The following is a 96,844-nucleotide window of genomic DNA, read 5'->3' on the forward strand; positions in this document are numbered from 1 at the left end:
GCTGTCGTGATGTGTGGATCTTGCGGCGGGGGGCTCCCGCCCAAAATACAATGGATCAAAGATCCCTGGATTTTCGTTGGGCCCAGCGCCGCTACTGCGGCGCTGTCTTTGGTGTCGTGGGTCACGAAATATCGCGGCGCCGGGCGATGGCTGCGGGCACGGAAAAAGATCTGCTGAGAAGGCCATCAGGGGCAGGTCTGCCCTGATGCGCCTGTTTCAAGTTTTCGAACGGGGGCGCGTCAAGGGTAAACCGCGCCCTGCGCGGCCGCATCTGCGGCCCTTGACCCGGCAGCGGACCTTAGCGTTTTCCGCGCAGCCGCCCCACGACCCCGGCCGGGAAGAAATAGACGCTCAGGATAAACAGCACCCCAAGCCAGAGCAGCCAGCGATCAGCGCTGAGCAATTCTGGCAGCAGGGGCAGGTCCGCCACCAGTTCCGAGGCAGCGCCCATCAGGTTTTGCAGGTAGTTCTGCGCCAGCACAAAGAGCGTGGCCCCGATCATCGCCCCATAGAGCGTGCCCATTCCACCAATCACCACCATCAAGAGGATGTCGATCATCAGCTCCATCGACAGGACGGTATCGGGGCCGACGTAGCGCAGCCAGACCGCATAGAGCGACCCGGCCAGGGCCGCGACAGAGGCCGAGAGGCAGGTGGCGGCCACCCGGTAGTAGACCACCCGATAGCCAATGGATTCAGCGCGGAAATCGTTTTCGCGGATCGCTTGCAGCACACGTCCAAAGGGAGAGTTCACCACCCGCAGCAGGGTTAAAAACAACACGAGCGCGCCGATAAAGACAAAGTAATAGGCCAAGAGCTTGCCGTTCAGCTTGACGCCAAACAGCACACCATCAAACGTTTCCTTGCCAAATTTGAAGGCAGGGCCCAGTTCGCGCGGTGTCTTGAAGGTCAGCCCGTCTTCGCCGCCGGTGAGGCCGGAGAGTTGGCTGACCAGCACTGCCACGGCCGAGGCCACGGCCAGGGTGATCATGGCAAAAAAGATCGCCCGCACCCGGAGCGAGAACAGCCCAATCAGCAGGGCCAGAGCTGCGGCAAACCCGGCGCCGGCCAGGGCGCCAATGGCAATGGCATCAAAGCCGCGCCCCATATGGGCCGAGGTGAGCGCCACGCCGTAGGCGCCAATGCCAAAGAACATGGTATGGGCAAAACTGACGATGCCGCCATAGCCTAAAAGCAGGTCATAGCTGGCCACCAGCACGATAAAGATGCAGATCCGCGCGGCAGTATCGACGGTGCGCACACCAGGAAACAGAAAAGGTGCCAGGGCGAGGCAGATCAGAATGCAGCCAAGGATCAAGGCCAGCGGCAGGGAACGCGGCATGTCGCCAGAGAGAAGAGAGCGGATCATTTTGCTTTTACCACCGGAATCATACCCATAGGGCGCCACATCAGGATGGCGACCATCAGGGCAATATTGGAAATCAGCGCCGCCTTGGGTTCAATAAAGGCGATGTAGTTTTGCAGCAGCCCCACCAGAAGGGCACCAATGAAGCAGCCCTCAACCGAGCCGAGCCCACCAATGATCACCACGATGAAGATCAGGATCATGGCGTGGTTGCCCATATGAGCGGTGATGACCTCTTGGTAGAGCGCCCACATGACGCCACCGAGGCCCGCGAGGGCAGAGCCGGCGATGAAGACGCCGACAAAGACCAGCTTGAGCCGATAGCCGAGCGCCTCGACCATTTCACCGTTTTCAACACCGGCGCGCACGATCAGGCCAATTTTGGTGCGGCGCAGCACCCAGCGCATGGCGGCAAAGACTGCAAGGCCAACCACAACGGCCACCAGGCGGTATTTCTCGATTGCGGCCCCGGCAAAGGTCACGGCGCCTTTCAGGGCTTCGGGGCGGTTGAAGTAGATCTCTTCCGGCCCCCAGAGCACGATGATCAGCTGTTCCACCACGATCAGCCCGCCCATGGTGACCAGGATCTGTTTCAGATGATGGCCGTAGACAGGCGCGACAATGACCTTTTCAAAGGCCCAGCCCATGGCGCCAGTGGCCAGGATGGCACCGATGACAGCCAGCAGCACGGCGCCGAGGTTGAGCAGGAGCGAGGGCGCAGCGGTCATTTGCCCCAGCGCCATCAGTACGGTGATGCCGACAAAGGCGCCGACCGAGACAAAGGCCCCATGGCCAAAATTGATCACATCCATCAGACCAAAGACCAATGTCAGACCCGAGGCCATGATGAAAATCATCATGCCCATCGCCAGGCCTGAAACGGTCAGGGTCAGCCAGCTTGCGGGGTTCATGATCGCCAAGAAGCCCGCCAGAGCGAGCAGCGGCACCAAGAGCACGGGCATATAGGGGCCGACCCGGTCGGCCAGGGTGGCCTGGGCCATTGTTGGTGCATGTTCAGGTGCGGCGCTCATGTCTGGGCCTCCGGTGGTCTACGGGTGTCTGCTTCTTGGTGGAGCCAAAGGGCAAGGCGTGGCAGGGCGCGGGGGGCAGTCATCAATGCGCCTCCATGCTGAGGCCCATGAGCCGTTCCTGCAGGGCGGCGTCGCGGCCAAGCTCGGCCATCTCGCCGGACCAGATCATGCGGCCATCATCCATCACATTGGCGCTGTCCCCCAGGGCCTTGGCGACGGCAAAGTTTTGCTCGACCAAGAGCACCGATGATCCCTGCTGCTTGAGATCTTTCAAGGCCTTGGCCATGGTAGAGATGATCGCCGGTGCCAGGCCCTTGGTGGGTTCATCAATCAGGTATAGCTTGCGTTCCTCTACCATGGCGCGGGCAATGGACAGCATCTGTTTCTGCCCGCCCGACAGGGTGCCGGCATCGGATTTCCAAAAGGTTTTCAGCGGCGGGAAAGCGGTGAAGATCCAGTCCAGCCGGGCGGAATTGATCGGCCCGCTGACGGCGGCCAGCTGCATGTTTTCTTCAACCGTGAGATCGGCAAAGATGCCCATGTCCTCGGGGACAAAACCAAGGCCAAGCCGGGCAATGGCCGGGGTGGGCAGTTTGGTGATATCTTCCCCGTCAAACAGGATGCATCCCTGATGGGCGCGCCAGTGGCCAATGATGCTGCGCAGCGTGGTGGTCTTGCCCACCCCATTGCGGCCCAGCAGCATGGTGACAGCGCCGCGCGGCACCTCCAGATCGACTCCCTGCAGAATGTGATACTGGGCGATATTGGTGTAGACGCCATCCAGCGTCAGGATGGCATCAGACATCTGCGAGAATTCCTTCGAGACCGCGACCCATATAGGCCTCTTGAACCACATCCGAGGCCATGACCTCGGCCGGGGCGCCATCGGCGGCCAGCGCGCCATTGTGCAACACTATGATGCGGTCCGCGAGGCTGCGGATCACATCCATCTTATGTTCGACCAGCAGGATACTGCGGTCTTTTTGCTCTTTCAGCTCGGCGATGAGATCAAGCACCACCGGGGCTTCATCGACGCTCATGCCAGCGGTGGGTTCGTCAAACATATAGACATCCGGGTCCTGGGCGATCAGCAGGGCGACCTCCAGCTTGCGCTGGTTGCCATGGGACAATTCCGAGACCACCTGGTCGCGTTGATCCAGCAGGCGCACACGGGCCAGGATGTCCTCGGCCTGATCCGTCAGATCCTGATGGCGCGACACCATGGACCACAGGTTGAACCCCCGGCCCAGCTTGGCCTGTACCACCAGCCGCAGGTTTTCCAGCACCGATAGGCCGGGGAACAGATTGGTCAGCTGAAAGGCGCGGCCAATGCCGGCCTTGGTGCGGGCAGACACGGAGGCGCGGGTAATGTCGCGACCTCGCAGGTTCACCCGCCCGGCCGAGGCCGGAATCTGGCCGGAAATCAGGTTGAAATAGGTGGTTTTGCCGGCACCGTTGGGGCCGACAATTGCGGTCAGCTCTCCGGCGTGAAAGGCGCAGCTTACGGCGTCTACCGCGACATGTCCGCCAAAACGGACAGTCAGGTCTGTGGTTTTCAGGATAGGGTCTGTCATTGAGATCTCGAAGTGGCTCTGGCCGCATCCCGTCACCTGGGTGACAGCCGGTCCGTCAGAGAAAAGGGGCGGGTATGGCAGGCACTGCACTGGCAGGGGCCAGTTCGGCTTGCCTGAAACCATGGCCCAAAGCGCAAAGCTCTGGGCCATGGTCGGTAAAGCGATGTCGCCCTATTGGTTGCGGATCGGAATTGGCATCTCGTCGATGGCCAGCTCGCGGACCAGTTCGGGGACGGCCCATTCAACACCGTCCTGCACGGTCAGCTTGAAGTGGTACATGGTCTGCAGCGCCTGATGGTCTTCGGGACGAAAGCGCATGATGCCCTTGGGGGTTTCCCACTCCATACCTTCCATCGCGCTGATCAGCGCCTCTGTATCGGTGGAACCAGCCTGGCGAATGGCCTCAACTGCGGCCAGCCCCGCGGTCATGCCCCCGGCGGTGAAGAAATCAGGCGGGCCGTCGAAACGTTCAAAGTGGGTTTTCACCAGCCAGTCGTTCACCTCGTTGTCGGGCAGCTCATAGTAGTAATAGGTGCCGCCCTCCATGCCTTCATAGTCTTTAAAGCCCTTGAGTGCGGCGAGGATATTGCCCACCCCGGCAAATTCGATGCCAAAGCGGCCCGGATCCATGGCATTGATCTTGCCCAGCGGGTTGCCACCGCCGGCCCAGATCACGAACAGCTTCTTGTCGCCGTCCAGATCCTTCATCGCGTTGAAGATCCGTTCGCCGGCTGCGGTGAAGTCTGTGGTATCGGTGGGGGCGTATTCTTCGTGCACCAGCTCGATCCCCTGCGCTGCCAGGGCTTCGCGGAAGGCGGCGATACCGTCGCGGCCAAAGGCATAGTCCTGCGCCAGGGTGGCAATCTTGACGTTGTCACCCGCCAGGGCAATGGCGCTGGAAACAGCATCTTGTGATGAATTGCGCGAGGTGCGGAAGATATAGCGGTTCCAGTTTTCACCGGTGATACTGTCGGCCACGGCGGGTTCGACAATCAGGATCTTTTCGTATTCTTCGGCCACCGGCAGCATGGCCAGCGCCACGCCGGAACTGACCGGACCAATGGCCAGATCGACTTCATCGTCGCCGTAGGCTTCTTCCAGCAGGGCTTTGCCGTTTTCTGGTTTTAGCTGGGTGTCTTTTTCGATCACGACGATCTTTTCGCCGTTGATTTCCATGGTGCCGCCGGTGGCATATTCCAGCCCCAGCATCAGGCCATCGTGGCTTTGTTTGGCGTAGGCTTCAAACGGGCCTGTCTTGCCGTAGATATGGGCAATCTTGATATCTGCAGCGGCGGCCGAAGCCAGTGCCAGTGCAGAGACCATTCCTGCAAGCAAAGTGCGTGTCATGTCGTTCCTCCCTGAGGGCGCGCCTATGTGTAGGGCTGGCGCAGTCTCGCTCCTGTGCCTTCAGGCTAACGGCGGCCTCGCATTTTGGTCAATTGCAGGGAAATACGTATGTCGTGTCTCTCCCCCGTCTCCAAGGCTTACTTTGCCTCCTTCCAGGTCGCAAGGCGACAGAGAGAGGTTCGCGGTGGGGAAGAGACGGTGATTGTCGGCTAGAGCCGGGCAGCGATCTCGCAGATTACGGTATGGGCCATCATCACATCTGCTTCGGTGGTTTCAAACTGGCCAGCCTGAAAGCGGATCACCAGATCACCATCGACCCGTGTCTGGGTCAGGTAGATGCGCCCGTCATCATTGATGGCATTGACCAGCGCCAGGTTCAGCGCATCCAGATCCGTGGCCCCCTGGGGCGCGTAACGAAAGGTCCAGAGCGACCACATCGGCGGGGTGATGATTTCGAAATCAGGCTCTAATGCCAGGGTATCGTGCAGTTTGGTGGACCAGTTGATGTGATTGCGCAGGCGGTCACGCAGGCCTTCCAGGCCATAGCTGCGGATCAGGAACCAGATCTTCAGCGCCCGGAAGCGCCGCCCCAGTGGCACCGACCATTCCGAATAGTTGATGATGCCATCCTTGCCGTGGGTTTTCAGATATTCGGGGCTGATTGCCAGGGTCTGCACCAGATCATCGGGGTTTTTCAGGAAATGCGCTGAACAATCAAACTGTACCCCCAGCCATTTATGCGGGTTGAAGACGATGCTGTCGGCGCGTTCCACCCCTGGCCAGTAGTGGCGATATTCAGGACAGATCATCGCTGATCCGGCCCAGGCAGCGTCGATATGACTGTAGAGCCCATAGTCTTCGGCGATTTGCAGGCAGTCATCAATCGGGTCAGTGGCGCCGGTTCCGGTACCGCCAACGCATAGGATCAACCCGGCCGGTTGCAGCCCGGCGGCGATATCGGCCTCAATTGCCGCGCGCAGGGCGGCAGGGTCCATGCCGCGCCATGTGCCCTTGATCGGCACCCGAACCAGATTTTGCTGGCCAATACCGGCTACCCAGATGGCGCGATCCACCGAGGTATGCACCTCGGAAGAGCAATAGATGCGCAGCGGTTTCTGCGCGAACAATCCCTGCTGGTTGCCCTGCCAGTTCAGCGCCTTTTCCCGCATAGTCAACACGGCGGCCAGTGTCGCCGAAGAGGCGCTGTCCTGAATGACGCCCTGAAATTCGCCGGGCAGGTCCAGCGATTGGCGCAGCCAGTCCATCATCCGCGTTTCCAATTCGGTCGCCGCCGGAGAGGTCTGCCACAGCATGCACTGCGGCGCGATGGCCGCAGTCAGGAATTCTGCCAGCACCGAGGGCGCGGCGGCATTGGAGGTGAAATAGGCAAAGAAGCGCGGGTGCTGCCAATGGGTGATCCCCGGCATCACGATCTCTTCAAAATCGGCAAAGATGGCCTCCATGTCTTCGCCGCTCTCGGGTGGAAAGAGGGGCAGAGAGTCCAGCACATCGCCGGGTTCGGTGCGGGCGCGTACCGGCTTGTCGCCAACGGTCAGGTGATAGTCCTGTGCCCAATCGGCGATGCGGCGGCCCCAGCCTGCGAAATCATCCCATTTCATACTTACTCTCCCCTATGTCTGTGCTCTTGGCACAGACAGCGCCTGACCTTTCCCACGGGAAGGCGCTTCATGCCTCCCCAAGGTCATGCACTGTCTTATGTTCGAACTACGGTGCAATAATCGGTTGCGCCTTAAGCGCGCTTTCCTTGGTGCTGGCCCCCTCAAAGCTTGATCCTTCCTCAAACCAGCTGCGTGGTGCTGCCGCCCCCCAGAGGGTTTGGCGCTGTGGGTCTGTCAGCGACCATTTGATTGCTTCCAGATCGGGGTCAACGGTCTGGTAATCCGAACAGTAGATCTCGATCCGGTGATCATCCGGGTCACGCACATACAGGAAGAAGGCATTGGAAATGCCATGCCGTCCGGGGCCGCGTTCGATGTTGGCCACATACCCCGTGGTCGACATCAGATCGAGCAGGTCAATGATGTTCAGCGGCGTTGGCACCCAAAAGGCGGTGTGGTGCAGACGCGGTCCGGTGCCATTTGTAAACGCCACATCATGCACGCCCCCTTTGCGGTGCATCCAGGCCGCCCAGACCTTGCCGCTTTCGTCATCTTCTGTGTATTCGGTGACCCTGAAACCGATCTCGTTGTAGAAGGCGACACTGGAATCCACATCTGCCGAGAACATGTTGAAGTGATCGATGCGCAGCGGTTTCACCCCATTGTAGAGCCTGTATTGTTGATGAATTGGCGCCAGCCGATCCATCTTGACGTAGAACTCCAGTGGCACGCCCCAGGGGTCGCGGGTGCGCAGGGTGCGGCCCATATGGGGGCGTTCGACCCGGTCCACCGGCAGGCCCTTGGCGGCAAAGAATTCGGCTGCCTTGTCCAGATCCGGCTCGTCATAGAGCTTGAAGCCCAGCACACCGACTTCTGCCTCTGCAGCCTGCACCAGCACGATACAGTGGTGGCCACGCTCTTCCATGGCGCGCAGGTAGATGCGTGTGTCGTCTTCGCCGGTGACCTGCAGGCCCAGAATTTCGACATAGAATTTGCGCGACGCGGCCAGGTCGGTGACCCGGTATTCCACATGAGACAGGCGCACAATATTGAAGGGCGGGTAGAGAACGGGGGCGGGAACGGGCATTATGGGCTCCTTGGTTCAGGGCGGCAGCGCGCGGCGGCAAGGGCCAGATCAACAGTTGTCTTGCGCCTTATTGTTAACATGTGTAGTTTATTCGGGTCCCAATGTCAATTCTTTGAAAGGCTGCACTGGCAATTGCATTCCAGTCAGGTTTGAGGCGATAAATGAGCATGAAAAACAAACTGCCCTCTACCTCTCGTTCTTTGCCCATTGCGCTGCTTCGTGCCCGCGAACGGGTCATGGGACCCATCCGCCACCTGCTGAGCGATGTCGATCTGACGGAACAGCAATGGCGGGTCCTGCGTGTGGTGCAGGAAAGCGGCAAAGTTGATCCCACCGAAATCGCCGAGCAGGCCTGCCTGCTTCTGCCCAGCCTGACGCGGATTCTGCAGAAGCTGGAACAGAAGGGGCTGATCAGTCGCGAGCAGGACATGGTGGACCGCCGTCGTCAGGTGATCCGCATCACGGCAGCGGGCGAAAAGATCATCGACGCCAATATCGCTGCCAGCATCGCCATTGTGGACCGTACCCGGCAAAAGATGGGCGAAGACCGCTATGAGGCGCTGCTGGATCTGTTGAACCAACTGGACGAGATCGAGCTGTAGTTCGGCTTCGGTATTAGCCGGGACGGCGCAGGAACAGTTGTACATCTGCCACATTGGTGCCAGTCGCGCCGGTGATCAATAACGCCTCTGCGGCTTTCAGCGCGGCGTAGCTGTCATTGTTTGCCAAAAGCGCGGCACCATCTTCGCCCGCCTTGGCAATGGTTGCCCAGGTCTGCGGTGTGACAATTCCGCCTGCCGCATCGGTGGGGCCGTCGCGCCCATCAGTGCCGCCCGACAGGAACAGCCAGTCGCCGCTTAGCTCGGTCGCGCCGCGCTGCGCCAGACGCAGGGCCAGTTCCTGATTGCGCCCGCCCCGCCCAGTGCCCTGCAGGCGCACGGTGGTTTCGCCGCCAAAGATCAGCGCCACGGGGGCATCGGTGGGGGCGGACTTGGCGGCCTGCAGGATCTCTTCGGCAGCCTCGGCCACGTCTCCGACAAGATGGTCGCTGACCAGCTCTGCTTGCCAGCCGCGCGCCGTGGCCAGATCCATCATCGCAGCCAGGCTGTGACGGTTTGATCCGATCAACTGGTTCTGCGCCTCTGGCAGCGGCTGGCTTGCTGGGGCGAGGGGCTGTTCCAGGTGGGAGCGCACCGCGGCGGGCAGATCTTGCCAGACCCCGGCCTGTTGCAGCAAGGCGCGGGCCGCTGCTGGTGTTCCCAGGGCAGAGACGGTTGGCCCCGACGCAATGGCGCGCAGATCGTCGCCAATCACATCCGACAGGATATAGGCCTGTACCGGTGCCGGTGCGGCATGGCGCAACAGGCCACCGCCCTTGAGCTGCGATAGCTGCTGGCGCACCAGGTTCATCTCGTTGATCTCCAGCCCCGAGGACAGCAGCGCGGTGCTGACGGCGGCCTTGTCGGCCAGGGTCAGCCCCGGCGCAGGCGCCACCATGAGAGCAGAGCCACCGCCGGATACCAGAACAAAGACACGATCCTTGGCTGTGGTGCGGGACAGGAAATCCAGCACGGCGGCCCCGGCTTCTGCGCTGGTGTGGTCGGGCACCGGATGTGCCCCGGCCAGCACCCTGGCGCCGGGGACGGCTTGCAGATTTTCTGGGTTCGTCACCACCAGCGCCTGGCGCGGTTCAGGGCAATGCGCCAGCATTTCCTGCATCATCGGCACTGCTGCCTTGCCCAGAGCCAGAATATAGCTTTGGCCGCCGGTTTCCAGCGGAGGCAGCGGGGCGGCCTGCAGGACCTGACGCAGGGCAGCACCGGGATCGGCACGGGCAACAGCGGCGTCAAACAGCGCTCTGGCCTCTTGGTCGAGAGTGTTCATCTCAGGTCCGCCCCTGTTTCTGTTTGCCAGCCGAGGATCTCTTGCTGTGTTACCGCTAAAGCTGGGGCGGTTTTGCCTGACGTCAGGGGGGTGGGTCAAGGGTTGCCGCGAGCGGCATGGCGGCGGTCAGCCCTGCACCTTGGTCCGGCCGGGGCGCTGGCGCTGGCTTTGCTGCGGCCCTTGGGGGGTGATCGCATGCAGCGACAGGCTGTGGTCCATGTTTCGCATTCGGTGCCGCAGCATCTGGCGGCCTAGCCGTGCCAGATCGCCTTGGTGTTCGAGATGGCTGGCGACATTTTCCATTTCGCCTGCACCGTGATGATCAAACAGCAGCGGTGGCAGATCGGCGGCAAATTCAACCAAGGTAAAACGGGAATCGCGCAAAATGCTCAGGTTAGACTCTGATATTTCAGTGCCAAGCGTCTGTTGCCAGAGGCTCGCGCCTTCGGCGCTGCCAAAGTCCAGTTCGGAAAAGGAATAGGAACGCCAGTCGGCGGGCACCTCGCCACGCAGCAGCGGCAATAGGGAGGCACCATCCATGGAGTTGGGGATTTCTTGCCCGACCCAGTCCAGAATTGTGGGGGTCAGGTCAATGGATTCAGTGATTTCTTGCACCACCGTGCCGACGCGCTGGCCATTGCCGGGCATTCGAATGATCAGCGGCGTTTTATAGGCGGCGTCATAGACCGTCATCTTGCCCCAGCTGTGGCGGTCACCCAGCATCTCGCCATGATCCGCGCTAAGCACCACCAGGGTATTGTCTTCCTGGCCGCTGTCTTTCAGAAATTGCAGCACCCGGCCGATATGGGCGTCGACCTCGCTGGCCAGCCCCAGATACAGCGCCCGCAGGGTCTGTATCGTATCATCATTGGGCAGCAGATCCGGATGGCCCAGCACCATAGAGGCCGGGGTTGCCGCCTGAAGCGTCGCGGCAAAAAAGGGGTGTAGTGCTGCCTCTGTGGCCTGGCTGCCGTGCCGCTGGGGCAGGGGGAGCTGGGCGGGATCATACAGGGTGTTGTAGGGGGCCGGGGCCACCAGGGGCGGATGCGGGCGGATATAGGTGAGATGGGCAAACCAGCCCGGCTGCCCGTTTTCTTGTGGGTCAACCCTGGCATAGCCGGGCAGGGTGGCCAAAAACCGATTGGTCAAAAAGGCGGTATCGCTGTCTTCGGCGCGGTAGGGGGCGGGGTCGTTCAGCCTTGGCACCCCGCCATCCGGCGCCACCGGTCGGTGCAGATCCCAGTAGCTGTTGAATTTATAGCCCTTGTTTATCAAATCGGCCCGCCAAGGATAGGACATCTCCAGCCGCATCTCGAGCATCTCTTGGAAGCCCTCCATGTGCTGTTCATAGGTGCGGATGGCCGGGTCGTTGGGATGGTGGCGGCCTGGGTCGCGGCTGGTGTCGGTATAGCCAAACAGCATCGGGGTATAGCCCGCCTTGCGCATCTCGCCGGGCAGGGTGGGGATGTCATGGCGCAGCGGCGTGCCATTGCGCACCGACCGGTGGTTCATGGCATATTGCCCGGTCAGAATAGAGGCGCGCGACGGGCCGCAGGGGTTCACCACCGTGTAGTTCTGGGCAAAGCTCACCGCCTCGCCCATCAATGCGCGCAGGTTTGGCAGCGCCACATGGTCGGCCAGCGCCCCTATCAGGCAATCGGCGCGCATTTGGTCGATCAGGATGAACAGCACATTCTTGGGCTGGGGCGCGGCATGGCTCATACGGGGATCCTTTGGGTGCGGTGGGGCAGCGGATTGCGCCGCCAGCTAAGCGCCTTGGCGGTGATTTGAAAAGCAGTTTTGCCACAAGATTGCTGGTTTTTGACCGTTTTATTTGGTTTTTGTGGGTTTCGACTTGTGATTGAGGCCTTTCGCTGCCAGTTTGACAGATGTTTTGCCCGACTGTGGAGTCTGATCCAATGCTACCCTCTGCCACGCCATCCCACCGAGAGGTCGCGCTGCTGGATGCATTGCGCCGTCTTGGGGGATCGGGACGCAGCGCCGAGCTGGCCACCATGCTGGATGTCTCGGAAGAGACCGTGCGCCGCACCATCAAGGCCCTGGCCAAGGTGGGATCCGTCGAGCGGGTGCATGGCGGAGCCCATCTGGTGGGACCGGGCAGTAATGGTCAGCGGAGCGCCAGCTTTTTCCGCCGCATGGGGGAAAACCCGCAAGAAAAGCAAGAGATTGCCCAGGTGGTCTTGCCGCGCATTCACGATGGTATGACGGTGTTTCTGGACGTGGGCTCCACCACCTCGTTTGTTGCCGAGGCCCTGCGGCTGCGGCGAAACCTGACAGTGGTGACCAATTCCATTGGCGTGGCGCAGCTCCTGGCCAATCACAATGGCAACCGGCTGCACCTGCTGGGCGGCGAGATGCGCAGCGATGATCGTGGTACCTTTGGCCCGGTGGCAGAGCAGCAACTTGCCCGCTTTGCGCTGGATGTGGCGGTGCTCTCGGCGGATGCGCTGTCGGCCAAACACGGGTTGCTGTTCCACAACGCCGCCGAGGCGCAGCTAACCATGACCATCACCGCCGCCGCCGAGCAGGTCTTTGTGGTGACAACCCATGCCAAATTTTCTGAACAGGCCCCCCACCGTGGCCCGCTGCCGCAGCAGCTGGATCTGCTGGTGAGCGACCGTGAACCGGGTAAGAAACTGGCGCGGGCGCTGGTGGACTGGGGTACCGAATTTGCGCTGGCACAGCCAGCCCCCGAAGGAGACTAGACGTGGCGATTTTGACCTTTTTGATCAGCCTGGCGGGCGCCACCATGTTTTTGCTCTTTGCGGTGCGCATGGTGCGTACCGGCATTGAACGCAGCTATGGCGCGTCTTTTCAGCGTCTTTTGACCGGCACCGGTAATCAGGTGCAGGCAGGCGGAGTAGGCATTGGCCTGGCGCTGGTGCTGCAAAGCTCGGCTGCGGTGGCGCTATTGACCACCGGCTTTGCCTCTGGCGGCTATCTGGCCTTTCCCACCGGACTGGCGATTGTGCTGGGGGGCGATCTTGGCTCGGCGCTGATCATTCAGATCTTGTCGTTCAAGCTGGACTGGCTGGTGCCGGTGCTCTTGGCTGTGGGCGGCTATCTTTTTGTCAAAACCGAAGGCAAGAAAACCCGGCAGGCCGGGCGTATTCTGATGGGGATTGCCTTTATCCTGATTTCGCTGCGCTTCCTGCGCGAGGCGATGGATCCGATCCGCGACAGTGCCTTTTTGCCTGCGGTGGCAGGCTATCTGGCGCGGGACTATATCACCGCCTTTCTGGTGGGCGCGGGGCTTGCCTTTGTGATGCATTCCTCTGTGGCGGCCATCCTGATGTGCGTGACCCTGGTGCAGATCGGTGCCATTCCCTTTGCGGCGGGGCTGTCGCTGGTGCTGGGGGCCAATTTTGGCTCGGCCTTTATTCCGGTCTGGCTAAGCCGCGGATTAAGCCAGAGTGCACGGCGCATTCCCTATGCCAATCTGGGGCTGCGCGGCAGCTGGGCGGTGGCCTGCCTGATCGCGGTGAATTCCGCGCTGGGGGCTGGGCTGCTTGAGTGGCCGCAAACCGGGCAGATGCTGGTCTATGTGCATCTGTTGTTCAATGGCTCTTTGTTGATATTGGCGCTGCCGATCTGTCGCCATATCGAACCCTTGATGGTGCGGCTGATGCCAGAACCGCCACCGCCGGACCCCGGCCTGGATGGGCGCCCTGTCAGCGCACTAGAGCCGGGTGTCTATGGCCCACCTGCCCAGGTTCTGGCCAATCTGAAGCGCGAATTGCTGCGGATGTGCGATCTGGTCGAGACCATGTTCCGCCCTCTGGCTGAGCTGTACAAGACCGGCGAGGTCGATCAAATCAAGGCGTTGCAGGCGATGGATGCAGAGGTCAACGCTTGCCTATCGGGTATTCGCTCTTATGTGGCGGATATTCCGGCTGACAGCTTTGACAAGGAAGAGATGAAGCAGGCGCGCGAGATGGTGGAATATGCCATCCGCCTGGAAACTGCCGGCGATGTGGCCTCGCAGCGTCTGGCAGTGCTGGCCGGGCGGCTGCACAAAAAGAACCTGCGGTTCTCGGCCGATGGCTGGGGGGAAATCCTGCGTATGCACGAGGCGATCATGGCCAATCTGCGTCTGGCGTCGAATGTGCTGATCTCGGATGATCTGGAAAGCGCGCGCCTGCTGAACCTGGAAAAGACAGAACTGAAGCGGATGGAACGCGACAGCCGTAAGCGCCACCTGAAACGGTTGCAACGCGGCGAGCGCTATAGTTTCGACACCTCGGATATCCACTTGGAAACCCTGCGCGCCCTGCGTGAATTCAACAGCCATGTTGCAGCGGTATCCTACCCGGTCTTGTACAAGAACGGCCAGCTTCTTGAAACGCGCCTGATCAAAGAGATGGAGGATTCAGAGGTTGGGACATGACGCTAAATCAGGCTCTGATACAGGTATTTAGAGCCTGATTATCCTATTCCACCACCATTTCTTTGATCTGTTTGAGCCACCGCGAAAGGTGCTTTGCCGATGACGCCCTTTGTTGTCTTTATCATCCTTTCGGCGGCGCTGTTGCATGCGGTTTGGAATGCGATTGTCAAAACCGCTGCTGATCGCACAACGACCTTGGGGCTGGTCGCCCTGGGTCATGTGATACCTGGTCTCATCATGGTGATGATCCTACCGCTGCCAGAGCTGGAAAGCCTGGGCTATGTGGCGCTGTCGACGCTGATCCACTTTGGCTATTTCTATATGCTGGGACAGGCTTACAACCATGGCGACCTTAGCGTTGTCTACCCGATCGCCCGCGGTATCGTTCCGGCGCTGGTGGCGCTTTGGGCAATGTTCTTTGCCGATGAGTTCCTGCCGCTGCAGGCCTGGGGCGGCATCATGCTGATCGCGCTGGGTATCCTGCTGAGCAGTTGGAAGACGCTCAAATCCGGGGTTGGGGGCGTGGCACTGCTTTATGCGCTGGGCACCGGGCTTTGTATTTCTTTCTATTCTACCGTGGATGGGCTGGGGGTGCGCCTGTCGGGAAATACGCTGAGCTACTGGGCCTGGGGGGCCGTGGCGCATATATTTGTGACTGTCGTGATCGGGTTGCGCCGCCGCCGGGTGCTGCGGCTGATCCCGCTGCGCAGCTGGGTGATTGGCATCACCGGGGGCTTTGTGTCGATGACGGCCTACGGGCTTGTGCTCTTTGCCAAGAATTTCGCCCCGCTTGGTGCGGTCTCGGCGCTGCGCGAAACCTCGGTGATCTTTGCCGCGCTGATCGGGTTTCTGGTGCTGAAAGAGGGCAACTGGATGCGCCGCCTGGGCGCCGCCATGGTAATGGTCCTGGGGGTTGCACTGATCGGCCTGTCGGTTTGATCCCCCCTTAGAATAGCCGCGCGATACCTCTGGTGGCAAACTGGCGACAGGCTGTAGCTGCGCCGGTGATCTGCCTGCCCAGCTTGCCCATCTGTCTGTTTTATAGGCATTTCCTGGCGTAGGGCTGCGTTCGACATCTGTCATGTTGACGGAATGGGCTATGGCGCGCAAACTCTTGTTACAACACCACCTTATTCTGCCGCAGCTGAGGGGAATCGAGCGGTGTTGTTACAAGACTGGAGCCATGATTTCGCAGTGCTGCGGCATTTTGGCCTTATCAGTTTTTGAAACTGTCACTGTTTGTTGGGCGCAATGCCTCGCACTCTTTCAATATAAAAAAACAATAAGAAACAAGACCAACAACCCACTAGGGAGAAAAATGAACATGACTACCAAATCTAGCGTCACTCGCCGGACCCTGCTGAAAAGCGCCGGTGCGGCTGCTCTCGCAGCGCCGCTCTATTCCAAAAGCGCGCTGGCGTCTTCGGGGGAAGTGAACATTCTGATGTGGTCGGATTATCTGCCGCCTGCCTTCATCGAAGGCTTTGAGGCAAAGACCGGCATCAAGGTAAATTATACTGGTATTGGCTCTAACGAGGAAATCATCAACAAGATGAAGGCCACCAAGGGTCAGGGCTTTGATATTGTTTCGCCGACCAACAACCGGTCGCTGCAGTGGGGCCCGCTGGAACTGCTGAAACCATTCGACATGAGCAAGGTCAACATTGACGCGGTGAACCCGGCGATGGCAAAAATCGGTACATCTGCCTGGAACTTTGACGGCGCCGGCGTGCATTGGCTGCCGCATATCTGGGGCACCGAAGGCATTGCTTATCGCACCGACAAATGGCTGCCAGCGGGCGATGCGCCGTCTTATGGCGATGTCTGGTCCGAAGAAAACGCCGGCAAGACCATGGGTCGGGCCCATTCTATGATGCTGGGGGCCGGGCTCTATATGGAAGCCTCTGGTGAAATGGAGCCGGGGTCTGTCTGGGCCGCCTATGGTGACGAAGACACCATGCGCGAGGTCTGGGGCAAGATCACCGACTGGTGCATGGCGCGCAAAAACCGGATCAAGCTGATCTGGAATGATGCCGATACGCAGAAGAACGGCCTTCTGAACGAAGGCGTTGTGGTTGGGCAAACCTGGGATGGTCCACCTCTGGCGCTGAAAGCCGCGGGCGAGCCTGTGCATTATCAAGCCCCTGTTGAAGGTGCGATGGCCTGGGTGGATGGCATGTCCATGCCGGTTGGCGCGAAAAACGAAGAGCAGGTCTATGCCTTCATCGACTATGCCTTTGGCCAGGAAGCCGCCGGCAAGGCGATTGACAGCCATGGCTACAACTCGCCGGTTCTGGGGGCCGATACCTATTCCGGTGAGGTCTACAAAAAGAACTTTGCCGAAGCCTATCCCGGCGACAGCCTGGCCAATCTGAACCCATGGCCTGCCGAAGCGCCTTGGTACGCCGCAGTGCGGACCGAGTTCGTCAACAAGTTCAAAAGCGCCTGATTTGTTTTTGACAAACTGGCCTCCGGTGTTCCGGGGGCCAGTCCAGGCGCCCTGTGCGCAGAACACATCTGAATGAATAGAGCAGCCTGTTTGCACCGGGGGTATTCTCCACCGGGCAGTAGAGTTGTGAGCTGAGGAGAGACCACATGAGTGCTGGGGTCGGCGTAGATCTTGAAAACCTCTGGATCCGCTTTGGAGATTTTGTCGCGGTACGCGACGCAAAAGTGCATATCAACGGAGGGGATTTCTTTTCCTTCCTTGGCCCCTCGGGCTGTGGCAAGACAACGATCTTGCGCGCGGTTTCGGGCTTTCTGGAACCCAGCGAAGGCCAAGTGTTGATTGGCGGCAAGGACATGAAGGGGATCGGCCCCAACAAACGTCCCACCGCGCTGATCTTTCAGAACCTTGCCTTGTTTCCGCTGATGAAGGTTTGGGAAAACATCACCTTCTCGATGGAGATCAAGGGGGCCTCTGCGCGGGAGCGTCGCAAGCGCGCGGATGAACTGCTGGATATGATTGCCCTGCCGGATCAGGGCGACAAGCTGCCCTCGGAGCTGTCAGGCGGCCAGCGCCAGCGGGTTGCCATTGCCCGTGCGCTTTGTGCTGAACCCGATGTCTTGCTGCTGGATGAACCGCTCTCGGCGCTGGATCTCAAGCTGCGCCAGCACATGCGCACAGAACTGCGTGAAATCCAGAAACGGGTGGGCATCACCTTTATCTACATCACCCATGACCAGGGCGAAGCCTTGACCATGTCCGACAATATTGCGGTCATGCGGGCCGGTGTCATTGACCAGATTGGCGATGGTAAGACCATCTACAACGACCCTTCGACCGCTTTTGCCGCCTCTTTTGTTGGGGAAAACAACGTCTTTCGTGGCACCGTGAAGCAGGTGCAGGGCGATACCGCCCTGATCGCCACCAATCGATCCGGCGATCTTTTGGCGCGGGTGTCCAGTGCCAATAGGGGCAAGATGAAACCGGGGGACGATGCGATGATGTTCATCCGCCCCGAAGCCTTTGCCCTGGCGCCGGTGGGCAGCGAGGGCGACCATTTTGTCACCGCCACCGTCACCAACGAGGAATTTGAAGGCAATGCCTTCAACATCTTCATGGAAGGCGACGGCGGTAAGGAAATGAAGGTCTCGCTGCCCAATCTGGGCCAGTCCTTTGACAGCCACAAGGGGCAGCCGATGACCCTGCAATATGATGTCCAGAACGCTGTGGCCTTGCCGGCCGGCGATCTGGCCACCGAATAGGGAGACTGGCGATGCCTCGTTTCCTGAAAGAGTTCTTTGACCGCAACGGTCTGGGAATTGGCTCCTTGATGCTGGGGTTGGTGCTGTTCTGGACCATCGGTCTGATCATCCTGCCGCAGCTGTCGATGCTGGACTTCTCTTTTCGGCCCAACCTGCCGCCGCCAGAAATTGGCGGGCCAAAAGACGTCTACACGATGGAAAACTACAAATATCTGGTCTTTGGCCCCGAAGGCGGCAGTCAGGACTATAATGCCGTTGATCTGAAGGTGTTTTACCGCACCCTGATTGCGGCGATCTTTGTCACCATTTTCAACCTGATCCTGTGCTATCCAATCGCCTATTACCTGGCTCAGACCAAGGGCAATCACATCCGCATCTTTGCGCTGATGCTGATCATTCCCTATTGGATCAACGAGATCCTGCGCGCCTTTGCCCTGCGTATTATCTTTGGCGAGACCGGCGTGTTGAACAATCTGCTGGTCGCGGCTGGGGTGTTTGATACCCCGTTTGATTTCATCCGCAACGATATCGCGCTTTATGCGGGGCTGGGCTATGCCTATATCCTGTTGATGATCTTTCCGATCTACAACGTGATCGAAAGCCTGGATCGCAACCAGATCGAAGCTGCCCGCGACATGGGGGCCAGCTGGCCGATGATCCACCGCCGCGTGGTCATCCCCTATGCCAAACCGGGGATTAGCTCGGGCTGTACCATGGTGTTCATGCTGTCTGCCGGGGCACTTGCGGCGCCGCAAATTCTGGGCGGGCCGTCTTCTCTCTGGTTTACCCAGCTGATCTATCAGCAATTCAACGACAACTCTGACTGGCCACAGGGCGCAGCCTATGCCGTGGTGCTGCTGGTCACCTGTATCCTTCTGGTGCTGGCAGTGATGCGCCTGTTCAAGGTGAACATGGGGGATATCGGCAAATGAAGAACCTTTCTCTTATGCGCCTCAGCATCTGGGCCTATCTGGCGATCTTCTTTGCCTATCTGCTAGGGCCTTTGGTGATCATGTCGGTCACCGCCTTCAACTCTCCCGAGTTTCCCCGTGCCACCCCCTGGGAATGCCTGACCTTTGAATGGTTTTCGGCTCTGTTTCAGGACGAACGGATCCTCAACGGTATCAAGAACTCTGTTATGGTGGGCTTTGGCACCGTTATCCTGTCGGTGGCCATGGGGCTGGCTGGGGCCCTGATGCTGACCCAGATCTGGCCCAAGCTGCGGGCGACCTATTACACCATCATCATTGCGCCGATCCTGGTGCCCGGTGTGGTGATCGGTATCTCGACGCTGGTGTTCTGGGACCGGATCAACCGGATGCTGGGGCTGGGGGCGGATAGTTTCCTGTCCAATGGGCTGTTCCTGACGGTGATTGGCCAATCCACCTTTATTGCCAGTTACTGCATGCTGGTGCTGGTGGCGCGCCTGCAGCGTTATGATGCTGCTCTGACAGAGGCGGCGCTGGATCTGGGTGCCACCCATGCGCAGGCCTTTCGCAAGGTTCTTCTGCCCTTCATGAAGCCCGCCATCGCAAGCGCTGCGGTGCTGGCCTTCCTGGCGAGTTTCGAGAACTACAACACCACCACCTTTACCTTTGGCGAATATCCCACTCTGACCATCGAGCTGGCGCAAAAGGTTCGCTATGGCATCACCCCGGCGATTTCGGCGCTGGCCTTTATTATCGTGTTGCTGACGGTCTTTGCCGCGCTGTTCAACGAGGCCAATATCCGTCGCAAGGAACTGGTGCTTGAGGCGCGCAAAGGGGCCACCGTCGAAGAGCTCAGCTCAGGTCGCCTCAAACTGCCCGGCTTTCTCAGTTCCAACTGGGCGGCGGTGGCGCTGGTGATCGTGGCCTGTGCGACGGTGGTCGTGGTGGGGACCGCAACGGTCTATAGCCCGCAGCAGTGTATCGCCGATGTACAGGAGCAAAAGCGCTTGGAGACAGAGATGCGTATCCAGGAGTTGCAGCGCCAGCGCGAACTGCGCCGCGAGCAGCAAGAGGCAGAGCAGGGCAGCACAGCGCCAGCCCAGTCTCAACCTGCGGATAACAACTCTGGCTTTGGTGGCGTCTTTGCCCCCAGTACCCTGTCGGGTGAGGACGAGAGTGGCACTGCTGAGCCTGCGGAGGAAGACTCTGGTTTTGGGGGCGCCTTTGCCCCCAGCACTTTGAGTGGCGATGGCGACTGAGCCCGCGCCCCTACGCCCCCTCCTGCGCGCCACTGTGCAGGGTGGCATTATCCCCCCCCCGCCCGACAGCGATGTCGGGCGGGGGGTTTGCATTCATCTGCATCAAATGGGGGGCAGGACACCCTGATGCGGTCTGGCCAGAGGCTTGCTGGTTAAAACACCTGGTGCGTCTGCGGCCAGGGGTGCACCTGACAGCCGCGCCATATGCCAGGCCAGGGCCTGATTGCTGCTGATCACGGGTTTGCCGATGCGCTGCTCCAGATCGTCAATGATGTCCAATGTGCGCAGATTGGTACAGCTGAGAAACACTGCCTGAACCAATGGATCCGCGCCGACCTGCAGTGCGGCAGCATGGATCGAGGCAGGGTCGATGCGGGCGACATTGGCCTCGACCTCTTCACCAAAGGACAGAAGGCTTGGCACCTGAAGGCCTGCGGTCTCAAAGGTTTGGCGCATCGGACCAGAAACAGAGTCTATATAGGGCGAAACCAGCCCGATCGAGGTCAGATCTAGCGCCGCAAAGGCGGCCAGCGTTGCGCCAAGCGGCTGCGCCACATGCCGGGTGGTCAGGGCGCCCTGCACCAGATCAGTCACCCGGTCGGGGCCAATCAGGGTGGTGCCAGAGGTGCAGCCATAGGCGACCACATCAAACGCTACCCCCTGCGGCAAGAGCGCTGCCGCCGCGGGAAGGTCGCGTCCCATCTGGGCGATGGTTTCCGGGGTCAGCGCTGCGCCGGACGGGATGCGATTGACATAGAGCGCGATGTCGCGACTGGGAAACAGGCGGCGAAAATCCTGCTCGATGGTTTCATCCACCTGCAGGACAATCAGACCAAAGGTGGCGGCGGATCCGATTGGTCCGGTCAGCTGATATGGGAAGTGCTGCATGGCGCTGGGCTCCTGGTAGGGAAAAGGCGAGGCGCAGCTTTGCCGGTTCTGGCCGCCACTGCAAGGCTGCTAACTGATGGTGGGCTTTGTGTTTGGCGCTCGCTGCCCAAGGGGCACTGCCTGTCAGGTCGGGGCGGTGCAGACCACTTTTGGCCCTGAACGCCATATATTTACCCCAGTTGGGCCGACTCCCTACCGTTTTTTCATGACAGAACTACGGCTTGAAGCGGAGATCCCCACCGGCCCAAGGCCAGTGTTGGCAGGCGATCCGCAGGTGCAGGTAAGGGCTTGGTAGGGCGTCATGGCTGTTTTAGACAATGCAATCTGGTTGACCGGGGCAGGTGGCAGCGCCGAAGACGGCAGCACCACCCTGTCCGAAGCGGGGCAGAGTACCACGGTCACCGGGCGCTTTACTGCTGCAGCCTGGGATGCCAGCCAGTCCGGCACCGCAGTTTCGGATTTCGGCGCCTTCGGGGTCACCGGGCCGATCACCGCGGAATATGGGTTTTCCAATCCCATTACCCAGCTTGCCTTTGATCTACAGCATGTGAATGCCTCTGGCAGCAGCCATGACGACAAGTTCACCCTGCGCATTTTGGATGCCTCTGGTGTACTGGTCCCGGCGGATGAAGTAATCGCAGGCCTGACCGGCGTGACCCACCATAGCATCACCACAAACCCGGATGGCACCGTTTCCATCGAGGCAGAGGGCAGCAGTGCTGATGATATTGGCGTGGCACTGGAGGGGCCGATCTCGGCGCTGGTGGTGACCTATGAAAATGGCGCTGATGCACCGCAGTCAGGCGGCGCGGGAATTTCGGATCTGTCATTTTCTATCCCGCCACCGCTGGATTACCAGGTTGAGGGCACCGCCGGTGATGACCTGATCGATGCAAGCTATCTGGGCGATCCCGAAGGCGACCGGGTCGACAACAGCGATGCGCAGGATGGCTCTCAGGATGACACGATTCTGGCGGGCGATGGCAATGACACCGTACTTGCGGGGGATGGAGACGATTCCATCGAGGCCGGCGATGGCAATGATTACGTCGAGGGCGGTGAGGGCGATGATACCCTGCGCGGCGGCTGGGGCGACGATACGCTTTATGGCGGTGCGGGTAATGACAAGCTCGAAGGGCTCTATGGCAATGACCTGATCTATGCGGGCGCTGGCGATGATCATGTCTTTGGCCGTGACCAGGATGACCTGATCTATGGCGAAGACGGCAACGATACCCTGATCGGCAGCAAGGGCACAGATACTGTCTGGGGCGGCGCGGGCAATGACACCCTGGCGGGCAGCCAGGGCAATGACGAAATGCATGGCGGCGCAGGCAATGACCTGGTGTTTATTGGCGTGCATGAAGATTCCGACCGGATCTTTCTGGATGAAGGCAATGACTTCCTGGATGGGGGCTCGGCCGGGTCATCGTTTTACGGCGAAGGCGGCACTGGCGATGACCGGATGAACAGCGGCGTCGGCGATGACACCCTGCTGGGCGATGCGGGCCGCGACAGCCTGGATGGCGGCGCGGGGGCTGATCATCTGGATGGCGGTGCGGATGACGACAGCATCGTCGGCGGCACCGGAAATGACAGGCTGATCGGTGGCACCGGCGCAGATACCCTGCAGGGCGGTGATGACCGTGATATCATTTTTGGCGGCAGCGGCGATCTGGTGGATGGCGGCGAGGGCGGCGATGACCACGATGTGCTGGACCTGCGCGGTGCAGGGCGCAGCACGGTCACCTTTGACCCGGCGAATAGCGAGGCCGGCCGGGTCGATTTTCTGGATGACGCGGGCAAGGTTACAGGCAGCCTGAAGTTTTCCAATATCGAAGAGGTAATCCCAGAGACGGTGGCCTGTTTCACCCCCGGCACCCTTGTGTTGACCCCAGCTGGGCAGATCCCGGTGGAAGAAATCACAGAGGGGGCGCGGGTTTGCACGCTGGATCACGGGGTCCAGCGGGTGCGCTGGGTTGGGGTGCGCCATCTTGATGCCCTGGATCTGGCTGCGCGACCCTGGTTTTGCCCGGTGCGGATCATGGCGGGGGCCCTGGGGGACAACCAGCCCAAGCAGGATTTGCTTGTGTCGCCCCAGCACCGCATGTTGCTAAGTGGCGCCCATGCAGAAATGTTGTTTGGCACCGCAGAGGTTCTGGCCGCCGCCCAGAGCCTGGTGAATGGGCGCTCAATCCTACGCGCCGAACCTGGCTCGGTGACCTATATTCATCTGCTGTTTGATAGCCATGAAATCATCTGTGCCAATGGCGCCTGGAGCGAGAGTTTTCAGCCCGGCGAGCAAACGCTGTCCGGTATGGCGGCGGCGCAGCGGGCCGAGGTCCTAGCCCTGTTTCCCAAAGCGGCGTTGATCGGCAAGCGCTTTGCCGCGGCCCGTCCATCGCTGAAATCCTATGAGGTGGAGATATTGCAGAGCTTTGCAGGCCCGTTGACAGGTGCGCTTGAGGGGGCGCAGTGATCCAGGGGGAAATCTTGGGCGCTGGGGCTAAATGCGCAGGAAACGGGTCGCGCTGCGCGCTGCTCCCCCGCAGGGTTGGGGTCTCTCTGCCCCTTGTTGAAGAAAGCGCGCCCCGTGACCAAACCTGCCTCTCCTGCAATTGATCTGACTGCCGGGTTCTTGCTGGCGGCGCTGGCGCTGGTCTGGGGCGGATCGTTCTTTTTTGCCGAGATCGCATTGCGTGCACTGCCGCCGCTGACCATCACCCTGTTTCGTGTGACCCTGGCCCTGCCACTGTTGTGTCTGGTGCTGCGCTACAAACGGATTGCCCTGCCAAGAGATTGGCGGATCTGGCGGGCCTATCTTGTCATGGGGGGGCTGAATAACGCGCTGCCGTTTTCGCTGATCTTCTGGGGGCAGACCCAGATCGAAAGCGGGCTGGCCTCGATTTTGAACGGGACCACGGCGATGTTTGGCGCTGTGGCAGCGGGGCTGTTGTTGAAGGATGAGCCACTGACACCGGCAAAACTCATCGGGGCGGCCCTGGGCGGGCTGGGGGTTGTGGTGATCATGGGGCCTGCGGCCCTGGCCGATCTGGATTTGCGCAGCCTGGGCCAGCTTGCTGTGCTGGGGGCCGCCCTGTCCTATGCCCTGGCCAGTGTCTGGGGCAAGCGCCATCTGGCGGGGCAACCACCGCTGATGAATGCGCTGGGGATGCTATTGGGCAGCACGGTCTTGATGCTGCCGGTGGCGCTCTATGTTGATGGACCGCCGCGGTTTGATTTCGGCGCTGAAACCTGGGGCGCGCTGCTGGGGATTGCGTTGCTGTCCACGGCTCTGGCCTATCTGCTGTATTTTGAGATATTGCGCCGGGCTGGTTCGGCCAATCTGATGCTGGTGACCCTGCTGATCCCGCCCGTTGCGGTAAGCCTGGGGGCGGTGCTGCTGGCCGAGCGCTTGCCGCAGGAGGCCTATCTGGGATTTCTGGTGATCGGTCTGGGCCTGGTGGTCAGTGATGGCCGCCTGCCAAGAAAGATCCTGAACAGGCGGCGCGGGGGCGTCGATGCGCCCTGAAGGATTAGTGACCTTCCTTCACCGCATCCGGGTGGGCCGCCGCAAAGGCGGGGTGTGAGATGCAGCTTTCCTCTACGGTGCAGATCCGTGGCAGATCGGAAAAATCGACCTCCCAGCGACGCGCATTATAGAGCTGCGGCATCAGGCAGATATCGGCAAGGCCAGGCCGGTCTGCAGTACAGAACGGCGCGGCGTCATAGGCCTGCAACAGCTGTTCAAAGGCCTGCAATCCGGGGCGGATAAAATGCTGCATCCAGCGGCCGGGCATATCCTTGGCCCCATCGGATAGCAGAGTGGCCTGTTTGGCCACCTGCAGATTGCAGACCGGATGCAGATCAACCGCAATGCTATGGGCCAGCGCCTGGGCCTGGGCCCGCGCCGCCGGATCCTTTGGCAGCAGGCCCAGATCGCGGGTTTGATCCAGATAGTCCAGTATCGCCAGCGATTGGGTCAGGCGCAGCCCGTCGATATCCAGCACCGGCACCAGACCCTGTGGATTACGCGCCAGATGGGCGGGGCTTTTGTGTTCGCCTTTGACCAGGTCCACCGCGATGGCACGATAGGGAATGTCGGCAAGGTTCAGCGCAATGCGCAGCCGATAACTGGCCGAAGAGCGCCAGTAGTCATAGAGGACCACCTCAGACATCCGTGGTTCCCTTGGCTGATGGCAGCGCGGCGGCGGCCAGCGCCTGTTGCAGCACCGCAGTGTCGCCAATGTGATTGGCCAATAGCAGGATCAGCCGGGCGTTGAAGGCCTCGCTATCGGCTTTATCCCGCCCCTCATGGGCGGCAAGCAGATCGGCGTAGAAATCATCGGCGCAATTGATATTTGGCTCCAGGATCAGCTTTGTATCAGACATCTCGGGTTACTCCTTTCCAACGGCGCGGCGCAGGGCGGCGCGGAATTGGTTGTCGTCATAAGAGGGACGGCGGGCCGCGACATGCTGATCGGGCCGGATCAGGTAGACGCCGCTTGGGGCCTTGCCCAGATAGCGATCTTGCAGCGCCCCGGTTTTGTCATCCTTGACCGAGAGAGCCAGACGTTTCACGGTGAGGCCTGCTTCGGTAATTTCATCAGGCGCGTCCGCGTCGATGGTCAGCAGGATAAACTGATTACCCAGCTTTGGCAGCAGGAAATCATCCCCCAGCGGTGCATCGGGGCAGGCCGATCCTGGCCGGGTGCGCTCTGGTCCATCGGTCAGGGCATCTGCCGAATTCAGCGGCGATCCATCATAGGTGCAGGGCTGTGACAGGCGACCGGAATTCACCAATGGGCGGGCAAAGGCATAGTGCTCGCTGAGGTCGAGCACCGCATCGCGCAACAGCCGCGACATCTCTGACTTGGGGGTGATGAAATCGGTAGAGCGGCTGGAGTTGAGGATGTTTTCCTCGGCACCCTGCACCCGCTCCAGGTTATAGCTGTCTAGCAGGCTCTCAGGGGCCTTGCCGTCGATCACCAGTTTCAGTTTCCAGCACAGGTTGTCGGTATCTTGCAGGCCGGAATTGGCACCGCGTGCTCCAAAGGGAGAGACCTGATGCGCCGCATCGCCGGCAAACAGCACCCGACCGTGGCGGAAATCTTCCATCCGGCGGCATTGGAAAGTGTAGATAGAGACCCACTCGAGCTCAAATTCCACCTCGTCGCCCAGCATGGCCTTGAGACGGGGAATGACGTTTTCGGGGCGTTTCTCGCGCTCTTTGTCGATATCCCAGCCCAGCTGCAGATCAATGCGCCAAACACCGTCGGGCTGTTTGTGCAACAGCGCTGATTGGCCCCTGTTGAAGGGGGGATCAAACCAGAACCAGCGCTCGGTCGGGAAATCGGCCTCCATCACCACATCGGCAATCAGGAAGTTGTCTTCAAAGATGCGGCCAACAAAATCCAGCCCCAGCATGCGCCGGGTCGGCGATCCGGCACCATCACAGGCGATCAGCCAGTCTGCCTCCAGGTTATAGGCGCCTTCGGGGGTATCGATTTCCAGCGTGACATGGTCGGGGTGGGTGCCGATGGCCGAGACCTTGTTGCGACCGCGGATCTCGATTGGTGCGCCCTGATCTTGCAGCTCGCGGACTCGATCAACCAGATAGGCTTCAAGGTAATACTGCTGCAGGTTGATAAAGGCGGGGCGCTGATGGCCTGCTTCCGGCAGCAGGTCAAAATCATAGACCTGCCGGTCATCAAAGAAGACCTTGCCCTTGTTCCACAGCACCCCCTTGTCGATCATCGGCTGGCCACAGCCCAGACGATCAAGGATCTCTAGTGGTCGTTTGGCAAAACAGATGGCACGCGAGCCAAAGCTCACCTTGTCGTTTTCATCGAGGATCACGACCTCGACACCTTCCTGCGCCAGTTCGATCCCCGCAGCCAGGCCAATCGGGCCGGCGCCAACCACCACCACGCGGTGGCGGACCGGGGCGGCACTGTCCTGATCCGCATGGCGGGCATAGGGATACATCGGGATTTCAAAGATCTTGCTCATCTGGTCTCCTCCCAAAGGGGGTGCCAATCCTGATCATCTGATCGGCACAACGTCTCTGTGTCCCGGCAAGCTAGCCCTGCCGGGAGGACATCCTATCGTCTCATATGTTTCAGCCCGGCGGTACGATCTGGATCAAATCGCGCCGTTGCAGGCTGTCACATCAGCGAGGCGTTCACCCCTGCAGTGCGGCCCACATCTCCAGATCGCGTTCGGCGGTCCAGATACGTGGTGTGTCAATACCTCGGGCCTCGTCAAAGGCGCGGGCCACGTTGAAGGGCAGGCAGTGTTCGTAGATGGCATAGTCTTTGAACTTGGGGTCACATTCGGCGCGCACCGCATCCCAGGCCTCTTTCAGGGTGCCGTTGCGGGCGGCAACCCGTGCTGCAGGGCGATAGGTGCTTTCCACAAAATCGCGGGTGTTTTCAATCGCCGCGTTGACCATTTCCTTGCCAACCAGCGCGTCACCGCGACCGGGGGCAATGGCGTCCACGTCAAAGGCCGCGATATTGTCCAGGGTATCCCCCCAGTCGCTGAAGTGACCGTCACCGCAATAGCAGGCAGAGTGGTATTCAACGATGTCACCGGTGAACATCACGTTCTCATCCGGCACATGCACCACAATGTCCCCCGCTGTATGGGCGCGGCCCAGATGCATCAGGTCGATGCGGCGATTGCCAAGATAGACGGTCATATCTTCGCTGAAGGTGGTGGTGGGATAGGTCAGGCCGGGAATGCTCTCGTGGCCTTCAAACAGGCGCGGGAAACGCTGGAATTCGCTGTCCCAGTCTTCCTGGCCCCGTTCCACCACCATGGCGCGGGCGGCATCGCCCATGATCACCTGACCAGCACCAAAAGCCGAGGCCCCCAGCACCCGCACAGCGTGATAGTGGGTCAGCACCACATGGCTGATGGGTTTGTCGGTCACCGAGCGCACGCATTCGATCACCTTGTTGGCCAGACGGGGGGTCGCCTGGGCCTCAATAATCATCACGCTCTCATCGCCGATGATGACGCCAGAGTTGGGATCGCCCTCGGCGGTGAAGGCATAGATGTCCTTGCCCACTTCGCTAAAGGTGATTTTCTTTTCGCTCATGTCCCCTTGGGACGCAAATGCCTTGGCCATGTCTCTATCCTTTTGTCACGGGTCAGGGGCGGTGAACCCGCCGCTGACAAATATCTAATCGGCCTGCCGTCAGGCAACCGGAGGCCAGACCTTGGCCGGCAGGATCTGGCCCGTGCAATCGCCAAACCCGATGGTAAAGCCATCACCTCGGGCATTGCCGCGCAGCGTCAGAGTGTCGCCATCCTCGATGAAGCCACGGCTTTCGCCAGTTTCTAGGGTAAAAGGCTCGCGCCCGGCCCAGCTCAGCTCCATGAGCGAACCGAACTCGGACCGCTCGGCGCCCGAAATGGTGCCAGAGCCCAGCAGGTCGCCTGTGTTCATCTCGCAGCCACCAATAGCATGATGACACAGCTGCTCCGCCGCCGAGTAATACATCCGGTTGTAGTTGGTCTTGGCAATGGAAGAGGCCGTCGCCGCGCCTTCGGGCTGCATCAGAACTTCCAACTCGATGTCATACAGGCCGTCCTTACTGCCATTCAGATAGGGCAGCAGCTCTTTCTCGCGGGCCGGGGTCGGGGCACGGAAGCTTTCCAGCGCCGCAGCGGTGACGATCCAGGGCGAAATCGAGGTGCCAAAGGCCTTGCCCTGGAACGGGCCAAGCGGCTGGTATTCCCAGCCCTGAATATCGCGGGCCGACCAGTCGTTCAGCAGCACATAGCCAAAGATCATCGCATCGGCTTCATCGACGGTGATGGGCTGGCCAAATTCAGATCCGGTGCCAACAATGGCACCCATCTCCAGCTCGATGTCCAGACGTTTGGTCGGCCCAAAGGATGGCATCTCGGCGTCCGGCGCCTTGGTCTGGCCATTGGGGCGGTGAATCGGCGTGCCGGAGACCACAACAGAGGAGGCGCGCCCATTATAACCAATGGGAATGTGCAACCAGTTGGCGGGCAGATCCGGGGAGCCCCGCAGGATCGCCCCCATGTTTTTGGCGTGCTGCATACCGGCATAAAAATCGGTATATTCTGCCACGGCCAACGGCATGTGCAGCTCGGCCTCTGCCTGGGCCGTCAACAGCGGCTCCAGCTTGGCCTGCTCGGCCGCGCCTTCGGCCAACAGCGCTGTCAGCCGTTCCCGCAGGGCAGCCCAGACCGCTGGCCCTTCTTCCATCATCTCGTTCCAGAAGGGCATCTCAAACAGCGGATAGTCCGCCAGCTGCAGCAAACCGGCTTCTTCGGCGGCCTGGCAATCCAGGATCATATCACCAATCGCCACGCCACAACGCGGATCACTCTCTTTGGTCGAAAACACACCATAGGGCAGGTTGTTCAAGGGAAAGGGGTGTGCGGCATCATTGGCCGAGCTCACCCAGGATTTCAGAAGCGGCATAGAGCCTCCAGTCGGTTGCAAGATCCGCAGATCTCATTTCATCTTTCCGGAAATACCTCCGGGGGTGAATGGGCCCCGAAAGGGCCCAGAGGGGGGCAGCGCCCCCTTCTGTTTGTTCTTGGTCTACCCGCAGCCTATTTCATACCGGGCGTGCCGTCGAATTTCTTCTCGATGTCGCTCCAGCACTCGATGTAGTCATCCTGCATCGGGGCTTCCTTGGCGGCGAATTCGGTCAGATGCTGCGGGAAACGGGTTTCAATCATAAAGGACATGGTATTTGCCAGCTTCTCCGGGCCGAGGTTGGAATTGGACGCCCCTTCAAAGGCGTCTTTGTCCGGCCCATGCGGGATCATCATATTGTGCAGGCTCATGCCGCCGGGGATGAAGCCCTCTGGCTTGGCGTCATACTGGCCATAGATATTGCCCATCAGTTCGGACATGATGTTCTTGTGATACCAAGGCGGACGGAAGGTGTTTTCGGCCACCATCCAGCGATCACGGAACAGCACAAAGTCGATATTGGCCGTTCCTGGCACGCCCGAAGGCGCGGTCAGCACGGTGAAAATCGACGGATCCGGGTGATCGAACAGGATTGCACCCACCGGGCAATAGGTCTTCAGATCATATTTGTAGGGTGCATAGTTGCCGTGCCAGGCGACCACATCCAGCGGCGATTGTGCGATCTGTGTCTCATGGAACTGCCCGCACCATTTCATTGTCAGGCTTGATGGGGTTTCGCGGTCTTCGAAGGCCGCGACGGGCGCCTTGAAGTCACGCGGGTTTGCCAGACAATTGGCACCAATCGGGCCACGGCCGGGCAGTTCAAATTTTTGCCCGTAATTTTCGCAGACAAAGCCGCGAGCCGGGCCGTCCAGCACTTCGACGCGATAGACCAGGCCGCGCGGAATGATGGCGATTTCCTGCGGTTCCACATCAATAATACCCAGCTCGGTGGCAAAGCGCAGGCGGCCTTCCTGAGGGATCACCAGCATTTCGGAATCGGCCGAAAAGAAATAGGCGTCCTGCATGCTTTCTGTCACCAGATAGACATGGGTGGCCATGCCGACCTGGGTGTTCACATCCCCGGCGGTGGTCATGGTTTTCATGCCGGTCAGCCAGGTCAGTTTTTGCCCGTCATGGGCCACCGGATCCCAGCGATACTGGCCAAGGCTGGCCAGATCCGGGTCGATACAGGGGGCGGATTTCCAATAGGGCAGGTCGATCTTGGTATAGCGATGCGAATGTTTCACCGAGGGGCGGATGCGATAGCACCATGTCCGCTCGGGTGGGTTGGCGGTGAACGCGGTGCCCGAGAGCTGCTCGCCATAAAGGCCGTAGTTGCATTTCTGAGGGCTGTTCATCCCCTGCGGCAATGCGCCGGGCAGGGCTTCACTTTCAAAATCATTGCCAAAACCGGGCAAGTAACCTTCATGCGGGCCAGCAAGTGAGGGGGCCTGAGTCAGTGGGTGTGAATCCGCAGCTTTGTTCATGTCGACGCTCCTTTTCTTCTTGCCGAATTAATAGTTGTTTTTGTAACTAACAAGGGTGAGGAGTATACCATGACTGAAAAAGATGATTTTTCGCTGCAGGATTTTCTACCCTTCTTGCTGAACCGCGCTGCCGAGGATGCTTCGCTGGCTTTTCAGGCGCATTACAAGAATCGCTATGGCATGCTGCGCAATGAATGGCGGGTGCTGTTTCATCTGGGGGTGTTTGGCCAGATGACGGCCAAGGAAATTGGCCAGCGGGCCAAGATCCACAAGACCAAGATCAGCCGCGCGGTGGCCAAATTGGCGGAACGCCGCTTTGTGTCGCGCAGCCGGGATGAAAAGGATCGCCGAGCAGAACATTTGCGGCTTACGCCTGCGGGCGAAGCAGCCTATCGTGATCTGCGCGCCGAGGCACAGAGCTATGACGCCCAGCTGGCGGCACGCTTTGACCCGCAAGAGGTCGCTTTGCTGCGGCGCATGCTGCGCAAGCTGGCATCAATAGAAGAGCCAGTTTCTAGCGCGCCAGAGCGAGATCGGGATTGAAGCCTGCGGGCGAATGACAAAGAGGTAGAGCCAGCATGGACAGTGTGGATGCAAGAACGGCAGAGTTGATCCCCTGGTTGATCGAGCTCGGATTGCGCAGCAGTGGCCGCCAGGAGCTCCTGAACACCTTTTGCGAAAAACTGGTGGAACAGGGCGTGCCGCTTTGGCGGTTCCACCTGGCACAGCGGGCCTACCACCCGAAGTTTGGCGGCATTGGCTATAACTGGACCCGCAGCGGCGGCATCAGCCATGAACACTATGAACGGCGCCAAACCCCGCGCGAGGCCTGGCTCAGAAGCCCCTTTTATCAGCTGCTGGAGCGCAACATTGATGTGTTTCAGTCTGATCTGACTGGCCCGTTGCTGACCCGGCACCCCCTGCTGCAAGAGCTCAAGGATCAGGGGGCAAGCGAATATCTGGCCCTGGCCTTGCGCTTTACCGAAGATAACACTGTCGCTGATCCCAATGCCCCACCGGAAGGGGTTCTGGCCTCCTGGACCTGTGATCGTGTCGGCGGGTTCTCAGACCAGGACAAGGCGCTGATCCAGGCGCTTTATCCGGTGTTGGGGCTGGCATTGAAATCGATTTCAAACCGGCAGATGGCCAGTGACCTGTTGCAAACCTATCTGGGCCGCGATCCGGGGGTGCGGGTGCTTTCGGGGGAATTTCAGCGCGGATCGTCAAATGAGATCGATGCGGTGATTGGCCTGTTCGACCTGAAAGGCTTTACCAGCCTCGCCGGAGAGCTGCCGGGGCCTGCGCTGATCGAAATGCTGAACGACTATTTTGGTATCGCGGTTGAAACGACACATGCCCATGGCGGCAATATCCTGAAGTTCCTTGGTGATGGGGTGCTGGGTATGTTCAACCTTGGCTCCCTGGAGGAGGATGCGAAGGCGGCGCTGGACGCCTCGGCAGAGCTGTCTCGCCGGATCAGCCTGCGCAATGAAGAACGCGCGGCAAGCGGGCTACCGGTTGCCGATTGGACGCTGGCCCTGCATGCCGGGCGTATTCTGTATGGGAATATCGGTGCAGAAAATCGGCTGGATTTCACTGTGATCGGCCCCGCCGTCAATCAAACCGCCCGGATTGCCGACATGCACCGATCGGTGGGCCAGAACCTGATTTTCTCGCAGGTGGTACAGCGTGCGGCCGCTGGCGGTGCGCATGACATGGTTTCCCTTGGGCGCTATATGCTGCGCGGAGTCAGTGAACCGATGGAGCTGTTTACCATCTACCGACCACATGACGCCATGCCATCCCTGGCGCCGCATGCCAGGGATTAGGCTCTGAACTGCGTTTGTACCTGCCGAGGCTAGATATCGATTTCCACACCGGGCAGGTTCACGGCTTTCATCATGTCGCGCAGCTCTTGCCGGGCGGCGATGTTGGAAATGTTCAGCTGCTTGATGCCAATATCCTTGAGGTCAAGCAGCGTCAGGCCACGCGGGAACAACTCGCGGAAGATCACCCGCTCGGAAAAGCCGGGGGCCACGCGAAAGCCGATGCGCTTTGACAGCATGTTGATGGCGCGTTCCATCTTTTCCTTGTTGACCATGCGCTGGGTGCCAACCCGGTTGCGGATCACCACCCAGTCGATGGGCTTGAGGCCAGCCTGGGCGCGCAGCTGGCGGGCATTCCAGACCATCTCTGAATAGACCGAGGGGCCCGTGATCTTTTCGCCCTTCTGGTCGGTATGGGCCAGAAGGTCAAAATCAACAAAGCTGTCGTTCAGCGGGGTGATCAGGGTATCGGCCAATGAGTGGGCCACCTGGCTCAACCGTGTGTGCGATCCCGGACAGTCGATCAGAATGAAATCATTGTCCGGTTCCAGGCTGGATACGGCGGCCGACAGGCGATGATCGTAGACGTTTTCGCCCGGCTGCAGGCTGTCGGCGTCGATCTCGGGAAGTTCGTGCAGTTCCACCAGCGGCAGGTCCAGCGCCGCCTTGGTCATGAATTCCTTGCGGTTCTCCAGATAGCGCCCCAGGGAACGCTGCCGCAGGTCGAGATCGAGGGCGGCCACTTTATGCCCCATGCGGGCCAGGGTTGTTGCCACATGGATAGAGACGGTGGACTTGCCTGCGCCGCCCTTTTCGTTACCGACGACTATGATATGCGCCATCTTTTTGTCCCTTTGGTTCGCCGCGCTACGCGGGCCTGTTGTTGGCGCGACTATAGAGTCGGGGCGAATCAATGAAAAGCGCTCAAATGCGGCCAAAGCCCCAAGTTAGGGCCTGATATAGATCTCATTTGACGGGCTGGCGGGGGCGTTGAACCGCGATGTGGCGAAACAGGGCTGGTGACAAAAAAATGCCGCCCCCGAGAGGAGCGGCATTTCTGAAAACCAAAAGCTTTGGGTGCTTAGAAGCCCAGGCCTTCGTATTTCTTTTTGAACTTGGAGACGCGGCCGCCGGCATCCATCAGACGGGTGTTACCACCGGTCCAGGCAGGGTGCACTGTGGGATCGATGTCCAGCGACATCTGGTCGCCGTCTTTGCCCCAGGTGGAGCGCATCTTCAGAATGGTGCCATCGGTCATTTTGACGTCGATGAAGTGGTAATCGGGGTGAATATCTTTTTTCATGATACCGCTCCTCAGGCCTTTTTGGCTTTGTAGTGTGAATCTTCAGCGATCCGTGCGGACTTACCGCGCAGGGCGCGCAGGTAGTACAGTTTGGCGCGACGCACGCGGCCACGACGCACGACGGCGATGCTGTCGATATTGGTGGAATGCAGGGGGAACACACGTTCCACGCCTTCACCAAAGGAAATTTTGCGCACGGTGAACGACCCGGAGATGCCCGAACCGTTTTTACGGCTGATGCAAACGCCTTCGTAGTTCTGAACACGCGAGCGCGAGCCCTCGGTCACTTTGTAACCGACGCGGATGGTATCACCGGCTTTGAAATCGGGGATGTCTTTCCCCAGGGCGGCAACTTGTTCCGCCTCCAGCTGTGCGATCAGGTTCATCTGATCTTCTCCTATTTTGCTCGTGGTTTTTTCCACGAAGTTTTGCGCGTCCTCAGAGCTCTTGGTCTTCACCGGGTCCCGCATTGCAGCCCGCCAGAGGTTAGGTCGTCCGTTCGCTTAAGCTGTTGGTTCGGGCTGCGCTACAGGGGCCGAAGAAGGCCAGGCAGGGTCGTGCAGTCCAATCACCAACGACTCGGAGACACGAAAAGCGAATCCAAGTAGGCGGTCTGTAGGCGATATGCGCCCCTGGATCAAGGGCACAGAGCGGTCAGAGACCTTTGTTTTACTGCTTTTGCAGCAGCGCACCAAAGAAGTTGATGCCAGTTTCCAGGTTCTCGACCGAAAGCCGTTCGTTGATACCGTGAAACCGCTTCAGATCGCTGCCGTCGATCTTGAAGGGATTGATCCGATAGGCTGCATCGGCGGCCTGGGCGTAGTGGCGCGCATCGGTTGCGGCAATGGTCAGGCCGGGCACGGTGGCGAGCGGACCAAAGGCGGCAAAAATGGCGTCCTTGATGTCCAGATAGCCCGGCCCATCCGAGGCAGAGACCGGCGAGGCGGCACTGGCAAAGCTGGGATCCAGCCGGATCTCGATCTCTGGGTCATCGATGGTGGTGCGGACATGTTCGACAATACTGTCGACGCTGTCGCGCGGATGAATGCGAAAGTTGACGGTGGCAGTCGCCTTGGCGGCCAGCACGTTTTCCTTGCTTGATCCTGACAGCATGGTGGGGGCGGTGGTGGTGCGCAGCATTGCGTCGGTTGACGGCGCGCCGGACAGGATGCCTTCCAGTACCGGGTTGAACAGCCAGCGATTGGCAAAGATCACGCGTTTGTCGATGGGAAAGTAGCGCCCAAGCGCATCAAAGAATTCTTCTGAAATTCCGTTCAGCCCACCGGGAACCGGGTTTGCCTGCAGCCGATCTACCGCGCGGGCAATACGCCCCACCGCCGTGACGCGCGGTGGCATAGAGGAATGCCCACCGGGAGATGTCGCTACCAAATCCAGTGTCACATAGCCCTTTTCCGACAGGTTGATGCTGGCCACCGGCTGAGTCAGGCCGGGGATGATCTTGTCCAGCACAAAAGAACCCTCATCCAGGGCCCAGGCCAGCTGTACGCCCTGGGCTGTCAGATGTTCAGCCACTGCCTTGGCACCATCACCGCCGATTTCTTCATCGCCGCCAAAGCTGAAATAGACGGTGCGTTTGGGCGTGAACCCCTGTTGGATCATATGTTCGGCAGCGCTGAGCATGGCAACCAGTGCGCCCTTGTTGTCGAGCGTGCCCCGCCCCCAGACAAAACCATCCGCCACAGTGCCGGCAAAGGGCGCGTGATCCCAGTGCTGCAGCGATCCGGGCGGGATCGGCACCACATCGTAATGCGCCGCCAAGAGCACGGGTTGCAGGCTGCTATCGCTGCCCTGCCATTTGTACAGTGGCGTCTGCGCGGCCAGCACCTCGCGGCTCATGGTGGCATGAACGACCGGGTAGCTTTGTTCCAGAAACTGCAGGAAGGCGGCAAAATCGGGCCGGGTCAGATCGTCAGACACGGTTTCAAACTGCACCGCCTGCGACAGGATTTCAGTGGCCGCAACAGTATCGGCCCCCAGGGCAAAGCTATTGGCTGTGGCAGTGGCCTCGGGTGGGGTGTAGCGCATCGTATTGATGGTCAGCACCGCCCCAAGTACCAGGATCAGCACAAACAACCCGGCCAGAATGCGCAGCAAAATACGAAGCATCAGAAATCTCCTGTGTGTAAATGCCTCGCAGTGTCACCAGAGGCCTGCCAATCAGTCACGTGATCTGACCATCTTGCCCAGAGGAGCCGCCACTGTCCCGGTTGACGAGGCGTCACTTGGCTCTGTCTTTGCCTCTGGGTGTTTTTGGCGGTGTCTTGGCCTCATGCGCCTGCCACAGATCGGGACGGCGGGTGCGGGTGATCTCTTCGGACATCTTCTGGCGCCATTCCGCAACCTTGCCGTGATGGCCGGACATCAGCACGTCGGGGATCTTCCGGCCCTGCCATTCGGCGGGGCGGGTATATTGCGGATGCTCCAACAGGCCAGAGGAAAAGCTTTCTTCTTCGGTCGAGGCCTGATTGCCCAGCACACCGGGGATCAGGCGTACGGTGGCGTCGATCAGCGCCTGGGCGGCCAGCTCTCCGCCAGTCATGACAAAATCCCCGAGCGAGACCTCTTGGATGTTGTAGTGTTCCAGCACCCGTTCATCGACCCCTTCAAAACGACCGCAGAGCAGCGTCATGCCATCACAGCGCGCCAGGCTTTGCATCATCGCCTGATCCATCGGTTTGCCGCGCGGGGTCAGGTAGATCAGCGGCCAGTTGCCGCCCTTTGGCGCGGTGGTGTCCTGCATGGCGTGGTCGATGGCATTGCCCAACACATCAGCTCGCAGCACCATGCCCGCGCCACCGCCTGCCGGGGTGTCATCGACGTTACGATGTTTGCCCAGGCCAAATTCCCGCAGATCGACCGTTTCCAGCTGCCACAGCCCTTCCTGCAGCGCCTTGCCGGTGAGGCTCTCGCCCAGAACGCCAGGAAAGGCCGTGGGGAACAGCGTCAGGATCTTGGCCTTCCATACGCCGACCAGATCAGGTGTTGGCGTCATCAGCTCACGCGGCTTCAGGGAGGGGCGGATCGCCTTGCGGCCATGGGATTTGTTTGGTGTACTCATGCAACCGTGTTTAGTTCAGATAGATTTGCGCGCAATACAAAGCTTAGGTGTTTTGATGAATTTGGAAAACCCGCTTGATCCCGCTGACGGATCTGGCGTCGATGCGGGCCAGGAGGCGCAGGCGCGCGCCGAGGCCCTGTGGCCCAGGGCAGCGACCAGTGTCGGGCTGCCTGAGGCGGGTGCCACCTTTCGCAGATTGCAGGTTAACAGTCGCCGACAGGGCCACCGCAGTGTTGTAGAGGTCAGGCTTCCGGACGGGGACCGGTTTGTGCTGCGCGCGGATTTCGACGCAGAGCGGTCGCCCAGGTTTGCCAATGTCCTGGCGCGGCACCGGTCAGCGGTAGAGGGTTTGCGCCCGTTGTCTGGGGTGTCGGCACCGGCTATTCTGTGGGAAGATCCGCAAAACCCCTATTACCTGATGGCCTTTGCCCCAGGCGATACCGCATTCCGCAGGCTTGAGGCGAGTGACTATGGGTTTGGCGCGCGCGGCGCTGTCTTGCGACAGATAGGCCAGGCAGTGGCGGCGCTGCATCGGGTTTCCGAGGTCGGAGAGCGGCAATTCTGGCCCAAGTCATTTCTGACCCAGGTTTCTACCCGCGCCCAGGCGGTACGCGGCGGGCAATTGGCCGTGCCCAAGCCAAATAGATTTCTTGGCCTCTGCGCCTTTTTGCATCGCGCGGCGCGGCGGGCGCGGCAACAGTCTTTTATCGGTGCGGTCGAACATGGAGACCTGCATCTGCGCAATATGCTGATGACCGATAGCATGGTCTCTTTCATTGACTTCTCCAACCATAAAGAGACCTACCCGCAGCGGGATCTGGCCTCGATCTGGCTGGCAAACTGTCCGGATCATTTGGCAAAGGATGGGCGCGAACCCGGCTATGGGCTGGTCGCCAAAGAGGACTGGGCGGCCTTTCAGGATGGCTATGGCGCCAATCTGGTGGATGACCCGGTGTTCCGGTTCTTCTTTGCGCTACGCCTTTTTACTTCCTGGTCTCTGCTGACCAAAAAGCCGCAACCGCTGGACGTGAAAGCGCTTCGGCGTGCTGATGCGTTTGTTGCCGTCTTTGACGCGCTTCTGGCCGAAGAGACCGACTAGCATGTCGCGCAAAAGTGGCCGCCGGTTTCGCGCATCCAAAATGTGCGAAATCAACTGGGTTCGCTTGTCACGTGACTGCAAATCAATGCTGAAACCGCTAGAACAGCCCTTCTGGCGGGTCGGCGATGATGCGGCCCTGCTCTAGATCGACTGTGGGCACGGCTGCCAGGGTGAAGGGCAGAAAGACGGTGCCTTTCAGGCCTTCGCCCTGCAATTCCAGCAGATCGCTGGCGCCGTGGTTCTGCACCGATTTCACCCTGCCCAACAGGACACCGCCGGTATCATAAACCGCCACCCCTATCAGATCGGCATGGTAATATTCGTCGCTGGGCAGGCTCGGCAATTGATAGCGGCTGGTGAACAGGCGCAGCCCTTTCAGGGCATCAGCCTGTTCCTTTGTGTCTACTCCGCCGATACGCCCGGTAAAGCCGCCTTTGACGGCCCGGATCAGCGACAGGCTGAAGTGCTGGCTGCCATCTTCATTGCTGAGCGGCGAATAGCGTTCAATCTCGTCGGGGATAGCGCAAAAACTCTTGAGGCGCACTTCGCCGCGTATGCCGTAGGACCCGGCAATGGCACCAACACAGATCAGATCGTTTGCAGGGGGTGTTTTGGGGTCGCTCATTGGGTCACTCTCCTGCGCAGTATCCGGCGCGCACCCATTGGCCGCCAGACGTTGCGCATAGGTCCTTTTGATGGCTGCGCTCGAATAGAATGCCAGAGGTAAAGGCGATCGCAACAAAAATTACAAGGCGGATCAGACGTCCCATGCGCTAGCGCGTCTCGATCGGCAGGGCGGCGCAGCGGCTTTCCCAGCCCAGGCGCTCCAGCTCGGGGCTGTCGGCCAGTTCCTGTGGCCAGCCAATGCAGAAATAACCAATCAATTGCCAGTCGGCAGGGACGGCAAGATCGCGGGCCAGTTGATCTGGATCCAGCACCGAGACCCAGCCCAGCCCCAGGCCTTCGGCCCGCAGAGAGAGCCAGAACAGGGTCACGGCGCAGACCACCGAATAGCGCCGCATTTCAGGCATGGTGGCAGCACCAAGCCCGTGGCCCTGGTTGGTTTCGTCATCGCAGAACACAGCCAGCTGTACCGGGGCCTCGCGCATGCCGGACAGTTTCAACCCGGCATAGCGGGTTGCCTGATCGCCGGAATATCCTTCCAGGGCGGCGGCATTGGCCTGTTCAAAATTTCGCAGGGCGGCATCGCGGGCGGCATCGCTGTCGATGCGCAGAATGCGCCAGGGTTCGCTCAGCCCCACCGAGGGGGCCTGCTGGATGGCCTTGAGGCAGCGCGCCAGCACTGCCTCGTCAACCGGATCTTTGCGGAAGCGGCGCACATCGCGCCGCATCCGCATCAACAGGTCAAGCTGGTCGCGGAACCCGGAGTCAAAAGCGCCCTCAGGGGGCTCTTGGCTGTGCCCGCTTGGGGGCAGGTCCCGCGAGTCCATTGCTTTATTCCGCGTCGGCGGGTGCGGCTGCCTTGGCTGCTTTTTCTTCAGCGCGTGCCTGGGCTTTCTTGCCAGGAGTACCCTTTTTAGGGTTGGAGCGCTCGGTCTTTTCGCGCACGCCAGCCGCTTCCAGCATACGGGCGATACGGTCGGTGACCTGAGCACCCTGGTCGAGCCAGTACTGAACGCGCTCCATGTCCATTTTCACGCGCTCTTCGCTGTCTTTGGGCAGCAGCGGGTTGTAGGTGCCGAGCTTTTCAACAAAACGGCCGTCACGTGGCATGCGGCTGTCAGCAGCTACGATGCGGTAGAAGGGGCGTTTTTTCGAGCCGCCACGGGCCAGACGAAGTTTGATAGCCATGGGGTAAGTCTCCTTTGATGGCGTTGACAGGGATATCCCTGTTATTCCTGGTGTTTCTTGTGGTGTCTGATGACTTCCTGAATGATGAAGTTCAGGAAAGCCTTGGCGAAATCGGGGTCCAGGTTGGCCCGTTTTGCCAAATCTTCCAGCCGTGCGATCTGCGTGCCTTCGCGGGTCGGATCCGAAGGCGGCAGGTCATGTTCAGCTTTCAGCTGACCAACGGCCTGTGTGTGTTTAAAACGCTCGCCCAGAGTATAGACGAGGATTGCATCAAGCCGGTCGATGCTTTCGCGGTGACCGGCGAGAATTTCTGCTGCGCGCGCCACATCGTCGAGATCGGCACTGGCTGTGGTGTTGTGATCAGTCAAGGGCCCATCCTTTTGGTTTGAACAGGGGGTCGGCGTAGTGGCTGATTTCCATTTCAATGCCATGCGCGATCTGGCTGCCCGGCAGCGCCTGCGGGCTGGGGTGGCGATAGACCGCGTCATTGCCGTCAATGGTGTGGGCCGCGTGGTCTTTTACCGCGCCAAGCCGTTCCGCCAGGCGGATCGAGTCGAGGTTCTTGGGGTCAAGATAGCTGACCGCAGTGTCCCAGCCCAGGGTGTTGTAGAAATAGCTGCGGGCCGCATTCGTGGCCTCTAGCGCATAGCCGCGCCCTGCTGCATCCGGCCAGATGATCCAGGCGATCTCGCGCTCGGGCCAGCCAGCGGGCATCCAGCCGCCGGCCATGCCGTAGGTTTCATCCGTCACCTTGTCGTGGATCATCCACATGCCAAAACCGTGAATCTGCCAATGGCCTATTTCGGCCGCATAGAGCATCCAGGATTCATAAGCGTTCAGCGGCCCGCCCATGAAGCGCGCGCGGTAAGAGGCAAAGGTGGCCTCAAAATCGGGGTAATCCGACGCCTCGGGGCCGCGTAGCACCAGACGCTGGGTCTCGATCACTGGGATGCTTAGGCTCATGCCGCGGCCTCCAGTCTGGGGTGACGCCAAATTTGACAGGGCTTGCCCAGCAGCTCTGACTCGCGCTCAAAGCGGGCGCCAAGCCGTTCCGCCAGTGCCATTGAACGACCATTGGCATGGGCGATATAGCTGATCACACCGTTCAGACCCTGGTGTTGCGCCGCATGGCTGCGGGCTGCCGCTGCCGCCTCAAAGCCGTATCCCTTGCCTTCCGCTGGTTCAAACAGGGTCCAGCCCAGTTCCGGTTCAGACCAGCCAGGGGCAAAGATCATGCCGGTCCATCCGACAAAGGTGCCCGAAGTTTTTTCGACGATATGCCACAAACCATAGCCGTTGAGCACCCAATGACCCAGCCGTGACACAAGCGATGTGTAGCTGCCCATGGCATCGCGGGGACCGCCCACCATGTGGCTGCGTGTCGTTGCAAAAAAGGCGATCATGGCTTGCAGATCGTCCAGCTGCGGCGCACGCAGGGTCAGGCGTTCGGTTTCAATCACCGGAATGGGCAGGGAGATCGCGTTCATGCATAGCTCTCCATGCCGCCACTGGCGAGATCATCCGGGCTCATGTGGCGCCAGACCTCCAGAGAGCCTAGTCGGACGTGGCTGAAATCGCCGTCCCGGCTGGCACCCAGGCGCTGCGCGACTTTTCGCGAGGCATGGTTCTCGGGTGCAACCAGGCTGATAGCTGTGGTCCAGCCCAGAGTGTCATACGCAAAGGTGCGGGCGGCGGTGGCTGCCTCGGTGGCGTAGCCCTTGCCGCCAAAACCTTCAAACAGGTCCCAGCCGATTTCTGGCTCTGGCCAGCCTTCGGGGTTCCACAAGCCGATGATGCCTGCAGGTTTGCCGGTTTCTTTTTCAACAAGCGTCCAGCGGCCATAGCCCCGCATCTGCCAGTGGCCGATTTCCAGTGCCAGATGGCGCCAGACCTTGTCCGGCGGCATCTGCCCACCGACAAAGTCGGCGCGCGGTGAGGCATAGAAGGCGCAGAGCGGCTCGAAATCTCTCAACGCAGGCAGGCGCAGCATAAGGCGCTGAGTCTCTATGGTGGGAACCTGGATCATGTTATTTCTTTTTGCCAAAGCCAGAGAGCCCGCCGGGCAGCCCCATGCCGCCGAGGCCACCAAGCCCGGGCAGGCCACCGGGCATTCCCTTGCCGCCGCCCATGGCTTTGGCCGCCGCTTCCAGCGCCTTGGGGTCCATTTGGCTGGGGTCCATGCCCGCCATGTCGCCCATGCCGCCGCCTTTGCCGAGCATGCCTTTCATGGCCTGCTTCAGCATCTTGCCTTTGCCCATCTTGCCCATCTTCTTCATCATGTCCGACATCTGCCGGTGCATTTTCAGAAGCTTGTTGAGGTCGGAAACCTGCATGCCAGCGCCGGCGACAATGCGTTTCTTGCGGCTGGCCTGCAGCAGCGCGGGGTTGGCGCGCTCTTTCTTGGTCATCGACTGGATCATGGCGATCTGGCGTTTGACCACCTTGTCGTCCATGCCTGCGTCCTGCACCTGTTTGGCCATTTTTCCCATGCCGGGCATCATCGACATCATGCCTTCCATGCCGCCCATCTGCAGCATCTGTTCCAGCTGCATCTTCAGGTCATTCATGTTGAAATGACCCTTCATCATGCGCTTCATCATGCGTTCGGCCTGTTCGGCCTCGATGGTTTCCTGGGCCTTTTCGACCAGCGCCACGATGTCGCCCATGCCAAGGATGCGGCCTGCGACCCGTTCGGGTTCGAAGGTTTCGATGGCGTCCATTTTTTCGCCAAGGCCGACAAAGCGGATCGGCTTGCCGGTCACCGCGCGCATCGACAGCGCGGCACCGCCGCGCCCGTCGCCATCCATCCGGGTGAGCACCACGCCGGAGATGCCGATCTTGGCGTCGAACTCTTCCGCGACCTCAACCGCGACCTGGCCGGTCAGCCCATCGACCACCAGCAGGGTTTCGCGGGGGCTAACCACATTGCGGACGTCTTCGACCTCTTGCATCAGGGTTTCGTCGATATGCAACCGGCCAGCGGTATCCAGCATATAGACGTCATAGCCGCCCAAGGCCGCCTGCTGCTTGGCGCGCTTGGCGATATCTACCGGCTGCTGGCCGGGCACGATGGGCAGGGTGTCGACGCCAATCTGCGCACCCAGCACCGCCAACTGATCCATCGCCGCCGGGCGATAAACATCGAGCGAGGCCATGAGCACGCGCTTGCCGTCTTTTTCCTTCAGCCGTTTGGCCAGTTTACCGGTGGTGGTGGTCTTACCAGAGCCCTGCAGGCCTACCATCAGGATCGGCGCAGGCGGGCTGTCCACCTTGAGCGTGCCAAGATCTGCATCGCCGCGCAGTACATCAACCAACGCGTCATGGACGATTTTCACAACCTGCTGGCCCGGTGTCACCGATTTGGTCACCGATTGGCCCGTGGCCTGTTCCTGGACTTTCTTGACAAAATCACGCGCCACCGGCAGCGAAACATCGGCCTCTAGCAGGGCAACACGCACTTCGCGCAGGGCGGTTTTGACATCTTCTTCAGACAGGGCACCCTGTTTGGTCAGCCGGTCAAAGACCCCGGAAAGCCGTTCGGATAGATTTTCAAACATGGCTTACGGCCTCCTTTGCCGACGATAAAACCAGACAGCCCCTATGTAATGAGCGGGCCGCCCATGCGCAATTGCCCCTAGGCGGCGTGTCAATGCGAGAGCAATCCAAACAGAATTGCCCCCACGGGCGTAACACGCTGGTGGAGGGCGATCCCTGACATGTCAGGGACCGGAAGACTCGACTGGCTTCCGGATATTGGCCATGCGTTACGATGATTGACGGGCGGAGTCAACAGGGTGGAGCAGCGCGGTTTGGCAGCCAGGGCGCAGATGACAGGGCCAGCAGGGGCAGGAATGGTGCAACCTCGCAATCCAGAGGTGCCCCCCCGCGCGACAATCCCGCAAGGGCACCTTTATGGCGCTTGACAGGTAAGGGGGTGCTTAGCCACCATCGGGGCATAGCCCCGCTGATTCACCCCGCGTGTTTCGCGTGCTGGATCTTACCGGCGCAGCGATCTCAGACGTATCAGAGATCGCAATGACATGGGCTGTCACGGGTGCAGGATAGCTACAGGCGAGGCAACGCAAGGTCGAACGCGACTTTTGCCACCGTTTGCCGTCTGCGGGCGCAGTCGGGTGTGGCGTTGGCGCATTCGACGTCATCTAGTCAGGCAGTCACAGGCCCCCGGCATCTGGGGGCGCGGGCCCGTTCAGGGCAGCCCCAGCCGAGGAAAGGTCCAAAGTCATGCGCGTTGTCACCATTCTAGGTCCATCACAATCGGGTAAGTCCACGCTGACGCGGGCATTGGCGGATCTGGAAGGAACCCTGTGCAAGGTACATGAAACCACAGAGGTGGCGGCCATGGTCTCCTTCACCTTCATGGCAGAAGACTGGGCAGCCATTGATATCTCTGGCGGGGTGGAAAATCTGAACCAGGCAGGCCCGGCGCTGGCGGCCAGCGATGCGGCGGTGCTCTGTGTGCCTGCCGACCCAGAGGCTGCGGTGCTGTCCGCCCCCTATCTGCGCCGGTTGGAAGAGGCGGGGATTCCGGTCTTTTTGTTTATCAACCGCATTGATGAGGCCTCGGCACGGGTGGCCGAAATCGTTGCGGCGCTGCAGACCTATTGCAATCACGCCATCATCCTGCGCCAGGTGCCGATTCGCGAGGCGGGGCAGGTGGTTGGCGCGGTGGATTTGATTTCGGAACGGGCCTGGAAGTATATCGAAGGACAGCCTTCGGCCTTGATCGAGTTACCCAAACACATGCAGCAGCGCGAACAAGAGGCGCGTGGTGAGATGCTGGAGGCGCTGGCGGATTACGACGATCATATCCTGACAGAGTTGATCGAGGATCAGCAGGTTCTGGCAGAAGAAGCCTATGATGTCGCCCGCCGGGTCTTACAACATGGCGATCTCTTTCCCGCCCTGTTGGGCGCGGCAGAGCATGGCAATGGCGTCTGGCGCTTGATGAAATCCCTGCGCCACGAAGCTCCTCCGGTGGCAGCTACCCGGTCTCGGCTGGCGGATATGGGGCAGGTTCTGGCCGTTGGCTGTATGGCCGATCAAGTGCGGCATCTGGGCAAAACCGTTGTGCTGCGCATGCTGGACAACGGCCAGGCCGACAATTCGCCTGATGATCACAAGCGCGATCCAGCGGCTGTGCACAACGGTGGGCGCGCATACCATCATGGTGCACCTCTGGGCGGGCATGTCCTGGGCGGCTTGGCCGAGATCGCGGCAGGGGGCGGCGCTGGCAGCGGCTTCGGAAAGGACAGAGAAAAAAGCGGGACAAAAGGCCGAGGGCGCGGATCTGCACGGGCCGATTTACAACCCGGCGATTTGGGCCAGGCGGTAAAGTCTGATCATCTCAACCTTGGGTACTGCTATTCCGCCGAGGGCAGCACTGCGCTGCCGGACTGGGCGCAGCCGCGCCCTTCGACCTATCGCCGCTTGCTGATCCCGGTGCAGGAGCGGGATGAAGCCCGCCTGTCCACTGCCCTGGCCCGACTGGAAGAGATCGACCCGGCGCTAAAGGTCGAACAGGATGCGGTCTCGGGGCGGGTTGTGCTGAATTTGCAGGGGCCACTGCATCTGCGCCGGGTTCTGGCCACACTGGAAAGCGAATTCGGCGTCGAGGCGCTTAGCGAGCTGGTGCCACCAGCCCTGTGCGAGACGATATCGCGTCGGGTGGAACTCCCCTATCGGCATCGCAAACAATCCGGGGGTGCGGGACAATTTGCCGATGTGCGCATCGAAATCAGCCCCTTGCCACGCGGTGGTGGCATTAGTTTCAGCGATCGCATCAAGGGCGGCACCGTGCCAAAGGCCTATATTCCCGCCGTCGAGGCCGGCGCGCGGGAGGCCCTGCGTGAGGGCGTCAATGGGCGCCCGGTGGTGGATCTTGCGATCTGTTTGACGGATGGCAAGCATCACGCGGTGGACAGTTCCGACTTTGCCTTTCGTACGGCGGGGAAAATGGCCACGCGGGCTGCCCTGGCGCAGGCGGGACTTGTGCTGCTGCAACCGATTATGAAGGTCACGATTCACGCGCCCTCTGTGTTTACCGGCGGGCTGGTGCCGGTGGTGAATAACCTCAAGGGGCAGCTTTTGGGCTTTGCGCCAGAGCAGGGCGCGGCTGGCTGGGATATATTTGAGGCCCTGCTCCCCCTGACAGCACAGGAAGCATTGAGCCAAAGCCTGGCCCGTGCCACCCGCGGCACCGCCTGGTTTGAGACCGCCTTTGATCACTATGAAGAGGCTAGGGGGCTTGCGCTGGCGTAACGGGTGACGGGTGGTTGAATGGTGGCTGGTCTGGTGGCGGGGCTTTGCCTCTGCAATTGGCGGCGGGACGGGGCATGTGGGGGCAGGCGTGCCAATCCCTCTTGCATCTGTGGTGATTTCCGCGTGATCTGCGCCCGATGCGACGCCGCAAACGGAGGCCCCCTTTATGACCGCAGCGACAGACACCGCAGCGACAGGTTCAGACGACACCAGCGAAGCAGCGCTGCCGATCAGCTCGGATGCGCTCTTGGCGCAGTTGGCAGACTGGGGGGTGCAGTATCGCCTGTTCAGCCACATTCCCCTGCGCACTGTGGCCGAAGCCAAACAGGTTGAGGCAGAAATGGTCCAGCCCGGCGTTGCCAGCCTCAAGATCAAAAACCTCTATCTGCGTGATCGCAAGAAGCGCAATTACCTGATTTCGGTAGAGCAGGACCGGGTGGTGGACCTCAAGGCACTGGGCCAGGAGATCGGTGCGCCGGGGCTCAGCTTTGGGTCTGCGGATCGGCTGATGCAGATGCTGGGGATCCTGCCCGGCGCTGTCAGCCCTTTGGCGATGATTACCGGGGTGGAAAATGATGTGCGCTTTTACATGGATACCGCAGCGCAAGCGGCGGAAGTGATCCATATGCACCCTTTGGTCAATGATCGCACCGTTGCGATGCCATGCACTGATTTACTGGCTTTCATGCAGCGGCTTGGCTGCACAGTGAATTGGATCTAGGCAGGCGCTGCGGGCAGGCTGTCCAGCAAATGGCAAGGGGCCGCCATCCTGTGTTTGGATGGCGGCCCGCGCTTGGAGGAGGTGTTGCGGTCTTAGGCGGCGAGCGCAGCAATGGCTGACTTGGCTCGCGCCATCGAGCCGTCGGCATCCTGGGCCAGTTGGTCAGCAGCGACCAGCTCGACCTCGGTGATGCCAATGAAGCCCAGCACATGGCGCAGATATGTGGTGGCAAAGTCGATGTCCGACCCGGCCTGCGTCCCGCCAGAGGCCACCGCGATGATGGCGCGCTTGCCGGTCAGCAGCCCCTCGGGGCCGGTTTCGCTGTAGCGAAATGTGACGCCGACGCGGGCGACCAGATCGATCCAGGCCTTGAGCGTCGAGGGTACCGAGAAGTTGTAGATCGGTGTGCCAATGACAACGGTGTCGGCCTGTTTCAATTCGTCAATCAGGCTGTCTGACTGTGCCAGTAGCGCCTGTTGTTCTGGCGTGCGCTGATCAGCAGGGGTGAAGTTCGCGTTGACCCAGGCCTCGTCCAGCAGCGGCAGTGGTGTTGCCAGATCGCGGCGGATCACTTGAGCAGGCGAGAGCTGCGCGGTGATTTCAGCGCTCAGCGAGCGGGTGACCGAGTTTTCGGCGCGGGCAGAGGAATCGATATGCAGAACAGTGGAGGTCATGGCCGAGTTTCCCATTTTATGTTTCGTCTGCTGAGTAAATGGGCTATAGCAAATATGAACACAACCGCGATACAAGCACTTTAGATGTGCGCATTTGCGCATACTTTGTTGGCGCAACAGCTTGGCAGGGCGGCAGTAGGGTGCAGGCGCAGCAGGGTACAGGTAGAGCAGCGAGGGCATTTGAATGGAAAATTGGGATGAGGTGCGAACGGCCTATCAAGTGGCTCGCATGGGGACGGTCAGCGGCGCGGCAGAGGTTCTCGGCGTACACCATGCGACGGTGATCCGGCATATTGATGCGATCGAGGCGCGATTGGGGGTCAAGCTGTTCCAGCGGCATGCGCGTGGCTATACCCCGACGGAATCCGGGCAGGATCTGTTGCGTGTGGCGCAGGCCACCGATGATCAGTTCAGCCAGCTGGTCGGGCGGCTCAAGGGGCAGGGGGACGAGGTTTCTGGCGAATTGGTGGTGACGTCGCTGTCGTCGATGTCGCATCTATTGGTGCCGGTGCTGAGCGAGTTTCAGCAGATGCACCCCGGCCTGGTAATTCGCTACCTGACGGGCGAGCGCCTGTTCCGGCTGGAGTATGGCGAGGCTCACGTTGCGCTGCGGGCCGGCAATGCGCCGGATCAGCCCGACAATGTGGTGCAACCTTTCCTGAAGCAGCGGGTCGGCCTGTTTGCAGCGCAAAGCTATGTGGACCAGCACGGCATGTTGGACGGGATCGAGGACCTCAAGAATCATCAGTTTGTGGGGGCTGACAATGCCGATAGTCGGGCACCGTTTAGCAAATGGCTGCGCGAGCACACCACCGAAGAGACCATTTCCTTTCGCTGTTCCGATGGGGTTGCGATGAACGAGGCGGTGATGGCGGGCGCCGGGATCGGCTTTATGTCCATGTGGGAGGCCTCGCGCCATCCTGACCTGGTAAAGATGATGGAGCCACGGGCCGAATGGGCGGGCAGTATCTGGCTGGTGACCCATGTCGATCTGCATCGCACCAACAAGGTCCAGAGCTTTTTGAGTTTCTTGAAAGAGCGGGCGAAGGAGTGGGAGGCATGACTCCGGCGCAGCGCGCCCATGGCGCGATGCTGCTGTTCTCGATCCTGGTGGCGGGGTCGTTTTCTCTTGGCGGGCTTATCGCCAATGATATTGCCCCCATGGCGCTGAATGCGGTGCGGTTTGTCATTGCAGCGGTGGTGATTGGTGCAGTGGCCGGCCTGACCGGGCAAATCAGGGGTAGCTATTACCAGGCGCCCTGGCGCTATCTGGTATTGGGGGCGTTTTTTGCCTGTTATTTTGTGCTGATGTTTTACGGGCTGCAAACAGCAGATCCTGTCAGCGCCTCTGCCGTTTTTACCCTGACACCGGTGCTCAGCGGTGTCTTTGGGTATCTGCTGCTGCGACAGGTGACGTCACCGCGCATGGCGCTGGCGCTGTGTATTGGGGCCGCTGGGGCGCTCTGGGTGATCTTTCGCGCCGATTTGGCGGCGCTGCGGGCCTTTGATATTGGCCGCGGAGAGGCAATCTATTTTGTCGGCTGCGTGGCACATGCCATCTATACGCCGTTGGTGCGCCGGATGAACCGGGGCGAGTCAGCAATTGGTTTTACTTTTGGTACCCTGGTTGCGGGCGCGCTGCTGCTCTTGGTGGTGGGCTGGGGTGATATCTGGGCCACCGATTGGGCAAATCTGCCGCTGCTGGTCTGGGTGGGCCTGTTCTATGTGGCGATCTTTGCCAGTGCGGTGACCTTCGTCTTGCTGCAATTTGCCAGCCTGCACCTGCCGGCCACCAAGGTGATGGCCTATACCTACCTGACGCCAAGCTGGGTGATCATCTGGCAGGTGGCGCTGGGCAATCCGGCACCGCGCGGGCTGGTGCTGGTGGGGATCGCACTGACGGTCATGGCCCTGGTGCTGCTGCTGGAAGATGCCGCCAAGCCAGGCAGCCGCGTCAGGGCATGATGGCAGCCTGATCTTCCCGGCCTGATCTTCTCGGCCTGGCCTTACTGTGCCGCAGGAGGGAAAGTGCTGGGTGGGCAGGTTTCGGCGGGCCTGTCCAGCTCGGCTTCCAGAAACCGTTCAAAGGCCTCCAGGTTGACCGGTTCAAACTGTCCAAACCCCTGCATCCAGACCGAGGCTGCCCGCAGGGCGTCTGGCTGTAGCTTGCACCATTTCACCCGTCCGCGCTTTTCCTGCGCGATCAGCCCGGCCCGTGTCAGAATGCTCAGGTGCTTGGAAATTGCGGCCAGTGATATTTCAAACGGTTCTGCGACATCGGTCACGGCCATATCATCCTCTAACAACATGGTGAGGATGCGCCGACGGGTCGGATCGGCGAGGGCGGCAAAGGCAGTATCAAGTTCGCTGGACATCTGGTGCGACCCTAGACTGCAATTCCTGCGAAGGAAAGACGCGCTGACCCGTCGGCAGGTCCGGCGCTGGGGGGGGGATTTCTAAATAAACCATTTGGTTGAATAAGGGAAAACCCTGCAAAACCTGCGCATGGCGAAGCCCCGGTCGATTGACTGTAATGGAAGTTGATGTGAAATTTGTTTAATTACAGTGTGTTGTGTAAAATTATCTTGCGGTGCTTGAACAATTGACTCTGACGCCCAAGGGCCTTAGCACCTGCCATAGAAATCGCGTGAGGATGGCGCCCGTGACAGATGATGACCAAAAGCAGCGCATGGCGCAGCTGGAGGCAAAGCTGGCTGCGGCGCGTAAGGCCCAAGAGCCCAAGCCGCGCGTGGATGAACATTATTCGATGGCCAATCAGGCCTGGCGGATGGTGATAGAATTGGTGGTCGGTCTTGGGATCGGCTTTGGCATCGGATACGGGCTGGACCGGCTTTTTGGGACCCTGCCTATCTTTATGGTGCTGTTTATACTGCTGGGACTTGCCGCAGGCGTGAAGGTAATGCTTCGCACCGCGCAGGAAATCCAGGAAAAGAAACTGGCCGAAGAGGCCACTGAAAATGAAGAGGCTCGGGACTGATCCACACGATCACATCTCGACGACAGGAGAAGCGGAACGATGGGCAAGCTGTTCTTTTACGTAGCATTGGCACTGGTACTGGTGTCGGGCGTGATTTTTGCACCCGAGCACGCGGCTCTGGCGATCCACCCGATGGATCAGTTCAACGTGGCCTCGCTGACCGGCGGTGCGGTGGGCACCTTTGCAATCACCAACGTCACTCTCTGGCTGGCCCTGGCTGTTGTCTGCGTCTTCCTCTTGATGGTTGTGGGCTCTTCTCGCCGCGCTATCGTGCCTGGCCGCGCCCAGTCGGTTGCAGAACTGACCTACGGGTTCATCTACAAGATGGTTGAAGACGTTGCCGGCAAAGACGGCGTCAAGTTCTTCCCCTATATCATGACCCTGTTCATGTTCATCCTGATGGCCAACTTCCTGGGCCTGATCCCGATGTCCTTTACCACCACCTCGCATATCGCTGTCACTGCGATCCTGGCGGGCCTGGTGTTCCTGACCGTCACCATCGTTGGCTTTGTCAAAAATGGCGCCGGTTTCCTTGGCCTGTTCTGGGTTTCCAGCGCGCCTTTGGCGCTGCGCCCCATCCTGGCCATTATCGAGCTGATTTCCTACTTCGTACGCCCCGTGAGCCACAGCATTCGTCTGGCTGGCAACGTGATGGCGGGCCACGCGGTTCTGAAGGTTTTTGCAGGTTTTGCAGGCGCTCTGGGCTTGTTCAGCTTCCTGCCGATCTTTGCCATCACCGCGGTCTACGCTCTCGAAGTTCTGGTGGCCTTTATCCAGGCCTATGTCTTTACCATCCTGACCTGCGTGTATCTGAAAGATGCCCTGCATCCGAGCCACTAAGGTCTAGATCCAACACGTTCCCCGCTGATCCGATCCCGGGTCAGCGAGATCCCAAATCACCACATTCCATCGTAAGGAGAATACCCATGGAAGGCGATATCGCACAACTCGGTCAGTTCATCGGCGCAGGCCTGGCAGCAATTGGTTCCGGCGCAGCCGCAATCGGTGTTGGCCACGTAGCCGGCAACTTCCTGGCAGGCGCTCTGCGCAACCCATCGGCAGCCGCCGGCCAGACAGCTACTCTGTTCATCGGCATCGCCTTTGCAGAAGCCCTGGGCATCTTCTCGTTCCTGGTTGCTCTGCTGCTGATGTTCGCAGTCTAAGACCTTAGGACACTTTATCCTTACGGTCGGGCGGTAGGCCCAATGGCCTGCCGCCCGATGTAACGGCAAGTTCCCTAGGAGGACGACATGGCATCTAATACGCAAGACGCAGCTCACGGCGCCGCCGAGGCCGCGCACGGCTCTGCTCCGGGCATGCCGCAGCTGGATTTCTCGACCTTCGGGAACCAGATCTTCTGGCTGGCTATCGCGCTGGTCGCGATCTATCTTATTTTGTCGCGTGTCGCGCTGCCCCGCATTGCTGCGGTTCTGGCAGAGCGTCAGGGGACCATCACCAACGACCTTGCTGCGGCGGAAGATCTGAAAGCCAAAGCAGTTGAGGCCGAAGACGCATATAACAAGGCGCTGGCAGATGCCCGCGCTGAAGCCCAGCGTATCGCCGCAGAAACACGCGCCGAAATCCAGATTGGCCTGGACGAAGCGATTGCCAAAGCGGACGAACAGATTGCTGCCAAGACCGCCGAGTCTGAAAAGGCCATCGGTGAAATCAAGGCTGGCGCGCTGGAAAGCGTGAAACTTGTGGCCGCAGATACCGCCGAAGCTCTGGTAACAGCGCTGGGTGGCAAAGCGGATGAAAAAGCAATCGCCACTGCGGTTGCCGACCGGATGAAAGGATAAGGACATGCGCACAGTTCTTGCAATTGCCCTCACCCTTGGGGCCACCAGCCCGGCTTTCGCAGCCTCTGGTCCTTTCCTGTCGATGAGCAACACCAACTTTGTTGTGCTGCTTGGCTTCCTTCTGTTTGTTGGCATTCTGCTCTTTGTCAAAGTACCTACCCTGCTGGGTGGCCAGCTGGACGCCCGTGCTGACGGTATCCAGAAAGAGCTGAACGACGCCCGCGCCCTGCGTGAAGAAGCCCAGACCATTCTGGCTTCTTATGAGCGCAAGCAGCAGGAAGTTCAGGCCCAGGCCGATCGTATCGTGGCTGCGGCCCGTGATGATGCCGCTGCGGCGGCCGAAGAGGCCAAGGCGGACCTGGAAATCTCCATCGCTCGTCGTCTCGTTGCTGCGGAAGAGCAGATCGCTTCTGCCGAAGCCTCGGCTGTGAAAGAAGTGCGTGATCAGGCGATTGCAATCGCTGTTGCTGCCGCCGATCAAGTGATCGCCAAGCAGATGACCGCGACCGAAGCCAACAAGCTGATCGACGCGGCCATCACAGACGTCAATGACAAGCTGCACTGATCGAACAAGGATCACTGTATCTGACTTAGAAAACCCGGTCCCAGTGGCCGGGTTTTTTGTATCCGCACCACGCCTCATGTCTCGCTACAATACGTGGCAAAACCTCTCATTGGTAACTGCTGCTGACAGGCTCACCGAAGTGGCATGACACAAGGATCTGGGCGCATTTCCAATCGATTGCAGCCACCCTGAACCATCTGTATTGGGCAGGCGCCCTGATATTGCAGCGATTGAAAGGAAACGAGCGGTCGGAGAATACCATCACGCCCTCGCTGATCAGCCCGTCAGGCCGGACATTCCCCCTCAGATAGCTCCTCTGTGGAGGCACTGCTTTGAATGGAGACCAACGAACCATCGAATTCGCATCTGTAGCAGGGTCTTTTCTGCACCGGCTGTGAATGTCGCAATCGGGCTGCCAGAAGAGATTGCTCATGTCACTGCTCCATTTTCGAAGTCGTGAAACACGCGCCGCGGCGGAAATCAATGCATCCTACCTCAGCTCCCAAGCCGAAAGCACCGCAAGGCGACTGTGGGGTACGACAAGCGCCGATACACCCGACGCAATCGCATCGATACCATTGTTCGGCAGGCTCTCGGACTGGCGGCGTGTGGCGACACGCTATGATCGCTGCCCCAAGGTCTTCCAATCAGTCATCGCTCTGGCCGCCGCCGTAATCTATTGGATATGAATTCTGACCCTAAATTCGTCAGTCGATTTGCGTGGCGATATCTTCGACAATGCGGAAAAATTGCCGGAGTGCACGAGGTGAGATGTTGCCGTGACACATAAAACTATGAAGCATCCCTGGCAGGCACTCCGCTTTCGCTCGAACGCCGCGCTCTGTTAGGTGAAGCGCAAAATCCATTCCCATATCCCTCAACGGGTCGCATTCCGCAGTATAAATTTGGGTGGGAGGCAGCCCAGCGAGGTCAGGGTGGGTGGGAAGAGCGTTTTCAGGCAGGCTGCCCTCGGATGGTGTGTTTAAATAGGTTTCACAGAACCATTGCATTTCCGACATGTCGAGATTTACGCCACGGGCGTAGGTCTCAAGCGATCCCGACATCGCACCACTGCCCGTGAACGGGCGCATGTCTGTCACTGGGTAAATAAGAGTAAGACCACAAAAGGATATCTTTCCCTGGGCGCGGGCATATAGCGCTGCGTTTACCGCAAGGTTCCCACCAGCACTTTCTCCCATCAAGAGCATTCGATTTGGATCGATGCGCAAGTCAGGAAATCTGTCTGAGAGCCAGTCTATTGCACCTCGCGCATCCTCAAGAGCAGCAGGAAAGCGGTGCTCAGGAGCGAGGCGATACCCCACAAAGATGACTTGGGCACCGAGCAGATGTGCAAGTGCTCGCGAATGGGTGTCGTACGCAGCCGCGTCACCAAGAACGAAACCGCCGCCGTGGAAGTAGATGATCGCGGGCAAGAGACCATCCATGTCGGAAGGGCGGTAGATATCGATGCTAAAGCTACCTCCACATTCCTGAACAGTGAGGTGGCGAACGTCCACCGAATGACGAATGGGGTAGCCATTTGCGAGGAACATGTCCCGCATGGCTGAACGGGCGTCTTCAACGGGCATGTCCTGTAGCGGAGGCCCGCCGGCGGCGCGCCCGCGCTCGAGCATCCGGCTCAAATCTGGGTCAAGCGTCATGACTGTTCTCACTCGGCTGAGTTTCGCCGGAAATATGGGCGGCAATGCGCCTGCGAAGAAGCGTCAGATCGTGCTGTTCGATAGCATCAACGATATCAAAGTGGTCCTGTGTGGCGCGCTGTAGCTGGGCCACAGTTTGCCATTGACCGACCGGTGCGGCCGGTCCTAGTTGACGCAGATCCAGTATCAATTCGCGCATAACTTCATTGCGGCAAAATCCATAAAGCAAAGAATGGAAAGCGTAATTTGCCTCGATTTGCGAAAATGAGGTGCCGTTGTAGGCAGCGTCTCTGAAAGCTTCTGCCAGTTCACGTAGGCGAATGACGTCTTCTGGAGTTGCTTGTTCGAGCACATCCGCAGCGACATGGGATTCGAGCAGGGCACGAACCTCACCAATTTGTTTCTCGCGCACCGGATTGGGATCTGGAACCCGGTATCCGCGGTTCTGAATGTGTTCCACCAATCGTTTGGAGTGCAGATAAGTTAGCGCATCGCGCACTTTGACCCTTGTGCAGCCATAGCGCCGCTCCAGATCGATTTGCTTCAGCCATTCACCTCGTCGAAGGACACCAGTGTTGATGTCCGCCATGATCCGTTGCGAGATCTCGTCCGGCCCGAGTTTTGATCCGGCTTTGTCTTTGTTCTCTGGCATCTTTTGTGGCGAGCCCTTTGCTGTGTTTCGAAGCAGGATAAGCAGAAAAATGAAGTGTTTCAATATCGCAATCATAATTGGCGCCAAAATAAAAAAATATTTTGACTCCAAAAAAGACGCCGGCTAACCTCCAGCCAACAAGTGTTCAGGAGACCTTAGATATGCTGCCACGTTTGCAGGACAGTCCGCAGGAACGCGCCCGCGCGCTTTATCTGACCGGAGAGACCACAATCATTGCCTGCCGTCATGACCCGCGGTTTTCTTTCATGCTCTACATTCCGCAGAGCGCCTGGGATGAGCCTGACCGTGAACTGGATTTACTGGTCTCTGTTCATGGCACCATGCGGTTGCAATCGCTTTATCGCGGTGCGTTTTCAGGCTTTGGTCGTTTCAATAACTGCGTGGTCCTCGCGCCACTCTTTCCGGTCGGAGTGCGGGGAGACATGGAGGCGGGTGGCTATAAATACATGGTCGAGCACGATATCCGTTATGACGAAGTGCTGCTGGCAATGGTGGAGCAAGCCGGGGAGCTGATTAATCGTCAGTTTAAGAAATTTATGCTGTTCGGCTTCTCTGGCGGAGGCCATTTCACGCACCGTTTCCTCTATTTGCATCCAAACCGGCTCAAGGCTGTGTCTATCGGTGCTCCGGGGTCGGTGACATTGCTGGATGAAACCCTGGATTGGTGGCCAGGTATCCGAAATTTCCAAGAGGTTTTTGGACGTGGCATAGACTTTCAGGCGCTCAAGCAGGTCAAAGTACATATGAGCGTTGGTGCGCTTGATACGGAAGAATGGGAAATAACCTTCCCTGAGGATTCACCGAAGTTCCTGCCCGGTGCCAACAGCGCAGGGCGCAATCGCAATGATCGTCTGCACAGCCTGCGTGAAACCATGCAAGCACGAGGCATAGACGTCTGGCATGATACCGCGCCTGGTGTGCCACACGACATGACCGGTGTTTTTCCGTATGTTGAGCGTTTCTTCACAGATGTCCTGAAGGATCGTCTGCCTGCGCCGGGTGTACGTTGATGGTTGCGGCACCGAAATTGGTGGAAATCGAAGGCCCCGCCTATGAGCGCGGCCGGTCGTACGGGCAGCAGGCCGATGTTCAATTGCGCCACGGGCTGGGCGTCTATCAGGACTTGTTCCGTCAACACGGGCTTGGCTGGGACAGCGTTCTTACATATGCCGCGAAGCTGCGGGAGGCTCTGGCCCCGCAAGTGCCGGATGCGATGGACGAATTGCGCGGCATCGCCGATGGCTCCGGTGTGCTGTTGGAGGAGGTGCTTGTTGTCAACGGTCGCAGCGAGATCATCAATCTACATGCGCAGCGCCCCAAGGACACAGGTTCACTTGATGACGGATGTACAGCCGCAGTGGTATTGCCGGAACTGAGTGCAAACGGGCGCCTATTGCACGTGCAAAACTGGGATTGGTTGCCGGATTGCGCCGACAGCACGGTGGTTCTGCGTATTCGCTCAGAACGTCATCCTGACATCCTGACCTATGTGGAGGCCGGCGGTCTTGCGCGCGCGGGGTTCAATGATCAGGGCGTGGCCATAACCGGCAATAATCTGGTCAGCGGACAGGATGGCAAACGGCCATTCGGGGTGCCTCTTTCGGTGATCCGGCGCCGGGTGCTGGAGGCCGGCGGGTATTCGCAGGCGCTTACAGAACTTTACCGCCTGCCGCGCACCGTTTCGAACAACATGACCATTAGCTGTGCCCAGAGTGGCGATTGCCTGAATTTCGAAACCACCCCAGATGAGATCTACTGGCAAGCGCCAGATGGTCTGTGCCTGACCCATTCCAACCATTTCGTCACCGCAAGTGCCCGCTCACGTGAGCGAGACAAAGGCATCGCGCGGGGCGCCGATACCCTGTTTCGAGATCGGCGTCTGCGTCGGTTGATCGAGGGGGCCGGGCACAAGCACGGGCTGTCGAGCCTGGCGCAAGTATTGGATGACCGTTTTGGCGCGCCTCGTGGGATTATTCGTACGCCGGAAGGCAATGAGGACGAAACCAACGCGTATCTCTCAGCCACCGTTGCGATGGTTCTGATGGATGCAGGGGCAGGGGAACTGCGGGTGCGCCAGTTGCCCTATGCCAACAGCAAGACCAACAGCTACCGCCTGCACTGATGGGCGGAGAAAATTAAACTGAACAACAGGGAAAACAATCATGATGCATCGAAGCAAGGTATTGAAAACCGCTGTTCTGGCGACAGGGCTGACATTCGGCAACGTTCTGCCTGCGATGGCCGAAAGCGTCGTGCGCATGGCGCTGAACGCAGATATTCGCGGCACCAACCCCGGTGTAACCCGCGATGGGAATACGGATCAGGTACACGGCCATATCGTCGAGGGGCTGGTGACCTACGCTGACGATTTCAGCATCATTCCGATGTTGGCAGAGAGCTATGAAATCTCTGAAGATGGACGCACCTACACCTTCGCCTTGCGCCAGGGCGTGAAGTTTCACAACGGCGAAGAGATGACGGCGCAGGACGTTGAATGGTCTTGGAACCGGTTGGCAGGCGATGCATCGGAGTCGCACTGCAAAAATTTCTTTAATGGACAGAACAACATAAAAGTAACCTCGGCGAAGGCAGTTGATGACTATTCCTTTGTGATCACGCTTGAAGAACCCTATGCGGTGTTCCTTGCCACCATGGCACGTTTTGATTGCGGCTCGATGGCGGTTCTGCATCCAGACTCGGTCAATTCCGATGGCAGCTGGAACACCCCACTGGGAACTGGGCCGTATCGGATGGGTGATCATGCGCCAGGCCGCTATGTGGAACTCAATCGCTTTGCGGGCTACTCCAGCCGCGACGGGCAGCCCAATGGGTATGGCGGCGGCAAACACGCCAGCGTTGATACGTTGCGATGGGAAATCGTCGGCGAAGGTGCGGTATCAAAAACCGCCCTACAGGCTGGTGATCTGGATCTGGTTTCCATCGATGCGATGACCGCGTCGGAGTTGCGCGGGCAGCCACGCTTTACAGTGGACGCCACTGCATCTGCGGTTTGGGATACCTATCTTCTGAATTCTGACGATCCGCTGCTGTCGGATGTACGCATTCGCCGGGCCATCGCGCATGCTATCGACCCGCAACGCATTATGGCGGCGATCACCGAAGGGTTCGGCACAGCGTCACCCTCGCCGGTTCCACCGATGTCGGCCAATTACACCGACGTGCAGGCGCAATATCCAGAGTACAACGTCGACAAAGCCAAGGCACTGCTTGAGGAGGCGGAGTACGATGGCGAAGAAATCGTCATTCTCGCCACTCGTCGAAACGGCGCCTATTACGAACGCGCACTGATGGCACAGGCGATGATGATGGATGCTGGCCTGAACGCCAAACTGGAAGTGGTCGAATGGGGCACCCAGCTGGAAGCATATCGCAATGGCACCGGCTATCAGATGCAAAGCTTCACCTTTTCGCCGCGCCTACATGCGGGTCTCAGTTTCGAAATGTTCACCGGTGATGCGGAACGCAAGGCCTGGAAAACCGGTGAGGCAGTCGGACTTGTGAATGAATCCTTGCGCGTAGGTGACCCTGAAGCACTGCAGGGGGTGATCGACAAACTGCACAACGGCTTTATCGAAGAGGTCCCCGCCATCGGCCTTGGCCACAGGACTTTGTTCACCGGCATGTCAGACAAAATTGGCGGGTTTGAAAACTGGGGGGCAGGTCTGTTGCGCGGCTGGATGCTTACGGTGGACGGCTGATCAGCCGCAGGAGAAAGCAACCATGCTGACATTCATCCTTAAGCGGGTTCTGATGTCGATCCCCACCTTTGCGATCGTAGCAGTGATCATTTTCACGCTCGTGCGGGCGCTCCCCGGTGATCCGGCGTTGATGATGCTCGGTGGCAATATCGATGACGAGGCGTCGCTGGCGCAAATGCGGGCGCAACTGGGACTCGACCAGCCAGTACCGGTGCAATTCCTGGCATGGTTGCGCGAGGTTTTCTCGGGCAACCTCGGCACCTCGATCATGACCGGGCAAGAGGTGTCCTCTCTGTTGATACAGCGCTTCAGCGTAACGGCAACAGTTGTCCTGCTCGCAATTGTTTCGGCACTCCTGGTGTCGATACCGGCAGGCCTGCTGGCCGCACATCGGCACAATACCCGCACGGATTATGCCATTGTGCTGCTCACCATTCTGAAGCTTTCAATGCCCGGATTTTGGGTGGGGCTGATGCTATTGGTGCTATTTGGCGCGATCCTGGGCTGGCTACCGACTGTCGGGTTTGTTTCTGTCAGTGACGATCTTGGCCGCGGCATGATGTATCTGATCTTGCCAGTAACCTCGCTGGCACTTTCTGAGATCGCGGTACTGACCCGGATGATGCGCGCAGGGAGCCTTGAGGTGATGGGCAAGGACTACATCACTCATGCACGCGCCAAAGGCCTCACCGAGCGCAAAGTGCTGTGGCGGCATGTGTTTCCAAATGCCTTTGCGCCGACGCTGACAATGGTGGGCATCATGCTCGCGGGGCTACTGGCTGGCGCCGCCGTGACCGAAACGGTCTTCACCCTGCCAGGGCTCGGCAAGCTATTGGTCGACTCGATCTATGCCCGTGACTACCCGGTGCTGCAGGGGGCGCTGTTGTTCATTGCCGCCGTTTATGTGCTGACCAACCTTGCCATTGATCTCACCTATTCCTTCTTCGATCCCAAGGTGCGCCTGACATGACTTTCACCAAACGACTTCTAGGCAAGGCCAACGGGATGGCCGGTGCGTTCCTTCTGGGGATCGTCTTTTTCATCGCCGTGCTTGGCAGCGTATACACGCCACATGATCCGCTGAAATCGGATCTGCTGAACCGCTTCGCCGAAGCCTCGGCAACCCACCCTCTGGGCACCGACATGTTTGGCCGGGACATCCTGTCGCGATTGATGCGCGGGGCTTGGGTTTCTGTGTCGATCGGGCTTGGTACGCTGGTGCTCCCGGTCGTTCTCGGTACGGTTCTCGGAGCAGCAGCCGGCCACTTCCGCGGCTGGTTCGACCGCATATTGATTATGATTTTGGACGCGTTGATGGCCTTTCCAGGCCTGCTCATCGCTCTGGGTCTGATGGCGGTGATCGGGGCAAACAAATACGGCGTGATCCTTGCACTATCAGTAGCTTACTTGCCCGCAATCACGCGCGTGGTGCGCGGCTCGGTTCTATCGGTCAGCCAATCCGAATTTGTCGAGGCTTCGGCCACCATGGGGAATTCGCGTCTTTACACGCTGATTGTACATGTGCTGCCCAATTGTCTTGCACCGTTGATTGTGCTGACCACGATGATGTTCGGCTGGGTGTTGCTGGCGGAAAGCGCGCTCAGCTTTCTGGGGCTTGGCGTGCCGCCTCCGGAACCCAGCTGGGGCAATATCTTGGCAGAAGCGAAGGCGCATCTGATGCGTTACCCGATGTTGGGGCTGCTGCCAGGTCTGTGCATCTCGGTTGCGCTCCTGGGTGTGAACCTTCTGGGTGATGCACTGCGGGACGAGCTCGATCCGAAGTCAGCACCCTCAAAGGAGGTCATTTAATATGATACGTGGCACTGATACTGGCCAAGTTCTGACAATACAGAACCTCGAAATCTCCTTCGGCGCTCTGGCAGTTGTCAAAGGGGTAGATCTCTCGGTGGCACCAGGTGAGATTCTGGCCCTGGTCGGGGAAAGCGGCAGCGGCAAGAGCATGATCGGTCGCGCTATCATGGGGCTGCTGCCAGGTGGTGGCCGGGTCAGCGGTGGGCGCATCACCTTTCGCAACCAAGAGGTGACCGGCGCTTTACCAAGCACGCAAATGCGGCGGCTCCGCGGCAAGGAGATCGGCTTGATCTTTCAGGAGCCACTCTCCTCTCTCAATCCCAATATGCGCATCGGCGAGCAAATGTGTGAGGCGATGCGCGCGCATACGGATCTCAGCGAGGACAAGATCCGGGAGCGAGCACATGAAATGCTACGGCAGGTCCGATTGGACAACCCCGAGCAATTGATGAACCGCTACCCGCACGAGTTTTCCGGCGGAATGCGCCAGCGGATCATGATCGCCTCGGTCATGATGTTGAAACCTGCCTTGCTGATCGCAGACGAGCCAACCACTGCCCTGGATGCCGTGGTGCAAAGAGAGGTGTTGGACATCATCGCAGAGGTCGCCCGCGCCAACGGGACTGCGGTGATCCTTATTTCGCATGATCTGGCTGTTGTGGCAGCCTATGCAGCACAGATTGCGGTGATGGAAAAGGGCGTGCTGGTGGAGGCAGGCAGCGCCCGTGCCGTTCTTGGTTGCCCGCAACATGCCTATACACAGAAGCTGCTGGCCGCAGCACAGCTGGGAGCCCCTGAGCCAGTGAAGGGAGCCTCAGGTCCACCACTGCTGTCAGTTGAAGGGCTGCAGGTGGAGTTTAGCGACAAGCAGATGTTCGGCCTGTTCGGAAAGACTGTGAACCGCGCCGTAAAGGATGTCTCCTTGAGCGTGCAGCCGGGTGAATTTGTAGGTCTTGCTGGTGAAAGCGGCAGCGGCAAAAGCACAATTGGCCGGGCCATTGGAAAACTGGCCCCGATGAAAGTCGGCCGTGTGACCTTTGATGGCATCGACCTTGCGAACTGCTCGGCCGCAAATGAGCGTCGGCTTCGTCAACGTATCCGCTTTGTCTTTCAGGACCCTTTTTCATCGTTGAACCCACGCATGCGCGTTGGCCGTATCGTCGCTGAAGGATTGCGCCATGATCGGGGGCTATCTGCCGCTGAACGACAGGCGCGAGCGATCGACATGTTGGAGGCGGTCGGGCTGCCCCGTACAATGGCCGCACGCTTTCCACACGCGCTATCAGGTGGTCAGCGCCAGCGCGTCGCCATTGCCCGCGCCCTGATCAGTCGACCGGACCTGATCATCGCAGACGAACCCGTCTCGGCCTTGGATGTCACCATTCAGGCGCAGATCTTGATGCTTTTGAAATCGTTGCAGCGTGAATTCGGATTTGCCTGCCTGTTCATCAGCCACGACCTGCACATCGTCGAGCAGCTTTGTGCCCGGCTGTACGTGTTGCACAAGGGCAGGGTCATGGAGCAAGGGGAGACGGCGCAGCTTTTTGCAGCGCCGCGCCACCCCTACACCCGGCGCCTGATGTCGGCATCGCCGCGGTTGGAACAGGACGCCGAGGGACTGCAATTGGCCCAAACCCAACCGGTACTGGGCAGGCACGACAGCGACACGACGTTCTACGAGGACAGTGGAGACAATGCTGGTCCTTATCATCTGGCGGAAACAGCGCCCGGCCACTTCGTTGCCCTGCGGGGCACTGCCTAACATCAAGGTTCCAATATGACCCAACTTACACCGCGGCCTTATGTGCCGCGCCCATACGCCGCCGACGAGGATGAGGCGCGCCAAATGGTTCGCGCGTACCCCTTTGCAACTGTGATCACTCAGGGGAAGGAAACACCTGAGGCCACTCAGACGCCTCTGTTCTTCGAAACCGAAGATCCGTCGTGTCGCACCCTTATCGGCCATATCGCCCGTATAAATCCGCAGGCAGAGGATCTGATGGTGCCGGGGCAGGTGCTGGCGGTTTTCAATGGCCCCTCTGCATATGTATCTCCGGCTTGGTATGTCGAAGACGAAGATGTGCCCACATGGATCTACAGGTCGGTACATATCCGCGGTGAGATTGAACCGGTTGACGGACCTCCGATGCGCGCTTTGATGGAGCGCATCGTCACCTTGTCGGAGCAGCGCATTCAAGGAACATGGCAGCTGTCGCGTATACCTGAGCCAGACATCACGCGGATGATGCCGCGGATTATTGGTTTTCGAATTCACCTGACGGCCTTGCAGGGCATTTCCAAGTTGGAACAAACCCGGTCCGGCAAGAATCGCACTGGTGTTGCCGCGCGCCTGGAAGCTGGTCGCGAGATCGGCGGCGGAACTCTCGCCAAACTATTACGGTGCCAGTGATCGGCTTTCTTATGCAAAGTTTTCTAACCATCCAGCGAAAGCGGACCTTCATTCTCGCACGATCACTTTTTCTGATGCTGCAAACCGCGCCACCTGCTGCAATGAGGACTAAGCGCAGGAATTAGCGCAGTACAAAAGCGAGAATGATCGAGCAGAGTACGATATTCAGAACCCAGACCGTGAAAGCAACCCGTCGCCGCAGGCTCACATGTTTGAACGGATTAATCATAGTCGAAACGCTCTGTCAGAATGCGATGAGAGGGCGTGCCCTTCTCAATCAGATGATCTTCAACAGTATCCATCATGATTGTGGGGCCGCACATTACAAATACCCAGTCGTGCAACTCTCGATCTGAAAAAATGCGGTCTATCAATGCAGCATCGATAAAGCCTGTCTCTCCGTGCCAGGTTTCTGGGGGGTCCGACAGCACATAATATACGTCCTGTGAACCTAACTCCTCTCGATAGGCAATCTGATCAACCAGCCGGTTTCCATAGACCAACCTCACCTTGCGTGGATCGCCGCTCAGGCGCATTTGCCTGAGGATACCCAGCAGCGGTGCAAGCCCCACGCCACCTGCAATCAGAGCGACCCCAGGTTCGGTGCGACCGTCAACAGAAAGAGTTCCATAAGGGCCGTCAACATAAGAGACCGTTCCGGCCTTTATCTGGCCAATGGTTCGTGTGAAGTCGCCAAGCTCTTTTATCATAAAGGATATTTCCGGTCCGCCTCCCGGTGCGGAGCAAATGGAGAATGGGTTTTCTTTCATCGAGAATGAACTGTGCCCCAGATTCAGCCACGCAAATTGCCCAGCCTTATAACGAAGGCCAGAATGGCCATCTGGCTTCAGCGTCACCTCCCATTGTTTGGGCGTCAACTGGGTGACGGAGGTCACTTTCCACGCGCGCACTCTATCCCGGAGAGGCATCAACAGGTAAACATATAGCAGCGATCCAACGGCAACACCCGTCATTGCCAGCCACACCCAGGTCATCGCAGGCTGCGATCCATATCGCCCCGCATAGACCGTGTGATGCAACAAAAGCAACGCGATCAAGAGCGCGCTCATCCCGTGTATCAGGCGCCAAGTCTCATATTTGTAGTCCAGTTGCGTCCGTCCGACTGCCAGAAGAACAAGGCTTGGAAGAAGCAGATAGGCGGCAACTCCTGTGGACAGAGCAGAAAAATCAGTTGTGATTGTGAGTTGCCGCGTGAGGTCCCAGGGACGCTGACCACCCGAAAGCGTACCCTGGTAGAGAAAGGGATGTAGCAAGGCAAAACTCAGGGCAGTGCGCGCCATGACCTGATGAAGCCGCATGGTTACATCCATGCCAACGCTATTCGAAACACTCTTGAAGCGGCCAGACAGGACAAACTCCATAAGGATTATCGAATAGGCCAAAATGCCAAGGCCAGAGGCAAGTTCTTCGGGGAATGGTCGGGGTGGTCCGCCCGTCAACCACGATAAGATAAGCGGCAATGTGGCAGCGACAAGGTAGGCCAAGATCCAACACAGAGGTTTCATATATGCAGTTTATTCAACTTCCTCTGTTTGCTCAATTCCGCGCTCCCCAGTCTCGAAGGCAGTCTCGTTCTATTGTTTGTACATGAAAACTCCGTGGAGTTTGCGATCGATGAAATCCGGAGGCAGTTGTCAGCAGTGCAGTTCTGGAGCATCGGTTAGTTTGGGCTCACAGCCGACTTGCGGTGACGCAGAGCCGAAAGACTGGCCCAAGGTTGTCCGAGGCCCCCCGTGATCGGCTCAAGCCAGCCTATACAGGGCATTCACTCATCGCGCTAATACCGCACCATGGCGTCTCTAAAGCGGACGGTGGGTGATTAAGCAGAACCAAGGTTCTTAGGATTTTTCGGAGCAGAAAATCCAAAGCACTGCGCTTAGGGTCATGATCGACCTATTCCTCTGGCTTGGACGCTGTGTGAAACACGCACTCTAAAGTTGACTATTCGCACAGTATAGTAGCCTCAGATATACACCATTTAATTTTCGGAACAATCTAGAAACAAAGAGAAATTTGACGCTATGAAGCTGCTCTCATTCACGGTTTAACAACCTGGGCATGGGTAATCCTCAAGAGCTATTCACTGATAGGCCCGTTTAGGGTGAGGGATTACACATGAAAATTGATGTACTACGGCGAATCGCGCCGATCTGGGTCGTCGGGGGGGGCAATTTCGGCGTTGCTACCGACGGCGGGGCAGGCTTTTACGGACTCTGAATATAAGTACTCAAGAACCCAGTTTGGAACATGCGAGGTTCTTGAACGCATTCAACCAACCTCAACATTCGCGGGCGTATACGTGAGCGATAGTGGCACCCCGATAGGAGTTGCCGGGGGGGCGTATTGGTTTAATGGCAACAAGTTTTCGTCCTTTCCAAGCGTTTCAGAGGCCGTTCTGGCAGCATGTCTGGGAACGGATGCCTCACATTTTACAAACCTGCAGCAGGCTGGGGCTGAAGTCAGTTTTGCCGATGACACATACGTCGGGTTTTCCTTTACGCTCACGCAGGACAACCAATACTTCACGGCAGGGAACTTCGAGTATTCTTCAGCGACCACATCAATCCCGTCACCTCCTGACACCACTGCCCCGGTCCTGAGCGCACCATCCGCCCAGAATCGCCCGACGGACGCAGGCCTCACGACTGCCTCTTTTGATGTAACGTCGCTCGGCTTCGTTAGTGACAACGTCGATAGCGGCCTCTCAATCACTTATAAGGTCGGCTCTACTACACTCACCGGCGCCTATGTTTTCCCGCTGGGGGAGACCACCGTGACCATGGATGCGCAGGACGCGGCGGGCAATAACGCGGCGCAGAAAAGTTTCACTGTTACCGTAAGCGATGCTGAGGCTCCGGCCCTTACCGCACCGGCTGCTCAGACTGGCAATACCGACAGCGGTGTGGCGACAGCTTCGATTGATGTGACCAGCCTTGGATCTGTCAGCGACAACGTCGATAGCAGCCTCTCGATCACCTACAAGGTCGGCTCTACTACACTCACCGGCGCCTATGACTTCCCGGTGGGGGAGACCACCGTGACCATGGATGCGCAGGACACGGCGGGCAATAACGCGGCGCAGAAAAGTTTCACTGTTACCGTCAGCGATGCTGAGGCTCCGGCCCTTACCGCACCGGCTGCTCAGACCGGCAATACCGACAGCGGTGTGGCGACAGCTTCGATTGATGTGACCAGCCTTGGATCTGTCAGCGACAACGTCGATAGCAGCCTCTCGATCACCTACAAGGTCGGCTCTACTACACTCACCGGCGCCTATGACTTCCCGCTGGGGGAGACCACCGTGACCATGGATGCGCAGGACGCCGCAGGCAATGACGCGGCACAGGTGAGCTTTACCGTGACTGTCAGTGACGCAGATATGCCGGTGCTGACCGCGCCTGACGCGCAAACTGCGGATACAGATAGCGGTGCGACCACAGCCTCTTTGGATGTGACCAGCCTTGGCTCGGTCAGCGACAACGTTGATGGCAATCTGGTGATAACCTACAAGGTCGGCGATACCGTATTGACCGGCGCTTACGATTTTCCGGTGGGCGAGACCACCGTAACCATGGATGCGCAGGACAGCGCAGGCAATGACGCGGTACAGGTGAGCTTTACCGTGACTGTCAGTGATACCTCTCCACCGCCGGTGCCGACAGTGGCGAATGTTGTGGTCAACGCGGATCGCACCCTGACCGTCAGCGGCACCACCGAACCCGGTGCAACGGTTACCGTAACCTTCCCCGATGGGAGCTCCGCTACAACCATGGCGTCTGGCGGTACGGCGGCCTTGGCGCGCGGCACCTTGCGCGTCAGGGGTGCTGCCCTAGCGCCGCAACCCGTTGGCAATTATTCCGTTGTCTCGGCAACGCCGCAAACCAGTGGCAATATAACCGTCACCGCGACCGATGCCAATGGCAATACCTCGGACGCAAACCTGACTGTCGTCGATGCCACTTCGCCAGATGTGGTGATCAGCGGCGCGCCAGAGCGGCTGACCCACAAGGCGAGCTTTGAAGTCACCATCACCTTCAGCGAAAGCGTGACCGGCTTTGAGGCAAGCGATATCACTGCGAGCCATGCAACCGTTACCGGCCTGAGTGGCAGCGGCGCGATCTACACCGCAACAATCGCATCGGTCGGCACTGGCAACGTGGGCCTCTCGGTGGCGGCAGGGGCTGCAGTGGATGCGGCGGGCAATGTCACCAATGCCTCCAACACGCTGGTCGTTTCCGATACCACCGTGGAAGAGACGCAAAAGACCATCGCCAGCTTCCTGTACAGCCGAGCCAACCAACTGCTCTCCAATCAGCCTGACCTGACCGGTTTTCTTGATGGGACATCTGATGGCACGCTCAACGCGGCTGTCACCCGTGGCCGGGGTCACTTCAACCTGGCTTCTGGCGCGAGCAGAAACGCCTGGTTCCGCCTCAAGGGGGCCTGGTCTGAGGATGACACCGCCGACAGCCGGTCTGTATTTGGCGCGTTTGGTGGCCACATTCACCTGCGTGAGACGGTTTTGCTGGGCGCGATGCTGCAGTTTGATCACCTGTCGCAGGACGACGGAGCCTCCCGTGTCGAGGGCACGGGCTGGCTGGTCGGGCCCTATGTGGTCGCCAAATTACCGGGCGATCCGCTCTATTTCGAGGGGCGCTTGCTCTACGGTAAATCCTCCAACAGCGTGTCGCCCTTTGGCACTTATGAGGATGACTTCGACACCTCGCGCCTGCTGGCTCAGGTGAAAGTGACCGGCGAGATCGCCTCTCAGGGCACCCTGTTCAGCCCCTATATGGACGCCGCCTATGTGAAGGAAGACCAGGACGGCTATACCGACAGCCTTGGCAATGCGATTTCGGCACAGACCGTCGATCTGATGCAGGTCTCTTTTGGCCTGGACGCGGAGCGTTCTATCGCGATTCAGAACGGCGCCCTGACGCTGCGGGGCGGGATCTCGGGCATCTGGTCGTCGACAGGCGGCACGGCGGTGGCCGAGACAGTGCTGCCAGGCTACGCCGGCTGGCGCGGCAAGTTGGACGCGGGGGTGAGCTATGTGAGTGCAAGCCACGGCACCTTCACCGCCTCGGCCTTCTTCGACGGACTGGGCGCCTCAGACTATCAAAGCTACGGTGTAAGTGTTGGATACGCCTTAGCCTTCTGATCATATAGCGCTACATTGCAGACAATAACGGCGGCCCCCGTTGCAAAACAGGGGCCGCAACCATGTTTAGGGAATACCTGTACGCAACCCGAGAACCGTTTCGCCGTCGGCAATTGTGAGCCCGTTGTCCTTATCTCGTTCAAACGTTTCGCTTTGATGATTTCAGCTTGGTACGGGCAAGGCTATGGATCAGTTTTTCTGGGCGGGTTGAATAAAGGAGGCGCTTTGAAAATAAATGTCCCACCCGCACATATATCGCGCGACGGTTTGTAGATAGGCAGATCCTCAGGCTTCATTATCGCAGACTATTTCCGAATATGGTTGTCTGCACCTGCGTTGATTGAGCGCGCACGCGCAGACAAACTGGTTGCAAATCCCCTGACATGTGGTCCGACGTGATGGGCTCTGGCGGGATCGCCGCCATTCCCACCGCCGTATTTGATCTGCCCCACGGTGCGGCGTCTCCTGCGGTCCCCGCGCTTCATGAATCCGGGTCCCCAAATACCGTCTTTTCAGTCCAGCAGCCTAGGGCGCAAAGGCCTCTCGTTCGGTGATCTTTTCAAATTCGGGCAAAAACTCTTCGTGGTGCAAAGCGAGATATTTCGTGATCCGCTTGTTGCTGACCAATCTGGCAACTTAGCCGCGCGCGGGCAATAGCCAAGGGTGCTCTCGACTATACTCGCCTGTCATTGCACGCTTGACACATTTCGCCGGTTTTCTGAGGTTTTCGAATGTGATTGAGTCAAAGCTAGGCGACGTTCCCCCCTCTCGCCTAATTGTTCCGACAGCCAAGAGCTGTTTTGACGCGGCGCGGTAGGGCTAAGTTTCCATCGACGCACCTGCAGATCTTTCCTATGCTGACGGGATGCACAGCACCCTCTTAAAGCTCTTCAATATCAAGTCTGTCTGGCTCATCCTGCGGCAGTTACGCAAGATTTGGGTACGTACAGTCAGCTTTGCATTTCTGGCGCTGGGCTCGGTTGTGCTGGCACAGACGCTGGGGCGACTGCTACCGCTCAGTCTGGGGGAAAAGCTGGGCGCCGGCGCGGTGGAGCAGGTTCTTAACATACTTGCGACCTCTATGTTGGCGGTCACCACCTTTTCGCTGTCGATTGCGGTTTCGGCCTTTTCCACGGCCGCCGGGTCGGCGACGCCACGCGCCACCGCCTTGCTGCAGGAAGACCACACCACCCAGAATGTGCTTGCGACGTTTTTGGGGGCTTTTCTGTTCAGCCTGGTTGGAATTGTCGCCCTGAAGGCGGGGTACTACACGCAGGCCGGGCGTCTTGTGCTGTTTGCCACGACGGTTTTGATGATTGCCTTTGTGGTGGTGGCGTTGCTGCGCTGGATCAGCCATCTGTCAAATTTTGGTCGCATTGAAGACACGCTGGAACGTGTCGAAATCGCCGCTGCTGGCGCGCTGAACCGACGACTTGAAAAACCATGGCTGGGTGGCAAGCCGCAAAAGCAGCCTCCCCCGGCGACGGCGCAGAAAGTCTGTTCACAGGACATCGGGTTTGTGCAGCATATCGACATGGGCGCGGTGTCCAAATGCGCCAAGGAACTGGATCTCAACGTTTGGGTCGTGGCATTGCCCGGCGCCTTTGTGCATCGGGCCTCGCCATTGATGTATATTGACGGGCCTACGGTTGATGATGCTGGTCTTGCACCGCTCAGGGCAGCGTTTTCCTGTGGGCAGCGGCGCAGCTTTGATCAAGATCCAAAATTTGGCCTGATCGTCATGTCGGAAATTGCCTCGCGGGCCTTGTCGCATTCGGTGAATGATCCGGGCACCGCGATTGATGTGATTGGCCGTCTTGTCAGGATCTTGGCGCCCTGGCGCAGCGGTGGTGATGCCTTGGTTGATTACCCCAATATCACCGTCCCGTCCTTGCAGACTGAAACGTTGATTGAACAGGCGTTTCGCCCCATTGCCCGTGATGGGGCCGAATTGATTGAAGTGCAGATCCGGCTGCACAAGGCGCTTTGCTCCTTGGCAGAGATGGACGCCGCGACCTTCCGCGCAGCGTCAGCCAAGGTTTCGCAGGATGCCTTGAAGCGGGCTGACAAGCGGGTTCTGACGACACAGGAAATGCGCCGACTGGAACAGATCTCTGCCAGCATATGAATCAGCCCCGCAGGGGGATACCTGCGGGGCTGATTTGCACTGGTTCGTCTTTGGGGCGGATCTTAGGTTTCGCGGCTGGGCACCGGCTTGGCGCCGATATCCCAGAACACCCCGGCCATCACCTTCAGCGCATCGCCGCAGAGCGGTTTCAGCACATGTTCGTTGGGCGCGTGTTGCGAACAGCCCCGGTAGGAATGCGGTACCCAGATGGTGGGCAGTTCCAGAATATCGGTGAAACTGTCGTTGGGCAGCGACCCGGCAAGGTTGGGCAGCACGTGCAAGGGGCCGCCAGATGTTTCGCGGATGGAATCACCAACAAACTGTGCCCAGGGGTGGGATGGGTCCAGACGCGTCGCCGAAAAGAACCCGCGATCATGGGCTTCGATCTTTACCCGCTCAAATCCATGCGCATCAAGGTGGCGGCGCAGGGCAGGGATCACCTCTGCCGGATCGGTCCCCACGACAAAGCGCAGCTGGCAGGTGGCGCGGGCCCAGCCGGAAATTGCATTGACCGGGGCCTCGGGCACGCCCGAGACCATGGCCAGAACGGTAAAGCTGTTCCAGCCAAAGACACGTTCCGCCGGGGTCAGGTCCTGCTCGCCCCAGTTGGGATCGACCTGCGGGCCATCGCCGCCTGCGACGGGCAGGTCGCGCAGTGCCGCGCGCACGCTGTCTGTCAGGCTGTCGGGGCGCCATTCGGGCACTTTGATCTGGCCACGCACATCGGTGATGCAGGCCAGCGCATGCGACAGGATCATCGCCGGATCGGCCAGCAGCCCGCCCCAGTTCCCGGAATGATGCGCGCCTTCGTGGGTTTCCACCAGCAGATCAAAGGTGGTGCCGCCGCGCGAGCCCATGAACATTGTCGGCACCTCGGGCTGCAGGCGCGGCCCGTCCGATGCGATCAACACATCCGCCGTCAGCCGGTCCTTGTAGCTGTGAAATACCTCGGGCAGACCGACAGAGCCGACTTCTTCGCTCATCTCCAGCACGATGCGGGTGTTGAACCCAAGGCTGCCGCGGGTGGCGATCACCGCTTCGAGCGCCGCGATATTGATCAGGTGCTGGCCTTTGTTGTCAGCAGTGCCGCGTCCATAGAGACGGTCGCCTTCCTCGACGATTTCCCAGGGCTCCAGCCCCTCGCGCCACATGCCTTCTTGGCCGCGCACAGTGTCGCCGTGGCCGTAGGTCAGGATGGTCGGCAGGTCCTCGCCCTCTACCCGTTCACCCAGCAGCAGCGGGCCGCCCTTTGGGTCCGGGTTATTGATGATTTCGCAGGTAAAGCCGAGGGCTTGCAGGCGCGGCAGCATGGCCTCTTGCAGGTAGCGCAGCGATTCTGCGCGCGCTTCGTCAGCGGGGTTCTGGCTCTCGCTGCGGTAGGAAACCAGCTTGGCCAGGTCAGACTGGAAGGTGCCGGCCTCAAAATAGTCGGTCACATGAGAGATGGCGGCGTCACGGGTCATTGTTGGTCCTCGAGAACTGCGTCACCCCAGGGTGACATGATTTCAGTGCATCCACTGTTGGTTTCGCCATCGCGCATGACCCCGGCGGGGCAGGCAAAGGCATAGGGTAGAACGGTGCGCCGGGTGGTCTGTACCGGCATGACATCCGACAGGGCATTCAGCACCTCTGGCGGTAGGGTTTCATCTGCAACAGCGGTGGTTCCGCCCGAAACGTCGATGCGCGGGGCGTGAAAGGCGGTTGCTATATCCATTTCCCGATCCGTCAGGAAAGAGGCCAGCTGCGATACGGCCGAAACGATCTTGCGCCCGCCAGAGGCCCCAAGCGCAAAGCGGCGCGTACCGGATTGGCCAAGCGTCGGGCAGACATTCATCAGACAGGCCTTGTTGGGTGCCAGCGAGTTGGGCTTGCCCTGTTCCGGATCGAACCACATGATGCCATTGTTCATCAACAACCCGGTAGACGGCGATACCACGCGACTGCCAAAGATAGACAGCAGGGTCTGTGTATTGGCCACCATATTGCCGGCCCGATCGACAATAGAGAAATGCGTGGTGCAGCCGGGCGCCTTGGCGACCTCGCCGCTGTCGCCCATGCTTGAAACCCGCTCTGCATAGGCTGTTTTCAGGGCGCTGGCATAGGCGGGAAAGGCCTGAGCCGGAGAACTGAGGTCGCTTTCGGCCAGCTGCTGCATGACATGGGCAAAGGTTGGGCCGGCGGTCAGGCCCGGCATCACATGGAACAGCGCATCTCGGTAGGGCACCGCCTGCGCGGGGCCCATCCAGGCGTGGTATCCGGCTAGATCCTGCGCCGAAAGGCTGCCGCCCTTGGCCTGCACATCCTGGGCTAGGGCCTGGGCCAGATCGCCTTCGTAAAAGGCGCGCGCCCCGCCCTGCGCCAGGGTCTCTAGCGTGTCGGCCATGGCCGATTGGTCCAGCCGGTTGTCGGGAATGGCGGTCCAGCCAGAGCCCTTGGGCCAGGTGCCATCATCCAGAAATAGTGCGGCGGCATCCGGGTCTTTCGCCAGATTGCGCGCTGAAGAGGCAATCAGCAAGGCGGCGTACCAATCCACAAGCATGCCTTCGCGGGCATGGGCAATTGCGGGCGCGAGCAGCTCTGCCCAGGGCATCTTGCCCCAGCGCGCATGCGCCTGACCGATCCCATCGACGGTGCCCGGCACCGCAATGGCTGCCGCGCCTTCAACATTGCGATCCTCGACCACCCGCTCCCAGGGGAAGAGATCGCTGGCCTTGCCTTCGCCTGAGAGGGGGTAGTCTTCTACCTTCAGCGCCCTGGGGGAGCGCATGCCAAAGTTGATAGCCACCGCTTCGCCGGTATCGGCGCGCCAGTGCACCGCTGCACCACCGCCCGCCGGGCCGCTCATCCAGGGTTCCAGCACGCCGATAGCAAAAGAGGTTGCCACGGCTGCATCTACCGCATCGCCACCGGCGCGCAGCACCTCGGCGCCGGCTTCGGCGGCCTGGCGGTGCTGGGCCGCGACCACGCCGCCCGCGGTTTCAATGACATGTTTACGGGTCTCTTGGGTCTGTGACAGCGCGCTCATGCCGCATCCTTTTCATACATCGGGCTGTCCGGATCATGCAGGTGGCACTCGACCCGGCCTGTCTCGTTCTCCAGCGGCCGGGGGGCGGTTGTTTTGCAATGCGCCGTGGCAAGCGGGCAGCGCGGATGAAAGGCGCAGCCCGACGGCGGGTCAATCGGATTGGGATAGGCCGTGCCTAGCGCGGTTTCCGGCACGCCTTGGCTTGGGTCCGGGGTGAGTACCGAATTCAGCAGCGCCTTGGTATAGGGGTGGCGGGGCCGTTCAAACAGTTCGGCCACCGGGGCTTCCTCGACGATCCGGCCCAGGTACATAACCGCCACGCGCGTTGCCAGATGTTCCACCACTGCCAAGTCATGCGAGATAAAGAGATAGGTCAGGCCGAATTCGCGCCGCAGATCACCAAGCAGGTTGAGGATCTGGCTCTGTACCGAGACATCCAGCGCCGAGGTCGGTTCGTCGCAGATGACGATTTCAGGCTTCATCACCAGGGCGCGGGCGATGGCCACCCGCTGGCGCTGACCGCCGGACATCTGGCTGGGGTAGGTGTTGATCACCCGTTGCGGCAGACCAACCACGTCGAGCATATCCTTCACCGCCTTGCGCTGGCTGGCGCTGTCGCCGATGCCATGTACCCGCAGCGGCAGCGAGATCAGATCGTAAATCGATTTACGCGGGTTGAGCGAGGAATAGGGATCCTGAAAGATCGGCTGCAGCCGTCCGGCCAAAGCGCGCCGGTCCAGATCCTGCATGGCGGTACCTTCGAACAGAACGTTACCGTCGGTTGGCTTTTCAAGCCCCAGCAACAGCTTGGCCAGGGTCGACTTGCCGCAACCGGATTCGCCGACCAGGCCCAGCACTTCGCCCTTGCGCAGGGTCAGGTTGACATCGTTCACGGCTGTCAGCGGTTTGCGCTGGCCAAACAGGCCCTGCTTGACGGTATAGGTCTTTTTCACCCCGTTGAGGGTCAGGATCGCGCTCATGCGAGTTCTCCTTCTTCGGACAGGGCGCCATCATCATAGACGCAGCGAAAGCCATGGCTGGCGGTGCCATGCTGTGGGATCTCGGCCCGGCACGCGACCTGCGCATGCGGACAGCGGGTGCGAAAAACACAGCCCGAGACTTCGCCGATCAGCGAGGGCACAACGCCGGGAATGGTCCCCAGAGGCGCACCGCGTTCGGTCTTGCCGGGTTGCGGAATGCAGCGCAGCAGGCCACGGGTATAGGGGTGGCTGGGGGTGGCAAAGACCTCTTGGGCCGGGCCTGTTTCCACCAGCTCGCCGGCATACATCACCGCGACCTTGTCAGCGACCCGTGCGACCACGCCCAGATCATGGGTGATCAGGATCATTGCCATGTTCATTTCACGGGTCAGATCAACCAGCAGTCGCAGGATCTGCGCCTGAATGGTGACATCCAGCGCTGTGGTGGGTTCATCCGCAATCAGCAGATCGGGTTCGCACATCAGCGCCAGCGCGATCATCACCCGTTGCCGCAACCCACCCGAAAGCTGGTGTGGATATTGCGACAGGCGGCTTTCGGCAGCGGTGATGCCGACCTTCTCCAGCAGCTCGATAGCGCGGGCACGGGCCACCGCTTTGCTGACCTTGCGGTGCAGAAGCAGCGTTTCGGTCAGCTGATCGCCGATTGTATAGGCCGGGTTGAGCGAGGTCATCGGTTCCTGAAAGATCATCGCAATGCGGTTGCCGCGCAGATCACGCATCACCCGGCGATTGGCCGCCAGAAGGTCGACGCCATCAAAGTTCATCTCGTCGGCTTGTCGGGCAATCGATTTGCCCAGCAGGCCCATCAGCGCCAGCGAGGTCAGCGATTTGCCGGATCCGCTCTCTCCAACGATGGAGAGGGTTTCCCCCCGGTGCAGGTCAAAATCAATGCCGCGCACCGCATGTAGCGTGCCACTGCCGGTTGGAATGGTCAGGTTCAGGTTCTTTACGGATAGCAATGGGGTGGTCATCAGCTTCTCCCTTCCGGCGAGGTGACATCACGCAGCCCGTCGCCCATCAGATTGATCGCCAGCACCAGCACAAACAGCACCGCGCCAGGGATCAGCACCAGCCAGGGCTCAAACAGCATCATGTTCTTGCCTTCGGAAACCATAAGCCCCCAGGACGGCGTGGGCGGCTGGACACCCAGCCCAAGGAAGCTGAGCGCCGCCTCCAGCAGGATGGCATGGGCCATTTCCAGGGTGATCACCACGATCAGGTTGTTGAAAATATTCGGCATGATTTCGGTCAGTACGATGCGCGGCGTCGAGGCACCGATCACCTGCGCCGCGGCCACGTAGTCGCGACGGCTGACCTGTAGGGTCGAGGCGCGCATCACCACGGCAAAGCGATCCCAGAGCAAAAAGCCCAGAACGCAGATCACCACGGTAAGCGAGCCACCAAGGATCGCCACCACTGCCAGCGCCACCAGCACAACTGGCATGGCCAGGCGCACATTGATAAGGAAGGTGACAACTGCGTCGACCTTGCCACCAAAATAGCCGGCGGCCACGCCCATGGCGGTGCCGATCACGCCAGAGATAAGCGCGGCTACCGCGCCAATCAGCAGCGACACGCGGGCACCATAAATCAGTCGCGACAGGTAGTCCCGGCCAAGATGGTCGGTACCCAGCGGATGTTCCCATGTGCCGCCCATAAAGACCGGAGGAACCATGCGGTTCATCAGGCTCTGGGCATAGGGATCATGCGGCGCCAGCACCGGCGCGAGGATCGCGATCAGGACCAAGAGACCAACCACGGCCATGCCAAACAGCAACCCCTTGTGGCCCAGGGCCCGGATTTTAAGCATTTGGCGGGGCGATGGTCCCTGGATTTCTTGCAAGAGTGGATCTGGGGCGTTGCTCATATCAGGCGCTCCGCATTCTTGGGTCCAGCCAGGCGTTCAGCACGTCGGCAAGGAAGGTGAAGATGATATAGAACATCGAAAAGACCAGGATTAGTGCCTGCACCGTTGGCAGATCGTTGCGGGCGATGCTTTCCCAGGCCAGGAAACCGGCGCCATGCAGGGCAAAGACGCTTTCGACGACGATAGAGCCGCCCAGCATAAAGCCCATCTGAACCGCAGCCAGGCTAACCACCGGGATGATGGCATTGCGCAGCGCGTGTTTGAACAAGACGCGCGTTTCGCCTGCGCCCTTGGCGCGCGCCGTGCGGATGAAATCGGACTCAAGCACATCCAGCATACCGGCGCGCGTCAGGCGCATGATGGCCGGCATGGCATAGTAGCCCAGCACGATGGTTGGCATGATGAAATGGCGCCAGGTTGACGCGCCAGAGGGCGGCAGCCAGCCAAGCTGAATGGCCAGAACCACGATCAGGATCAGGCCGAACCAGAAAGATGGCATCGCCTGGCCTGCAACCGACAGAAACAACGCCAGCCGGTCAATAAGAGAATTGGGCCGGATGGCGGCAGCAACACCCAGCGGCACCGCTGTCAGCAGCGCAAACAGGATGCCACAAAGACCCAGCAGCATGGTGACCTGCAGCCGATCTGCAATCAGGCTCGCCACTGGCAGTTTGAAATAGTAGCTCTCGCCAAAATCTCCACGCAGGGCCGAGAACAGCCATTCGCCATATTGCACCAGCATCGGGCGATCAAAGCCGTAAAGTCGCCGGATGGCCTCGATGTCTTCGCCGCTGGCGGTTTCACCGGCAAGCGCGGCTGCCGGATCACCGGACAGGAAGAGAAGGGAGAAGCTGATAAAGCTGACGGTGATGGCAACCAGCAGCGCCAGGCCCAGGCGTTTCAGAATAAAGGTGAGCATGAATATCCTTTCGCACCGGGCGCGGGGGCCCAGGCGTTGCGGGGGTAGACTGTCGGGAAGGGTGGGTGAGAGGCGGGGCCTCTCACCCTGGTAGGATTAGTTCCAGGTCATATCCACGAAGCGCAGCACTTCGTCTGGGGTCGGCGCGTAGCTGACCTGATCTGTGAACACATAGTTGGTGTTATAGGTGAACATCGGGGCCCAGAAGGCCTCGCCGGTGATTTTGTTGATCGCCTTGGAGTAGTTGGCGATGCGCTCATCCGGGTCGGTTGAGCTGTCCGCCACATCCAGCCAATCGCGGACTTCGTCGTCGCGGGTGCTGTCAAGCGAGCCGTGCTTGAAGAATTGGCTGACCATGGCCGAGGCGTCGTTGATCGAATAGCTGCCCCAGGTCTGGAAGGAGAGGGCGACCTTGCCGTCCATGTTCAGTTCACGCAGGGCGGAATATTGCAGCATCTTGAAATCGGTCTTGATGCCGACATTGTTCAGATAGGATGCAATCGCTTCGGCATACTGACGGTCACGGTAGGCGTAAAAGGCGATCTCAAAGCCATCGGGATAGCCAGCTTCGGCCAGCAGTTCCTTGGCTTTTTCTGGGTTAAATTCATACTTTGTCACGTCCTGCTCGCAGCCAAACTGGCTGGGGAAACAGGGGGTGTAAACCACCTTGGAAGAACCCTGAAGCAGCGCGTCGACCAGTTCCTGACGGTTGATCGCGTAGTTCACCGCCTGGCGCACCAGTTTGTTGGTGAAGGGGTTGTCACCAGAACGGCCGGCGCTGTCCATCTGCAGATAACCGACGCGCATGGTTGATTCATTTGCAACGGTGAACTGACCCATCTGCCCCAGTTTGTTGGCCTGGTCGGCAGGCACCTGCCAGATCAGATCCAACGAGCCAGAGAAGAGCTCGGCCATTTGGGTGTTCACATCGGGAATGGTGCGAATGTCGATATTGGCAATCTCGGGCTGGCCTTTGGGGCTGTCGTGATAAGCGCTGTTGGCTTCCAGCTTGAAATGCTGGCCGGGGACAACTTCGGTCACCTTGTAGGGACCGGTGCCAACTGGTTTCAGCCCCATGCCGGATGGGCCGACTTCGGCGTAGTATTCGTTGGGATACATGGAAACAGGGCCAGACAGGAATTCGATCGCCGCCGGGAATTTCTTCTTCAACTTGATGCGTACGGTGTAGTCATCAACCTTTTCGGCGGATTCCATCCAGTTGACATTGCGCTGTGTCTTTACGCCGTTTTCTTCCTTGGCAACAAAGTTGACGGTGAAGACGACGTCATCAGCATTGAAAGGCTCGCCGTTGTGAAAGGTGACGCCTTCGCGCAGTTTGAATTCCAGCGTGGTGTCGTCAATCCATTCCCAGCTGGTGGCCAGGTTGCCGACATATTCGTTGGTTTCCGGGTTGCGATAGATCAGCCCATCCCAGACAGCGCGCTGCATCACAACGCCTTCACGCGAAGAATTGAAATAGCTGTCGATGTTTTCCAGCTCTTTGGTGAAGGCCACGTTCAGCGTGCCCGAGGCTTTGTCAGCTACGGCAGGCATGGCGACACTCGCCAGCAGCGTGGCGGCGATCAAAGCAGCACGAGGAGATGTCTTTCTAAGCATGTTATTTCCCTGTTGCATAATTTAATGTATCACTATTTGATACTGGAGGTTGTTATTTAATCATCATAACCGAATGATATGGACACAGGTCAAGACCGTAGGCGCCAAAAAATTGACCGGTGGCGATATCAGTGGAGGCACGCATGGAAAAAAAGCAGGATAGCTTATACGTTAGTACCCTTGCACGGGGGTTACAGATTTTGCGCGCCTTCGACGAATCACACATATCGCTGTCGCTTGCGGAACTTGTGGCGCGCACGGGACTAGAACGCAGCGCGGTGCAGCGCATGGCGCATACGCTGCACCTGGAAGGCATGCTTGACCGGGATGAAAAGACCCGTCGCTTTCGCCCCAGCCACGCCTGGCTAGAGCTCGCCTATGCCTACTATTGGTCCGATCCGCTGATCGCGCGGGCATTGCCCAAGCTGATTGAGTTTAGCCGTGCCATGGGCGAGACGGTCAATCTGGCGCAAATCTCTGGGGATCACATCCTCTATTCCCTGCGGCTGCCCAACCAGCGGACCCATTTCGAGGCAAGCATTGTTGGCAGGCGGGTTCCGGCGCTGAACACCGCCTCTGGTCGGGTGATCATGGCAACCTGGCCAGATCATGAGACGCGCGAAGCCTGCGCCACCTGGCCGCTGAGGCAAGGCACGCCAAAGACGCTATTGGACCGGGACAAGATCCTGCAGGGTATAGAAACAGCGCGGGAGGATGGCTATTGCCTGACCCGTGATCAGATGTTGCTGAATGAAATCAGCCTGGCGGTGCCAGTAAATGGCAAGGACGGGCGTGCCCAGGCCGCCGTTCAGGTGTCGCTCTCTGGGGTGTCGTTCGACGAAGAGCAGGTCATCCGCAAGGTCCTGCCGGTCTTGCTTGACAGTGCGGCGGGTATTCTTGGCTGATACGCTTGCCTGCAAGCTGCCCTGATCAACCAGCCGCCTGCTAAAATTCTCCGGGGGCACATTGCAGGCAGATCAGTCCCTCTTGGCGCCAGGTCTCGACCACGCAGCTTCGGTCATCGACAACAATCCAGGGTTCAAACCCATCTGCCCGCATTCTCTGCAGCAGTGCGCGCTTTACTTCTGGGTCGCTGGCACTGTCTTGTGCCTGTGGTCGCAGGTAGATCGCATCAAAGCCAAGCCCGTTTTGGCGCAGCCAGGCTTCGGTATAGGTAGACCACCCCTCGGGTCGGCCAGAGCAAATCACGATGGTTTCGCCGCCCTCCTTGAGGCGACGCAACAGCTGCGCCACCGGCGCGATGACCTCGGCGCTGGCCATCGCGTCATGAAAGGCATCCCAGTTCTTTACCGGCCCATGCACAAGATGCCCCAGGCGATCCGCATCAAAATGCGCAAGTGTGCCGTCGACGTCAAAGACGACGCAGGGCTTGGTGATATCATCGGTCATATGTCATCTCTGAGTGGAGTGTTTCTTGATGCTGGCGGTCGCGCCAGACAAAATGCACCGGCGCTGCATTGGTCGGGCGCCTGCCCACAGAAGGCTGACCTGCAAGCAGACGGGCGGCGCGGATGGTACCCGAATGACAGATCATCACCGGCAGATGATCCCCTGCGCGTTCGCAGCATTCAGCTATGGCGGCACCGACACGGGCGATCATCGCCGCCCAGTCTTCGCCCTCCGGCGGCTGGCCATCCCGCGGTGGCAGCAGGTGCAGCGGCAGGCCCTCGAACACGCCCCAATCCCGTTCGCGCAGGCCCGCATGAATTTGGTAGGCCCGACCGGGAAAGCCAAGGGAACAGGTCTCGCGGGCGCGGTGCATCGGGCTGGCGAACAGGGCACAGGGCAGGGGCCAGGCGCAGCGTTGTAGCGATTTTGCCTGATCGCGCCCCCTGTCTGTCAGGGAAACCTCCAGGCGTCCGGCGATAATGTCATCGCGGTTGGCCGTGGTCTCGCCGTGACGAATGAGGCAAAAGGATTTTTGCGGTAGCGGGTAGGTCACAGGGGAATACTCTCGTGCATGAAGACCTCGGCCCCCAGCCCCTCTTCGACCAGATAATCCTCTGGGCAGGGGCAAAAGGCCGGGGCAAAGCGTTTTGCCTGCAACCGCTGCAGCATCTTGATCTGATCGCCCAGGGGCGGGTGCACATTCCAGCGTTGGAAATAGCCGCCGGGTACGGCGCAGATGCCGCGGGCATGGGCTGTCATATGGCCGGTGAAGACAACATGGGCATCGCGTCCCAGCCGCCCACCTTCGCGCCAGGCACGGGCATAGGCCCAGGCGGCACCGCCATCGGCATTGGGGGTGTCACAGATCAAAAAGCGTGCCTCGGCGCTGTCGGCGCGATCAAGCAGTGGTGCGATCTCATGCGCCAGGGGGCTTAGCCCGGCCTGTGACAGCGCGCTGCGCAGTGCGCTGCGGCATTCCGGATCAAGGATCACAGCCTGCAGGCCAAAGCGGCGCACCAGATGCAGCGCCATTTCGCCGGCGCGGCCAGAGGGCGGCACTGGCAGCAGGATCTGACCGGGCAGCTGATCTAGCAGCGCATCCAGCGCCGCAAAGCGATCACGCTGGGTGATACTGTCCAGATGATAGGAACAATCCAGGATGGCGGTTGCCGCAGGGGGCGGCGTATCAAAGGCAAACCAGTCTGATTCTTCTGACCAGTCGCCGGAATAGAACAGCCCCTCGCCAATATCGAAATGCATCCAGACGCCGCCTAGGGCATGGCCATTGCGCCCGGTGGTCAGGCGAATGCCGTCAATCTCGCAGCTGCCCTGTTCCGGCAGGTAGCGGACCTGGGCGGCTGGCGGCAGGGCCGCTGCTGTCTGCTTGGTTGCATAGATCGGTAGTCCGGCCTCAACCGCATAGGCGGCCCCACCGATATGGTCGATGTGGTCATGGGTGATAAACACGGCATCGGCCCCCACCAGCCAGGCGGGGTCAAAATGCGCGCTTGCTTCGGGGCCATGGCCGCAATCCAGCAGCCAGCGCTTGCCCATCACGTTCAATTGCATGCAGGCCGGGCCTTTGTCCCCGATGCCCGACAGGATTCTGATAGTATTCATTTATGCCTCTGAAAATGCCCAGGGAGCACTCAGGCTGAGCCCCAGTTGTGCGCCTTCGGTGAAACGTTCACGGGTTTCGGCCAGCAGCAGATCTCCGTTTGGTGTCTGCAGGTTCAGGCGGTAGCGGCCGCCAAGATAGGTGCTGCGCGCGACCCGTGCGCGCAGATCGCCGCTTTCGCAGATGGTGATGTTCTCCGGCCGCAGACAGATCAGATTTGGCGCCTCTGCATCCGTGTGCACCGCGACCTGGGTGCCGCCAAAATGCGCCTTGGTTTCCTTGGGTCCATGTGACAACGCATCAATGGGCAATACGGTGCCGTCGCCAACAAAACCGGCGACAAAGCGGCTGCGTGGACGGTTATAAAGGGCTTCCGGGGTGTCGAACTGGGCGATTTTGCCCTCGGACATCACCGCAATCCGGTCTGCCATGGCCATGGCTTCTGCTTGGTCGTGGGTCACATAGATCATGGTGGCCCCGGTGCGGGCGTGGAAATCGGAAAACACCGTCTGCATAGAAGCGCGCAGGGCCACATCCAGATTGGCAAGGGGTTCATCCAGCAGCACGGCATCGGGGTCAGAGACCAGACAGCGCGCCAGGGCCACACGCTGGCGCTGTCCGCCTGACAGCTCAGATGGCATGCGCTCGCCATATTGGGTCAGGCCGGTTGTCTCCAGCGCCGCCTCAGTCTGCTGTGCCTGGGCCGCTTTGGGCAGGCCGCGCACCTCTAGCGGGTAGGACACATTGCGGCGCACGGTCATATGCGGCCAGAGCGCATAGGACTGAAACACAAAGCCGATGTTGCGCGCTTCGGGCGGCACCGCGCGGCCAGTTGCGGCATTTGCGACCTCGCGATTGCCAATAGAGATGGCACCCTGGGTGGGGGCTTCAAAGCCGGCCAGCAGGCGCAGCAGGGTGGATTTTCCGCAGCCCGACGGCCCCAGAAGCGCGACGAATTCGCCGTCCCTTACGCGCGCGGTGACGGAAGACAGGGCCACGGCCCCGTCAAAATGTTTGGCAACCGAGGACATGTTTATGTCTGCCATGGGACAACTCCTTTGGGTAGGTGGCGCGCAGCAAGCTGGATCGCGCCCATGAGCGCCATCACCACCACAACAATGGTCATGGCCAGAGCAGAGGCCATGACGGTTTCTCCGCTGTCATCAAGATTGAAGATCATCACGCCCAGGGTTTCTGTGCCGGAGGACCATAGCAGCGCCGAAACGGTCAGCTCGTTAAACGCGGTCAGGAACACCAGGATCGCACCCGCCGCCGCCGCCGGAGCCGTGAGCGGCAGAATGATCGTGCGCAGGCGTTGAAAAAAGGATGCGCCGACAGATTGCGCCGCCTCGTTCATTGCCGGGTCCAGCTGGCGAATGCTGGCTTGAATAGGGCGGAACATGATGGTCATGAACCGGGCAAGATAGGCCAGAAAGATGATCCAGATGGTGCCATAGGGGGTCGCTTCGGTGAAGGGCAGGTTGATCAGCAACAGGATCATGGCAATCGCCAGCACCACGCCGGGCAGGGCATAGGGCAGGTCAATCAGACTGTCGAACAGTCGCCCCAGTCGGGTTGGGCTGCGTTCCATCAGCCAGGCCAGGGGCAGGCAGATCACGATCAGCACCAGTGCCGCCCCGATAGAGAGCGAAAAGGAATTCACAAAGGCCCGCGTGGTTGCGGGTTGGCGAAACAGGGCCTCGTGCCAGGACGCAAGAGTGATCGTATCTGGGCGCAGCGCGACACCATAGGCTGGCACAAGCGACGTCGCCAGCAGCCCCAGCATTGGCAGAACCAGGATGGCCCCGACGGTCAGCCACAGCGAGATTTCGACCGGCAGGCGGGCCCGCCCCAGCGGAATTGCCAATGGCCGCGCGGTAGAGCCAACCAGATGCACCTTTTGCCGGGACTGGAAAAACCGCTGCAACAGGATGCCACAGATCGCCACACAGCCTATCAGCATCGCCAGCACCGCGACCTCTGCCAGCACGGTCGTGCCAAGCCCTGCGAGCTTTTGATAGATCAATGTTGGCAGGGTTACATAGCCCGCTGGAATGCCCAGCATGGCGGGAATGCCAAAGTTCCCCAGCGCCGTGACAAAGGTGATTGCGATACCGGCTGCCAGGCTTGGCAGGCACAGGGGCAGGATGATTTGCCACCAGACGCGCAGCCCCTTGGCACCGCTGATCCGGGCGGCCTCTACCGCTTCTTGGGGCAGGGCGCGCAGGCCGGCGCGCAGGGTCAGAAAAATGATCGAACTATGCTGGACACCCAGCAACAGGATGATGCCCTGTGCAGAATAGAGCGGTTGCGGCGCGCCCAGTGGCGGTGCCAGCCCCAGCGTTTTCAGCAGGACCGAAGAAGGCCCCATGATCTGGGTCCAGGACAGGGCGGTGATCTGCGGCGGGATCATCATCGGGATCATCAGGCAAAACACCAAGGTCGCCTTGGCGCGCAGATCGGTCAGCGCCACCAAAAAGGCAAAGGCGCTGCCAATCAGCACCGACACCAGGGTTCCCAGCCCGGCGGTGATCAGCGAATGCATCAAGGCCTGCTGGGTCGAGTGGCGCGCCATGATGTCTGTGATCAGGCCCAGGCTGGGTTGCCCCTCTATCAGAACGCCTTCGGCAAACAGCCGCAGCACCGGTGTCAGGGTCAGGGCAATCGCAATCAATAGAATAAGTGAAAGCAGCTGATCCTCGGACCGGCTGCCTCCGTTTGTTTTACGCGATAGCATTAGTCGGCGCCAAAGACATCGGCGAATTTCGCCTTGTTGGCCGTTGCGTTTGCCAGGGCCACAGCCGGGTCAAAATCCATCAGTTTGATATCTGCGCGGGCCGGGAAGCCTGCTGGCACACCCATATCGTTGCGGGCCGGAATATAGCCCATGTCCAGCACCAGATCCTGGCCCTGCTGGCTAAGGACGAAATCGACAAATTTCTGCGCGCCTTCCAGGTTCTTGGCGGTGGAAAGGATCGCAACCGGTTCGGTCACATAGGACACCCCTTCTTCGGGGAAGACGAACTCTACCGGAGAGCCCTTGGCCTTGTTGCGGATGGCCAGGAAATCAACAACCATGCCATAGGGTTTTTCGCCGGCCGCGACCGCTTTGAAGGTGCCGCCATTGCCGCCTTTGGCGCGGGCGTCATTTGCGGCCAGATCTGAATAGAACTCCCAGCCGAGGCTTGCATCATTGGTCAGGGTCGCAAGGTGGATCAGCGCAGCACCGGAGTAGAGCGGCGATGGCATGGCAACCTGGCCCTTCAGCCCGGCGTCTTTCAGATCCGCCCAGGAGGTTGGCGTAGTTGCAGCACCCGTGTTGTAGACGATGCCGGTGGTGATCAGCTTGGTCGAGTGATAAAACCCTTCGCTGCTATAGAGCGCGGGATCAAATGCGGCCGCTTCTGGGGAGTGATAGGCGGTCAGCAGCCCCTCTTGCGCCATGCCTTCCAGGGTCACGGTATCGGCAATCATCAGGACATCCGGCTGTGGCTTGCCCGCTTCGATTTCTGCGCGCAGTCGGGCCATCAGTTTGGTCGTGCCATCACGCACCCACTCGACCTCGGTGCCGGGGTTTGCGGCCATAAAGGCATCTACGGTCTTTTGCGCATCCGCGTTGGGCTGCGATGTGTAGATGGTCAGGGTTTCTGCAAAACTGGCCGAGGCAAGGCAGGCAAGGGCGGTGGCAGTCAGGATGGATTTCATCACGTGTCTCCAGGGTTCAGTCTTTCGAACGAAAGCTTTCGATGGCTGCCTTATTTCCCGGAAATGCAACGGTCGTGTGACAGTTTTATGTAATAATTATATATGTTTGCAGGAAGTCCGCCGGTGGGTATAGCCTGCGCAGAATTGGATGAGTTTCGAAAGAAAACACATGACACGTGAGGATCTGAACAGGCGACGTGACCGCATTATCGCGCTGCTGTTGCAGGCCGGGGAAATGTCTGCCGGCGCCCTGTCTGCCCGACTGGGGGTTTCGGTGCAGACCATTCGCACCGATCTGCGCGCACTGGATCGCGCGGCCCTTGTGCAGCGACGCAACGGGGCGGTGCATCTGCGCCAGCAATCGGAGAATATTGCCTATTTGCCCCGCGAGAGCATATCCCGCGTGGAAAAGCAGCAGATCGCGCTCGCGGTAAAGAACCTGGTGCGCGATGGAGCCCGCGTCGCGCTGGGCACGGGCACCACGGTTGAACACTGCGCACGCCTGCTGGCAACCCGCAAAAACCTATGCGTTGCCACCAACAGTATCCATGCGGTGATGGCCCTGCAAAACGCGCCAGGCGCCGTTGTGGAATTGGCAGGCGGCACAGTGCGCCTGCGCGATCTGGATCTGTTGGGCAGTGCCAGCACCGCGTTTTTTGAGCGCTATCGCATGGATCACGCGATCTTCAGTTGCGGTGGCCTGTCCGCCACGGGCGAGGTGCTGGACTACAACTCTGATGAACTGCTGACGCGGCGGGCGATTGCGGGTTGCGCAAAAGAGAAAATCCTGGTGGTCGACAGTGCCAAGTTCGGGCGGGACCTGCCCTGCCAGATACACCACGTCTGGGAATATGATGTTGTTGTATTCGGCGCTGATCCGGGGCCGTATATCCTGGAGAAATGCGCCCGGTTTGACTGTCGCGTGGTCCATGCCGACATGGGCTGCACGCCGTAGATCGACGCCCCCGCTGATCGGGTGCCCCGACGCAGCCAGCCCGGTGTCGCACAGGGTTGCAATCAGCCCAAGCGCCGACCTGCGAGCACATGCAGAGATCGGGTGTTTCGCCCGAGATTAAGGGAAACGTAGGAGTCGCCCGGCTATCCAGCAGGCTGGCACCCTGTAGAAAATTGCGGAGTTTGGCATTGTTTTTCAAGAGAAAGTCTCAAAATGAAAGTTCCGAAGTCGAGACAGGCAAGGTCATCTCCGATCTGATTGATCGCACTCAGGCGACCATTCAATTTGATCCCAAGGGGCATATTTTGACCGCCAACAATAACTTTCTCGCGGCGTTTGGATATCGTCTGGAGGAGATCAGGGGGCAGCATCATACGATGTTTGTTGATGCAGACCATGCCAAAAATACGGATTATACCGCGTTCTGGAACAGGCTGCTTGCTGGTGATGATATCACCGACCAGTTCCCCCGGGTGGCCAAAGATGGGTCTATCATCTGGATCCAGGCGACCTATGCCCCAGTTCTTGATAGCGAGAACAATGTTGTCCGGGTGATCCAGGTTGCCTCTGAAGTGACAGCGCGGCGGCGCGGGCTGGCAGCAATTTCCGAAGGTTTGGCAGCCCTGCAACAGGGCGATCTGGCCTACCGTGTTGCCCTGTCGGAAATTCCGGACATCGGCGATTTGGGTCGCAGTTTCAACCAATCGGTAAAGCAGCTAGAGGCGACGGTCAGCAACGCCAAGGCGGTCTGTACCGGGGTGGGGCGCACCGCAACGGATATCAGCCAGGCCGCTGGCGATCTGTCGCGCCGCACAGAAAACCAGGCCGCGACATTGGAAGAAACCGCTGCCGCCCTGGATGAGCTGACAACCACGGTGAAATCATCGGCCAACGGGGCGAAAAAGGTCGAAGATATCGTTGCCGAGGCGCAGCAGGTGGCCAAACACAGCGGTGTTGTCGTCAGTGAGGCGATCACCGCCATGTCCAAGATCGAAGGGTCTTCTGATGAAATTGCCAAGATCACCACGGTGATTGACGACATCGCCTTTCAGACCAACCTGCTTGCGCTCAACGCCGGGGTCGAGGCCGCAAGGGCGGGCGAGGCAGGGCGCGGTTTTGCCGTTGTCGCCTCAGAGGTGCGCGGCCTGGCGCAACGCTCTGCCGATGCTGCCGGAGAGATCAAGAATCTGATCACACAGAGCCAGCACCATGTGGGATCTGGCGTGGATCTGGTTGGAAAAACGGGTGAGGAACTGGAACAGATCATCAAGAGCGTCGGCACGATTTCTGTGCATATCGGTGATATTGCGCGCGGTGCAGCCGAACAATCGGCCGCATTGGGCGAAATCAACACCGGGATGGTGCAGCTGGACGAAGTGACCCAGAAAAACGCTGCCATGGTCGAGGAAACAAGCGCCGTCAGCCAGACCCTGTCCAACGATGCCGGTCAATTGACCCAGCAACTTGGGGCCTTCAGGACCAAGGGCGACGGTGCAGGTATCGCCGCGGCGGGCGGCAATGTGATCCGGATGTCTGCCGCCACTGCGCGGGGCAAGCAGCCGAGATCCGCGCAGGCACCTGTGTCCGTTGGTGCCCCTTCCGGGCAGAGCGACGGTTCCGGTTGGGAGGATTTTTGACCCGGTGACAGGTCCTGCCTGCTGACCCTTTTCAACATGGCGCCCCGGGTCTGTTTTTATTGGGGGCGCGATATCGCTTGCCGCTTGGGTTGACACGCCCTTTTCACATCAACCACCAAGACCCATCGCGGTGGTTTGTATCGCGTTGGCAAAAGGCATATTGACAGCAGGCAGGCGCGCCGCAACCTTGGCGCCAAACAGGGTGGGAACAATAGGGTGAAACAGAGCGCGATGAAATTTCCGATCATTCGCACCGCCGGATTGGATGGGATGCTGGTGACATTTTCCGATGCGCTGAGCGAGGCTTCCAACCGTGCGACCCTGGCCTTTTGCGAGGCGGTGAAAGCCAGCGCCTGGCCCGGTGTGCAGGAGGTTTCGACCTCGTTGGCTTCGGTATTTTTGCGCTTTGATGTCAACACCCTGCGCCATGAGACCTTGCAAGAGCGGCTTTGGGAACTGCTGGACCAGCAGGACTGGCTGCAGGCGCCGCTGCCGGGCGGGCGTCGGTTGTGGCAGGTACCTACCGTCTTTGGCACTGAACTGGCGCCGCAATTGGGCGAGGCCGCCGATGCGGCAGGCCTAAGCGAAGCCCGGGCAATTGAAAGCCTGGGGACGGCGCGGGTGCGGGTCCTGACCATTGGTTTTGCACCGGGGCAGCCCTATCTTGGCCCGCTTGGCGCAGAGTGGAATCTGCCGCGCCAGACGGAACTGACGCCGCAGGTGCCCGTTGGTGCGCTGGTGCTGGCGATCAGCCAGTTTGTGCTCTTTGCAACAACGGCCCCGACGGGCTGGCGACATGTGGGGCAGACTGGATTTCGCAGCTTTCAGCTGGGATCGCAGGATCCGATTGCGCTGCGCGCGGGGGATGAGATGATTTTCACTCCGGTTTCAAGATCTGACTATGATAGGTTCTGCGCAGAAGACAGCCGTTTTGGCGGGGCCAGCCGGGAGGAGATCCCCGCATGAATGCGCTCAAGGTTCTTCGCATTGGCCCGCTTGTCTCGATACAGGATCAGGGGCGACCGGGGCAGTTGCAACAGGGGGTGTCGCGCGGAGGTGCGGTGGATCTGCTGGCTTTGGCAGAGGGCGCGGCGCTGCTACGCCAATCTGCCGATTTGGCGGCACTGGAAATGGCGGGCATGGGCGGGCTATTCGAGGCCACTGGCCCGTTGCGGATTGCCCTGACCGGGGCGCCGATGCAGGTCAGTCTGGATGGCGAGGCCCTGGCCTGGAACGCATCGCATCAGATGCAGGCCGGGCAGCGGCTGGAGATCGGCGCAGCACGGCGCGGGGTCTACGGCTATCTGCATCTGGGCGGTGGCATCGACAGCGCGGTAATGCTGGGGGCGCGGGCGGCACATCTGATGTCGGGGCTGGGACGCACCATCGCAGTGGATGATCTGCTGCCCTGTGGCCCGGATCAAAGCAGTGAGACCGGGCTGGGACTAACGCCAGAGGATCGCTTTCAGGGCGGCACCCTGCGTATCGTTGCGGGCTTTCAGTCCGATCTTTTTGCCGCTGATGTACGGGCGCGCTTTGCGGAAACCGGCTTCAGGCGCGGATCCCGTGCCAATCGCATGGGGGGGGAGCTGGTTTCTGACGGGGCGGGCTTTGCCGCTGAAGGGCAGTTGAATATCCTGTCGGAAATCATTGTGCCGGGTGACGTGCAGATGACTGGCGATGGCAAGCCCTTTGTGCTGCTACGCGAGGCGCAGACCACCGGCGGCTATCCCCGGATCGGCACCGTGCTGCCCTGCGATCTGCCGCGGGTCGGCCAGGCCCAGGCCGGAACAGAGCTGCGGTTCGACTGGGTTTCGCTGGAAGAGGGGCTGGCGCTGCAGGCCAGGCACGATGCCCAGATGAAATCCCTGCCGGGCCAGTGCATGCCCCTGCTGCGGGATCCGGCGCATATGCAGGATCTGCTGGCCTATCAACTGATCAGCGGTGTGGTTTCCGCCGATACCGACCCCTTTGCCTGAACGGAGACACCCGATGAACAAGACCGTCGATCTGAACGCTGATATGGGCGAAAGCTTTGGCCCCTGGAACATGGGCGATGACAGCGCGCTGCTGGATATTGTGACCTCGGCCAATATTGCCTGTGGGTTTCATGCCGGTGACCCGGACGTGATGGCCGCCACCATGGCGCGGGCGCGCGACAATGGTGTTGGTATCGGGGCGCATCCCGGCTTTCCCGATCTGCAGGGCTTTGGGCGACGCAAGATGCAGATGACCCCGGCCAGCTTGGGCAATATGGTGCGCTACCAGCTGGGCGCGGCGCGTGGCATGGCAGCGGCGCTGGGCACACAGGTGCGGCATTTGAAATTGCATGGCGCCCTGTCCAACATGGCCTGTGTTGATCATGCCATGGCACGCGCCTGCTATGAGGCGGCGCTAGAGGTCGACCCCGATATCATCATCATGGTGCTGGCGGCCACCGCGATGGAGGATGTGGTGCGTGATCTTGGCTGCAACTGGTGTGGTGAGATCTTTGCCGACCGTGCCTATAACGACGATGGCACCCTGGTGGACCGCAGCCTGCCGGGCGCGGTGATCCATGACGCCAGTCTGGCCGGTCCGCGCATTTTGCAGATGGTGCAGGAAGGCGCGATCATCACACAAAGCGGCAAGCGGATCGAGACATCGATTGACACCATCTGCCTGCATGGCGACACCGCCGAGGCGGTCGCGCTGGCACAATCGGTGCGCAACAGCCTCAAGGCGGGCGGGGTTGGTTTGCAGCAGTTCGCCGGGCGCACAGGCTAGGCGCTGCTATTTTGCTGCGGGCCTGATGGAGGTTCGTCAATTGTATTGAGTATCAGCGTGGCGATCTGGGTTGCCGAACTGACGCCCAGCCGTCCATAAGCGCGTCGGCGCAGGGTGCGGATGGTGTTTTCGGATACGCCCAGTTCAAGCGCGCTGCCCGCCACGCTCATCCCGCGCACCGCCAGATCGCAGACCTCTGCTTCACGCCGGGTCAGTCCCCCAAAGGGGCCAGCATCCTGATCCCGCAGGGTGACAATGCGCCCCGCAGCCGCCCGCCCCGATGCGGCCCGGCCAAATGCGGTGCCGCCGGCGATCCGGTGGCGCAACCCGATCAGTTCATGTACCAGCGGTAGCACCTCTTGCAGCCGCTGCATCTCGGCATCGCTGATCCACCCGGCCGCCTTGCCGCGCAGGAAAAACGACTGAAAGCCCACCCGCTCGCTGTAGGATGAAACGGTGACCCGCTCGATCACCTGATCGCGAACATAGATCGGGCTGATCGGATCCTGCGGGCTGGGGCGCCAGCGTTCGATCATCAGCCCACCGCTCTGGGCAGCGCGGATCCGCTGCAGAATGCTTTGCATCAGCTGGTCATTCTTCAGGATCACGCTGGCATTGCGGTTGAACCAATAGCTGCTCATCTCGCCCGCCCAAATCGACAGAACCGGGGCAGGGCGGGACATGTCGGCCACATAGAAGGTGCCAAAATTGGCGATCTCGGCGGCGCCCCGAATATAGGCCAGCACCTGGAGGGCAAAATCAGGCTGCACCACGGCAGCGACCAACGCGGCGACATCACCCCGAGGGAGCGGTCTTGGAGGGAATATGTCACTCATTCGGGTGACAGACTGGGGCGTCTGTTGTGAAATAGTCAAGCAGGTTCCAGCGAACCCAGCGGCGAGGCCCGGCAGATGACCCAGATATTTTCCAACCGCAAACGTGCGATCCATTTGGGCCCCTACCCGATGGAACGGCTGATGCCTGGGCCGATGCCGGATCTGGCTGCGGTGCCGCCGACCCAGCCGCTGGACTTCCGCCGCCCCACTGCGCCGACCTCTATCGTCAATGCCATGGGGGAATACCAGGCTATGATGGATGCGATCCGTGACGGGTTGGTGAACAGGGCACAGGCCACCTGTCCCAGTGACCTTCAGGAACGCGCCAACCATATCAAGGCTTTTGGCTATTTTGCCGATGCCGCCATGGTGGGGATTGGTCCGATGCCAGAGAGCGCGCGGCTGACCCGGCCGTTTCGCAACCCGGATATTGACCGCCTGTCGCAGGATTTGAAGACCCGCCAGACCAAGACGCTGGCGGCGGGGATCGACCATATCATGGCCGATCTGAAAGAGGCGATGCAGGCACCGCCCACCACCATTGGCGATCACAAGCACGCCATCGTCTTTCTCTATGACATGCCACGCGATCCCCGCCCCGATGAAGAGGGGGCGGATTGGATCCAGGGGGCCGAGCAGCATCGCGCCTGCCTGCGGGCCAGTGAAACGGCCGTGGTGCTGGCCAATTACATCCGCCTGTTGGGATGGGATGCCAAGGCCCATACCGGCACTTCCTCGGATGTGGATCTGAACAAGCTGGCGGTGGCGGCGGGGCTGGTGACGGTGCAGGATGGGCGGCTGGTCAATCCCTATCTGGGAGAGCGCTTTGGCATTGCGGTGGTCACCACCGATTTTGAACTGGCGCAGGACCGGCCACTGCTGCCGCTGGATCAGCAACCGATGATGCAGGTCAAGGGGCCAAAATGGTGGCTGGGGCTTGGCTCGCAGCGCTCTGCCTTTCATACGGACCCCTTTAAATCCCGTGAGTTCAAAGATGGGCCGCACCCGTTTGAGACGCTGAACCGGGTGGATGACCCCACCACCTATATTGACGAACCAAATGTCGCGCGGGTGCCCAAGCGCGCCGATATGTTTGCCCGCAGTCAGTTCGGCGACATGGGCAAGGCCAATCAGGCGGCTGCGACTGGTGGGTTCTATGTGCGCAAGGCGGCACCGTCGATGGCGCAGCGGCGCATGCTTGGCGCTTTTGTGCTGTTGCAGGATGGGGTGCCGTCACGGGGACCACGCCCTGCGGATGCCGCGCGCAATGCCGCCAATGTCAAAGCGGCCAGCTATTGGCTGGGCATTGATGCGGTGGGCATCAGCCGCTGCCCGGATTGGACCTGGTACAGCCACGATGCCACGGGTGCTGAAATCCATCCCGAGCATGATCAGGCCATCAGCATGATTGTCGATCAGGGCTTTGACACCACCGAGGGCACTTCGGGGGATGACTGGATCGCGGTGGCCCAGTCCATGCGGGCCTATCTGCGGTTCTCGCTGCTGGGCGGAGTCATTGCCCGCCAGATCCGCAATCTTGGCTACAAGGCCAAGGCCCATACGGTGATGGATGGCGAGGTGCTGCAGCCGCCACTGTTGTTGTTGTCAGGCTTGGGAGAGGTCAGCCGCATTGGCGAGGTGATCCTGAACCCCTTTCTTGGCCCGCGCCTGAAATCCGGGGTTGTGACCACCGATATGCCACTGGCGCATGACAAGCCAATCGACTTTGGCCTGCAGAAATTCTGCGAGGCCTGCAATAAATGCGCCCGTGAATGCCCCTCGGGGGCGATCACTGCCGGACCCAAGCTGATGTTCAACGGCTATGAGATCTGGAAGAGCGACAGCCAGAAATGCACCACCTACCGGATCACCACGCCGGGCGGCGCCATGTGTGGCCGCTGCATGAAGACCTGCCCCTGGAACCTGGAGGGGATCTTTGCCGAGCGCCCCTTTCGTTGGGCCGCGATGACCATGCCAAAGGCGGCGCCTGTCTTGGCCAAACTGGACGATGCGCTGGGCAATGGCGAAATGAACCCGGCCAAGAAATGGTGGTGGGACCTGGAGATGGAGGACGACGGTGGCTACCGCCCGACCCGCCATCCGGTGAACGCCCGCGCGCTGCAAAAAGATTTGCACCTGAAATACGAGGACCAGACCCTGGCCGTCTACCCGGCGCATCTGGCGCCGCATCCCTGGCCCTATCCCTTTCCGATGGACCGCGAGGCCGGGATCGAGGCCTACCAGCAGATGATCACCGCCGAGGACTACAAGGCGCGCCGCAGCAAGGGGGAGACCGGCCCCTGGGAACATCGCTACAGCAGCGATGTTGACAGTCCGGTGCTGGCGGTACGGGTGGCGCGGGTCGAGAAGATGAGCCCGGGTGTCACCAAGTATGAGTTTGAGAGCCTGGATGGCGCAGAGCTGCCGCAATGGACTGCCGGGGCGCATCTCGACATCGTGGTGGCACCGGAATACCTGCGGCAATATTCCATGTCTGGCGATCCTGCCGATCGCAGCCGCTACCAGATTGGGGTGCTGTGCGAAGACGCGGGGCGCGGCGGATCGCAACTTTTGCACCGGATCTTTGCCGAGGGGCGGCGGGTGTTTGTCTCGCAACCGATCAACCATTTCCCGTTGGAAGAGGGTGCGGTGAAAAGCTATCTCATGGGCGGCGGCATCGGGATCACGCCAATGATTGCCATGGCGCATCGCTTGTATGCGCTGGGCCGGGCGTTTGAACTGCATTATTCGATCTCGGATCGCGCCAGTGCGGGCTATCTGACAGACTTGGCCGCCATGCCCTGGGCTGATCGGGTGCAGATCCATGTTTCGGCCGAGGGAACCCGCGCCGATCTGGATCAGCTGCTGGCGGGCTACGCGCCGGGGCAGCATGTCTATACCTGTGGTCCGACACGCTTCATGGACGGGGTAATGCAGGCGGCCGCGCGCCAGGGTTTCCCCGAGGAGGCGCGCCATCTTGAATATTTCACGGTCCCGGACCTGCCGGAGTATGAAAACCATGCTTTCAAACTGGTGCTGGCGCGCTCCGGCAAAACACTTGAGGTGCCCGCTGACCGCGCCGCCACAGATGTACTGACCGAAAATGGTGTGCACATCGACGTTAAATGCGCCGATGGCATCTGCGGGGTCTGCAAATGCGGGCTTGTGTCGGGCGAGGTGGAGCACCGCGACTTTGTCCTGTCCAAGGCGCAACGCAAGACGGCAGTGATCTTGTGCCAATCGCGCGCGGCCCAGCCGGACGGGGTGATTGAAGTCGATCTGTAGCGGCAGAGGGGGCGCGCGGAGCAAGGGGGAGCTCCCGCGCAGCGCCAGAGACATCAAAGATGCCTCGCGCCCCTTGGGCCGGGCGCCGCAGCCAAGCTGCGGCGCGTTTGGCTCTCTTGACAGAGCGCCAAACAGGAGGGCGTGCAACTGGACACTGGGCGTGCCTATAGCGAAGCAAACCAATCCGGCAGCTGCGTGCGATGACCAAAGCGCAGGCTTTTACTGCGTAATACAGAGGTTGCACTGTCGCGGACCGGGGATTGCAGTTCTGTCCAGGCCTGCTCTTCGGCGGCTTCCCAGTTCAGTAGTGGCATGGCCCTGGCGTCGGCGACCTTCCCTTTGGCCTCGGTGCTGGCCTGCTGCCAGGCCTTGCCGGGCGTACCTGGCCCTTTGCTATTGCCGACTTCGTGGCGCACCGTGGTCATTTCAGCCAGGGCCGTGGCATCCGCAAATTTCAGATGTGCCAGATACACACCTCTTGGCATCACAAACGGAAACTCGGCTAATCGGCCGGGGCGCAGCTGAAGGCCGTGCCGCCGTAGCCCAATGGGGCGCCGTACCGCCCAGGCCTTGCTGTAGTGCCCGGTAAAGACCGCATCCCGGCGCCGGGCGAAAACCGACTGCCCTCTGGCCACCGGATCTGTGGGGGGGAAATCAAACATATTGAAGCCAAGCGCAAAAAGGGCAGGGGCCTCTTGCGCCCGCATCATCTGCCCCAGGGATCCCCAGCGTCCAGGGTCGACGCAGATCAGCTCATCCGCATCGGTGCGAATAACCCAGTCGTACAGTTCCAGCAGGCCCTGCTGAAAGCCGTTCAACATGCGGCCGCGCCAATGATCAAACCCCTGCAAGCGATCGCGCGGTATCGTCAGAACAGAGACCCCGGGGCAGATCTCTTGCACCTGCGGGTCCGCACCATGGGAAACGACATAGAGATTCTCAGCCCCAAGCTGGCGGCTGTAGTGGCGATACCATTGGGACAGCGCCCAGTGGTCCTTATGCGCCATGGTAAGTGCACAGATATTCATGCCGCACACTATGTCGGCCTGGGCCTGTCTCGCCAAGAGGCTTTGACGGGTCGGCTTGCTCAACCCTCAAGGCAGTCTGATTCCTTCGTGCAAAGGAAGCAACCTCTGACTCGATTCATGACGTGAGTCGCGGCTACTCTTGTGGTCGGAAGGGGTGTTGCCCCTATATATTGATGCTGCGGCGAGGTGGGGGTCCTGGCTGCGCAAAGCTAAGCCTACTAAACCGTCGACCGAGTGCCGGTTTCGACAGCAATGGCTTACGGTAACTAGCTAATATTGCTTTATAAATCAGATGGATTTGAAAAAGATGTAATTTTGTGAAATTATCGCTTGCGGGAAGTATGAGTTAACACTAGAACCCCCTCTACCGGCAGCGGC

Annotated in this window: 87 protein-coding genes and 1 pseudogene; 39 read left to right on the forward strand and 49 right to left on the reverse strand. The window is 59.8% G+C overall.

Features of this window, described 5'->3' with window-relative positions; translation table 11 throughout:
• Positions 1-298: 298 nt before the first annotated feature.
• From ACN0VH_RS17535 to hpaD, 7 genes are all read right to left on the reverse strand, one after another.
• Positions 299-1,369: a branched-chain amino acid ABC transporter permease gene (locus tag ACN0VH_RS17535; protein WP_417701589.1), complete on the reverse strand. Its 1,071-nt coding sequence runs from the start codon at positions 1,367-1,369 to the stop codon at positions 299-301.
• A complete protein-coding gene (locus ACN0VH_RS17540; RefSeq protein WP_278924029.1) occupies positions 1,366-2,397 on the reverse strand; it encodes a branched-chain amino acid ABC transporter permease in 1,032 nt (343 codons plus the stop codon). The genes ACN0VH_RS17535 and ACN0VH_RS17540 overlap by 4 nt, the downstream gene beginning before the upstream one ends.
• An 82-nt stretch (positions 2,398-2,479) precedes the next feature.
• Positions 2,480-3,202: an ABC transporter ATP-binding protein gene (locus ACN0VH_RS17545; RefSeq protein WP_278924030.1), complete on the reverse strand. Its 723-nt coding sequence runs from the start codon at positions 3,200-3,202 to the stop codon at positions 2,480-2,482.
• Positions 3,195-3,971 carry an ABC transporter ATP-binding protein gene (locus tag ACN0VH_RS17550; RefSeq protein WP_278924031.1) on the reverse strand — a complete coding sequence of 259 codons (777 nt, stop codon included), beginning with the start codon at positions 3,969-3,971 and terminating at the stop codon, positions 3,195-3,197. The genes ACN0VH_RS17545 and ACN0VH_RS17550 overlap by 8 nt, the downstream gene beginning before the upstream one ends.
• Positions 3,972-4,142: 171 nt before the next feature.
• Positions 4,143-5,318 (reverse strand): substrate-binding domain-containing protein, encoded by a 1,176-nt coding sequence (locus ACN0VH_RS17555; protein WP_278924032.1) that lies wholly within the window; start codon positions 5,316-5,318, stop codon positions 4,143-4,145.
• Between the two features lie 209 nt (positions 5,319-5,527).
• Positions 5,528-6,937 (reverse strand): pyridoxal phosphate-dependent decarboxylase family protein, encoded by a 1,410-nt coding sequence (locus ACN0VH_RS17560; protein WP_417701593.1) that lies wholly within the window; start codon positions 6,935-6,937, stop codon positions 5,528-5,530.
• 106 nt (positions 6,938-7,043) lie between these two features.
• Positions 7,044-8,024, reverse strand: a complete 981-nt coding sequence (gene hpaD, locus ACN0VH_RS17565; protein ID WP_417701595.1) for a 3,4-dihydroxyphenylacetate 2,3-dioxygenase — start codon at positions 8,022-8,024, stop codon at positions 7,044-7,046.
• Positions 8,025-8,191: 167 nt separating this feature from the next.
• Here hpaD and hpaR point away from each other — a divergent pair, with 167 nt between their 5' ends.
• Complete coding sequence (gene hpaR / locus ACN0VH_RS17570) at positions 8,192-8,626, forward strand: homoprotocatechuate degradation operon regulator HpaR (protein ID WP_232405058.1); 435 nt, start codon at positions 8,192-8,194, stop codon at positions 8,624-8,626.
• A gap of 13 nt (positions 8,627-8,639) precedes the next feature.
• On the opposite strand, the gene ACN0VH_RS17575 is transcribed toward hpaR, so the two are convergent.
• Positions 8,640-9,908 (reverse strand): glycerate kinase type-2 family protein, encoded by a 1,269-nt coding sequence (locus tag ACN0VH_RS17575; protein WP_417701597.1) that lies wholly within the window; start codon positions 9,906-9,908, stop codon positions 8,640-8,642.
• Between the two features lie 126 nt (positions 9,909-10,034).
• Positions 10,035-11,630 (reverse strand): sulfatase-like hydrolase/transferase, encoded by a 1,596-nt coding sequence (locus ACN0VH_RS17580; RefSeq protein WP_417701599.1) that lies wholly within the window; start codon positions 11,628-11,630, stop codon positions 10,035-10,037.
• Positions 11,631-11,827: 197 nt separating this feature from the next.
• Between ACN0VH_RS17580 and ACN0VH_RS17585 the strand changes: the two genes are divergently transcribed.
• From ACN0VH_RS17585 to ACN0VH_RS17615, 7 genes are all read left to right on the forward strand, one after another.
• Positions 11,828-12,634, forward strand: coding sequence for a DeoR/GlpR family DNA-binding transcription regulator (locus ACN0VH_RS17585; protein WP_278924037.1), 807 nt, complete (start codon positions 11,828-11,830; stop codon positions 12,632-12,634).
• Between the two features lie 2 nt (positions 12,635-12,636).
• Positions 12,637-14,316 (forward strand): Na/Pi cotransporter family protein, encoded by a 1,680-nt coding sequence (locus tag ACN0VH_RS17590; protein WP_417701601.1) that lies wholly within the window; start codon positions 12,637-12,639, stop codon positions 14,314-14,316.
• A gap of 99 nt (positions 14,317-14,415) precedes the next feature.
• Positions 14,416-15,255, forward strand: coding sequence for an EamA family transporter (locus tag ACN0VH_RS17595; RefSeq protein ID WP_278924039.1), 840 nt, complete (start codon positions 14,416-14,418; stop codon positions 15,253-15,255).
• Positions 15,256-15,640: 385 nt separating this feature from the next.
• Positions 15,641-16,765, forward strand: a complete 1,125-nt coding sequence (locus ACN0VH_RS17600) for an extracellular solute-binding protein (protein ID WP_417701603.1) — start codon at positions 15,641-15,643, stop codon at positions 16,763-16,765.
• 146 nt (positions 16,766-16,911) lie between these two features.
• A complete protein-coding gene (locus tag ACN0VH_RS17605) occupies positions 16,912-18,024 on the forward strand; it encodes an ABC transporter ATP-binding protein (protein WP_417701605.1) in 1,113 nt (370 codons plus the stop codon).
• Positions 18,025-18,035: 11 nt separating this feature from the next.
• Positions 18,036-18,956, forward strand: coding sequence for an ABC transporter permease (locus ACN0VH_RS17610; RefSeq protein ID WP_278924042.1), 921 nt, complete (start codon positions 18,036-18,038; stop codon positions 18,954-18,956).
• The gene (locus ACN0VH_RS17615) at positions 18,953-20,212 is read left to right on the forward strand and encodes an ABC transporter permease (protein ID WP_278924043.1); all 1,260 of its coding nucleotides are present in this window, start codon (positions 18,953-18,955) and stop codon (positions 20,210-20,212) included. The genes ACN0VH_RS17610 and ACN0VH_RS17615 overlap by 4 nt, the downstream gene beginning before the upstream one ends.
• Before the next feature lie 102 nt (positions 20,213-20,314).
• Here ACN0VH_RS17615 and ACN0VH_RS17620 read toward each other — a convergent pair whose 3' ends face one another.
• Entirely contained in the window at positions 20,315-21,100 is a 786-nt protein-coding gene (locus ACN0VH_RS17620) for a maleate cis-trans isomerase family protein (RefSeq protein WP_417701607.1), read from the reverse strand.
• Positions 21,101-21,401: 301 nt separating this feature from the next.
• Here ACN0VH_RS17620 and ACN0VH_RS17625 point away from each other — a divergent pair, with 301 nt between their 5' ends.
• Positions 21,402-23,579: a Hint domain-containing protein gene (locus ACN0VH_RS17625; RefSeq protein WP_417701609.1), complete on the forward strand. Its 2,178-nt coding sequence runs from the start codon at positions 21,402-21,404 to the stop codon at positions 23,577-23,579.
• Between the two features lie 114 nt (positions 23,580-23,693).
• Positions 23,694-24,632: a DMT family transporter gene (locus ACN0VH_RS17630; RefSeq protein ID WP_278924046.1), complete on the forward strand. Its 939-nt coding sequence runs from the start codon at positions 23,694-23,696 to the stop codon at positions 24,630-24,632.
• Between the two features lie 4 nt (positions 24,633-24,636).
• Here ACN0VH_RS17630 and maiA read toward each other — a convergent pair whose 3' ends face one another.
• The 6 genes from maiA to hmgA all read right to left on the reverse strand — a co-directional run bounded on the left by maiA (position 24,637) and on the right by hmgA (position 31,057).
• Complete coding sequence (gene maiA / locus ACN0VH_RS17635) at positions 24,637-25,278, reverse strand: maleylacetoacetate isomerase (RefSeq protein ID WP_278924047.1); 642 nt, start codon at positions 25,276-25,278, stop codon at positions 24,637-24,639.
• Positions 25,271-25,492, reverse strand: coding sequence for a DUF2783 domain-containing protein (locus ACN0VH_RS17640; protein ID WP_417701612.1), 222 nt, complete (start codon positions 25,490-25,492; stop codon positions 25,271-25,273). Before ACN0VH_RS17640 ends, maiA begins: the two co-directional genes overlap by 8 nt.
• Before the next feature lie 6 nt (positions 25,493-25,498).
• On the reverse strand, positions 25,499-27,112 hold the full coding sequence (locus tag ACN0VH_RS17645; RefSeq protein ID WP_278924049.1) for an FAD-dependent oxidoreductase: 1,614 nt from the start codon (positions 27,110-27,112) through the stop codon (positions 25,499-25,501).
• Between the two features lie 172 nt (positions 27,113-27,284).
• The gene (locus ACN0VH_RS17650) at positions 27,285-28,235 is read right to left on the reverse strand and encodes an MBL fold metallo-hydrolase (RefSeq protein WP_278924050.1); all 951 of its coding nucleotides are present in this window, start codon (positions 28,233-28,235) and stop codon (positions 27,285-27,287) included.
• Between the two features lie 69 nt (positions 28,236-28,304).
• Positions 28,305-29,567: a fumarylacetoacetase gene (gene fahA, locus ACN0VH_RS17655; protein WP_278924051.1), complete on the reverse strand. Its 1,263-nt coding sequence runs from the start codon at positions 29,565-29,567 to the stop codon at positions 28,305-28,307.
• Between the two features lie 134 nt (positions 29,568-29,701).
• A complete protein-coding gene (gene hmgA, locus ACN0VH_RS17660) occupies positions 29,702-31,057 on the reverse strand; it encodes a homogentisate 1,2-dioxygenase (protein ID WP_278924052.1) in 1,356 nt (451 codons plus the stop codon).
• 69 nt (positions 31,058-31,126) lie between these two features.
• Here hmgA and ACN0VH_RS17665 point away from each other — a divergent pair, with 69 nt between their 5' ends.
• Positions 31,127-31,600 (forward strand): MarR family winged helix-turn-helix transcriptional regulator, encoded by a 474-nt coding sequence (locus ACN0VH_RS17665; protein ID WP_417701616.1) that lies wholly within the window; start codon positions 31,127-31,129, stop codon positions 31,598-31,600.
• Between the two features lie 35 nt (positions 31,601-31,635).
• Positions 31,636-32,886 carry an adenylate/guanylate cyclase domain-containing protein gene (locus ACN0VH_RS17670; RefSeq protein ID WP_278924054.1) on the forward strand — a complete coding sequence of 417 codons (1,251 nt, stop codon included), beginning with the start codon at positions 31,636-31,638 and terminating at the stop codon, positions 32,884-32,886.
• Between the two features lie 29 nt (positions 32,887-32,915).
• Here the strand turns inward: ACN0VH_RS17670 and ACN0VH_RS17675 are convergent, their stop codons facing one another.
• The 5 genes from ACN0VH_RS17675 to trmD all read right to left on the reverse strand — a co-directional run bounded on the left by ACN0VH_RS17675 (position 32,916) and on the right by trmD (position 37,265).
• Complete coding sequence (locus ACN0VH_RS17675) at positions 32,916-33,725, reverse strand: division plane positioning ATPase MipZ (RefSeq protein WP_278924055.1); 810 nt, start codon at positions 33,723-33,725, stop codon at positions 32,916-32,918.
• 239 nt (positions 33,726-33,964) lie between these two features.
• Positions 33,965-34,186, reverse strand: a complete 222-nt coding sequence (rpmE, locus tag ACN0VH_RS17680; RefSeq protein ID WP_278924056.1) for a 50S ribosomal protein L31 — start codon at positions 34,184-34,186, stop codon at positions 33,965-33,967.
• An 11-nt stretch (positions 34,187-34,197) separates the two neighbouring features.
• On the reverse strand, positions 34,198-34,572 hold the full coding sequence (rplS, locus tag ACN0VH_RS17685; protein WP_232404938.1) for a 50S ribosomal protein L19: 375 nt from the start codon (positions 34,570-34,572) through the stop codon (positions 34,198-34,200).
• 283 nt (positions 34,573-34,855) lie between these two features.
• A complete protein-coding gene (locus ACN0VH_RS17690) occupies positions 34,856-36,313 on the reverse strand; it encodes a M20 family peptidase (protein ID WP_417701619.1) in 1,458 nt (485 codons plus the stop codon).
• A 112-nt stretch (positions 36,314-36,425) separates the two neighbouring features.
• Complete coding sequence (gene trmD / locus ACN0VH_RS17695) at positions 36,426-37,265, reverse strand: tRNA (guanosine(37)-N1)-methyltransferase TrmD (RefSeq protein WP_417701621.1); 840 nt, start codon at positions 37,263-37,265, stop codon at positions 36,426-36,428.
• Between the two features lie 55 nt (positions 37,266-37,320).
• Between trmD and ACN0VH_RS17700 the strand changes: the two genes are divergently transcribed.
• Positions 37,321-38,364 (forward strand): aminoglycoside phosphotransferase family protein, encoded by a 1,044-nt coding sequence (locus tag ACN0VH_RS17700; RefSeq protein ID WP_417701623.1) that lies wholly within the window; start codon positions 37,321-37,323, stop codon positions 38,362-38,364.
• Between the two features lie 97 nt (positions 38,365-38,461).
• Here the strand turns inward: ACN0VH_RS17700 and rimM are convergent, their stop codons facing one another.
• From rimM to ffh, 8 genes are all read right to left on the reverse strand, one after another.
• Entirely contained in the window at positions 38,462-38,989 is a 528-nt protein-coding gene (gene rimM, locus ACN0VH_RS17705; RefSeq protein WP_417701625.1) for a ribosome maturation factor RimM, read from the reverse strand.
• Positions 38,990-39,137: 148 nt separating this feature from the next.
• Positions 39,138-39,815, reverse strand: coding sequence for a 5,6-dimethylbenzimidazole synthase (bluB, locus tag ACN0VH_RS17710; RefSeq protein WP_417701627.1), 678 nt, complete (start codon positions 39,813-39,815; stop codon positions 39,138-39,140).
• Between the two features lie 4 nt (positions 39,816-39,819).
• Complete coding sequence (gene rpsP / locus ACN0VH_RS17715; RefSeq protein WP_232404945.1) at positions 39,820-40,176, reverse strand: 30S ribosomal protein S16; 357 nt, start codon at positions 40,174-40,176, stop codon at positions 39,820-39,822.
• A gap of 41 nt (positions 40,177-40,217) precedes the next feature.
• Entirely contained in the window at positions 40,218-40,544 is a 327-nt protein-coding gene (locus ACN0VH_RS17720) for a chorismate mutase (RefSeq protein WP_417701630.1), read from the reverse strand.
• Complete coding sequence (locus tag ACN0VH_RS17725; RefSeq protein ID WP_278924063.1) at positions 40,537-41,139, reverse strand: GNAT family N-acetyltransferase; 603 nt, start codon at positions 41,137-41,139, stop codon at positions 40,537-40,539. The genes ACN0VH_RS17720 and ACN0VH_RS17725 overlap by 8 nt, the downstream gene beginning before the upstream one ends.
• Positions 41,136-41,663, reverse strand: coding sequence for a GNAT family N-acetyltransferase (locus ACN0VH_RS17730; protein ID WP_278924064.1), 528 nt, complete (start codon positions 41,661-41,663; stop codon positions 41,136-41,138). The genes ACN0VH_RS17725 and ACN0VH_RS17730 overlap by 4 nt, the downstream gene beginning before the upstream one ends.
• Positions 41,660-42,202 carry a GNAT family N-acetyltransferase gene (locus ACN0VH_RS17735; protein ID WP_278924065.1) on the reverse strand — a complete coding sequence of 181 codons (543 nt, stop codon included), beginning with the start codon at positions 42,200-42,202 and terminating at the stop codon, positions 41,660-41,662. Before ACN0VH_RS17735 ends, ACN0VH_RS17730 begins: the two co-directional genes overlap by 4 nt.
• A gap of 1 nt (position 42,203) precedes the next feature.
• Positions 42,204-43,733, reverse strand: a complete 1,530-nt coding sequence (ffh, locus tag ACN0VH_RS17740; protein ID WP_278924066.1) for a signal recognition particle protein — start codon at positions 43,731-43,733, stop codon at positions 42,204-42,206.
• A 685-nt stretch (positions 43,734-44,418) separates the two neighbouring features.
• On the opposite strand from ffh, the gene ACN0VH_RS17745 reads away from it, so the two are divergent.
• A complete protein-coding gene (locus ACN0VH_RS17745) occupies positions 44,419-46,455 on the forward strand; it encodes a GTP-binding protein (protein ID WP_417701633.1) in 2,037 nt (678 codons plus the stop codon).
• A 166-nt stretch (positions 46,456-46,621) separates the two neighbouring features.
• Complete coding sequence (locus tag ACN0VH_RS17750) at positions 46,622-47,176, forward strand: prolyl-tRNA synthetase associated domain-containing protein (RefSeq protein WP_417701635.1); 555 nt, start codon at positions 46,622-46,624, stop codon at positions 47,174-47,176.
• A 92-nt stretch (positions 47,177-47,268) separates the two neighbouring features.
• Here the strand turns inward: ACN0VH_RS17750 and ACN0VH_RS17755 are convergent, their stop codons facing one another.
• Positions 47,269-47,850: an FMN-dependent NADH-azoreductase gene (locus ACN0VH_RS17755; RefSeq protein WP_278924069.1), complete on the reverse strand. Its 582-nt coding sequence runs from the start codon at positions 47,848-47,850 to the stop codon at positions 47,269-47,271.
• Positions 47,851-48,034: 184 nt separating this feature from the next.
• Here ACN0VH_RS17755 and ACN0VH_RS17760 point away from each other — a divergent pair, with 184 nt between their 5' ends.
• Together ACN0VH_RS17760 and ACN0VH_RS17765 are read left to right on the forward strand one after the other, a co-directional pair.
• Positions 48,035-48,913, forward strand: coding sequence for a LysR family transcriptional regulator (locus ACN0VH_RS17760; RefSeq protein ID WP_417701638.1), 879 nt, complete (start codon positions 48,035-48,037; stop codon positions 48,911-48,913).
• Positions 48,910-49,815, forward strand: coding sequence for a DMT family transporter (locus ACN0VH_RS17765; RefSeq protein WP_417701640.1), 906 nt, complete (start codon positions 48,910-48,912; stop codon positions 49,813-49,815). Before ACN0VH_RS17760 ends, ACN0VH_RS17765 begins: the two co-directional genes overlap by 4 nt.
• A gap of 41 nt (positions 49,816-49,856) precedes the next feature.
• Here ACN0VH_RS17765 and ACN0VH_RS17770 read toward each other — a convergent pair whose 3' ends face one another.
• Positions 49,857-50,225, reverse strand: coding sequence for an ArsR/SmtB family transcription factor (locus ACN0VH_RS17770; protein WP_278924072.1), 369 nt, complete (start codon positions 50,223-50,225; stop codon positions 49,857-49,859).
• Between the two features lie 278 nt (positions 50,226-50,503).
• Here ACN0VH_RS17770 and ACN0VH_RS17775 point away from each other — a divergent pair, with 278 nt between their 5' ends.
• From ACN0VH_RS17775 to ACN0VH_RS17800, 6 genes and pseudogenes are all read left to right on the forward strand, one after another.
• On the forward strand, positions 50,504-50,848 hold the full coding sequence (locus ACN0VH_RS17775; protein ID WP_417701642.1) for an AtpZ/AtpI family protein: 345 nt from the start codon (positions 50,504-50,506) through the stop codon (positions 50,846-50,848).
• A gap of 39 nt (positions 50,849-50,887) precedes the next feature.
• Entirely contained in the window at positions 50,888-51,688 is an 801-nt protein-coding gene (locus ACN0VH_RS17780) for a F0F1 ATP synthase subunit A (RefSeq protein WP_278924074.1), read from the forward strand.
• An 86-nt stretch (positions 51,689-51,774) separates the two neighbouring features.
• Entirely contained in the window at positions 51,775-52,011 is a 237-nt protein-coding gene (locus tag ACN0VH_RS17785) for a F0F1 ATP synthase subunit C (protein ID WP_008205040.1), read from the forward strand.
• A gap of 87 nt (positions 52,012-52,098) precedes the next feature.
• Positions 52,099-52,647, forward strand: a complete 549-nt coding sequence (locus tag ACN0VH_RS17790; protein ID WP_417701645.1) for a F0F1 ATP synthase subunit B' — start codon at positions 52,099-52,101, stop codon at positions 52,645-52,647.
• A 4-nt stretch (positions 52,648-52,651) separates the two neighbouring features.
• Positions 52,652-53,212, forward strand: coding sequence for a F0F1 ATP synthase subunit B (locus tag ACN0VH_RS17795; RefSeq protein WP_278924076.1), 561 nt, complete (start codon positions 52,652-52,654; stop codon positions 53,210-53,212).
• Positions 53,213-53,711: 499 nt separating this feature from the next.
• Positions 53,712-53,901, forward strand: a pseudogene (locus ACN0VH_RS17800) (transposase); the annotation flags it as partial.
• Positions 53,902-53,919: 18 nt separating this feature from the next.
• Here the strand turns inward: ACN0VH_RS17800 and ACN0VH_RS17805 are convergent.
• Both ACN0VH_RS17805 and ACN0VH_RS17810 read right to left on the reverse strand, forming a co-directional pair.
• Complete coding sequence (locus tag ACN0VH_RS17805; protein ID WP_417701648.1) at positions 53,920-54,873, reverse strand: alpha/beta hydrolase; 954 nt, start codon at positions 54,871-54,873, stop codon at positions 53,920-53,922.
• A complete protein-coding gene (locus tag ACN0VH_RS17810) occupies positions 54,863-55,600 on the reverse strand; it encodes a GntR family transcriptional regulator (protein ID WP_417701650.1) in 738 nt (245 codons plus the stop codon). Before ACN0VH_RS17810 ends, ACN0VH_RS17805 begins: the two co-directional genes overlap by 11 nt.
• An 86-nt stretch (positions 55,601-55,686) precedes the next feature.
• On the opposite strand from ACN0VH_RS17810, the gene ACN0VH_RS17815 reads away from it, so the two are divergent.
• The 7 genes from ACN0VH_RS17815 to ACN0VH_RS17845 are packed head-to-tail and all read left to right on the forward strand — an operon-like array spanning position 55,687 to position 63,487.
• The gene (locus tag ACN0VH_RS17815; protein ID WP_278924079.1) at positions 55,687-56,556 is read left to right on the forward strand and encodes an alpha/beta hydrolase; all 870 of its coding nucleotides are present in this window, start codon (positions 55,687-55,689) and stop codon (positions 56,554-56,556) included.
• Positions 56,556-57,668 carry a C45 family autoproteolytic acyltransferase/hydrolase gene (locus ACN0VH_RS17820; RefSeq protein WP_417701651.1) on the forward strand — a complete coding sequence of 371 codons (1,113 nt, stop codon included), beginning with the start codon at positions 56,556-56,558 and terminating at the stop codon, positions 57,666-57,668. The genes ACN0VH_RS17815 and ACN0VH_RS17820 overlap by 1 nt, the downstream gene beginning before the upstream one ends.
• Positions 57,669-57,708: 40 nt before the next feature.
• The gene (locus ACN0VH_RS17825; RefSeq protein ID WP_417701653.1) at positions 57,709-59,265 is read left to right on the forward strand and encodes an ABC transporter substrate-binding protein; all 1,557 of its coding nucleotides are present in this window, start codon (positions 57,709-57,711) and stop codon (positions 59,263-59,265) included.
• Between the two features lie 22 nt (positions 59,266-59,287).
• Positions 59,288-60,235 (forward strand): ABC transporter permease, encoded by a 948-nt coding sequence (locus tag ACN0VH_RS17830; RefSeq protein WP_278924082.1) that lies wholly within the window; start codon positions 59,288-59,290, stop codon positions 60,233-60,235.
• Positions 60,232-61,074, forward strand: coding sequence for an ABC transporter permease (locus ACN0VH_RS17835; protein WP_417701655.1), 843 nt, complete (start codon positions 60,232-60,234; stop codon positions 61,072-61,074). Before ACN0VH_RS17830 ends, ACN0VH_RS17835 begins: the two co-directional genes overlap by 4 nt.
• Position 61,075: 1 nt before the next feature.
• Positions 61,076-62,839 (forward strand): ABC transporter ATP-binding protein, encoded by a 1,764-nt coding sequence (locus ACN0VH_RS17840; RefSeq protein WP_278924084.1) that lies wholly within the window; start codon positions 61,076-61,078, stop codon positions 62,837-62,839.
• Between the two features lie 15 nt (positions 62,840-62,854).
• The gene (locus ACN0VH_RS17845; RefSeq protein ID WP_278924085.1) at positions 62,855-63,487 is read left to right on the forward strand and encodes an FMN-binding negative transcriptional regulator; all 633 of its coding nucleotides are present in this window, start codon (positions 62,855-62,857) and stop codon (positions 63,485-63,487) included.
• A gap of 221 nt (positions 63,488-63,708) precedes the next feature.
• On the opposite strand, the gene ACN0VH_RS17850 is transcribed toward ACN0VH_RS17845, so the two are convergent.
• Complete coding sequence (locus ACN0VH_RS17850) at positions 63,709-65,013, reverse strand: ferredoxin reductase family protein (protein ID WP_417701658.1); 1,305 nt, start codon at positions 65,011-65,013, stop codon at positions 63,709-63,711.
• Between the two features lie 794 nt (positions 65,014-65,807).
• On the opposite strand from ACN0VH_RS17850, the gene ACN0VH_RS17855 reads away from it, so the two are divergent.
• Positions 65,808-68,669, forward strand: coding sequence for an HYR domain-containing protein (locus tag ACN0VH_RS17855; RefSeq protein WP_417701660.1), 2,862 nt, complete (start codon positions 65,808-65,810; stop codon positions 68,667-68,669).
• Positions 68,670-69,534: 865 nt separating this feature from the next.
• On the forward strand, positions 69,535-70,797 hold the full coding sequence (locus tag ACN0VH_RS17860) for a DUF2254 domain-containing protein (RefSeq protein WP_417701662.1): 1,263 nt from the start codon (positions 69,535-69,537) through the stop codon (positions 70,795-70,797).
• A gap of 62 nt (positions 70,798-70,859) precedes the next feature.
• On the opposite strand, the gene ACN0VH_RS17865 is transcribed toward ACN0VH_RS17860, so the two are convergent.
• The 7 genes from ACN0VH_RS17865 to ACN0VH_RS17895 all read right to left on the reverse strand — a co-directional run bounded on the left by ACN0VH_RS17865 (position 70,860) and on the right by ACN0VH_RS17895 (position 79,226).
• The gene (locus tag ACN0VH_RS17865; RefSeq protein WP_417701664.1) at positions 70,860-72,260 is read right to left on the reverse strand and encodes a M20 family metallopeptidase; all 1,401 of its coding nucleotides are present in this window, start codon (positions 72,258-72,260) and stop codon (positions 70,860-70,862) included.
• The gene (locus tag ACN0VH_RS17870) at positions 72,257-73,822 is read right to left on the reverse strand and encodes a gamma-glutamyltransferase family protein (protein ID WP_417701666.1); all 1,566 of its coding nucleotides are present in this window, start codon (positions 73,820-73,822) and stop codon (positions 72,257-72,259) included. The genes ACN0VH_RS17865 and ACN0VH_RS17870 overlap by 4 nt, the downstream gene beginning before the upstream one ends.
• Positions 73,819-74,802: an ABC transporter ATP-binding protein gene (locus ACN0VH_RS17875; protein WP_278924441.1), complete on the reverse strand. Its 984-nt coding sequence runs from the start codon at positions 74,800-74,802 to the stop codon at positions 73,819-73,821. The genes ACN0VH_RS17870 and ACN0VH_RS17875 overlap by 4 nt, the downstream gene beginning before the upstream one ends.
• Positions 74,799-75,794, reverse strand: coding sequence for an ABC transporter ATP-binding protein (locus ACN0VH_RS17880; protein WP_278924440.1), 996 nt, complete (start codon positions 75,792-75,794; stop codon positions 74,799-74,801). Before ACN0VH_RS17880 ends, ACN0VH_RS17875 begins: the two co-directional genes overlap by 4 nt.
• Positions 75,794-76,690, reverse strand: a complete 897-nt coding sequence (locus ACN0VH_RS17885; RefSeq protein ID WP_278924439.1) for an ABC transporter permease — start codon at positions 76,688-76,690, stop codon at positions 75,794-75,796. The genes ACN0VH_RS17880 and ACN0VH_RS17885 overlap by 1 nt, the downstream gene beginning before the upstream one ends.
• A gap of 1 nt (position 76,691) precedes the next feature.
• Entirely contained in the window at positions 76,692-77,609 is a 918-nt protein-coding gene (locus ACN0VH_RS17890; protein ID WP_278924438.1) for an ABC transporter permease, read from the reverse strand.
• Between the two features lie 96 nt (positions 77,610-77,705).
• Complete coding sequence (locus ACN0VH_RS17895) at positions 77,706-79,226, reverse strand: ABC transporter substrate-binding protein (protein WP_278924437.1); 1,521 nt, start codon at positions 79,224-79,226, stop codon at positions 77,706-77,708.
• A gap of 143 nt (positions 79,227-79,369) precedes the next feature.
• Between ACN0VH_RS17895 and ACN0VH_RS17900 the strand changes: the two genes are divergently transcribed.
• The gene (locus ACN0VH_RS17900; protein ID WP_278924436.1) at positions 79,370-80,131 is read left to right on the forward strand and encodes an IclR family transcriptional regulator; all 762 of its coding nucleotides are present in this window, start codon (positions 79,370-79,372) and stop codon (positions 80,129-80,131) included.
• Positions 80,132-80,171: 40 nt separating this feature from the next.
• Here ACN0VH_RS17900 and ACN0VH_RS17905 read toward each other — a convergent pair whose 3' ends face one another.
• The 6 genes from ACN0VH_RS17905 to ACN0VH_RS17930 are packed head-to-tail and all read right to left on the reverse strand — an operon-like array spanning position 80,172 to position 85,959.
• Positions 80,172-80,636: a phosphatase domain-containing protein gene (locus ACN0VH_RS17905; RefSeq protein WP_278924435.1), complete on the reverse strand. Its 465-nt coding sequence runs from the start codon at positions 80,634-80,636 to the stop codon at positions 80,172-80,174.
• The gene (locus ACN0VH_RS17910) at positions 80,626-81,189 is read right to left on the reverse strand and encodes a histidine phosphatase family protein (protein WP_417701670.1); all 564 of its coding nucleotides are present in this window, start codon (positions 81,187-81,189) and stop codon (positions 80,626-80,628) included. The genes ACN0VH_RS17905 and ACN0VH_RS17910 overlap by 11 nt, the downstream gene beginning before the upstream one ends.
• Positions 81,186-82,256 (reverse strand): MBL fold metallo-hydrolase, encoded by a 1,071-nt coding sequence (locus ACN0VH_RS17915; RefSeq protein WP_278924433.1) that lies wholly within the window; start codon positions 82,254-82,256, stop codon positions 81,186-81,188. Before ACN0VH_RS17915 ends, ACN0VH_RS17910 begins: the two co-directional genes overlap by 4 nt.
• Positions 82,257-83,300 (reverse strand): ABC transporter ATP-binding protein, encoded by a 1,044-nt coding sequence (locus tag ACN0VH_RS17920; protein WP_417701673.1) that lies wholly within the window; start codon positions 83,298-83,300, stop codon positions 82,257-82,259.
• Positions 83,288-84,991: an ABC transporter permease gene (locus tag ACN0VH_RS17925; protein ID WP_278924431.1), complete on the reverse strand. Its 1,704-nt coding sequence runs from the start codon at positions 84,989-84,991 to the stop codon at positions 83,288-83,290. The genes ACN0VH_RS17920 and ACN0VH_RS17925 overlap by 13 nt, the downstream gene beginning before the upstream one ends.
• Positions 84,991-85,959, reverse strand: coding sequence for an ABC transporter substrate-binding protein (locus ACN0VH_RS17930; protein WP_417701675.1), 969 nt, complete (start codon positions 85,957-85,959; stop codon positions 84,991-84,993). Before ACN0VH_RS17930 ends, ACN0VH_RS17925 begins: the two co-directional genes overlap by 1 nt.
• A 169-nt stretch (positions 85,960-86,128) precedes the next feature.
• On the opposite strand from ACN0VH_RS17930, the gene ACN0VH_RS17935 reads away from it, so the two are divergent.
• From ACN0VH_RS17935 to ACN0VH_RS17955, 5 genes are all read left to right on the forward strand, one after another.
• A complete protein-coding gene (locus ACN0VH_RS17935; RefSeq protein ID WP_417701677.1) occupies positions 86,129-86,914 on the forward strand; it encodes a DeoR/GlpR family DNA-binding transcription regulator in 786 nt (261 codons plus the stop codon).
• A 188-nt stretch (positions 86,915-87,102) separates the two neighbouring features.
• Complete coding sequence (locus tag ACN0VH_RS17940; protein WP_417701679.1) at positions 87,103-88,551, forward strand: methyl-accepting chemotaxis protein; 1,449 nt, start codon at positions 87,103-87,105, stop codon at positions 88,549-88,551.
• A gap of 231 nt (positions 88,552-88,782) precedes the next feature.
• On the forward strand, positions 88,783-89,517 hold the full coding sequence (locus ACN0VH_RS17945) for a 5-oxoprolinase subunit B family protein (protein WP_417701681.1): 735 nt from the start codon (positions 88,783-88,785) through the stop codon (positions 89,515-89,517).
• A complete protein-coding gene (locus tag ACN0VH_RS17950) occupies positions 89,514-90,530 on the forward strand; it encodes a 5-oxoprolinase subunit C family protein (protein ID WP_417701683.1) in 1,017 nt (338 codons plus the stop codon). Before ACN0VH_RS17945 ends, ACN0VH_RS17950 begins: the two co-directional genes overlap by 4 nt.
• Positions 90,531-90,543: 13 nt before the next feature.
• A complete protein-coding gene (locus ACN0VH_RS17955) occupies positions 90,544-91,317 on the forward strand; it encodes a LamB/YcsF family protein (RefSeq protein WP_278924426.1) in 774 nt (257 codons plus the stop codon).
• Here ACN0VH_RS17955 and ACN0VH_RS17960 read toward each other — a convergent pair.
• Positions 91,314-92,090, reverse strand: coding sequence for a helix-turn-helix domain-containing protein (locus ACN0VH_RS17960; RefSeq protein ID WP_417701686.1), 777 nt, complete (start codon positions 92,088-92,090; stop codon positions 91,314-91,316). The genes ACN0VH_RS17955 and ACN0VH_RS17960 overlap by 4 nt on opposite strands.
• Positions 92,091-92,228: 138 nt before the next feature.
• Here ACN0VH_RS17960 and ACN0VH_RS17965 point away from each other — a divergent pair, with 138 nt between their 5' ends.
• A complete protein-coding gene (locus tag ACN0VH_RS17965; RefSeq protein ID WP_417701688.1) occupies positions 92,229-95,438 on the forward strand; it encodes a reductive dehalogenase in 3,210 nt (1,069 codons plus the stop codon).
• A gap of 164 nt (positions 95,439-95,602) precedes the next feature.
• On the opposite strand, the gene ACN0VH_RS17970 is transcribed toward ACN0VH_RS17965, so the two are convergent.
• Entirely contained in the window at positions 95,603-96,466 is an 864-nt protein-coding gene (locus tag ACN0VH_RS17970; protein ID WP_417701690.1) for a glycosyltransferase family 2 protein, read from the reverse strand.
• Positions 96,467-96,844 lie beyond the last annotated feature (378 nt).

The organism is Pseudophaeobacter sp. (assembly GCF_048267565.1).
GTDB classification, from domain to species: Bacteria; Pseudomonadota; Alphaproteobacteria; order Rhodobacterales; family Rhodobacteraceae; genus Pseudophaeobacter; species Pseudophaeobacter profundi.

What these genes read in the sequence shown, in the direction of transcription:
- ACN0VH_RS17585 (WP_278924037.1), top strand. Translation starts at nt 11,828, where the DNA reads ATGCTACCCTCTGCCACGCCATCCCACCGAGAGGTCGCGCTGCTGGAT.
- ACN0VH_RS17645 (WP_278924049.1), bottom strand. Translation starts at nt 27,112, where the DNA reads ATGAGCAAGATCTTTGAAATCCCGATGTATCCCTATGCCCGCCATGCG.
- ACN0VH_RS17880 (WP_278924440.1), bottom strand. Translation starts at nt 75,794, where the DNA reads ATGACCACCCCATTGCTATCCGTAAAGAACCTGAACCTGACCATTCCA.
- ACN0VH_RS17850 (WP_417701658.1), bottom strand. Translation starts at nt 65,013, where the DNA reads ATGAAACCTCTGTGTTGGATCTTGGCCTACCTTGTCGCTGCCACATTG.
- ACN0VH_RS17820 (WP_417701651.1), top strand. Translation starts at nt 56,556, where the DNA reads ATGGTTGCGGCACCGAAATTGGTGGAAATCGAAGGCCCCGCCTATGAG.
- ACN0VH_RS17780 (WP_278924074.1), top strand. Translation starts at nt 50,888, where the DNA reads ATGGGCAAGCTGTTCTTTTACGTAGCATTGGCACTGGTACTGGTGTCG.
- ACN0VH_RS17615 (WP_278924043.1), top strand. Translation starts at nt 18,953, where the DNA reads ATGAAGAACCTTTCTCTTATGCGCCTCAGCATCTGGGCCTATCTGGCG.
- ACN0VH_RS17725 (WP_278924063.1), bottom strand. Translation starts at nt 41,139, where the DNA reads ATGAGCCTAAGCATCCCAGTGATCGAGACCCAGCGTCTGGTGCTACGC.
- ACN0VH_RS17745 (WP_417701633.1), top strand. Translation starts at nt 44,419, where the DNA reads ATGCGCGTTGTCACCATTCTAGGTCCATCACAATCGGGTAAGTCCACG.
- ACN0VH_RS17540 (WP_278924029.1), bottom strand. Translation starts at nt 2,397, where the DNA reads ATGAGCGCCGCACCTGAACATGCACCAACAATGGCCCAGGCCACCCTG.
- rpmE (WP_278924056.1), bottom strand. Translation starts at nt 34,186, where the DNA reads ATGAAAAAAGATATTCACCCCGATTACCACTTCATCGACGTCAAAATG.
- ACN0VH_RS17580 (WP_417701599.1), bottom strand. Translation starts at nt 11,630, where the DNA reads ATGAGCCATGCCGCGCCCCAGCCCAAGAATGTGCTGTTCATCCTGATC.
- bluB (WP_417701627.1), bottom strand. Translation starts at nt 39,815, where the DNA reads ATGGACTCGCGGGACCTGCCCCCAAGCGGGCACAGCCAAGAGCCCCCT.
- ACN0VH_RS17950 (WP_417701683.1), top strand. Translation starts at nt 89,514, where the DNA reads ATGAATGCGCTCAAGGTTCTTCGCATTGGCCCGCTTGTCTCGATACAG.
- ACN0VH_RS17835 (WP_417701655.1), top strand. Translation starts at nt 60,232, where the DNA reads ATGACTTTCACCAAACGACTTCTAGGCAAGGCCAACGGGATGGCCGGT.
- ACN0VH_RS17545 (WP_278924030.1), bottom strand. Translation starts at nt 3,202, where the DNA reads ATGTCTGATGCCATCCTGACGCTGGATGGCGTCTACACCAATATCGCC.
- trmD (WP_417701621.1), bottom strand. Translation starts at nt 37,265, where the DNA reads ATGAGTACACCAAACAAATCCCATGGCCGCAAGGCGATCCGCCCCTCC.
- maiA (WP_278924047.1), bottom strand. Translation starts at nt 25,278, where the DNA reads ATGTCTGAGGTGGTCCTCTATGACTACTGGCGCTCTTCGGCCAGTTAT.
- ACN0VH_RS17825 (WP_417701653.1), top strand. Translation starts at nt 57,709, where the DNA reads ATGATGCATCGAAGCAAGGTATTGAAAACCGCTGTTCTGGCGACAGGG.
- ACN0VH_RS17830 (WP_278924082.1), top strand. Translation starts at nt 59,288, where the DNA reads ATGCTGACATTCATCCTTAAGCGGGTTCTGATGTCGATCCCCACCTTT.
- ACN0VH_RS17935 (WP_417701677.1), top strand. Translation starts at nt 86,129, where the DNA reads ATGACACGTGAGGATCTGAACAGGCGACGTGACCGCATTATCGCGCTG.
- ACN0VH_RS17575 (WP_417701597.1), bottom strand. Translation starts at nt 9,908, where the DNA reads ATGAACACTCTCGACCAAGAGGCCAGAGCGCTGTTTGACGCCGCTGTT.
- rimM (WP_417701625.1), bottom strand. Translation starts at nt 38,989, where the DNA reads ATGAGCGACCCCAAAACACCCCCTGCAAACGATCTGATCTGTGTTGGT.
- ACN0VH_RS17890 (WP_278924438.1), bottom strand. Translation starts at nt 77,609, where the DNA reads ATGCTCACCTTTATTCTGAAACGCCTGGGCCTGGCGCTGCTGGTTGCC.
- ACN0VH_RS17815 (WP_278924079.1), top strand. Translation starts at nt 55,687, where the DNA reads ATGCTGCCACGTTTGCAGGACAGTCCGCAGGAACGCGCCCGCGCGCTT.
- ACN0VH_RS17640 (WP_417701612.1), bottom strand. Translation starts at nt 25,492, where the DNA reads ATGTCTGATACAAAGCTGATCCTGGAGCCAAATATCAATTGCGCCGAT.
- ACN0VH_RS17915 (WP_278924433.1), bottom strand. Translation starts at nt 82,256, where the DNA reads ATGAATACTATCAGAATCCTGTCGGGCATCGGGGACAAAGGCCCGGCC.
- fahA (WP_278924051.1), bottom strand. Translation starts at nt 29,567, where the DNA reads ATGCCGCTTCTGAAATCCTGGGTGAGCTCGGCCAATGATGCCGCACAC.
- ACN0VH_RS17860 (WP_417701662.1), top strand. Translation starts at nt 69,535, where the DNA reads ATGCACAGCACCCTCTTAAAGCTCTTCAATATCAAGTCTGTCTGGCTC.
- ACN0VH_RS17795 (WP_278924076.1), top strand. Translation starts at nt 52,652, where the DNA reads ATGCGCACAGTTCTTGCAATTGCCCTCACCCTTGGGGCCACCAGCCCG.
- ACN0VH_RS17840 (WP_278924084.1), top strand. Translation starts at nt 61,076, where the DNA reads ATGATACGTGGCACTGATACTGGCCAAGTTCTGACAATACAGAACCTC.
- ACN0VH_RS17770 (WP_278924072.1), bottom strand. Translation starts at nt 50,225, where the DNA reads ATGTCCAGCGAACTTGATACTGCCTTTGCCGCCCTCGCCGATCCGACC.
- ACN0VH_RS17900 (WP_278924436.1), top strand. Translation starts at nt 79,370, where the DNA reads ATGGAAAAAAAGCAGGATAGCTTATACGTTAGTACCCTTGCACGGGGG.
- hpaR (WP_232405058.1), top strand. Translation starts at nt 8,192, where the DNA reads ATGAAAAACAAACTGCCCTCTACCTCTCGTTCTTTGCCCATTGCGCTG.
- ACN0VH_RS17775 (WP_417701642.1), top strand. Translation starts at nt 50,504, where the DNA reads ATGGCGCCCGTGACAGATGATGACCAAAAGCAGCGCATGGCGCAGCTG.
- ACN0VH_RS17930 (WP_417701675.1), bottom strand. Translation starts at nt 85,959, where the DNA reads ATGAAATCCATCCTGACTGCCACCGCCCTTGCCTGCCTTGCCTCGGCC.
- ACN0VH_RS17610 (WP_278924042.1), top strand. Translation starts at nt 18,036, where the DNA reads ATGCCTCGTTTCCTGAAAGAGTTCTTTGACCGCAACGGTCTGGGAATT.
- ACN0VH_RS17550 (WP_278924031.1), bottom strand. Translation starts at nt 3,971, where the DNA reads ATGACAGACCCTATCCTGAAAACCACAGACCTGACTGTCCGTTTTGGC.
- rpsP (WP_232404945.1), bottom strand. Translation starts at nt 40,176, where the DNA reads ATGGCTATCAAACTTCGTCTGGCCCGTGGCGGCTCGAAAAAACGCCCC.
- ACN0VH_RS17605 (WP_417701605.1), top strand. Translation starts at nt 16,912, where the DNA reads ATGAGTGCTGGGGTCGGCGTAGATCTTGAAAACCTCTGGATCCGCTTT.
- ACN0VH_RS17920 (WP_417701673.1), bottom strand. Translation starts at nt 83,300, where the DNA reads ATGGCAGACATAAACATGTCCTCGGTTGCCAAACATTTTGACGGGGCC.
- ACN0VH_RS17750 (WP_417701635.1), top strand. Translation starts at nt 46,622, where the DNA reads ATGACCGCAGCGACAGACACCGCAGCGACAGGTTCAGACGACACCAGC.
- ACN0VH_RS17870 (WP_417701666.1), bottom strand. Translation starts at nt 73,822, where the DNA reads ATGAGCGCGCTGTCACAGACCCAAGAGACCCGTAAACATGTCATTGAA.
- ACN0VH_RS17845 (WP_278924085.1), top strand. Translation starts at nt 62,855, where the DNA reads ATGACCCAACTTACACCGCGGCCTTATGTGCCGCGCCCATACGCCGCC.
- rplS (WP_232404938.1), bottom strand. Translation starts at nt 34,572, where the DNA reads ATGAACCTGATCGCACAGCTGGAGGCGGAACAAGTTGCCGCCCTGGGG.
- ACN0VH_RS17875 (WP_278924441.1), bottom strand. Translation starts at nt 74,802, where the DNA reads ATGAGCGCGATCCTGACCCTCAACGGGGTGAAAAAGACCTATACCGTC.
- ACN0VH_RS17970 (WP_417701690.1), bottom strand. Translation starts at nt 96,466, where the DNA reads ATGAATATCTGTGCACTTACCATGGCGCATAAGGACCACTGGGCGCTG.
- ACN0VH_RS17885 (WP_278924439.1), bottom strand. Translation starts at nt 76,690, where the DNA reads ATGAGCAACGCCCCAGATCCACTCTTGCAAGAAATCCAGGGACCATCG.
- ACN0VH_RS17925 (WP_278924431.1), bottom strand. Translation starts at nt 84,991, where the DNA reads ATGCTATCGCGTAAAACAAACGGAGGCAGCCGGTCCGAGGATCAGCTG.
- ACN0VH_RS17675 (WP_278924055.1), bottom strand. Translation starts at nt 33,725, where the DNA reads ATGGCGCATATCATAGTCGTCGGTAACGAAAAGGGCGGCGCAGGCAAG.
- ACN0VH_RS17595 (WP_278924039.1), top strand. Translation starts at nt 14,416, where the DNA reads ATGACGCCCTTTGTTGTCTTTATCATCCTTTCGGCGGCGCTGTTGCAT.
- ACN0VH_RS17670 (WP_278924054.1), top strand. Translation starts at nt 31,636, where the DNA reads ATGGACAGTGTGGATGCAAGAACGGCAGAGTTGATCCCCTGGTTGATC.
- ACN0VH_RS17790 (WP_417701645.1), top strand. Translation starts at nt 52,099, where the DNA reads ATGGCATCTAATACGCAAGACGCAGCTCACGGCGCCGCCGAGGCCGCG.
- ACN0VH_RS17955 (WP_278924426.1), top strand. Translation starts at nt 90,544, where the DNA reads ATGAACAAGACCGTCGATCTGAACGCTGATATGGGCGAAAGCTTTGGC.
- ACN0VH_RS17620 (WP_417701607.1), bottom strand. Translation starts at nt 21,100, where the DNA reads ATGCAGCACTTCCCATATCAGCTGACCGGACCAATCGGATCCGCCGCC.
- ACN0VH_RS17625 (WP_417701609.1), top strand. Translation starts at nt 21,402, where the DNA reads ATGGCTGTTTTAGACAATGCAATCTGGTTGACCGGGGCAGGTGGCAGC.
- hpaD (WP_417701595.1), bottom strand. Translation starts at nt 8,024, where the DNA reads ATGCCCGTTCCCGCCCCCGTTCTCTACCCGCCCTTCAATATTGTGCGC.
- ACN0VH_RS17600 (WP_417701603.1), top strand. Translation starts at nt 15,641, where the DNA reads ATGACTACCAAATCTAGCGTCACTCGCCGGACCCTGCTGAAAAGCGCC.
- ffh (WP_278924066.1), bottom strand. Translation starts at nt 43,733, where the DNA reads ATGTTTGAAAATCTATCCGAACGGCTTTCCGGGGTCTTTGACCGGCTG.
- ACN0VH_RS17895 (WP_278924437.1), bottom strand. Translation starts at nt 79,226, where the DNA reads ATGCTTAGAAAGACATCTCCTCGTGCTGCTTTGATCGCCGCCACGCTG.
- ACN0VH_RS17700 (WP_417701623.1), top strand. Translation starts at nt 37,321, where the DNA reads ATGAATTTGGAAAACCCGCTTGATCCCGCTGACGGATCTGGCGTCGAT.
- ACN0VH_RS17665 (WP_417701616.1), top strand. Translation starts at nt 31,127, where the DNA reads ATGACTGAAAAAGATGATTTTTCGCTGCAGGATTTTCTACCCTTCTTG.
- ACN0VH_RS17650 (WP_278924050.1), bottom strand. Translation starts at nt 28,235, where the DNA reads ATGGCCAAGGCATTTGCGTCCCAAGGGGACATGAGCGAAAAGAAAATC.
- ACN0VH_RS17735 (WP_278924065.1), bottom strand. Translation starts at nt 42,202, where the DNA reads ATGATCCAGGTTCCCACCATAGAGACTCAGCGCCTTATGCTGCGCCTG.
- hmgA (WP_278924052.1), bottom strand. Translation starts at nt 31,057, where the DNA reads ATGAACAAAGCTGCGGATTCACACCCACTGACTCAGGCCCCCTCACTT.
- ACN0VH_RS17965 (WP_417701688.1), top strand. Translation starts at nt 92,229, where the DNA reads ATGACCCAGATATTTTCCAACCGCAAACGTGCGATCCATTTGGGCCCC.
- ACN0VH_RS17555 (WP_278924032.1), bottom strand. Translation starts at nt 5,318, where the DNA reads ATGACACGCACTTTGCTTGCAGGAATGGTCTCTGCACTGGCACTGGCT.
- ACN0VH_RS17865 (WP_417701664.1), bottom strand. Translation starts at nt 72,260, where the DNA reads ATGACCCGTGACGCCGCCATCTCTCATGTGACCGACTATTTTGAGGCC.
- ACN0VH_RS17810 (WP_417701650.1), bottom strand. Translation starts at nt 55,600, where the DNA reads ATGATTGCGATATTGAAACACTTCATTTTTCTGCTTATCCTGCTTCGA.
- ACN0VH_RS17730 (WP_278924064.1), bottom strand. Translation starts at nt 41,663, where the DNA reads ATGAACGCGATCTCCCTGCCCATTCCGGTGATTGAAACCGAACGCCTG.
- ACN0VH_RS17760 (WP_417701638.1), top strand. Translation starts at nt 48,035, where the DNA reads ATGGAAAATTGGGATGAGGTGCGAACGGCCTATCAAGTGGCTCGCATG.
- ACN0VH_RS17560 (WP_417701593.1), bottom strand. Translation starts at nt 6,937, where the DNA reads ATGAAATGGGATGATTTCGCAGGCTGGGGCCGCCGCATCGCCGATTGG.
- ACN0VH_RS17765 (WP_417701640.1), top strand. Translation starts at nt 48,910, where the DNA reads ATGACTCCGGCGCAGCGCGCCCATGGCGCGATGCTGCTGTTCTCGATC.
- ACN0VH_RS17905 (WP_278924435.1), bottom strand. Translation starts at nt 80,636, where the DNA reads ATGACCGATGATATCACCAAGCCCTGCGTCGTCTTTGACGTCGACGGC.
- ACN0VH_RS17535 (WP_417701589.1), bottom strand. Translation starts at nt 1,369, where the DNA reads ATGATCCGCTCTCTTCTCTCTGGCGACATGCCGCGTTCCCTGCCGCTG.
- ACN0VH_RS17755 (WP_278924069.1), bottom strand. Translation starts at nt 47,850, where the DNA reads ATGACCTCCACTGTTCTGCATATCGATTCCTCTGCCCGCGCCGAAAAC.
- ACN0VH_RS17785 (WP_008205040.1), top strand. Translation starts at nt 51,775, where the DNA reads ATGGAAGGCGATATCGCACAACTCGGTCAGTTCATCGGCGCAGGCCTG.
- ACN0VH_RS17690 (WP_417701619.1), bottom strand. Translation starts at nt 36,313, where the DNA reads ATGCTTCGTATTTTGCTGCGCATTCTGGCCGGGTTGTTTGTGCTGATC.
- ACN0VH_RS17945 (WP_417701681.1), top strand. Translation starts at nt 88,783, where the DNA reads ATGAAATTTCCGATCATTCGCACCGCCGGATTGGATGGGATGCTGGTG.
- ACN0VH_RS17805 (WP_417701648.1), bottom strand. Translation starts at nt 54,873, where the DNA reads ATGACGCTTGACCCAGATTTGAGCCGGATGCTCGAGCGCGGGCGCGCC.